Annotated in this window: 105 protein-coding genes; 56 read left to right on the top strand and 49 right to left on the bottom strand. The window is 69.2% G+C overall.

Features of this window, described 5'->3' with window-relative positions; genetic code table 11:
- Positions 1 to 48: 48 nt before the first annotated feature.
- From QNJ30_11970 to QNJ30_11960, 3 genes are all read left to right on the top strand, one after another.
- Positions 49 to 597 (top strand): PadR family transcriptional regulator, encoded by a 549-nt coding sequence (locus tag QNJ30_11970; GenBank protein MDJ0944179.1) that lies wholly within the window; start codon positions 49 to 51, stop codon positions 595 to 597.
- 72 nt (positions 598 to 669) lie between these two features.
- Positions 670 to 1,770, top strand: a complete 1,101-nt coding sequence (locus QNJ30_11965) for an efflux RND transporter periplasmic adaptor subunit (protein ID MDJ0944178.1) — start codon at positions 670 to 672, stop codon at positions 1,768 to 1,770.
- Positions 1,767 to 4,985, top strand: a complete 3,219-nt coding sequence (locus QNJ30_11960) for an efflux RND transporter permease subunit (protein MDJ0944177.1) — start codon at positions 1,767 to 1,769, stop codon at positions 4,983 to 4,985. Before QNJ30_11965 ends, QNJ30_11960 begins: the two co-directional genes overlap by 4 nt.
- A gap of 18 nt (positions 4,986 to 5,003) precedes the next feature.
- On the opposite strand, the gene pssA is transcribed toward QNJ30_11960, so the two are convergent.
- Positions 5,004 to 5,798 carry a CDP-diacylglycerol--serine O-phosphatidyltransferase gene (pssA, locus tag QNJ30_11955; GenBank protein ID MDJ0944176.1) on the bottom strand — a complete coding sequence of 265 codons (795 nt, stop codon included), beginning with the start codon at positions 5,796 to 5,798 and terminating at the stop codon, positions 5,004 to 5,006.
- A complete protein-coding gene (locus QNJ30_11950; GenBank protein ID MDJ0944175.1) occupies positions 5,799 to 6,485 on the bottom strand; it encodes a phosphatidylserine decarboxylase in 687 nt (228 codons plus the stop codon).
- 211 nt (positions 6,486 to 6,696) lie between these two features.
- Between QNJ30_11950 and QNJ30_11945 the strand changes: the two genes are divergently transcribed.
- Positions 6,697 to 7,206 (top strand): hypothetical protein, encoded by a 510-nt coding sequence (locus tag QNJ30_11945; GenBank protein ID MDJ0944174.1) that lies wholly within the window; start codon positions 6,697 to 6,699, stop codon positions 7,204 to 7,206.
- 35 nt (positions 7,207 to 7,241) lie between these two features.
- On the opposite strand, the gene QNJ30_11940 is transcribed toward QNJ30_11945, so the two are convergent.
- The 3 genes from QNJ30_11940 to QNJ30_11930 all read right to left on the bottom strand — a co-directional run bounded on the left by QNJ30_11940 (position 7,242) and on the right by QNJ30_11930 (position 9,840).
- A complete protein-coding gene (locus tag QNJ30_11940) occupies positions 7,242 to 8,354 on the bottom strand; it encodes a LysM peptidoglycan-binding domain-containing protein (GenBank protein ID MDJ0944173.1) in 1,113 nt (370 codons plus the stop codon).
- An 88-nt stretch (positions 8,355 to 8,442) separates the two neighbouring features.
- Complete coding sequence (locus QNJ30_11935; GenBank protein ID MDJ0944172.1) at positions 8,443 to 9,372, bottom strand: cytochrome c; 930 nt, start codon at positions 9,370 to 9,372, stop codon at positions 8,443 to 8,445.
- 12 nt (positions 9,373 to 9,384) lie between these two features.
- A complete protein-coding gene (locus QNJ30_11930; protein ID MDJ0944171.1) occupies positions 9,385 to 9,840 on the bottom strand; it encodes a cytochrome c in 456 nt (151 codons plus the stop codon).
- Positions 9,841 to 10,018: 178 nt separating this feature from the next.
- Here QNJ30_11930 and QNJ30_11925 point away from each other — a divergent pair, with 178 nt between their 5' ends.
- The 3 genes from QNJ30_11925 to QNJ30_11915 all read left to right on the top strand — a co-directional run bounded on the left by QNJ30_11925 (position 10,019) and on the right by QNJ30_11915 (position 12,509).
- Entirely contained in the window at positions 10,019 to 10,603 is a 585-nt protein-coding gene (locus tag QNJ30_11925; GenBank protein MDJ0944170.1) for a TIGR00730 family Rossman fold protein, read from the top strand.
- Between the two features lie 116 nt (positions 10,604 to 10,719).
- Positions 10,720 to 11,934 carry an NADP-dependent isocitrate dehydrogenase gene (locus QNJ30_11920; GenBank protein ID MDJ0944169.1) on the top strand — a complete coding sequence of 405 codons (1,215 nt, stop codon included), beginning with the start codon at positions 10,720 to 10,722 and terminating at the stop codon, positions 11,932 to 11,934.
- A gap of 59 nt (positions 11,935 to 11,993) precedes the next feature.
- Positions 11,994 to 12,509: a peptidylprolyl isomerase gene (locus QNJ30_11915; protein ID MDJ0944168.1), complete on the top strand. Its 516-nt coding sequence runs from the start codon at positions 11,994 to 11,996 to the stop codon at positions 12,507 to 12,509.
- 57 nt (positions 12,510 to 12,566) lie between these two features.
- On the opposite strand, the gene QNJ30_11910 is transcribed toward QNJ30_11915, so the two are convergent.
- The 15 genes from QNJ30_11910 to QNJ30_11840 all read right to left on the bottom strand — a co-directional run bounded on the left by QNJ30_11910 (position 12,567) and on the right by QNJ30_11840 (position 29,551).
- Positions 12,567 to 13,010, bottom strand: coding sequence for a hypothetical protein (locus QNJ30_11910; GenBank protein ID MDJ0944167.1), 444 nt, complete (start codon positions 13,008 to 13,010; stop codon positions 12,567 to 12,569).
- A 252-nt stretch (positions 13,011 to 13,262) separates the two neighbouring features.
- Positions 13,263 to 14,255, bottom strand: coding sequence for a dipeptide ABC transporter ATP-binding protein (locus QNJ30_11905; GenBank protein ID MDJ0944166.1), 993 nt, complete (start codon positions 14,253 to 14,255; stop codon positions 13,263 to 13,265).
- Entirely contained in the window at positions 14,252 to 15,247 is a 996-nt protein-coding gene (locus tag QNJ30_11900; GenBank protein ID MDJ0944165.1) for an ATP-binding cassette domain-containing protein, read from the bottom strand. Before QNJ30_11900 ends, QNJ30_11905 begins: the two co-directional genes overlap by 4 nt.
- Before the next feature lie 5 nt (positions 15,248 to 15,252).
- Positions 15,253 to 16,107: an ABC transporter permease subunit gene (locus QNJ30_11895; protein MDJ0944164.1), complete on the bottom strand. Its 855-nt coding sequence runs from the start codon at positions 16,105 to 16,107 to the stop codon at positions 15,253 to 15,255.
- Positions 16,108 to 16,177: 70 nt separating this feature from the next.
- Complete coding sequence (locus QNJ30_11890; GenBank protein MDJ0944163.1) at positions 16,178 to 17,188, bottom strand: ABC transporter permease subunit; 1,011 nt, start codon at positions 17,186 to 17,188, stop codon at positions 16,178 to 16,180.
- 80 nt (positions 17,189 to 17,268) lie between these two features.
- Complete coding sequence (locus QNJ30_11885) at positions 17,269 to 18,849, bottom strand: ABC transporter substrate-binding protein (protein MDJ0944162.1); 1,581 nt, start codon at positions 18,847 to 18,849, stop codon at positions 17,269 to 17,271.
- A gap of 394 nt (positions 18,850 to 19,243) precedes the next feature.
- The gene (alaS, locus tag QNJ30_11880) at positions 19,244 to 21,919 is read right to left on the bottom strand and encodes an alanine--tRNA ligase (GenBank protein ID MDJ0944161.1); all 2,676 of its coding nucleotides are present in this window, start codon (positions 21,917 to 21,919) and stop codon (positions 19,244 to 19,246) included.
- Positions 21,920 to 22,263: 344 nt separating this feature from the next.
- A complete protein-coding gene (recA, locus tag QNJ30_11875) occupies positions 22,264 to 23,346 on the bottom strand; it encodes a recombinase RecA (GenBank protein ID MDJ0944160.1) in 1,083 nt (360 codons plus the stop codon).
- 249 nt (positions 23,347 to 23,595) lie between these two features.
- Complete coding sequence (locus QNJ30_11870) at positions 23,596 to 26,070, bottom strand: PAS domain-containing protein (protein ID MDJ0944159.1); 2,475 nt, start codon at positions 26,068 to 26,070, stop codon at positions 23,596 to 23,598.
- A 64-nt stretch (positions 26,071 to 26,134) separates the two neighbouring features.
- Complete coding sequence (flhB, locus tag QNJ30_11865; protein ID MDJ0944158.1) at positions 26,135 to 27,247, bottom strand: flagellar biosynthesis protein FlhB; 1,113 nt, start codon at positions 27,245 to 27,247, stop codon at positions 26,135 to 26,137.
- Between the two features lie 12 nt (positions 27,248 to 27,259).
- Positions 27,260 to 28,024, bottom strand: coding sequence for a flagellar biosynthetic protein FliR (locus QNJ30_11860; protein ID MDJ0944157.1), 765 nt, complete (start codon positions 28,022 to 28,024; stop codon positions 27,260 to 27,262).
- Between the two features lie 30 nt (positions 28,025 to 28,054).
- Positions 28,055 to 28,321, bottom strand: coding sequence for a flagellar biosynthesis protein FliQ (fliQ, locus tag QNJ30_11855; GenBank protein MDJ0944156.1), 267 nt, complete (start codon positions 28,319 to 28,321; stop codon positions 28,055 to 28,057).
- Positions 28,322 to 28,353: 32 nt separating this feature from the next.
- Positions 28,354 to 28,662, bottom strand: a complete 309-nt coding sequence (fliE, locus tag QNJ30_11850; protein MDJ0944155.1) for a flagellar hook-basal body complex protein FliE — start codon at positions 28,660 to 28,662, stop codon at positions 28,354 to 28,356.
- A 36-nt stretch (positions 28,663 to 28,698) separates the two neighbouring features.
- Complete coding sequence (gene flgC, locus QNJ30_11845) at positions 28,699 to 29,106, bottom strand: flagellar basal body rod protein FlgC (protein ID MDJ0944154.1); 408 nt, start codon at positions 29,104 to 29,106, stop codon at positions 28,699 to 28,701.
- 28 nt (positions 29,107 to 29,134) lie between these two features.
- Positions 29,135 to 29,551: a flagellar basal body protein gene (locus QNJ30_11840; protein MDJ0944153.1), complete on the bottom strand. Its 417-nt coding sequence runs from the start codon at positions 29,549 to 29,551 to the stop codon at positions 29,135 to 29,137.
- Between the two features lie 160 nt (positions 29,552 to 29,711).
- Here QNJ30_11840 and csrA point away from each other — a divergent pair, with 160 nt between their 5' ends.
- The 5 genes from csrA (at position 29,712) to fliP (ending at position 31,870) form a co-directional block, all read left to right on the top strand.
- The gene (gene csrA / locus QNJ30_11835) at positions 29,712 to 29,939 is read left to right on the top strand and encodes a carbon storage regulator CsrA (protein MDJ0944152.1); all 228 of its coding nucleotides are present in this window, start codon (positions 29,712 to 29,714) and stop codon (positions 29,937 to 29,939) included.
- A 181-nt stretch (positions 29,940 to 30,120) separates the two neighbouring features.
- The gene (locus QNJ30_11830; protein MDJ0944151.1) at positions 30,121 to 30,435 is read left to right on the top strand and encodes an EscU/YscU/HrcU family type III secretion system export apparatus switch protein; all 315 of its coding nucleotides are present in this window, start codon (positions 30,121 to 30,123) and stop codon (positions 30,433 to 30,435) included.
- Positions 30,432 to 30,755 carry a hypothetical protein gene (locus QNJ30_11825; GenBank protein MDJ0944150.1) on the top strand — a complete coding sequence of 108 codons (324 nt, stop codon included), beginning with the start codon at positions 30,432 to 30,434 and terminating at the stop codon, positions 30,753 to 30,755. The genes QNJ30_11830 and QNJ30_11825 overlap by 4 nt, the downstream gene beginning before the upstream one ends.
- A gap of 24 nt (positions 30,756 to 30,779) precedes the next feature.
- Complete coding sequence (locus QNJ30_11820) at positions 30,780 to 31,127, top strand: flagellar biosynthetic protein FliO (GenBank protein ID MDJ0944149.1); 348 nt, start codon at positions 30,780 to 30,782, stop codon at positions 31,125 to 31,127.
- Positions 31,124 to 31,870, top strand: coding sequence for a flagellar type III secretion system pore protein FliP (gene fliP, locus QNJ30_11815; protein ID MDJ0944148.1), 747 nt, complete (start codon positions 31,124 to 31,126; stop codon positions 31,868 to 31,870). Before QNJ30_11820 ends, fliP begins: the two co-directional genes overlap by 4 nt.
- Before the next feature lie 264 nt (positions 31,871 to 32,134).
- Here the strand turns inward: fliP and QNJ30_11810 are convergent, their stop codons facing one another.
- From QNJ30_11810 to QNJ30_11770, 9 genes are all read right to left on the bottom strand, one after another.
- Positions 32,135 to 35,467, bottom strand: a complete 3,333-nt coding sequence (locus QNJ30_11810) for a hypothetical protein (protein MDJ0944147.1) — start codon at positions 35,465 to 35,467, stop codon at positions 32,135 to 32,137.
- The gene (locus tag QNJ30_11805) at positions 35,464 to 36,234 is read right to left on the bottom strand and encodes a flagellar motor protein MotB (GenBank protein MDJ0944146.1); all 771 of its coding nucleotides are present in this window, start codon (positions 36,232 to 36,234) and stop codon (positions 35,464 to 35,466) included. The genes QNJ30_11810 and QNJ30_11805 overlap by 4 nt, the downstream gene beginning before the upstream one ends.
- On the bottom strand, positions 36,231 to 36,920 hold the full coding sequence (locus QNJ30_11800; protein MDJ0944145.1) for a hypothetical protein: 690 nt from the start codon (positions 36,918 to 36,920) through the stop codon (positions 36,231 to 36,233). Before QNJ30_11800 ends, QNJ30_11805 begins: the two co-directional genes overlap by 4 nt.
- Before the next feature lie 7 nt (positions 36,921 to 36,927).
- Positions 36,928 to 37,581, bottom strand: coding sequence for a protein phosphatase CheZ (locus tag QNJ30_11795; GenBank protein ID MDJ0944144.1), 654 nt, complete (start codon positions 37,579 to 37,581; stop codon positions 36,928 to 36,930).
- Between the two features lie 13 nt (positions 37,582 to 37,594).
- Positions 37,595 to 37,984 carry a response regulator gene (locus QNJ30_11790; GenBank protein MDJ0944143.1) on the bottom strand — a complete coding sequence of 130 codons (390 nt, stop codon included), beginning with the start codon at positions 37,982 to 37,984 and terminating at the stop codon, positions 37,595 to 37,597.
- 134 nt (positions 37,985 to 38,118) lie between these two features.
- Positions 38,119 to 38,742, bottom strand: coding sequence for a hypothetical protein (locus QNJ30_11785; GenBank protein ID MDJ0944142.1), 624 nt, complete (start codon positions 38,740 to 38,742; stop codon positions 38,119 to 38,121).
- A 22-nt stretch (positions 38,743 to 38,764) separates the two neighbouring features.
- Positions 38,765 to 39,217, bottom strand: a complete 453-nt coding sequence (locus QNJ30_11780; protein MDJ0944141.1) for a DUF6468 domain-containing protein — start codon at positions 39,215 to 39,217, stop codon at positions 38,765 to 38,767.
- Positions 39,214 to 40,302 (bottom strand): flagellar motor switch protein FliM, encoded by a 1,089-nt coding sequence (gene fliM / locus QNJ30_11775; protein ID MDJ0944140.1) that lies wholly within the window; start codon positions 40,300 to 40,302, stop codon positions 39,214 to 39,216. Before fliM ends, QNJ30_11780 begins: the two co-directional genes overlap by 4 nt.
- Before the next feature lie 3 nt (positions 40,303 to 40,305).
- Complete coding sequence (locus QNJ30_11770; GenBank protein MDJ0944139.1) at positions 40,306 to 40,839, bottom strand: flagellar basal body-associated FliL family protein; 534 nt, start codon at positions 40,837 to 40,839, stop codon at positions 40,306 to 40,308.
- Positions 40,840 to 41,120: 281 nt separating this feature from the next.
- Here QNJ30_11770 and flgF point away from each other — a divergent pair, with 281 nt between their 5' ends.
- The 4 genes from flgF to flgH are packed head-to-tail and all read left to right on the top strand — an operon-like array spanning position 41,121 to position 44,436.
- Positions 41,121 to 41,843 (top strand): flagellar basal-body rod protein FlgF, encoded by a 723-nt coding sequence (gene flgF, locus QNJ30_11765; GenBank protein MDJ0944138.1) that lies wholly within the window; start codon positions 41,121 to 41,123, stop codon positions 41,841 to 41,843.
- Between the two features lie 51 nt (positions 41,844 to 41,894).
- On the top strand, positions 41,895 to 42,680 hold the full coding sequence (flgG, locus tag QNJ30_11760) for a flagellar basal-body rod protein FlgG (protein ID MDJ0944137.1): 786 nt from the start codon (positions 41,895 to 41,897) through the stop codon (positions 42,678 to 42,680).
- A 14-nt stretch (positions 42,681 to 42,694) separates the two neighbouring features.
- Complete coding sequence (flgA, locus tag QNJ30_11755; protein ID MDJ0944136.1) at positions 42,695 to 43,675, top strand: flagellar basal body P-ring formation chaperone FlgA; 981 nt, start codon at positions 42,695 to 42,697, stop codon at positions 43,673 to 43,675.
- Positions 43,672 to 44,436, top strand: a complete 765-nt coding sequence (gene flgH, locus QNJ30_11750) for a flagellar basal body L-ring protein FlgH (GenBank protein MDJ0944135.1) — start codon at positions 43,672 to 43,674, stop codon at positions 44,434 to 44,436. Before flgA ends, flgH begins: the two co-directional genes overlap by 4 nt.
- A 101-nt stretch (positions 44,437 to 44,537) precedes the next feature.
- Here the strand turns inward: flgH and dksA are convergent, their stop codons facing one another.
- Complete coding sequence (gene dksA, locus QNJ30_11745) at positions 44,538 to 44,954, bottom strand: RNA polymerase-binding protein DksA (protein ID MDJ0944134.1); 417 nt, start codon at positions 44,952 to 44,954, stop codon at positions 44,538 to 44,540.
- A gap of 144 nt (positions 44,955 to 45,098) precedes the next feature.
- Entirely contained in the window at positions 45,099 to 45,509 is a 411-nt protein-coding gene (locus QNJ30_11740; GenBank protein MDJ0944133.1) for a flagellar assembly protein FliX, read from the bottom strand.
- A gap of 284 nt (positions 45,510 to 45,793) precedes the next feature.
- Here QNJ30_11740 and QNJ30_11735 point away from each other — a divergent pair, with 284 nt between their 5' ends.
- The 7 genes from QNJ30_11735 (at position 45,794) to QNJ30_11705 (ending at position 53,097) form a co-directional block, all read left to right on the top strand.
- A complete protein-coding gene (locus QNJ30_11735; GenBank protein ID MDJ0944132.1) occupies positions 45,794 to 46,939 on the top strand; it encodes a flagellar basal body P-ring protein FlgI in 1,146 nt (381 codons plus the stop codon).
- On the top strand, positions 46,939 to 47,271 hold the full coding sequence (locus tag QNJ30_11730; GenBank protein MDJ0944131.1) for a rod-binding protein: 333 nt from the start codon (positions 46,939 to 46,941) through the stop codon (positions 47,269 to 47,271). The genes QNJ30_11735 and QNJ30_11730 overlap by 1 nt, the downstream gene beginning before the upstream one ends.
- The gene (locus tag QNJ30_11725; GenBank protein MDJ0944130.1) at positions 47,268 to 47,765 is read left to right on the top strand and encodes a hypothetical protein; all 498 of its coding nucleotides are present in this window, start codon (positions 47,268 to 47,270) and stop codon (positions 47,763 to 47,765) included. The genes QNJ30_11730 and QNJ30_11725 overlap by 4 nt, the downstream gene beginning before the upstream one ends.
- Positions 47,766 to 47,803: 38 nt before the next feature.
- On the top strand, positions 47,804 to 49,861 hold the full coding sequence (gene flgK, locus QNJ30_11720; GenBank protein ID MDJ0944129.1) for a flagellar hook-associated protein FlgK: 2,058 nt from the start codon (positions 47,804 to 47,806) through the stop codon (positions 49,859 to 49,861).
- An 11-nt stretch (positions 49,862 to 49,872) separates the two neighbouring features.
- Positions 49,873 to 51,063 (top strand): hypothetical protein, encoded by a 1,191-nt coding sequence (locus QNJ30_11715; protein MDJ0944128.1) that lies wholly within the window; start codon positions 49,873 to 49,875, stop codon positions 51,061 to 51,063.
- Between the two features lie 81 nt (positions 51,064 to 51,144).
- Positions 51,145 to 51,978, top strand: a complete 834-nt coding sequence (locus tag QNJ30_11710) for a hypothetical protein (protein ID MDJ0944127.1) — start codon at positions 51,145 to 51,147, stop codon at positions 51,976 to 51,978.
- 288 nt (positions 51,979 to 52,266) lie between these two features.
- Positions 52,267 to 53,097: a flagellin gene (locus QNJ30_11705; protein ID MDJ0944126.1), complete on the top strand. Its 831-nt coding sequence runs from the start codon at positions 52,267 to 52,269 to the stop codon at positions 53,095 to 53,097.
- A gap of 192 nt (positions 53,098 to 53,289) precedes the next feature.
- Here the strand turns inward: QNJ30_11705 and QNJ30_11700 are convergent, their stop codons facing one another.
- From QNJ30_11700 to QNJ30_11675, 6 genes are read right to left on the bottom strand one after another with little or no spacing between them, the layout of a single operon-like run.
- Positions 53,290 to 54,684, bottom strand: a complete 1,395-nt coding sequence (locus QNJ30_11700; GenBank protein ID MDJ0944125.1) for an FAD-dependent oxidoreductase — start codon at positions 54,682 to 54,684, stop codon at positions 53,290 to 53,292.
- A gap of 5 nt (positions 54,685 to 54,689) precedes the next feature.
- Positions 54,690 to 55,424, bottom strand: a complete 735-nt coding sequence (locus QNJ30_11695; protein ID MDJ0944124.1) for a class I SAM-dependent methyltransferase — start codon at positions 55,422 to 55,424, stop codon at positions 54,690 to 54,692.
- On the bottom strand, positions 55,421 to 55,657 hold the full coding sequence (locus QNJ30_11690; GenBank protein ID MDJ0944123.1) for an acyl carrier protein: 237 nt from the start codon (positions 55,655 to 55,657) through the stop codon (positions 55,421 to 55,423). Before QNJ30_11690 ends, QNJ30_11695 begins: the two co-directional genes overlap by 4 nt.
- Positions 55,644 to 57,179 (bottom strand): amino acid adenylation domain-containing protein, encoded by a 1,536-nt coding sequence (locus QNJ30_11685; GenBank protein MDJ0944122.1) that lies wholly within the window; start codon positions 57,177 to 57,179, stop codon positions 55,644 to 55,646. Before QNJ30_11685 ends, QNJ30_11690 begins: the two co-directional genes overlap by 14 nt.
- Positions 57,176 to 57,940, bottom strand: coding sequence for an AAC(3) family N-acetyltransferase (locus tag QNJ30_11680; protein MDJ0944121.1), 765 nt, complete (start codon positions 57,938 to 57,940; stop codon positions 57,176 to 57,178). Before QNJ30_11680 ends, QNJ30_11685 begins: the two co-directional genes overlap by 4 nt.
- Positions 57,927 to 59,285 carry a DUF4910 domain-containing protein gene (locus QNJ30_11675; protein MDJ0944120.1) on the bottom strand — a complete coding sequence of 453 codons (1,359 nt, stop codon included), beginning with the start codon at positions 59,283 to 59,285 and terminating at the stop codon, positions 57,927 to 57,929. Before QNJ30_11675 ends, QNJ30_11680 begins: the two co-directional genes overlap by 14 nt.
- Positions 59,286 to 59,635: 350 nt before the next feature.
- Between QNJ30_11675 and QNJ30_11670 the strand changes: the two genes are divergently transcribed.
- The 3 genes from QNJ30_11670 to QNJ30_11660 all read left to right on the top strand — a co-directional run bounded on the left by QNJ30_11670 (position 59,636) and on the right by QNJ30_11660 (position 63,259).
- A complete protein-coding gene (locus tag QNJ30_11670) occupies positions 59,636 to 60,451 on the top strand; it encodes a flagellin (GenBank protein ID MDJ0944119.1) in 816 nt (271 codons plus the stop codon).
- Between the two features lie 110 nt (positions 60,452 to 60,561).
- Positions 60,562 to 62,505, top strand: coding sequence for a CDC27 family protein (locus QNJ30_11665; GenBank protein MDJ0944118.1), 1,944 nt, complete (start codon positions 60,562 to 60,564; stop codon positions 62,503 to 62,505).
- 259 nt (positions 62,506 to 62,764) lie between these two features.
- Positions 62,765 to 63,259 (top strand): ATP-binding protein, encoded by a 495-nt coding sequence (locus tag QNJ30_11660; protein MDJ0944117.1) that lies wholly within the window; start codon positions 62,765 to 62,767, stop codon positions 63,257 to 63,259.
- 13 nt (positions 63,260 to 63,272) lie between these two features.
- Here the strand turns inward: QNJ30_11660 and QNJ30_11655 are convergent, their stop codons facing one another.
- The gene (locus QNJ30_11655; protein ID MDJ0944116.1) at positions 63,273 to 65,288 is read right to left on the bottom strand and encodes a DUF115 domain-containing protein; all 2,016 of its coding nucleotides are present in this window, start codon (positions 65,286 to 65,288) and stop codon (positions 63,273 to 63,275) included.
- Positions 65,289 to 65,428: 140 nt separating this feature from the next.
- Here QNJ30_11655 and QNJ30_11650 point away from each other — a divergent pair, with 140 nt between their 5' ends.
- From QNJ30_11650 to QNJ30_11550, 21 genes are all read left to right on the top strand, one after another.
- Positions 65,429 to 65,818, top strand: a complete 390-nt coding sequence (locus QNJ30_11650; GenBank protein ID MDJ0944115.1) for a flagellar biosynthesis repressor FlbT — start codon at positions 65,429 to 65,431, stop codon at positions 65,816 to 65,818.
- Positions 65,808 to 66,260, top strand: a complete 453-nt coding sequence (locus QNJ30_11645) for a flagellar biosynthesis regulator FlaF (protein ID MDJ0944114.1) — start codon at positions 65,808 to 65,810, stop codon at positions 66,258 to 66,260. Before QNJ30_11650 ends, QNJ30_11645 begins: the two co-directional genes overlap by 11 nt.
- 474 nt (positions 66,261 to 66,734) lie before the next feature.
- Positions 66,735 to 67,871: a hypothetical protein gene (locus QNJ30_11640; GenBank protein MDJ0944113.1), complete on the top strand. Its 1,137-nt coding sequence runs from the start codon at positions 66,735 to 66,737 to the stop codon at positions 67,869 to 67,871.
- On the top strand, positions 67,862 to 69,001 hold the full coding sequence (locus QNJ30_11635) for a hypothetical protein (protein MDJ0944112.1): 1,140 nt from the start codon (positions 67,862 to 67,864) through the stop codon (positions 68,999 to 69,001). Before QNJ30_11640 ends, QNJ30_11635 begins: the two co-directional genes overlap by 10 nt.
- A complete protein-coding gene (locus QNJ30_11630; protein ID MDJ0944111.1) occupies positions 68,946 to 69,692 on the top strand; it encodes an NTP transferase domain-containing protein in 747 nt (248 codons plus the stop codon). The genes QNJ30_11635 and QNJ30_11630 overlap by 56 nt, the downstream gene beginning before the upstream one ends.
- Positions 69,689 to 70,711: an N-acetylneuraminate synthase family protein gene (locus QNJ30_11625; GenBank protein ID MDJ0944110.1), complete on the top strand. Its 1,023-nt coding sequence runs from the start codon at positions 69,689 to 69,691 to the stop codon at positions 70,709 to 70,711. Before QNJ30_11630 ends, QNJ30_11625 begins: the two co-directional genes overlap by 4 nt.
- Positions 70,712 to 70,732: 21 nt before the next feature.
- A complete protein-coding gene (locus QNJ30_11620; GenBank protein MDJ0944109.1) occupies positions 70,733 to 71,803 on the top strand; it encodes a hypothetical protein in 1,071 nt (356 codons plus the stop codon).
- 201 nt (positions 71,804 to 72,004) lie between these two features.
- A complete protein-coding gene (locus QNJ30_11615) occupies positions 72,005 to 73,387 on the top strand; it encodes a flagellar hook-length control protein FliK (protein ID MDJ0944108.1) in 1,383 nt (460 codons plus the stop codon).
- 39 nt (positions 73,388 to 73,426) lie between these two features.
- Positions 73,427 to 74,107, top strand: a complete 681-nt coding sequence (locus QNJ30_11610; protein ID MDJ0944107.1) for a flagellar hook capping FlgD N-terminal domain-containing protein — start codon at positions 73,427 to 73,429, stop codon at positions 74,105 to 74,107.
- A gap of 85 nt (positions 74,108 to 74,192) precedes the next feature.
- Positions 74,193 to 75,461 (top strand): flagellar hook protein FlgE, encoded by a 1,269-nt coding sequence (flgE, locus tag QNJ30_11605; GenBank protein ID MDJ0944106.1) that lies wholly within the window; start codon positions 74,193 to 74,195, stop codon positions 75,459 to 75,461.
- A gap of 195 nt (positions 75,462 to 75,656) precedes the next feature.
- The gene (locus QNJ30_11600) at positions 75,657 to 75,989 is read left to right on the top strand and encodes a DUF1153 domain-containing protein (protein ID MDJ0944105.1); all 333 of its coding nucleotides are present in this window, start codon (positions 75,657 to 75,659) and stop codon (positions 75,987 to 75,989) included.
- Between the two features lie 322 nt (positions 75,990 to 76,311).
- A complete protein-coding gene (gene fliF / locus QNJ30_11595; GenBank protein MDJ0944104.1) occupies positions 76,312 to 78,000 on the top strand; it encodes a flagellar basal-body MS-ring/collar protein FliF in 1,689 nt (562 codons plus the stop codon).
- Positions 78,001 to 78,024: 24 nt separating this feature from the next.
- Positions 78,025 to 79,044, top strand: a complete 1,020-nt coding sequence (fliG, locus tag QNJ30_11590; protein MDJ0944103.1) for a flagellar motor switch protein FliG — start codon at positions 78,025 to 78,027, stop codon at positions 79,042 to 79,044.
- Positions 79,045 to 79,059: 15 nt separating this feature from the next.
- Complete coding sequence (locus tag QNJ30_11585) at positions 79,060 to 79,779, top strand: FliH/SctL family protein (GenBank protein MDJ0944102.1); 720 nt, start codon at positions 79,060 to 79,062, stop codon at positions 79,777 to 79,779.
- Positions 79,772 to 80,158: a flagellar motor switch protein FliN gene (gene fliN, locus QNJ30_11580; GenBank protein ID MDJ0944101.1), complete on the top strand. Its 387-nt coding sequence runs from the start codon at positions 79,772 to 79,774 to the stop codon at positions 80,156 to 80,158. Before QNJ30_11585 ends, fliN begins: the two co-directional genes overlap by 8 nt.
- A gap of 29 nt (positions 80,159 to 80,187) precedes the next feature.
- The gene (locus QNJ30_11575; protein ID MDJ0944100.1) at positions 80,188 to 81,030 is read left to right on the top strand and encodes a MotA/TolQ/ExbB proton channel family protein; all 843 of its coding nucleotides are present in this window, start codon (positions 80,188 to 80,190) and stop codon (positions 81,028 to 81,030) included.
- 26 nt (positions 81,031 to 81,056) lie between these two features.
- Positions 81,057 to 82,439: a sigma-54 dependent transcriptional regulator gene (locus tag QNJ30_11570; GenBank protein MDJ0944099.1), complete on the top strand. Its 1,383-nt coding sequence runs from the start codon at positions 81,057 to 81,059 to the stop codon at positions 82,437 to 82,439.
- Positions 82,440 to 82,634: 195 nt separating this feature from the next.
- Entirely contained in the window at positions 82,635 to 84,749 is a 2,115-nt protein-coding gene (gene flhA, locus QNJ30_11565; protein ID MDJ0944098.1) for a flagellar biosynthesis protein FlhA, read from the top strand.
- Between the two features lie 25 nt (positions 84,750 to 84,774).
- Complete coding sequence (locus tag QNJ30_11560) at positions 84,775 to 85,752, top strand: GTPase (GenBank protein MDJ0944097.1); 978 nt, start codon at positions 84,775 to 84,777, stop codon at positions 85,750 to 85,752.
- Positions 85,749 to 86,573, top strand: a complete 825-nt coding sequence (locus tag QNJ30_11555) for a MinD/ParA family protein (protein ID MDJ0944096.1) — start codon at positions 85,749 to 85,751, stop codon at positions 86,571 to 86,573. Before QNJ30_11560 ends, QNJ30_11555 begins: the two co-directional genes overlap by 4 nt.
- Complete coding sequence (locus QNJ30_11550; protein ID MDJ0944095.1) at positions 86,570 to 88,138, top strand: hypothetical protein; 1,569 nt, start codon at positions 86,570 to 86,572, stop codon at positions 88,136 to 88,138. Before QNJ30_11555 ends, QNJ30_11550 begins: the two co-directional genes overlap by 4 nt.
- Positions 88,139 to 88,262: 124 nt before the next feature.
- Here QNJ30_11550 and QNJ30_11545 read toward each other — a convergent pair whose 3' ends face one another.
- Together QNJ30_11545 and fliI are read right to left on the bottom strand one after the other, a co-directional pair.
- Positions 88,263 to 88,685, bottom strand: coding sequence for a flagellar FliJ family protein (locus QNJ30_11545; GenBank protein ID MDJ0944094.1), 423 nt, complete (start codon positions 88,683 to 88,685; stop codon positions 88,263 to 88,265).
- Between the two features lie 27 nt (positions 88,686 to 88,712).
- A complete protein-coding gene (gene fliI, locus QNJ30_11540) occupies positions 88,713 to 90,062 on the bottom strand; it encodes a flagellar protein export ATPase FliI (protein MDJ0944093.1) in 1,350 nt (449 codons plus the stop codon).
- 203 nt (positions 90,063 to 90,265) lie between these two features.
- Between fliI and QNJ30_11535 the strand changes: the two genes are divergently transcribed.
- Entirely contained in the window at positions 90,266 to 90,988 is a 723-nt protein-coding gene (locus tag QNJ30_11535; GenBank protein ID MDJ0944092.1) for a response regulator transcription factor, read from the top strand.
- Positions 90,989 to 91,158: 170 nt separating this feature from the next.
- Here QNJ30_11535 and QNJ30_11530 read toward each other — a convergent pair whose 3' ends face one another.
- The 5 genes from QNJ30_11530 to QNJ30_11510 all read right to left on the bottom strand — a co-directional run bounded on the left by QNJ30_11530 (position 91,159) and on the right by QNJ30_11510 (position 96,785).
- A complete protein-coding gene (locus tag QNJ30_11530; protein ID MDJ0944091.1) occupies positions 91,159 to 92,004 on the bottom strand; it encodes a protein-glutamate O-methyltransferase CheR in 846 nt (281 codons plus the stop codon).
- On the bottom strand, positions 92,001 to 93,113 hold the full coding sequence (locus QNJ30_11525) for a chemotaxis response regulator protein-glutamate methylesterase (protein ID MDJ0944090.1): 1,113 nt from the start codon (positions 93,111 to 93,113) through the stop codon (positions 92,001 to 92,003). Before QNJ30_11525 ends, QNJ30_11530 begins: the two co-directional genes overlap by 4 nt.
- Positions 93,113 to 93,478: a response regulator gene (locus QNJ30_11520; protein ID MDJ0944089.1), complete on the bottom strand. Its 366-nt coding sequence runs from the start codon at positions 93,476 to 93,478 to the stop codon at positions 93,113 to 93,115. Before QNJ30_11520 ends, QNJ30_11525 begins: the two co-directional genes overlap by 1 nt.
- Before the next feature lie 113 nt (positions 93,479 to 93,591).
- The gene (locus QNJ30_11515) at positions 93,592 to 94,086 is read right to left on the bottom strand and encodes a chemotaxis protein CheW (GenBank protein ID MDJ0944088.1); all 495 of its coding nucleotides are present in this window, start codon (positions 94,084 to 94,086) and stop codon (positions 93,592 to 93,594) included.
- Positions 94,083 to 96,785 (bottom strand): chemotaxis protein CheW, encoded by a 2,703-nt coding sequence (locus QNJ30_11510; GenBank protein MDJ0944087.1) that lies wholly within the window; start codon positions 96,783 to 96,785, stop codon positions 94,083 to 94,085. Before QNJ30_11510 ends, QNJ30_11515 begins: the two co-directional genes overlap by 4 nt.
- Before the next feature lie 277 nt (positions 96,786 to 97,062).
- Here QNJ30_11510 and QNJ30_11505 point away from each other — a divergent pair, with 277 nt between their 5' ends.
- Entirely contained in the window at positions 97,063 to 98,784 is a 1,722-nt protein-coding gene (locus tag QNJ30_11505; protein MDJ0944086.1) for an iron ABC transporter permease, read from the top strand.
- 83 nt (positions 98,785 to 98,867) lie between these two features.
- Here the strand turns inward: QNJ30_11505 and QNJ30_11500 are convergent, their stop codons facing one another.
- Positions 98,868 to 99,890 carry a Fe(3+) ABC transporter substrate-binding protein gene (locus QNJ30_11500; protein ID MDJ0944085.1) on the bottom strand — a complete coding sequence of 341 codons (1,023 nt, stop codon included), beginning with the start codon at positions 99,888 to 99,890 and terminating at the stop codon, positions 98,868 to 98,870.
- A 188-nt stretch (positions 99,891 to 100,078) separates the two neighbouring features.
- Between QNJ30_11500 and QNJ30_11495 the strand changes: the two genes are divergently transcribed.
- Together QNJ30_11495 and QNJ30_11490 are read left to right on the top strand one after the other, a co-directional pair.
- A complete protein-coding gene (locus QNJ30_11495) occupies positions 100,079 to 100,531 on the top strand; it encodes a DUF4399 domain-containing protein (GenBank protein ID MDJ0944084.1) in 453 nt (150 codons plus the stop codon).
- A gap of 142 nt (positions 100,532 to 100,673) precedes the next feature.
- Positions 100,674 to 101,096, top strand: coding sequence for a DUF4399 domain-containing protein (locus tag QNJ30_11490; protein ID MDJ0944083.1), 423 nt, complete (start codon positions 100,674 to 100,676; stop codon positions 101,094 to 101,096).
- A gap of 53 nt (positions 101,097 to 101,149) precedes the next feature.
- Here the strand turns inward: QNJ30_11490 and QNJ30_11485 are convergent, their stop codons facing one another.
- Positions 101,150 to 102,322 carry an SUMF1/EgtB/PvdO family nonheme iron enzyme gene (locus QNJ30_11485; GenBank protein ID MDJ0944082.1) on the bottom strand — a complete coding sequence of 391 codons (1,173 nt, stop codon included), beginning with the start codon at positions 102,320 to 102,322 and terminating at the stop codon, positions 101,150 to 101,152.
- 127 nt (positions 102,323 to 102,449) lie between these two features.
- The gene (locus QNJ30_11480; GenBank protein MDJ0944081.1) at positions 102,450 to 103,082 is read right to left on the bottom strand and encodes a histidine phosphotransferase family protein; all 633 of its coding nucleotides are present in this window, start codon (positions 103,080 to 103,082) and stop codon (positions 102,450 to 102,452) included.
- 146 nt (positions 103,083 to 103,228) lie between these two features.
- Between QNJ30_11480 and QNJ30_11475 the strand changes: the two genes are divergently transcribed.
- From QNJ30_11475 to QNJ30_11455, 5 genes are all read left to right on the top strand, one after another.
- Complete coding sequence (locus QNJ30_11475; protein ID MDJ0944080.1) at positions 103,229 to 103,408, top strand: DUF3553 domain-containing protein; 180 nt, start codon at positions 103,229 to 103,231, stop codon at positions 103,406 to 103,408.
- Between the two features lie 153 nt (positions 103,409 to 103,561).
- Positions 103,562 to 105,274: an NAD(P)H-dependent oxidoreductase subunit E gene (locus tag QNJ30_11470; protein ID MDJ0944079.1), complete on the top strand. Its 1,713-nt coding sequence runs from the start codon at positions 103,562 to 103,564 to the stop codon at positions 105,272 to 105,274.
- A complete protein-coding gene (gene fdhF / locus QNJ30_11465) occupies positions 105,271 to 108,039 on the top strand; it encodes a formate dehydrogenase subunit alpha (protein ID MDJ0944078.1) in 2,769 nt (922 codons plus the stop codon). The genes QNJ30_11470 and fdhF overlap by 4 nt, the downstream gene beginning before the upstream one ends.
- Positions 108,036 to 109,232, top strand: coding sequence for an ankyrin repeat domain-containing protein (locus tag QNJ30_11460; GenBank protein MDJ0944077.1), 1,197 nt, complete (start codon positions 108,036 to 108,038; stop codon positions 109,230 to 109,232). Before fdhF ends, QNJ30_11460 begins: the two co-directional genes overlap by 4 nt.
- Positions 109,233 to 109,337: 105 nt before the next feature.
- Positions 109,338 to 110,699 (top strand): MFS transporter, encoded by a 1,362-nt coding sequence (locus QNJ30_11455; protein ID MDJ0944076.1) that lies wholly within the window; start codon positions 109,338 to 109,340, stop codon positions 110,697 to 110,699.
- On the opposite strand, the gene QNJ30_11450 is transcribed toward QNJ30_11455, so the two are convergent.
- Positions 110,696 to 112,066: an ABC transporter substrate-binding protein gene (locus tag QNJ30_11450; protein ID MDJ0944075.1), complete on the bottom strand. Its 1,371-nt coding sequence runs from the start codon at positions 112,064 to 112,066 to the stop codon at positions 110,696 to 110,698. The genes QNJ30_11455 and QNJ30_11450 overlap by 4 nt on opposite strands.
- Positions 112,067 to 112,718: the final 652 nt, after the last annotated feature.

The raw sequence follows: 112,718 nt of genomic DNA, 5'->3' as shown, positions 1-112,718 counted from the left end.
TCACCTATTCTGGATCGATATATACTGGGGATCGACAATGGAGGTCCCATGGACGCCAAGACGCTCTGCCTTGCGGTCCTCAGCCACGGCGACGCCAGCGGCTACGAGATCAAGAAGGCGCTCGAGGACCCGCCCTTCAGCCACTTCCAGGACACCGGCTTCGGCTCGATCTACCCGGCGCTGAACAGCCTGGCTCAGGACGCCCTGGTCACTGGCCGCGCCATGCCTCAGGACAAGCGGCCGGACAAGAAGGTCTACTCCATCACCCCCTCAGGCCGGACCGCGCTGATCGAGGCGCTCGGCAAGCCGCCCGGGCCGGACCGCTTCAGATCGGACTTCCTCTTCGTGCTGTTTCTGGCCGATCAGATGCCGAGCGGGCACCTGCGCCGCCTGATCGACGACCGGATCGCCTTCTACGAGGAGCGGATCGCCGCCATGGAGAGCCGCGTCGCGGGCGCCTGCCAGATCGAGCCCGGCCCCGGTTTCGTCCATGGCTTCGGCCTCGCCCTCTACAAGAGCGCCCGCGATTACCTGCTGGCCAACCGCGACCGCTTCCTGGACGAGGCCGAAGGCGGTCAGCGCCTGGTGGCGGAATAGCCGGGCGGCAATGAACGGAAAGCCCCTCCGCAACGTAGCACCTGAGAGCAACAGCCGGAGCCCGATGCCTTCATGAAGCGGTCCTACGTCATCTCGCTTCTCCTTGCGATCGCGGCGATCGCCTGGGTCGCCTCGGGCCAGTTGAACGGCGGCGAGGAGCAGGTCGCAAAGAAGCCGCCGGCGGATCTCTCCCTCGCCAACGGCACGGCGAAGGTCCGCGTGCGCACCCAGGACGCCGTGGCCCGGCCTACCCGCACCTTGTTGCGCGGCGACACCCAGGCCGAGCGGGCGGTCGACATCAAATCCGAGGCTCGTGGGCGGGTGATCGAGGTGGCCGTCGATAAGGGCAGCCGGGTCAAGGCCGGCGACGTCATCGTCCGCTTGGCGCCGGAGTACCGCCCGGCCCGCCTGCAGAAGGCGAAAGCGCTTCTGACCCAGCGCCGGATCGAATTCGAGGCGGCCGAGAAGCTGGCGAAAAAGGGCTTCCGCGCCGAGACCAACCTAGCCGCCGCCAAGGCCGAGGTCGAGGCCGCCGAAGCCGAGGTCGAAGAAGCCGAGGTCGCCCTGGCCAACCTGGTCATCAAGGCGCCCTTCGACGGCGTCATCGACGACCGCCAGATGGAGGTCGGCGACTTTGCCGACGTCGGCGCGGTCGTGGCGCGGATCGTCGACCTCGATCCGATCCTGGCCGTCGGCTACGCCTCGCAGCGCGACATCGCCCGGCTTCAGCTCGGCAGCGCCGGCAGGATTCGTCTGGTCGGCGGGCCCGAGCTGGAGGGACGTGTCCGCTTCATCAGCGCAGTGGCCGATCCCGAGACCCGCACCTTCCGCATCGAGCTGGAAGCCGACAACCCCGGTTCCCTGATCCCGGACGGGCTGATCGCCGAGCTGATTCTGCCGACGGCGCTGACCTCGGCCCACCGGGTCTCGCCGGCGATCCTGAGCCTGACAGACAGCGGCACGGTCGGCGTCAAGGCCCTGGGCGATAACAGCCGGGTCGAGTTCCACCCAGTGAGGATCATCGGCGAGGACGCCGATGGTGTCTGGCTGGCCGGGCTGCCCGAGCGCGTCACCCTGATCACGGTTGGCCAGGACTACGTGACGCCCGGCCAGGTCGTCGAGGCCATCGACGAGGCGACCCTGGAACCCGTGCAGCAGGGCGCGCTCGAATGAAGGCGCTGATCGACGCGGCCCTCGGCCATTCGCGGACCGTCCTGGCAACCCTGGTCCTGGTGCTGATTGCCGGCACCTACGCCTATGTGACGGTGCCCAAGGAAGCCGACCCGGACATCAACATTCCGATCATCTACGTCTCGATGTCCCACGAGGGCATCTCGCCCGAGGATGCCGAGCGCCTGCTGATCAAGCCGATGGAGGAGCAGCTCGAGGGCATCGAAGGGGTCAAGGAACGCCGCGCCACCGCCTTCGAAGGTGGCGCAAGCGTGGTGCTCGAGTTCGAGGCCGGCTTCGACGCCGACAAGGCGCTGGACGACGTCCGCGAGAAGGTCGACCTGGGCAAGCCCGAGCTGCCGGACGAGACCGACGAGCCGACGGTCAACGAGGTCAACCTAAGCCTCTTCCCGGTCATGGTCGTCACCCTGTCGGGCGAGCTGCAGGAGCGGGTCCTGCTGCGCATCGCCCGCGACCTGAAGGACGAGTTGCAGCGCATCCCTAACGTGCTGGACGTCACCATCGGCGGCGACCGCGAGGAGCAGGTCGAGCTAATCGTCGATCCCCTGGTCCTGGAAAGCTACAACCTGGACGCCGAGGACATCATCAGCTCCGTCTCCCGCTCCAACCGGCTGGTCGCGGCCGGCGCCGTCGACACCGGCCAGGGCCGCTTCTCGATCAAGGTCCCCGGCCTCTTCGAGACCGTCGACGACATCCTGAACATGCCGATCAAGGTCGACGACGACGTCGCGGTGACCTTCGGCGACATCGGCGTCCTGAAGCCGACCTTCAAGGATCCCGAAGGCTTCGCCCGGATCAACGGCAAGCCGGCGCTGGCGCTCGAGGTCCGCAAGCGCACCGGCGCCAACATCATCGAGACCATCGAGAGCGTGCGCGCCGCGGTCGCGGAACAGCAGGCCGGCTGGCCGGAGAACCTGGTTGTCACCTACAGCCAGGACAAGTCGACCCACATCCGGACCATGCTGACCGACCTGCAGAACAACGTGGCCAGCGCGATCCTGCTGGTCATGATCGTGGTCGTCGCGGCGCTGGGCCTGCGCTCGGCCGGGCTGGTCGGCGTCGCCATCCCGGGGTCCTTCCTGACCGGAATCCTGGTGCTCGCGACCCTGGGCTTCACGATCAACATCGTGGTGCTGTTCAGCCTGATCCTGGCCGTCGGCATGCTGGTCGACGGCGCCATCGTGGTCACCGAGTACGCCGACCGCAAGATGTGCGAGGGCCTGGACAAGCGGAGCGCCTACGGCCTCGCGGCCAAGCGCATGGCCTGGCCGATCATCGCCGCCACCGCGACCACCCTCGCCGCCTTCCTGCCGCTGATCTTCTGGCCGGGCATCGTCGGCGAGTTCATGAAGTTCCTGCCGATCACCCTGGTCGCCACCCTGACCGCCTCGCTGCTGATGGCGCTGATCTTCGTGCCGACCCTGGGCGCGATCTTCGGCAAGTCCGGCGGCAGCGCCGATCCGGAGACCGCGAAGGCGATCTCTGCCGGGCAGGCGATCAACCTGGACCGAGTTCACGGCATGACCGGGACCTACCTGCGGGTCCTGAACGTCCTGCTCAAGCGGCCGGGAACGGTGCTCCTGGCCGCCGTGGTCCTGCTGATCGGCGCCCAGTTCGCCTACGTGAAGCTCGGCAAGGGCATCGAGTTCTTCCCTGACGTCGAGCCGGACAACGCGGCCTTGCAGGTCCACGCCCGCGGCAACCTGTCGGTCCAGGAGCGCGACGCCCTGCTGCGGCAGGTCGAGGAACGGGTCCTGGACCTGCAGCGCGAGCGCGGCGAGTTCCACGCCATCTACGCCCGCAGCGTCGCCTCCTCGGGCCGCGAGCGCGACGACCCGGAGGACATCATCGGCACGATTCGGGTCGAGTTCGTCGACTGGGACCTGCGGCGGCCGGCCGACATCATCATGGCCGACGTCAGGCAGCGCGCGTCGGATCTGGCCGGGATCTTCATCGAGACCCGGAAGCAGGAGGCCGGACCGCCGGTCGGCAAGCCGATCCAGATCGAGATCGCCTCCGACATTCCCGAGCTGATCGCGCCCGTGACGGTCAAGGTCTACGACAAGCTGCGCAGCATGGAGGGGCTGGTCGACCTGGAAGACGGCCTGCCGATGCCCGGCATCGAGTGGCAGATCGAGGTCGACCGCGCCGAGGCCGCCAAGTACGGCGCCGACGTCAGCCTGCTCGGCTCCTACGTGCGGATGGTCACCAACGGCATGAAGCTGGGCGAGTACCGGCCGGACGAGAGCGACGACGAGATCGACATCGTGGTCCGCCTGCCCGAGGTCTACCGCACGGTCGACTATCTGGACCAGATCCGGGTCCAGACCAAGACCGGGCTGGTCCCGATCTCAAACTTCGTGACCCGCAGCGCCAAGCCGCGGGTCGGATTGCTGCGCCGGGTCGACGGCAGCCGGTCCATGACCTTGCGCGCCGACACCGGCTTCGACGCGGCGACCGGCGACAAGATCCTGGCCGACGACAAGGTCAACGAGCTGAAGACCTGGCTCGCGACGACCGAGATCGACCCGCGGGTCAAGGTGCGCTTCAAGGGCGAAGACCAGGAACAGAAGGAAGCGCAGGCCTTCCTGATGAAGGCCTTCATCATCGCGCTGTTCCTGATGGCGATCATCCTGGTCACCCAGTTCAACAGCTTCTACAGCGCCTTCCTGATCCTCTCGGCGGTCGTGATGTCGACCATCGGAGTCATGCTCGGTCTGCTGGTGACCGGTCAGCCCTTCGGCATCGTCATGTCGGGCATCGGGGTGATCGCGCTCGCCGGCATCGTGGTCAACAACAACATCGTGCTGATCGATACCTTCGACCGTCTCAAGGAGAGCGCGCCCAGCGGGCCCGAGGCGATCCTGCAGACCGGCGCGCAGCGCCTGCGCCCCGTCCTGCTGACCACGGTGACGACGATCCTGGGCCTGATGCCCATGGTCCTGGGCATGAACATCGACTTCATCGACCGCGCCGTCCAGGTCGGCGCGCCCTCGACCCAGTGGTGGCGCCAGCTCTCGACCGCGATCGTCTTCGGCCTCGGCTTCGCCACCCTGCTCACCCTCTTCGTCACGCCCTCCGCGCTGATGCTGCGCGAGAACCTACGGGATTGGCGCGACAGGCGGCGCCGGCGCGCCGCGGCGAAGGCGGACGCGCCCGACACCGCGGTGCCGCAGCTGCCGAAAGCCGCCGAATAACTCGATACCAAAGAGTGCTCAGTCGTGGGCGTCTTCCGCAACCGCGGAGGAGTCCGCGCCGAGCGAGCGCGCCTGCACGCGGCGGAAGCTGTGGTAGGCGAAGAAGATCGAGCCGAGGTAGATCACCCCGGTGCAAAGCAGGGTCAGCCAGAGGTTGGACAGCAGGAAGGCGGCGAAGGCGCCGAAGCCCAGCAGGGTCAGCCAGGCGTGGCGCATCGGCACCTTGACGCCCTTGAGCGAGAAAGTCGGCAGACGGCTGACCATCAGGCCGCCGACCAGCATCGCCATCAGGGCGTTGACCCAGGCCGAGGCGAAGAAGGCGGACTCGAATTCAAAGGTCACCACCAGCGGCAGGAGCAGCAGCAGGCCGCCGGCCGGCGCTGGCACGCCGGTGAAATACTGGTGCGACCAGGGCGGCGGGTCTTCCTCGTCGAGCCCGGCGTTGAATCGGGCCAGGCGTAGGGCGCAGCAGATTGCGAAGACCAGGGCGACCGCCCAGCCGAAACCGCGCAGATCCTGCAGCGCCCAGAGGTAGACGATCATGGCCGGCGCCACCCCGAAGCTGACCACGTCCGACAGCGAGTCGAGCTCCGCGCCCATCTTGGTCGTGCTGCCGACCAAGCGGGCGATCCGGCCGTCGAGGCCGTCCAGCACGGCGGCGAGGATGATCGCCCCGACCGCCATCTGCCAACGCCCCTCGAGGGCGAAGCGCATGCCACTGATCCCGGAACAGAGGGCGAGCAACGTGATGGCGTTGGGGATCAGCCGATAGATCGGCAGGACCCGCAGGCGGCGCCGCCGCGCACCGCTCATCTAGCGGACCTCGCCCGGCCGCGGCCCTTCCTGGGTCGCCAGGTCGGCCAGGACGGTCTCGCCGCCGATCATGCGCTGGCCGACCGCGACCAGGGGCGCGGTACCGTCCGGCAGGTAGACGTCGGTCCGGCTGCCGAAGCGGATCAGGCCGAAGCGCTCGCCGGCGCGGACCTCCTGGCCCTCCTTCAGGTCGCAGATGATGCGCCGGGCGATCAGGCCGGCGATCTGCACGAAGGCGATGATCCGGCCGTCTGGGGTCTTCAGGCTGACCGACTGCCGCTCGTTCTGCTCAGAGGCCTTGTCCAGCGCGGCATTGAAGAAGCGGCCGGGGTGATAGGCCGAGGTCAGCACCGTACCGTCGGCTGGCACCCGGTTCACGTGGACGTCCAGCACGCTGAGAAAGACGCTGATCCGAGTCAGCGGATGGGCTTCCAGACCCAGCTCGGGCGGCGGCGGCGCACGCTCGATCGCCGTCACCACGCCGTCGGCGGGACTGACCACCAAGCCCTGGCGCTGCGGCGTGACCCTTGTCGGGTCGCGGAAGAAATAGAGGCAGAACAGGACCAGAGCGAGGCCGAGCCAGAACAGCAGCCCCGAGAACAGGCCCAGGACGACGGCGATCGCAAGGGCGATGCCGACAAAGGGCCAGCCCGCAGGGTGTATCGGAGAGATGACGTATTTCAGCAAGTTCGGTTCCGCGCTGTTCGAAGCGGCCGCCGTCCCGGCCAGGTTGCCGGGCAAGGCGCCCAAGGCAAGGCGCCGGGGCCCAGGCCTAGGACCACAAGGTTAAGCAATTCCAAACCTTGGGCGACGGCAGCGGTTTTACCGCTCCTTAAATCTGGACTGATAGTTAAAGGACAGACAAACAGATTTCCACCGATATCGAAAGCCCCTCGGCATGGAACAAGGTCGGAACGAAACGGCCAAGCGGCTCTTCGAGTCCGGCATCCCGACCATCGAAGCCCTGGCCAAGCGGAACCTGCCCTTGGAGTTCGGCGCCGTCGAGCTCGACGACGCCGGCCGGGTGACGCGGCGCGATCCGGGCAAGCCGCTGCATGTCCGGTTCCACTACCTCGGCGTTCCCTTCGACATCGAGATCTCCGGGGCCGGGAGCGATCGGATCAGCCTTGCCGCCGATCTCGGCGAACTGCCCTACACGGCGGAATCGCCCCTCGGCCGGCATTACGCCCAGCAGCTGGTCCGGGCCGCCGGCGTCCTGCCGCACGGCCGCATCCTCATCGACGATCGGCAGCACCTCCGGCTCGAGGCGGCCTGCCCGCGCCCGAGCCCCTCGACCATCAGCCAGGTGCTCGCGGCAATCGCGGCCATGCTGCTAGAGGCCCTGCCCTACTTGCGCTTCCTGACCGAGGTTCTGCCGCAGCGTTCCCTCCGCGACCGGATCCAGTAGGTCCCGAAGCCCGGCGGCGTCCCGGCCCGACGCGTCTACTCGCTCGAGGGCAGCACGAAGATCTGCCCTGGATAGATCAGGTCCGGATTGCGGATCTGGTCCTTGTTGGCCTCGAAGATCATGGTGTAGCGCTGGCCCGTTCCGTAGGCGCCGCGGGCGATCCGCCACAGGCTGTTGCCGGGCTGGACGATGAAGAACTGGTCGCCGGGCAGCTGGGTCAGCAGCTGGGAGCGCGACAGCGGGGTCTGAACCCGGGCAATCACCTTGCCGCCGGAATCGATCTGGTCGATGCGCAGCTCGTGCAGGCCCGGTGCCAGGGCCTCCGGGCTGGTGACGCTCCAGCGACCTTCCTCACTCACCACCGCGCCGCCCAGGGGCCGGTTGTCCAGGTAGGCGATGACCTGGCCGCCGGGAGTCGCCCGGCCGCTGACGATGAGCCGGCCGGCGACGTCGTAGTCGATCGCCTCCAGGACCAGGTCGTTGACCGCGATGCCCTCGCCGCGCGGCGCCTGCAGCACCGTGCTGGGACCCTCGCCGCTCTTGGGGATCAGGACGGTGACCGGGGTCTGGGCCGGGCCGCCAGCCTCTGCAATCTGCGGCTCGGGCACGGCGATGACGACGACCTCTTCCGACTCGATGCGGATGCCGTCGGGGGTCTCGGCCCAGAGGCTGATCTCGTGATTGCCCGGCGCCAGCGGGAACTCCGACACGAAGGTCCATTCGCCGCGGCGGTTGCTCTCCGCGCGGCCGTAGACCTCGCCGTTGTCGGTGATGGTGATCGCGCTGGCCGGCGGCGCCCGTCCGGCCATGACCGCGTCGCCGTTCGGCTCGACCCGCACCACGTCGAAGCTCGGCGGGACCAGGCCGGGGCCGGCGGCCGGTGGGTCGGAATCCGCGGGCGGAAGCGCCGCGGTCTGCGGCCCGACTCCGGTCGCCGGCTCGCCCTGCTCCGGCGCCGGGTCGCCGCCCGAGGTTCCCGCCTCGCCGCCGGCGCCCGGCGTGGGCGCGGTCGCGGTTTCCGCGCCGGAAGAAGAAGGCTGCGACGCGACAGGGGCGTCGCCGGCCTGCCGGTCGTGAATTTGCCAAAGGCCGAAGGCTAACAGGGCGAGAAAGGCAAAAACCGCAGCGATAACGAGACTTCGTTTCACCGGTCGCGGTTCTCCAAAGGCTTCCAGGCGTCGCCGCCAGATCCAGCAACCTAGTACGCCGGGGGGGCCGGCGCAATGCTCAGCCCCTTCAAGGCCCTGGCTGTTCCGGCAGCGATTTCAGGTAAGCTGCGATCGCCTTGCGGTCGTTTTCGGTCAGGTGCCCGGTGCCCTCGCGGATCACGTCCTCCATCGAACCGCCGGCGACGTCGCCGTCCGGCATGACGCCGAGCTGCAGGAAAAAGGTCAGATCCGACTCCGACCATTCGCCGATCCCGTCGCCGGGATGCGGCGTGATGTTCGGCACCTTCTTGCCGTCGGGTCCCTTGAGGGTGCCGGCGAGCTGGCGGTCGCCGTCGAGGGCGCCGAGGGCGTTGCGTGGGGTGTGGCATTCGCCGCAATGGCCGAGATGCCGGACCAGATAGGCGCCGCGGTTCCACTGGGCGTCCTTTTCGGGGACGGGCTGGAAGGCGCCGGGCTCGAAGAACAGCCATTTCCACACGCCGGCCAGGAAACGGAATCCAAAGGGGAAATCGAGCTCGTGTGCAATGTTGGGCTCGGGAGCGGGATCGACGCCCTGAAGATAGGCCCAGAGGTCCGCAAGGTCCTGGTTCTGCATCCCGGTGTAGGAGGGAAAAGGGAAAGCCGGGAAGTAGTGGCTGCCGTCCGGGGCCTCGCCGAGGCGCAGCGCCCGGGCGAAGTCGGTCAGCGCCCAGCGGCCGATCCCGTGCTCGGGGTCCGGAGTTATGTTGGGCGAATAGAAGGTGCCGTAGGGGGTCGTGAAGGCGCGGCCGCCAGCCAGCGGCCGCGCCCCCGACACCGGACGGGTGTGGCAGGCATAGCAGCCGGCCGCACGGAAGAGGTATTCGCCTCTTGCCGCATCGCCCGGCCCGGAATTGCCCTGGGCGGCTGCGCTCCTCGCAAGCGCCGCAAGGCCGAGAACGCCGAGAACCGCGAAGCAGGCGAGGCGGCCCCGCCCCCGCCGGACGCTGCGGCTCCTGCCCTTCCTGGGATCACGCAAGGCCGGTCCAATCTACTTCTTGACCCGATAGGGCTTGTGGCAGCCGCCGCAAGCCTTGCCCAGGTCGCCGAAGGCGGCGGCGAGCTTCTGCTTGTCGCCGCTTGCGGCGACGCTGGCCAGGTTGGCCGATGCGGCATCCAGCGCCTGCGCCGCCTTCTCGAAGCCGGCCCAGTCTTCCCAGATCTTGGGTAGCGCCGCGGTCTTGTGGCTGCCGTTGTCGGTCCCCTTGGGAAAGACCGCGGTCACGTTCTTCGACATGGCATTGATGCTGTTGGCATGACCCGCCACGTGATCCGTGTAGGAGACCTGGCCCTTGACCACACTCGCAATTGAAGCCATGTGGCCGCCGATCGCCTTCATCACGGCCTGGCGGTACTTGATGACGTTCTCGGGCTCGTCGACCGCCAGCGCCTGGGTGCTGAGCCCCAGGGCGGCCGCGATACACAGGACTGCTGCAAGCTTGTTCATTTTCTCTCCCCTGATTGGAAATCGCGCTACCCTGCGGGAGGGGTAACACCCGGATAAACCCGTGTCCCGGGCCGCTTATTCCCGGCCGTACCTCGGGGCAAGCAGCCGGCCCTTGTCGTGCCGGCTCGAATCAGGTTAACGCGATGCTCTTCCAAGTCCAATGAAAGGACACACTGTTGTGACCGGGATTTCCGCCCTCTGCGTCTACTGCGGTTCCTCGAACGGTGCCGACCCGGGCTACCTTGAGGCGGCGCGGCGGGTCGGCCGGGCGGCCGCCGAACGCGGCATCGGGATCGTCTTCGGCGGCGGCCGGGTCGGCATGATGGGCGCGGTCGCCGACGGCGCGCTGGAGGCCGGCGGCGAGGTGATCGGCATCATCCCCGGCCACCTGCAGGATCAGGAGGTCGGTCACGACGGCCTGACCCGGCTCGAGATCGTCGACTCCATGCACGTGCGCAAGATGCGGATGTTCGAGCTGTCCGACGCCTTCTGCGCCCTGCCGGGCGGCCTCGGGACATTGGACGAGACCTTCGAGATCGTCACCTGGAAGCAGCTCGGCCTGCACGACGCGCCGGTCCTGCTGGTCAACCTCGACGGCTACTGGGACCCGCTGCTGGAAATGGTCGCGCATCAGGCCGAGGCCGGCTTCGTGCGCCCGCAGCACCGGCATCTCTTCCAGGTCGTAGACAGCATCGACGCCCTTTTCCAGGCCCTGGCGGCGGCCGCACCGCCTCGCCTCAAAGTGGATTCGCGAAAGCTCTAACCTAACTGCAAGGCGGCAGGCGACACGGGCGGGAGCCCCGCTTGCCATGTCGATCCTGCCTGCTATCTTGCCGCGCCGGTCCGCGCGCGCGGGCCGGGGGCCGCTGGAGAGGGAAGATGGCGAAAATCGAAGTGAAGACCCCGCTCGTCGAACTCGACGGCGACGAGATGACGCGGATCATCTGGGCCAAGATCAAGGACAAGCTGATCCTGCCCTACCTCGATGTCGACCTGAAGTACTTCGACCTCTCGGTCCAGAGCCGGGACGCCACCGACGACCGGATCACCGTGGACTCGGCCAACGCCATCAAGCAGTACGGGGTCGGCGTCAAGTGCGCGACCATCACGCCCGACGAGGCCCGGGTCGAGGAGTTCGGACTGAAGAAGATGTGGCGCTCGCCCAACGGCACGATCCGCAACATCCTGGGCGGCACCGTCTTTCGCCAGCCGATCATCTGCGACAACGTGCCGCGCCTGGTGCCGGGCTGGACCCAGCCGATCGTGATCGGCCGCCACGCCTTCGGCGACCAGTACCGCGCGACCGACTTCCTGGTGCCCGGCCCCGGCAAGCTGACCCTGACCTTCACCCCGGCCGGCGGCGGCGAGGTGATCAGCCACGAGATCTTTGACTTCCCCGATTCCGGCATCGCCATGGGGATGTACAACCTCGACGAATCGATCCGCGGCTTCGCCCGGGCCTGCATGAACTACGGCTTGGCCTTGGGCTGGCCGGTCTACCTCTCGACCAAGAACACCATCCTCAAGGCCTACGACGGCCGCTTCATGGACCTCTTCCAGGAGGTCTTCGACGCCGAGTTCAAGGACAAGTTCGACGCCAAGGGCATCACCTACGAGCACCGCCTGATCGACGACATGGTGGCCTGCGCGCTGAAGTGGTCCGGCGGCTTCGTCTGGGCCTGCAAGAACTACGACGGCGACGTCCAGTCCGACACGGTGGCCCAGGGCTTCGGCTCGCTGGGCCTGATGACCTCGGTCCTGATGACGCCTGATGGCAACACCATCGAGGCCGAGGCGGCCCACGGCACCGTCACCCGCCACTACCGCCTGCACCAGCAGGGCAAGGAAACCTCGACGAACCCCATCGCCTCGATCTTCGCCTGGACCCGCGGGCTCGCCTATCGCGGACGCTTTGACGATACGCCCGACGTCGTGAACTTCGCGGAAGCCCTGGAAAAGGTCTGCATCGACACGGTGGAATCCGGTTTCATGACCAAGGACCTGGCCCTGCTGATCGGGCCGGACCAGACCTGGCTCAACACCGACCAGTTCATGGACAAGATCGACGAAAACCTCCAGGAGGCGATGAAATGACGGCAGGCCGCCGGCTGACCACCTTCGTCCTGACAGTGCTATTTGCGGGAGCTCTCACCATGACCCAAGGCAGCGAGGGGGCCGGCGCCGCCTCAGATCCGGAAAACACCCTGATCCTGGAGCTTAAGGACGGCAAGGTCGTGATCGAGCTCTACCCCGACGTCGCGCCCAAGCACGTCGCCCGGATCAAGGAGCTGGCGCGCGCGGGCTTCTACGACGGGATCGTCTTCCACCGCGTCATCGGCGGCTTCATGGCCCAGACCGGCGACCCGACCGGGACCGGACGCGGCGGCTCGGACAAGCCCGACCTGCCGGCGGAATTCTCCGACCGGCCTTTCGAGCGCGGCACCCTCGGCATGGCGCGGTCCCAGAACCCCAACAGCGCCAACAGCCAGTTCTTCATCTGCTTCGCGCCGGCCTCCTTCCTGAACGGCCAGTACACGGTCTTCGGCAAGGTCGTCGAGGGCATGCAGTTCGTCGACCTGATCAAGAAGGCGCCGGAGAGCGACCGCAGCGGCACGGTCCAGAACCCGGACAAGATGATCTCGCTGAAGGTCGCCGCCGACGTTCAGTAGTCGCAGCGGGCCGGCCGAACCTGGAGGGTCCGGCCGGCTTCGACAGCGTCGCAGGGGTCAGGCGCCGAGGTCCTGGTCGTGGCTGCCGCGCCAGGAGCGGACCCGGACCCGGTCGTAGGGCCGGCAGTCCGTGGGGGCCGCCGGAAGCAGGTCCGGCTGGCTCCAGGTCGCGCCGCGCAGGTTTGTGCCCGACCACCAGGAGACGATTACGATCTCCTCGGCCAGGAACCTCCGGAGCCAGGTCAGGCAGTCCGGATCCTCCTCGCTGCTGGTGAAGCGGCCGAAATGGCCGTTGTAGTGATCGACGCCGACGGTGATGACCTTCGCCTTGGTGATCACGTAGAGCGTGGGCTGGAGATCGGCGCCCTCCGGCGCGGGCACCTCGATGAAAAGATGGCCGGTCTCGCCCGAGTCGAGATGGACCCGGGCCGAAGCCTGCCAACCTGGAAAATGCTGGAAGACCTCGTCCGCCACCAGGCGCGAGAAATGATCCAACTGCACCGCGTCCCGCCTTCCTGTTGCACCGCTTCACCATCGCCCCGGATCTCCGGCGCCTAGGGCATTATCCGATCAGATAGAATCGCTTCGCGATCCATCTGGCCGGATGTAATGCCCTACCTTCAGAGTGATAGCGCACTATTCCCGGCCAGACGCGAACGCGTCTAATCGGGAAGTGCGCTAGGATCCCCGGGCGAGCGCACGACCAACAGGCTAGCCTCAGGAACTTTCTCGCAATAGCTGTAATGGCGCGGGTCAGGCCTGCGCGCTGACCGGCTCGGCGATCGTCTCCGCATGGTGGCAGGCGACCTGGCGGCCGTCGAAGGCGCGCAACTCGGGCAGCTCGCGGCTGCAGGCCTCGGTCGCGTGCGGACAGCGGCGGTGGAAGGCGCAGCCCGGCGGCGGGTCCAGGGGCGAGGGCAACTCGCCCTTGAGCGCGATCCGCTCGTGCCGTCGCTGCGGGTCCACCGCCGGCGTGCTGGCCAGGAGGGCGCGGGTATAGGGGTGCGCGGGCCGTTCGAAGATCGCATCGCGAGCGCCCTGCTCCACCGGCCGGCCCAGGTACATCACCATGACCTCGTCGCAGAGGTGGCGCACCACCGAGAGGTCGTGGGAGATGAAGAGATAGGCCAGGTTGAACTCCTCCTGAAGGTCCATCAGCAGGTTCAGGACCTGGGCCTGGATCGAGACGTCCAAGGCCGAGACCGGCTCGTCGGCGACCAGGATCCGGGGCTGCAGCATCAGCGCCCGGGCGATGGCGATGCGCTGTCGCTGGCCGCCGGAAAACATGTGCGGATAGCGGTTGTAGTGCTCCGGCCGCAGCCCGACCTTGGCCATCATCTCGCGCGCCCGCTCGGCCCGCTCGGCGGCGCTCATGGAGGTGTTGATGACCAGCGGCTCTTCCAGGATCGCGCCCACCTTCTTGCGCGGGTTGAGCGAGCCGAAGGGGTCTTGGAAGACGATCTGGACCACCTTGCGGATCTCATGAAGCTCGGCCGTACCCGCCTCGGTCACATCCCGGCCGTCGATGATCAGCCGGCCCGCGGTCGGCCGCTCGATCTGGGTGACCAGGCGGGCCAGAGTCGACTTGCCGCAGCCGGACTCGCCAACCACCGCCAGGGTCTTGCCCGGCGCCAGCCGGAAGGACGCGCCGGCCAGGGCCTTGACCGTCGCGCTGCCGGCGAGGAAGCCGCGCCGCACCTCGTAGTGGCGGGCCAGCTCGGCCGCCTCGAGGACCGGGGCGCTCATGCCGCGTCTCCCGTGGCGCCGCTGTCGGAGGGACGGTCCAGCGGACGGAAGCAGCGTACGCGGCCGCCGCCGTCGCCGTCGAGCGCCGGCCGCTCGCTGCGGCAGCGGTCCTCGGCGAAGCGGCAGCGCGGGTTGAAGAGGCAGCCTTCGGGCCGGTCGCCGGCGCCCGGCACCACTCCGGGGATCGTCGGCAGGCGCCGCTTGCCCTTCGCCCGCTCCGGCAGCGCGTCCAGCAGCGCCGCGGTATAGGGATGGCGGGGATGGGCGAAGAGCCGGTCGACGCCCCGCTCCTCGACCTGCTGGCCGGCGTACATCACGGTCACCCGCTGCGCCGTCTCGGCAACGACCGCCATGTCGTGGGTGATCAGCACCAGGGCCATGCGTCGCTCCCGCTGCAGGCGCAGCAGCAGGTCGAGGATCTGAGCCTGGATGGTCACGTCGAGCGCTGTGGTCGGCTCGTCGGCGATCAGGAGCCGCGGGTTGCAGGCGATCGCCATGGCGATCATGACCCGCTGGTTCATGCCGCCGGACAGCTGGTGCGGAAAGGCATCGAGGCGGGTCTCGGGATCCGGGATCCCGACCAGGTCGAGCAGCTCCACGGCGCGCCGGCGGCGGTCGTGGCGGGCCAGGCCCTCGTGGACCTTGAGCGACTCCATAATCTGAAAGCCGACGGTGAAGCAGGGGTTGAGGCTGGTCATGGGCTCCTGGAAGATCATCGCCATGTCCTTGCCGACGATCCGCCGCCGCGCCGCGGTCGGCAGGCCCAGCAGGTCCTGGCCGGCGAAGGCGAGCCGCTCGGCCTCGACCTTGGCGGTCCAGGGAAGCAGGCCCATCAAGGCGAGCATGGTGACGCTCTTGCCGGAGCCGGACTCCCCGACGACGCCCAGGATATCGCCCTCCTCCAAGGTCAGATCGATGCCGTCGACCGCACGGAAGGGTCCGAAGGCAGTCTGGAACTCGACCGAAAGGTTGCGGATCTCGAGCAGGGCCACGGCGCTCAGCTCCGCTTCAGCTTCGGATCCAGGGCGTCGCGCAGACCGTCGCCCATGAGGTTGAAGGACAGCACCGTGACCAGGATCGCCAGGCCGGGGAAGGTCACCACCCACCAGGCCCGGGTGATGAAGTCGCGGGCGTCGGCCAGCAGGGTGCCCCATTCGGGCGTCGGCGGCTGGGCACCCATGCCGAGGAAGCCCAGCGCCGCGGCGTCCAGGATCGCGGCCGAGAAGCTCAAGGTCGCCTGCACGATCAGCGGCGCCATGCAGTTGGGCAGCACCGTGGAGAACATCAGACGGAAGAGCCCGGCGCCGGAGACCCGGCTGGCCGTGACGTAGTCCTTGGACAGCTCGGCAATCGCGGAGGCACGGGTCAGGCGGACGAAGTGCGGCATGTAGACCACGGCGACGGCGATCATCGCATTCTCCAGGCCCGGCCCCAGAATCGCGACGATGACCAGTGCCAGGAGCAGGCTGGGCACGGCCAGGATGATGTCCATCAGGCGCATGATCCCGGTCTCGACGAAGCCCCTGAAGAACGAGGCGACCAGCCCCAGCAGGATGCCGGACGACAGCGAAAGCGTGACCACGATGCAGCCGATCAGCAACGAGTAGCGCGCGCCGTGCATGATCCGCGACAGCATGTCGCGGCCGGTCGCGTCGGTGCCCAAGGGAAAGGCCCAGCTGCCGCCCTCCTCCCAGGCCGGCGGCTGCAGCAGGTGATCGCGGTTCTGCTCGTTGGGCAGATGCGGCGCGAGGAGATCCGCGAAGATCGCCATCAGAACGACGGCGACGATGACGACCATGCCGATCACGGCGCCCCGGTTCTCGCTGAAGTAGAACCAGAACTCCTTCAGCATCAGGAGGGTCGCGTTCTCCTCCCGGGCCTGCGTCTCTGGCTTCGCCGCTCGGGCAATCTCGGTCATGGCGCTATCCCGTCCGCCGGATCCGCGGGTTGATCAGGCCGTAGAGCAGGTCGACCAGCATGTTCACGATCATCACGATCCCCGCGATCATCAGCAGTCCGCCCTGCACCGAGGGATAGTCGCGGCGGAAGATCGAGTCGACCATCCACTTGCCGATCCCCGGCCAGGAAAAGATGGTCTCGGTCAGGATCGCGCCCGCCAGCAGCACGCCGACCTGAAGGCCGATCACCGTGACCACCGGGATCAGGGCGTTGCGCAGGGCGTGCAGGCCGACCACCCGCAGCGGCGGCAGGCCCTTGGCCCGCGCGGTGCGGACGTAATCCTCGCTCAGCACCTCGAGCATGGCGGAGCGGGTCTGGCGCGCGATCACCGCCATGGGAACCGTTGCCAGGACCACGGTCGGCAGGATCAGGTGGCGGACCGCCGAGCGGAAGGCGCCCTCCTCGCCCGACAGCAGGCTATCGATCAGCATGAAGCCGGTCACCGGTTCGAAGAAGTAGAGCAGCGAGATCCGCCCAGACACAGGGGTCCAGCCGAGGGTGGCGGAGAAATAGATGATCAGCAGCAGGCCCCACCAGAAGATCGGCATGGAATAGCCGGTCAGGGAAACGGTCATGACCCCGTGGTCGAGGATCGAGCCCCGCTTGACCCCGGCCAGGATGCCGAAGGGCAGGCCGATCGCGATCGCCAGAACGATGGCGCAGAGCGAGAGCTCGATCGTGGCCGGAAATAGCGTCAGGAACTCCTCCACCACCGGCCGCCGGGTGACGATCGACTGCCCGAGGTCGCCTTGGAAAAGGTCGCCGACATAGTTCAGGTACTGCTGCCACAACGGCTTGTCGTAGCCGAACTGCCGCATCAGTTCGGCGTGGCGCTCGGGGCTGACGCTGCGCTCGCCGGCCAGGACCTCGATCGGATCGCCGGGTATTAACCGGATGAAGGCGAAGGCGACGATCGTGACTCCGACGAAGGTCGGGATCAGGTGCCCCAGTCGCGTCAGCACGAAGCGCAGCATGTCCTGCCAATCCAGCCGCCAAGAAAGTCGGGCGGGGAAGGATGGCCTTCCCCGCCCCGTTTCACACCGTTAGGCCGCTCCTACTCCTCGAGGTCGACGCCATAGAAGACGTGCGTCCCGAAAGGATTGATCCGGAAGTTCTTGACCTCCTTGCGCACCGGCTTGAAGACCACGGAATGCGCGATCGTGACCCAGGGCGCCTCTTCCTTGAAAACGACCTGGGCCTGCTCGTAGAGCTCGGTCCGGTCCTCCAGCTCGCTGGTGACCTTCGCCTTCTGGATCAGCTCCTCGAAAGGCTTGTGGCACCAGCGCGAGCGGTTCGAGCCGCCGACGCCGTCGCAGCCCAAGAGCACGGCGAGGAAGTTGTCCGGATCGCCGTTGTCGCCGGTCCAGCCGAGCAGGACCGAGTCGTGCTCGCCCTCCTTGGAGCGCTTGAGGTACTCGCCCCATTCGAAGGATACGATATCGGCCTTGACCCCGACCTTCTCCCAGTCGGCCTGAATCAGCTCGGCCATGCGCCGGGCGTTGGGGTTGTAGGGCCGCTGCACCGGCATGGCCCAGATGTTGGTCTTGAGGTCCTTGACGCCGGCCTCGTCCAGCAGCTTCTTGGCCTTCTCGGGATCATAGGGATAGTCCTGGACCTCGTCGTTGTAGGACCAGATGGTCGGCGGGATCGGGTTTTTCGCCGCCTTGCCGGCGCCCTGGAAGACCACGTCGATGATCGCCTGCTTGTTGATGGCCATGTTCAGGGCCTGGCGGACCTTCCTGTCGTCGAAGGGCTTCTTTTCGACGTTGAAGCCGAGATAGCCGACGTTCAGGCCCTCCTGCTGCAGCAGCTTGATCTCCGGGTCCGACTTCATCGCCTCCAGGTCGGCCGGGTTGGGATAGGGCATGACGTGGCATTCCCCGGCCCGCAGCTTCTGGTAGCGGACGTTGGCGTCCGGCGTGATCGCGAAGACCAGATTGTCGATCGCCGCCTTGCCGGCCCAGTAGTCCGGGTGAGCCTTGTAGCGGATCACCGCGTCCTTCTGGTAAGCGACCAGCTGGAAGGGACCGGTGCCGACCGGCTCCAGGTCGACCTTCTCCGGGGTCCCAGCCTTCATCATGGCGTCGGCGTACTCGGCCGAGAAGATCGAGGCGAAGTCCATGCCCAGGTTGGCGATCATCGGTGCCTCGGGCCGGTTCAGAATGAACTTCACCGTGTAGTCGTCGACCTTGACCACGTCCTTCAGCAGATCCGGCATGGACATGCCGTTGAAGTACTCGAAGGAACCGCCCGAGACCGCGTGGTAGGGATGGTCCTTCTTCAGCTGGCGCAGGAAACTGAAGAGGACGTCGTCGGCGTTGAAGTCGCGGCTCGGCGTGAAGCCCTTGGTGGTCTGGAACTTGACGCCCTTGCGCAGCTTGAACGTGTACTCCAGGCCGTCGCCGGAGATCGTCCAGTCCTCGGCCAGCGCCGGCTCGATGTTGGTCGTGCCGCGCTCGAACTCGACCAAGCGGTTGTAGATCGCCTGCGAGGAGGCATCAAAGGTGGTGCCGGCGGTGTAGAAGGCCGGGTTGAAGCCCTCGGGGCTGCCCTCGGAGCAGAAGACCAGGGTCTTCGCCTGCACCGGCAGGGTAACGCACAGGGACGCCGCCACCGCGAGGGTCGCGGACAGCATTGGGCGTTTCACGGGTGTCCTCCCAATTTTATCTTTCTGAGCTAGGTCTGCTAAGGACGTGGCCAGGGGGAATCCACCCCCGCATTGGGCGGTAGTGAGGCACGACGGCATGACCCTGTCAACCGAAGGGCTGATCACAAAATGAGCAGAGTTTTCGCTTCGCGGCCAAGGACATCCGGGCCGCTTGTTTGCCGGACGGAGCCGCGGGCCGGCCCCCCGGGATCCAGCCACAAGGGCTGCCGCGAGGCCGGGTCGTGATGTAACCGTTTCCGCGAACCCACACGGCGAGGTTGCTGACCTGGCCCCGGCACTGGGACCGGCATTGGGCCTGGAAAGAGCGGGCGGTCCCGCGCGCCGGGATCGACCCCTTCGGCCCGGCCCAGGGCCTATCCTGTCAGGCGGGCTGAAGCTCGGCCAGGGCGCCCTCGATGGCGGTCAGAGCCGCGGCGGCCCTGCTGCCGTCCGGGCCGCCGGCCTGGGCCATGTCCGGACGGCCGCCGCCGCCCTTGCCGCCCAGGGCCTCGGAACCGCGGCGCACAAGCTCGACCGCGTCGAGCCGGGAGGTGAGGTCTTCGGTCACCCCGACCACGATCGAGGCCTTGCCCTCGTTGACCGAGACCAGGGCCACCACGCCGCTGCCGACGTTGCGTTTCAGCTCGTCGGCCAGGGGCTTCAGGTCGCGCGGCGGGATGTCCTCCAGGACCCGGCCGGTGAAGGCGATGCCGCCGACCTCGCGAGCCTTGGGCGCCGCGGCGGCCTTGCCGCCGCCGCCGGTCGCGAGGCGCTTCTGCGCGTCCTTGAGCTCGCGCTGCAGGCGCTTGCGCTCCTCCAGCAGCCCGGCGATCCGCGCCGGCAGCTCAGCCGGCGCCGCCTTGAGGGCCGCCGCCGCCTCTTGCAGGAGGTGGTCCTGGGCCTCGACGTAGGCCAGGGCCGCTTCGCCGGCCAGGGCCTCGATGCGGCGCACGCCGGAGGCCAGGGCCTCCTCCCGGGTGATCTTGAGGAAGCCGATGTCGCCGGTCCGCCGGACGTGGGTGCCGCCGCAGAGCTCGGTCGAGTACTGCCGCTCGCCGCCCTTGAGGCTGTCGGCCCCGCCCATGGAGACGACCCGCACCTCCTCGCCGTACTTCTCGCCGAAAAGCGCGAGGGCGCCGGCTTCGATCGCCGCGTCCGGGGTCATGAAGCGGGTCTCGACCGGGGCGTTGGCCCGGATCCGTGCGTTGACGTCGGCTTCGATCGCCGCCAGGTCCTCAGGGCTCAGGGCCTTGGGATGGCTGAAGTCGAACCGCAGGCGGTCGGGCGCGACCAGCGAGCCCTTCTGGGTGACGTGGTCGCCCAGGCGCCGGCGTAAGGCCTCGTGCAGCAGGTGGGTCGCCGAGTGATGCACCCTCAGACCGCCACGCCGTCGGCCGTCGACCCGCAACTCGACTGCCTCGCCCAGCGCGATCTCGCCCTGGGTGACCTGGCCGCTGTGGACGTGCAGGTCGCCGAGCTTCTTCTGGGTGTCGGAGACCACGATCTCAGCCCCTTCGGCCGAGAAGATAATGCCCCAGTCGCCCTCCTGGCCGCCCGATTCGCCGTAGAAGGGCGTCTGGTTGACCACCACGACGACCTCCTGGCCAGCGGCGGCGCGCTCGACCTCCTCGCCGTCGACGACCAGGGCCTGGACCACACCTTCGGCAGCCTCGGTCCCGTAGCCGAGGAAGTCGGTGGCGCCAAGGCGCGCGCGCAGGTCGAACCAGAGGCTCTCGGTCGCCGCCTCGCCGGAGCCCTTCCAGGCCTCGCGGGCCTTGTCCTGCTGGACCTTCATCGCTGCGTCGAAGCCCGGGGTGTCGACGCCGCGGCCCTGGCCGCGCAGGATGTCCTGGGTCAGGTCGAGGGGAAAGCCGTAGGTGTCGTAGAGCTTGAAGGCGACCTCGCCGGGCAGGGCAGCGCCTTCGGACAGGCCGTCGATCTCGGCCTCCAGCAGCTTCAGGCCGCGGCCGAGGGTCTCCTTGAAGCGGCTCTCCTCCAGCCTCAAGGTCTCGGTGATCAGCGCCTCGGCACGCTCCAGCTCCGGGAAGGCCTGGGCCATCTGGACGCGCAGCGCCGGGACCAGGCGCCACATCAGCGGCTCCTTGCAGCCCAGCTTGTGGGCGTGGCGCATCGCGCGGCGCATGATCCGGCGCAGCACGTAGCCGCGGCCGTCGTTCGAGGGCAGCACGCCGTCGGCGATCAGGAAAGCCGAGGCCCGCAGGTGGTCGGCGATCACCCGGTGCGAGACCGCATGCGCCCCGTCGGCCGCCGTGGCCGAAGCCTCGGCCGAGGCCTCGATGATCGCGCGCATCAGGTCGATATCGTAGTTGTCGTGCTTGCCCTGGAGCACGGCGGCGATGCGCTCCAGCCCCATGCCGGTGTCGATCGAGGGTTTGGGCAGCTCGACCCGAGTCTCGGGATCGACCTGCTCGAACTGCATGAAGACCAGATTCCAGATCTCGATGAAGCGGTCGCCGTCCTCCTCCGGGCTGCCAGGCGGCCCGCCCGGGATCTCGGGCCCGTGGTCGAAGAAGATCTCCGAGCAGGGGCCGCAGGGCCCGGTGTCGCCCATGGCCCAGAAGTTGTCCGAGGTCGGAATGCGCAGGATCCGCGCCTCCGGCAGGCCGGCGATCTTGCGCCAGAGCTCGAAGGCCTGGTCGTCCTCGGCATAGACCGTGGCCAGCAGGCGCTCGCCCGGCAGGCCCAGTTCCTTGGTGACCAAGTTCCAGGCCAGCTCGATCGCCTGGTCCTTGAAGTAGTCGCCGAAGGAGAAGTTGCCCAGCATCTCGAAGAAGGTATGGTGGCGCGCGGTATAGCCGACGTTCTCCAGGTCGTTGTGCTTGCCGCCCGCCCGGACGCACTTCTGCGAGGTCACGGCGCGCCGATAGGGCCGCGACTCCTGGCCGGTGAAGACGTTCTTGAACTGGACCATGCCGGCGTTGGTGAACAGCAGGGTCGGATCGTTGCGCGGCACAAGGGGCGAGGAGGCCACGATCTCATGGCCGTGGCGTGCGAAGTAGTCCAGGAAAAGGCTGCGAATCTCACTCGTCGTCGGCATGGTCATTACCTGTGGCTTCGCGGCCTTGCGCGCAAGTTTGGAATGTCTCGAAAGTGGCCGGCCGCACCCCGGCCATGATTTAGCCCGCCGGGACCCGGCCTGTCCAGGACTCCCGGCGGATCGGACCGTCCCCCCGAGGCCCGGGGCGGGCCGGCCGCCCTCGCCCTGGACCAGGGCCGCCGCCGAACCCCACCGCGTCCGCCGGGGCTTACCCTAAGCCTCTGATTGAGCGAGAAAATTTGCTCAAAGAAAACCGGACGCCCTCGACCACGAAAGGTCGAGACGGCGCCCGGGACCAGAAGCAGGCCCCTGACGCGCGGCAGCGCGTCGGGGCTGCTCTCAAATCAGTCGGAGGCCTCGGCCGCGCCGGGCTCGGCGGCGCCGGCCTCCAGCATGGTCTCGTTGACCAGGCCGGCGTTCTCGCGGATCGCCCGCTCGATGGTCTGAGCCATCTCGGGATGCTCGCGCAGGAAGCCCTTGGCGTTCTCCCGGCCCTGGCCGATCCGCTGGCCGCCGTGGGAGAACCAGGCGCCGGACTTCTCGACCACCCCGGCCTGGACCCCCAGGTCCAGGAGCTCGCCGGTCTTGGAGATGCCCTCGCCGTACATGATGTCGAACTCGACCACCCGGAAGGGCGGCGCCAGCTTGTTCTTCACCACCTTGACCCGGGTCTGGTTGCCGACCACCGAATCCCGGTCCTTGATCGCGCCGATCCGGCGGATGTCCAGGCGGACCGAGGAGTAGAACTTCAGCGCGTTGCCGCCGGTCGTGGTCTCCGGGCTGCCGAACATCACCCCGATCTTCATGCGGATCTGGTTGATGAAGATGACCAGGGTTTGGGAGCGCGAGATCGAGCTGGTCAGCTTGCGCAGCGCCTGGCTCATCAGGCGGGCCTGCAGGCCGGGCAGCTGGTCGCCCATCTCGCCCTCGAGCTCGGCCCGCGGCACCAGGGCCGCCACCGAATCGACGACCAGGACGTCGAGGGCGCCGGAGCGCACCAGGGTGTCGGCGATCTCCAGCGCCTGCTCTCCGGCGTCCGGCTGCGAGATCAGCAGCTCGTCGACGTTGACGCCCAGCTTGTTGGCGTAGGTCGGATCGAGGGCGTGCTCGGCGTCGATGAAGGCGCAGGTGCCGCCCTGCTTCTGGGCCTCGGCGATGACGTGTAGGGCCAGGGTCGTCTTGCCCGAGGACTCCGGGCCGTAGATCTCGACCACCCGGCCACGCGGCAGGCCGCCGAGGCCGAGCGCGATGTCGAGGCTGATCGAGCCGGTCGAGACCACCTCGGTCTCCACCGCCTGCCCGCTCTGGCCCAGGCGCATGATCGAGCCCTTGCCGAAGGCGCGCTCGATCTGGCCGAGCGCCGCATCCAAAGCCTTGGTCTTGTCCTGGGAGTCCATATCGACGAGCCGCAACGCGTTCTGAGCCATTTCCGGGTTCCCTCTTATCACACAGCGACGGCGGCCGCTGCAATTCCAATTCTGTACCGCGTTTGTTCTCAAAAAACAAGTGCAAATGAGATCATAAAGTGAACATTGACCGAACCAATGCGGACCTTTGTCGGGTCGGTGGAACAGCGCAACGGGGTGGAAAATCGCGGAAACAAGCCAGGGTCCCGGCGTTGCCGGCCCCCTCCTTAGCCGTCCTCGACGGGCCCGGCGCCGGGCCCGCGCGGCGGTTCAGGCGGCGCCCTCGTGCAGCACTTCCTTCACCTTCTCGGCGAACTGCTTGAGGGTGAAGGGCTTGGCCAGGAAGTGGGTCGGCCCTTCGAGGTCCAGGCTCTGGCTCAGGTTGCGCTCGGTGTAGCCGGAGATGTAGATGACCTTGAGCTCCGGCCGCTCGGCGCGCACCTCCCGGACCAGGCCCGGTCCGTCGAGCTGGGGCATGACCACGTCGGTGATCAGCAGGTCGATCGGATCGCCGTGGTCGCGCATGACCTCCAGCGCGACCTCGCCGGAGCGCGCCTCGAGCACATTGTATCCCTTGTTGCGCAGAACCCGGGCGGAGAAGGCGCGCACCGCCTCCTCATCCTCGACCAGGAGCACGGTCCCCCGGCCGGTGGTATCCACCCGCCGGCGCGCCTCGGCCTCGTCGTCGGGCACCGCCTCGGTCTTTTCGAGCTCGTGGTGCGGCAGGTAGATCGCGAAGGTGGTCCCCTCGCCGATGACGCTCTCGACCGCCATGAAGCCGCCGGTCTGCATCACGATGCCGTAGACCGTCGACAGGCCCAGCCCGGTCCCGGCGCCGATTTCCTTGGTGGTGAAGAAGGGCTCGAAGATCCGGTCCATGTTCTCGCCGGGAATGCCGCAGCCGGTGTCCCGGACCTCGACCAGGGCGTAATGCCCGGGCGGGATGGTCTCCCGGCCGCGCTTGGCCGAGCGCTGCAGCTGGACGTCGCTGGTCTGGATGGTCAGCACGCCGCCCTCCGGCATGGCGTCGCGGGCGTTGACCGCAAGGTTGATGATCACCTGCTCGAGCTGCCCCTGGTCGACCTTGACCGGGCCGATGTCGCGGCCGTGGATCACCTTGAGGTCGATGTTCTCGCCGATCAGCCGGCGCAGCAGGTGGGTCAGCTCGGCCAGCACGTCGGTCAGGTTCAGCACCTTGGGCTGCAGGGTCTGCTGCCGCGAGAAGGCCAGCAGCTGGCGCACCAGGTTGGCGGCCCGATTGGCGTTCTGCTTGATCTGCATGATGTCGGCGAAGGACTGGTCGCCGGGCCGATGGCGCAACAGCAGCAGGTCCGAGAAGCCGATCATGGCGGTCAGCAGGTTGTTGAAGTCGTGGGCCATGCCGCCCGCGAGCTGACCGACCGCCTGCATCTTCTGGGACTGGGAGACCTGGTCCTCGAGCTTCTTCTGCTCGGTCATGTCGATAAAGTGTGTGATATAGCCGGCCGGCTTGCCGTCGGCGCCTTCGAGCCGGTTGACGTAAAGCGCGCAGACCACCTCGGGCCCGCCCTGGAAGCGGACCTCGATGGTCGGGTCGCCGGAGGGGTTGCCGCCGGCGGCAGCGATGGTCTTGGCCACCGAGTCGCGCTCGTCCTCGGCGACCAGGTCGACCAGGGGCTTGCCCTCGATGCCGTCCTGCGGCAGCTCAAGCAACCCGCGGAAGCTGGCGTTGGTCTCGGCGATCCTGCCGTCGGGCTCGAGCAGCGCGATCCCGATCGGCGCCTCCTCGAAGAAGCGCTTGAAGCGCTGCACCGAGTGCGCCAGGGCCTCCTCGACCGCCCGCTCGCGGGACAGGTTGCGGACCACCGAGCGGGTCCGCAGGACTTGGCCATCCTCGGCGCGGACGACGTCCTGGCTGATCAGGGCAGTGAAGGCCAGGCCGTCGGCCCCGCAGAGCGTCACCTCGCCGCGCAGCGGGTCTTCGCCGCCGGCGAAGGGATCGTAGGCGGCGGCCTCCGGCGCGGCGGCGGATCGGACCACGTCGTGCAGCCGGCGCTCGCCGCCCAGCAGCTCTTCCGGCGGCAGGCCGAGCCAGTCCGCCAGCGTCTGGTTCACGAAGAGGAACTGTCCCTCGGCGTCGACGGAATAGAAGCCGATCGGCGCGTGCTCCAGCAGGTCGACGAAGCGGGCCTGCTCTTCCTGGAGGATCGTCTCCATCTGACGCTCAGCGGTGATGTCGTCGACCAGCCAGAGCACGCAGCCCGGCCGCCCCTTCAGGGGATAGACGGTCACGCTGCGCCAGGCCTCCGGCGCCGCGCCGGCGCGGCGCCGGACCCGGATCTGGGCATGATCGGCGGCCCCGCCGCGGGCCTTGGCGGCGAGGCGCAGAACCGCTTCGTGGGACTCCGCGATGTCCTTGGTTTCCTCGCCGAGCAGCTCCGCCAGGCCGCGCTCCGCCGAGCCGAACTCAGTCTGACAGGCCGGGTTGGCGAGGATGACCCGGCCGTCGCGATCGACGATCTGGCGCGGCTGCGGGACCGCGTTCAGCGCGCCTTCCAGCATGGTGACGCGGCGCTGCGCCCTGACGCAGAGCCAGGCCGCGAGGGCCAGGGCGGCGCCGGCGAGGCAGAGCAAGGTCGCCCAGAGGTAGGCGCCCTCTGCACTGCCCGCCGGCGCGGCGGCGCCGGCGACCTGGGCGGCCGCCGGCAGGGCGCAGAGGGTTCCGGCGCCGGCGACGAGGCCGTACAGCGAGCTGATCTTGCGCATGAAACGGGTCACGGCGGAGCGAGACGTTTGATAACCCTGCATCACCACTAGCATTGTCATCCGATCAAGGCGAGTCCCCGGCCCCCGCCGGCCCTGCGGCACGCGGTATCCGGCCCTTGAGCCGCATCACGTAGCCGATGATCTCGGCCACCGCCTTGTAGTGCTCGGGCGGAACCTCGTCGTCCAGGTCCACGCTGTCGAAGAGCGCGCGGGCTAGCGGCGGGTCCTCCATCAAGGGCACCTCGTGCTCCTCGGCGGCGGCGCGGATCCGCTGGGCGACCTTGTCGACCCCCTTGGCGGTGACCTTGGGCGCGTTCATCGAGGCCGGATCGTAGCGCAGTGCGACGGCGTAATGGGTCGGGTTGGTGACCACGACGTCGGCCTCGGGCACCGCGGCCAGCATGCGCCGCCGGGCCCGCTCGGCGCGGATCTGGCGCAGCCGCGCCTTGATCATCGGGTCGCCTTCGGCCTGCTTGTGCTCGTCGCGGACCTCCTGCTTGGTCATCCGCAGCTGCTTGCTGTGCTGGAAGCGCTGGTAGGTCAGGTCGAGGATCGCCAGGACGGTCATCACCGCGAGCACGGCGAGGACGACCCGCAGCGCCAGGCCGCCGAGCAGGTCGAGGAAATCGAGCATCGGCAGGGTCGGCAGCAGCGGGATCATGTCGCGCTGCGGCCAGACCATCAGGAAGGCCAGGGCGCCGACGATGGCCAGCTTGCCGATGCCCTTGAGGAACTCGACGATCGCCCGGCTGGAGAAGAGCCGCTGGGCCCCCGCGACCAGCGAGATCTTGCTGAGCTTCGGCTTCAGCGGCTCCAGGGTGAAGATCAAGCCGACCTGGAGGAAGCCGGACAGGACCGCGGCGATCACGACCACACCCAAGGGCAGGGCCAGGACCAGGAAGACCTCCAGGATCAGCGCGCCCAGGAGCCCGCCGAGGCCGCCCCGGTCGACCGGGAAGGCATGGGCGCGCGCGATCAGGCCCTCCAGCGACTCGCTCAGCCCGGCGGCGACCTGCGGCGCCAGCAGCCCGATGATCACGGCGAAGGCCAGGATCATGAACCAGTGGCCGACCTCCTGGGACTTGGCGACCTGACCCTTCTCCCGCGCCTCCGCGAGGCGCTTTTGGGTCGGCTCCTCCGTCTTTAGCGAGTCGTCGTTGTTGGCGCTGTCGCTCACGTCGAATCGGCCTCAGCGCGGCGCCACGAAGGGCAGGAAGGTGTCCTCGAAGCTGGCGAGGAACCAGCCGAGGGCGGCGGGCACGGCCAGCGCCAGCATCGAGATGCCGACCATGACCTGCAGCGGCATCGCGATGAACAGGATCTGCGCCTGCGGCATCAGGCGCGACAGCAGGCCGAGCCCCAGGTAGAAGATCGCGCCGACCGCGATGAAGGGGGTGGCGATCTGGATCGCCAGCAGAAAGATCTTGGCCACGGTGCGCGCCATGACCTCGGAGAAGTCGCCCAGGGGCGGCGCGACGCCCGGGGCGAAGAGGCCGTAGCTGTCGATCACCGCGATCAGCAGCAGGTGGTGCAGGTCCAAGGTGACGATCAGCAGCAGGGCGGTGACCGAAAGGAAGGAGCCGGCGATCGAGCCCTGCTGCTCGGCGGTCGGGTCGTTGACCAGGGCGTTGGCCAGCGAGCTCATATAGGCGATGACCATGCCGGCGGTGGTCAGGGCCGACATGAACATCCGGGCCAGGGTGCCGAGGAAGATTCCGACCAGGGCCTCGCCCAGGATCAGCAGCAGCAGCGCTGCCGGCGCGGCCGGCATCGGCGGCAGGCGCCCGGCCAGCACCGGCGCCAGCAGCAGCGCGATCACCAGGGCCACCACCAGGCGCAGGCGCGGGGTGACGTAGGCTTCGCCGAAGGCCGGCAGCAGGGAGAGCGAGGCGCCGACCCGGACGAAGACCAGGAGCACCGCGAAAATCCCGGCCGGCAAGAGGTCCGCGAGCATTCCCCGGGCAGGCTCCTAATCCAAGGCCGGCTAACTGAGGCCGACGATCCGGTCCATCAGACCTTCGGTGAAGGTCACGAGGGTGCTGAGCATGAAGGGCAGGAGCACGAAGAGCGAGGCGAAGATGGTCACGATCTTGGGCACGAAGGAGAGGGTCATTTCCTGCATTTGGGTCAGGGCCTGGAACAGAGCGATCGTCAGGCCGACCAGGAGGGCCAGCAGCAGGACCGGCGATCCGACCTTGAGCGCGACGATGATCGCTTCGCGGGCGATTTCTATGACTTCGGTCGAGTCCATGGCTTGAGCGCGGCCGTCCCCCGGGAGACGCCCTAGATCGGCATCCGGAGGATTTCCTGATAGGCCTGAATGACCCGGTCGCGCAGGGCGACCACGGTCTGCAGGGTGAGCTCGGCCTCGCTGACCGCCGTGATCACCTCGTTGACGTCGGCCTTGCCGACGGCCGCGGCGCGCGAGACCTGCTCGGCCTGGTTCAGGCTCGCAACGCCGTCGTTGACCGCGCCGCGCAAGACGTCGGCGAAGCCGCCGCCGGCCGCGTCGCGCGGCGCCAGCCCCGGCTCTTGCTGCTGGCGGACCGCTTGGTTGTAGGCCGCGACCGCGTTGGAGATGTCGACTGCCAAGGCTCAGCTCCCTGTCTGGGTGTGCCGTCGTGGTTGCTAGCGAAGGATCGCGATCGCCCGCTGCACCATGCTGCGAGAGGCCTCGATGACCTTGAGGTTGGCCTCGTAGCTGCGCTGGGCCTCGCGCATGTCGGCCATCTCGATGATGGTCTCGACGTTCGGGGTGCGCACGTAGCCCTCGGCGTCGGCCCCGGGATGGCCCGGCTCGAAGCGACGGCCGAAGTCGCTGCGGTCCGCCTCGATGCCCTTGACCCTGACGGTCTCGAAGCCGAGGGCCCGATTCAGGCTGTTCGCGAAGCTGACCAGCTTGCGCCGGTAGGGCTGGTCCTCGGGCGCGCGCGGCAGGGAATCCGCGTTGGCGACGTTCTCGGCGATGACCCGCAGGCGGGTGCCCTGGGCCTTCAGCCCGTGGGCCGAGATGTGAAGAACCTTGCCGAGATCCATCCGTCGCCTCCCGCCGTGTCAGCCCGCGTCAGCCGCTGCCGCCGCTACGGCCCAGGGCCGTGCGGAACATGTCCAGGTGCTTCCGGTAGAGGCTGGTCATCATCTGGAAGTCCATCTGGGTCTCGGCAACCGAGACCAGCTGCTGCTCCAGCACCACCGCGTTGCCGGCGGGCGCCGTCTCGTAGCCCGGGACGCGGCCGTCCTTGAAGTCCCGTCCCGCGTCGGCCCGCGGCCCGGACAGATGGCCGGGATCGGACTGGGCGAGCCGGACCGGCCTGACCTGGCTCGCGAGGGCGCGTTCGAAGGGCGCCGCCTTGAGGTCCAGCGGGCGGTAGTCCGGGGTGTCGGCGTTGGCGATGTTCTGGGCCAGGACCTCCTGGCGCTGCCCCAACCATCCCATGCGGCGGGCCAGAACGTCGAAGATGGGGAGCTTGCCGAAATCCATGACCGGTCCCGAAGCCTAGGAAAACGCGCCGCTTTTCCGCGCGAGTGTCGCCACTATCACGCGTCCCTTGTTAATAATCGGTAAAACGGCTTAAATTTGAGTATAATTGTTCCAAATGGTATACCGGCCCGGCTGGCCGGGAACATGAGCCGAGAGCCTGATGCTTTATCTGACGCGAAAAATCGGCGAGTCCGTCATTATCAATGACGACATCGAGGTGACGGTGATCGACATCCGCGGAAAATCGATAAAGCTTGGGTTTACCTTCCCTGCCGAAGCTTCGGTCCTACGTCGCGAGATCTATGAGCGCATCCAGGCCGAGAACGAGGCGCGGGCCAACGGCGCCCCCCCGCCCGAGCGCAGGCCGGCCAAGGCCTCCGGCAGCTGAACCCGGACACGACATAACCCTTACAGGTTAAACCTTTCGTTAAGGCTAACGATTCATGATCGGGGCCGCGGCGGCGCGACGGCGCGGCCGGCTTGCCTGCGCCCCGAGGAGTCGGGGGCGCCGGCGACCTCCGGCGCGGGCGATCCGTCGGAGGATCCGCATCGGCGAAGGGAACCGCTTCTTGACGAGGAGTCCGGACGACGCGAAGACGCCGCCACGGCCGGCGAACCTGGCCGTCGCGCTGCGCGAAGAGGCCGGCGGCAACCCCAGGGTCACCGCCGCGGGACGCGGCGCCCTGGCGGAGCAGATCCTGGAGATCGCCTTCGCCCGCGGGGTCAAGGTCCGCGAGGACGCCGAGCTGGCCGAGATCCTCTCCGCGATCGAGGTCGACAGCGAGGTGCCGGTCGAGGCCCTAGCCGCCGTGGCCGAGATCCTGTCCTACGTCTACCGCGCCAATGCGGCGGCGGCGCCCGAGCCGGAGGAGGCGGCCCCGTGAGCCCGGAGAGCAGCGGCCTGGCGGCGGATCTGGCGAACCTGGACGGCGAGGTCCGGGCGGCCATCGCCGCGGTCGAGGCCGGCCGGGTGATCGACGTCACCGCCCTGGACGCCACGATCCGCACGCTTTGCGCCCAGGCCGCGCAGGCCGGACCGGGCGAGCGCGCCGCCGTGAAGTCCGGCCTCGCCGAGCTCGAGCAGACTCTCGGCCGGCTCGCCGCGGCGATCCGCGCGCGCACGCCGGCGCCGGAGGAAAGCCAGGGCGCCGCCCCGGCGGAGCGGGCGGCGGCGGCCTACGCCAAGCCCCAGCGCGAGCATTGAGCGAGGGGAGCGACGGGCCCGGCCATGGACATCGAGCTTTACTTCCGCTTCCTGCTGGCGCTGGCCGCGGTCATCGGGCTGATCCTCGCCCTCGCCTGGGCGGTCCGCCGCTTCGGACCGGGCGCCCGCCTGCTGCCCAACAGCGGCCAGCCGCGCCGCCTCTCGATCCAGGAGGTCGCCTCGGTCGATGCCCGGCGCCGGCTGATCCTGCTGCGCCGCGACGGGACCGAGTACCTGGTCCTGCTCGGCCCGACCCAGGACCTGCTGCTCGACAAGGGCTTCGGCCCGACACCCAAGGGCGGCATCAAGCCGGGCGTGCGCCGCGGCGAGACCGGCGAGCTCAGCGTCCTGACCGGCGGCCAGACGCCATGACCGCGCGCCTCCTGCTCGGCGCCGGCCTGGGCGCCCTCCTCGCCCTGGCCTGGGGCGAAGCCGCCCTGGCCCAGAGCGTGACCCTCGACCTGGGCACGGAGGAGCTGGGCCCGACCACCAGCCGCCTGGTCCAGCTCATCGCCCTGGTCACGATCCTCTCCCTGGCGCCCTCGATCCTGGTCATGGTGACCTCCTTCACCCGGATCGTCGTGGTTCTGTCCTTCCTGCGCAGCGCCCTGGGCATCCAGCAGACGCCGCCCAACTCGGTCCTGGTGTCGCTGGCCCTCTTCCTCACCCTCTTCATCATGATGCCGACCCTGCAGGCGGTCTACGACCAGGCGCTGCAGCCGCTCTTCGAGGAGGAGGTCGACGAGCTCCAGGCGGTCGAACTCGCCGCCGACCCGGTGCGCAGCTTCATGCTCGGCCATGTCAGGGCCCAGGACCTCGAGCTCTTCGTCGAGATCTCCGACACCGAGGACCTGGCGACGCCGGACGACACCCCGCTGCGCGCCCTGATCCCGGCCTTCATGATCTCCGAGCTGCGCCGCGCCTTCGAGATCGGCTTCCTGCTGTTCCTGCCCTTCCTGATCATCGACCTGGTGGTGGCCTCGATCCTGATGTCGATGGGCATGCTGATGCTGCCGCCGATCATGATCTCCCTGCCCTTCAAGCTGATCTTCTTCGTCCTGGTCGACGGTTGGTACCTGGTCGCCGGCAGCCTGGTGCAGAGCTACGGCTTGTGACGCCGGGGCTGCCTTCCTCCCAGATGCCCCCCTCACCCTCCCGTCGCTGACGCGCCGGGCCCCACCCTTGCATGTTGGTAGGGTGCTGAGATTACATCGTGAGAGCTGTGCCCGGCCCGGTGGCCACAGGGCCGGGCATGGATGGGTGAGGGGTCGGACCTGCGCCTAGAGCGGCCTGCGTTCATTCGAACGCAGGCTGCTCTATCTATATGAAGTAGATCAAATTATCCGCACTCAATCGATTCCAATCGAGCGCAATTTGATCTAGTTCAGCTCGCTGAGCTGGCCGTCGGCCAGGCGCTTCCGGTAGGAGGCAAGGAAGGCCTCGGCGTGGCCGGCGCGGCTCAGGACCTCGGCGATCGGCGCGCCGCCGCCGGCCTCGGCGTCGACCAGCAGGGCGAAGGTCTCGCGCTCGGCGGTCCGCGCCATGCTCGCGCCGAAACGCTGCTTCAAGGCCTGCAGGCCGGCCCGGTCCTTGGCCAGGGTGAGCGCGACCGCCACGCTGAGGATGGTCTTGCGGCCCGGCTCCGGAGGGAGCTCGCCCTCGGCCGGCGTCTCGGGCAGCAGGCGCGACAGGGTCTTCGCGACCGCCGCCCAGCGGCCCAGCTTGGTCTCGATCTCGGCCCGCAGCTCCAGCGCCGCCCGCGAGGTCTCGGCCTCGATGATCTTCAGGGCTTCGGCGCCGCGGTTGACCCCGGCCAGGGCCTTGGCGCGGAGGTAGCGCCGCTCCCGGTCCAGATCCGCCGGCAGGCCGCGCGCAGCGCTGGCGTCCAGGGCCTTCAGGGCCTCGGCGGGCGCCGTGTCGAGCAGGCGGATCAGCGCCAGCCGGGCGCCGACCCGGGCCTTCTCGCGCCCCGAGAGGCGATCCTTCACCTGCGCCTGCAGCAGGTCGCCGGCCTCGTCGAGCAGATCGACCTCGACCAGACGGTCGGCCAGCGCGGCGATCATGCGGTCGCCCTCCGCGCCGACCGGGGTCAGCTCGCGGAAATCCTCGTAGAGACCGAGCGCGGTCAGGGGCGGCAGCTTGTCGCCGCCGCCGCCCAGGTAGACCTGCGCGAAGATCGCCCGCATCTTCTGCCCGACCGCCTCCGAGCGCCGGAAATCCTTCAGGTAGGACGCGGTCTGGCGAAGCATGTTCAGGGCCTTGCGGTAATCGAGCTGGCCAAGGTAGAGGTCGGCCAGCCGCTCCAGCAGGGCGAACTCGAAGTAGTCGCCGCGCCACGCGAAGCGCAAGCGCTCCAACTCCGCGATCGCCTCTTCCGGGCTGATCTTCTTCTGCGCCAGATCGAGGTCGACCAGCGCCAGCCGGGCCCGGGCCCGGGCCGGCCGGTCCTGGCCCTGGGCGACCTGCTTCCAGATCCGGCGCGCGCTCGCCGCGTCGCCGTCGATCTCGGCCCTGAGGCCCTGGAGGAAGCGGAGCCGGTCCTGCTGGCCCTGCGGCGGACGGTCGGCCGCCAGCTCCGCAAGGCGCTCGCTGGCGACCGCCGTGTTGCCGTTCTGCAGGGCGGCTTCCGCGGCCAGCAGCCACAGGCGGGCGCGAACGAGCGGGGGATAGTCGGCGATCAGACCGGCGGTCCGGGCGAAGCCGGAGGCGGCGGCTTCCCAGTCCTGCGCCCGCGCCGCCACGGCGGCGCGCCAGAGCTCGGCCTCCCACTCGCCGGCGAGGCCGGGGTCGTCGAGGATCTTGGCCGCGGCCTCGAAGTCGTCGCGCAGGAAACGGGCGGCCGCCCGCATCAGCACGACCTGGGGCGAGCGGGCCAGGTCCGGCCGCTCGCGCAGGACGCCCTCGAGATGCCCCAGGGCCTCGCTGGCGAAGCCGTGGGCGAAGAGAAAGCGGGCCAGCTCCAGGCGCGCACTCGGCTTGGCCCGCGGCCGTGCGGCGACCACGGCGCTCTGGCGCTTCTGGCGCAAGCTGGTGAAGGCCTCGCCCTTCGGCCCGCGCCAGGCCACGAGGTCGAGGAGCCGCGGCCGCTGGGGCTGCGCCGCCTCCTCGGTGGCGAGGTCGATCGTGCCGCCGGCCAAAGTGAGGGGACCGCGGCCGGTCAGCATCACCTCGTCCCGGTTGCGCGCGACCCGGATGGCATCCGACAGGGTCTGGATCACCAGGCCCTGGAAAGCCGGCAGGATGTGGAACTCAGGCAGCGCCCGTTCGACCCCGGCGCCCAGCCCCTGTCCGGCGACGGGCACGACGAAGAGCCGGTCGCCGAAGCTGGGATCGGTGACCTGGAAGACCGGCCCGGCGCCGCCGAGCGGCACCAGCATGGCGCGGAGGTCGTCGCTGAACTTCGCCTTCAGCCCCCGCAGGGGCGCGACCGGCCGGCGGTGCAGCTTGACCGTCCAGAGGCCGTCGACCCGGCGCAGCGCCGGCTCGAACCCGGCCGGCGCCTCGAAGTGGAGCAGCGTGCCGCCCGCCTGGTCGATCCGCTTCAGGGGCCCGAACTCGGGCGCGAAGCCTTCGCGCAGGCCCTCGGGCGCCTTGCGGTCGAAGGCCAGCCAGACGTTCTTGCCCCGCCGGAAGGCGGCCGCCTTGGCGCCGCGGGTCCAGGGCAGCTGGATCGAGATCTCTGGCGCCGGCGGGGCCTGCGGTCCGGGCAGCGGCCGGGCCTGGTCCTCGGGCGGCAGGCGCCGGGTCACCGTCGCTGCCGCGGCGCGCAGCGCTTCGCCGCGCGTGGCCGGGGGCCGGCCCGAGGCGGCCTTGCGCCCGGGCCGCGGCTTGGTGAGGGGCGTCGGGGCTTTCGCGGCCCGCTTCGGCGCCGCCGTCGCCGAGGCCTTGCCGTCGTGCAGGATGTCCAGCGCTACCTTGGGGCCCGAGGTGAAGTGCCGGACCTTGGCCGCAGGCGGGACGGTCAGGGTCACCGTCATGCCGTCGGGCGCAAAGGCCACCTCCAGGTCCCGGACCTGGGGCGGCAGCCGGCGCCTGAGCCCACCCAGGTCGAAGCTCGCCGCCCGGCCAAAGCTGAGCCGGACCTGGCCGGCCTCGGCGCTGACCCGGTAGGGCACGGCCTCCGGCCAGTCGAAGACCAGGCGGCCGTAGCCGGGATGCCGGCCAACCCGCACGGTGATCGCGGGCCGCGCAGCGGCCGGCTCGGCGGCCTTCCCTGCCGCCATGTCCCTGGCCGCCGGGGCCTCGCTCGGCTTCGGGGCGGCCTCGGCGGGCCTGGCTTCGGCGGGCTTGGCTTCGGCAGGCTTGGGTTCGGCAGGCTTGGGTTCGGCAGGCTTGGGGTCCGCCTTGGGCCGGCGCAGCAGGTCGACGACCACCCGCGGCCCGCTCGTGAAGTGGCGCAGCTCGAAGTCGCCCAGCAGCGGGAAGGCCAGACGGCGGCCACCCACCGCACCGTCCGGCAGAATCAGGTACTTGCGGAGGATCCTGCGGGCCGGGGCGAAGTCGAAGCTGTGCCCCTTCGGAAAGAGCAGGACCAGGCGTCCGACCTCAATCCGCGCCGTATAGCTCACCGGCGCCGGCCAGTCGAAGACCATTCGGACGTAGTCGGCATGGACGCCGCCGCGCACCCGGATCGGGTCCTGCGCAGCGGCCGGCGGCGGCGGTAGCAAGCCGAGCAGCAGGACCAGGAGCAGGACGGCCGGTCGCTGCATCATTTCCGCGCCGCGGTCTCGTGGATGACGATGTCGACCCGGCGCGCGAGGGCGCGGCGCTGGGCGCTGGGCAGGCCGGCCGGCAGGTCGGCAAACCTGGCGTCGCCGAAGCCGAGGGCGACCACGTCCTTGCGGTAGCAGTTGCCCTGCAGGCGCGCGGCGACCGAGAGCGCGCGGCCGAGCGAAAGGTTCCAGTTCGAGGGCCAGCGGGCGCCCGGGGGCGTCGGATCGGCGTGCCCGGCGATCTCGATCCGGTTCTCCAGGTTTCGCAGGACCCCGCAGATCGCGAAGAGCGCATCGTCGGCCCGGGCCGCGGGCTCGACTGAGCCCGGCGCGAACAGCAGGTCGGCCGGCAGGGAGATGATCAGCAGCTCGTCCTGGCGCCGAAGCACGGCGCGGGACAGGACCGTGTGGCCCGCCATCTGGTCGCGCAGCACCGTGCTGAGGTAGTCGAGGTTGGCGCCCGGCACCGGCTGAACCCTCTTCAGGTCGAGGTCGACGTCGGGGACCGCGATCCGGCTCTCGCTGATCCGGTTCAGGCTCTGGGACAGGGCGTCGACCAGGTTCTGCCAGTCGCGGGTTTCTACCCGCGACATGGCGAAGAGCAGGACGAAGAAGGTGAGCAGCAGGGCCACCAGATCGGCGAAGGTGACCATCCAGGCCTGGCTGTTGTCCGGCTGGGCGGCGGCGGCCCCGCCGAAAAGCGGCGCCGAGGCCAGGACGACCGGCTCCTCGACGGGCTCGTCGTCTTCCCGGTGGTCGTCGCTCATCGCCTCTGCTCCCCGGTCTCCCCGGCGGTCCCGGGGCCTTCGGGCAGGCGGATCTCGAGCACCATGCGGCCCTCGCCGATCGGCTCGACACCGATCGCCAGGCGGTCCGCCGCGACCCCGCGCGCCAGGAGCTCGTCGATTACCTGGCCGAGCCGGCGGATCTCGAGCAGGCTCGGCGCCGGCGCCGCGAGGCGCCGCTCGCGGGTCGAGGCGACCCCGTGCAGCCAGCGCAGGCGGAAGCCCTGGCCCCGAGCCTGGCGCCGCTTGAGCGCATCGCTGATCCGCTCGAGCAGACCCAGCCGGCCGCTGCGCAGCTCGACGCTGCCGGCCTCGAAGAGCTTCGTCGCGGGCAGCTCGAGACGGAAGACGTTGGCCCGGGAGGTCTGCTCGACGCGGGTCGCCGGCAGCGCCGAGGTAAAGAGCCGCTTCAGCTCGGCCACCAGGCTGCGGCCGTCGTCCAGGCTGCCGATCGCGCCGCTGTAACTGGCGGCGTTGCGCACCGCTTGCACCTGGCCGTTGAAGGTGTCGTTCACGCTCTCCAGGACCCGGCGCGTCTTCTCATCCTCGAACTTGGACAGGGCGTTCAAAAGAATGAAGAAGGCCAGGAGCAGCAGCTGCAGGCTGAGCAGGGCGACGATGTTCGGGTCCTTCTGCACACCCTGGTGCGGCGTTGCAGCCCGGCTCATGACGACCTCAATCGAGGCTGGCCAGAAGCGCGTCGATGTCGTCCTGACTCTTGGCGTCCTCGGGCAGCTGCGGACCGTTCATCAGCGCCCCGTCGGGCCGCCGATCGACCGGCCCGACAGCCGGCGCCGCGGCCCGCCCGTCGCGCTTCAGCTCACTGCCGAAGGCCTCCAGGAGCGCCTCCACCTTGGCCTCGATGTGCTTCAGGGCCTTGACCACCTTGGTGATGCGCTGCCCGGTGATGTCCTGGAAGCTGCAGGCCTCGTAGACCATGGTCACGGCCTCGACGACCTTGGCCGAGACCTCTTGGTCCATGCCGGCGGTCAACTCCTCGATCTTCTCGACTGCCTCGAAGATCGCCTCGGTCGCCGTCTCGGTGGCGCCGACCACCGCTTCGAGTTCGTCGGTCGCGGTCGGCAGATGGGTATCGGTGATCTCGTCCGGGCGCAGGGAGGCGATCTCGGCCTTGGTCTCGTGGATGTAGCGGGCCAGCGCCTCGATCTCGGCGTAGAAGCGCACGTTCACCGAGGTGACGTCGCCCTCCATCGTGGTCATGATCGACTCGACCACCTCGACCAGGTCCTTCGGATCGAGCTTGACTTGGGACCGGGACAGGGCGGCCAGGCGCGCGTCCAGGTCCGCCCTCTGCGACGCGGCGGTCATCGCGGAACGCGCCTCAGAATTCGCCGATGGCTGTGGTCAGCTTGGTCTTCAGGGTCGCGGCGTTGAACGGCTTGACGATGTAGTTGGTCACGCCGGCCTGCTTGGCCGCGACGACGTTCTCGCTCTTGCTCTCGGCGGTCACCATGATGAAGGGCACGGTCTGCAGCTGGGCGTCGGCGCGCACCTCCTGCAGGAGCTGCAGACCGCTCATCGGCTCCATGTTCCAGTCGGAGATGACCAGGCCATAGGAGCGGTCGCGCATCTTCTGGAGCGCCGCGCTGCCGTCGGTCGCCTCGTCGACGTTGTTGAAGCCGAGCTGCTTCAGCAGGTTCCGGATGATCCTCAGCATGGTCTTGTAGTCATCCACGATCAGGATGGGCATGTTCTTGTCGACGGTCGACATTCGGCTTCCCCGCGTCGCAGTGTGATCTGATCCTTTGGGGTAAGACCAAAGGCGCGATCCCAAACTAGCGGGATGCGGTTAATTCCGCGTGAATCCTGGGAAAACCGAGGTTCGCCCGGGCCCTGCCGGCCGCCTCAGTTGCGGCGCAGGGGCAGCTTGTGCTTGTCCGCGAGCTCGACCGTGACCTCCTTGGCCTTGTCGGGGTTCATCTTGGCCAGGATCGGCGCCGACTTGCGCTCTTTCATCCGGTCGATGACTTCGAGCAGGACGGTCATGTCGAGCTCCTCGAAGATCCGCGCCGCCTCCTTGGGCTTCATGCTCTCGTAGATCTTGACCAGGCTGCGCAGCTGGGCCTCCTGCTTCTCGTCGCGCTGCTCGATCATGCCTTCGATGTTGGCCTGCAGCGCCTTGAGTTCCTGGATGCGTTCCTCGATCCGGGCCTCGGCCGCGCTCAGCAGGACCGCGCGCTGCTCCAGCTCCAGGCTGCGCTGCTCCAGCGCTTCCCGGCGTGCCGAGAGCTTCTGCAGGAGCTCGATCTCGCTGTCGGTCAGCGAGAAGGGGTCGACCGGCCGGACCTCCGCGGGAGCCGGCTCGGCGCCGGCGGCCGCAGGCTGGGTGTCGGGCGGCGGCGGCGCGACCTGAGTTTCGGCGGTCTCGGCGGTTGCGGCCTGGGCGAGGCCTTGCCAGAGATCGCCGGCACGCACACCCAGCATCACCATCGCGGCGACGATGAGCAGGGGTAAGAGCCTGAGATTCATGCTGCCGTCCTCCCCGGGGGTTCTAACGCATGCCCTGCAGGGACTTGAAGAGCGCCGCCGCGGACCCGCCGGCCTTGTCGTCGCGCGCCGGCTCGGTTCCGGCAACGACCACCGGCGCCGGCCGGGTCGGCCGCTTCGCCGCCGGCTTGCGGCCCGCGGTGCCGGCCTCGGAGGCCGCCAGGGAATCCGCCAGTCGGTCGCCGCGGTCGATCAGGAACACCAGGTCGTCGCTCAGAGACCTGGCCCGCTCGAGCAGGCCGTCCAGCTTCTCGGCCGTGGCCTGGCCCTCGCCATGCAGGGCGGCCAGCGCCTGCTGCGCCTTCGCGCCCGCTTCGCCGAACTCCTTGAGCAGCGCCGCCATATCGTCCTTGGCGCTGCGCAGGCGGATCAGCCGGCGGTTCAACACCGCGGCGTAGCCGATGGTCGCCAGCAGCAGCAGGATGACGACGGCGTCGATGATAAGGGACAGGCTCATGCGATGTCGCCCTCCCGCACCAGCTTGTCGGTGATCTGGACCGCGATGTGGCCGCCTTTGCGGCCCATGTTGCCCAGCGCCATCGTGACCTCGCCGCTGCGCAGCCCGACCTTCGAGCTGGGCGCGCAGTTGAGCTCGAGCTGGCTGCCGACCTGCCAGTTCATCACGTCGCCCAGCTTGAGCTCGAACTCGTCCAGCACCGCCTCGATCTCCACTTCGGTCTGCCAGAGCTCGGAGGTGAGATGGCCTTCCCAGATCGAGTCCCGGCCGAACTTCTCGCCCATGAACATCTGCAGCAGCAGCTCGCGCACCGGCTCCAGGGTGGCATAGGGCAGCAGCAACTCGATGCGGCCGCCGCGGTCCTCCATGTCGACCCGCAGCTTGGCGACGATGGCGGCGTTGGCCGGCCGGGCAATGGCGGCAAAGCGCGGATTGATCTCCAGGCGCTCGAAGCGGAAGGTCACCGGCGACAGCGGGTCGAAGGCGGCCGAGAGGTCGTTGAGCACCACCGTCACCATGCGCTCGACCAGGTTGCGCTCGATCGTGGTGTAGGGCCGGCCCTCGATGCGCATCGCAGCGGTGCCGCGGCGGCCGCCGAGCAGGACGTCGACGATGGAGTAGATCAGGGCGCTGTCCACGGTCAGCAGGCCGTAGTTGTCCCATTCCTCGGCCTTGAAAAGGGTCAGCATGGCCGGCAAAGGGATCGAATTCAGATAGTCGCCGAAGCGGATCGAGGTGATGGTGTCCAGGCTGACCTCGACATTGTCGGAGGTGAAGTTGCGCAGCGAGGTCGACATCATCCGGACCAGGCGGTCGAAGACCACCTCGAGCATCGGCAGGCGCTCGTAAGACACCAGGGCCGAGTTGATGATGGCGAAGACGCCCGAGCGGTCGCCGGCCCCAGCCGCGTCGTCTTCGAGGCCCAGCAGGCTGTCGATCTCGCTCTGGTCCAGGACCCGCGCGGAGCCGTCCTCGCCCGCCCCCTCGCCCTCGGCCATGGCTTCCCATTCGGCCATCAGGGCGTCCTGGTCACCGGCGCCCTCCCCCGCGGCGGCCTCGGTCTGGATCTCTTCGTCGTCAGCCATCGCCTATTGCACCAGCATTTCCCGGAACAGCACGTCGCGGACCACGGTCGGCTGGGCCGCCGAGTTGACCCGCAGCAGCAGCTCCTCGCGCAGGCGCTGCAGGCCCGCCGAGCCGTGCAGGTCCTCGATGCGCAGCTCGCGCAGGTAGACCTGGAAGCTGTCGACGATGCGCGGCATGACCCGCTGCAGTTGGAGGACGTCCTCCTCCGAGCCGACCTCGAGGCTGACCGAGATCTTCAGGTAGTGGGTCTTGCGCCCGCCGGTGTTGAGGTTGACCAGCATCTCCTGCAGGTCGAAGAAGACCCCCTCACCGGCCGCCGGAGCCGCCGCGGGGTCGACGGCGGCGACCTCGGGCGGCGGCGCGCCCTTGCCGAGCAGCCCGTCCAGGGCGCCGAGGAAGAAGGCGGCGGCCCCGCCGCCGGAGACGAGGAGCAGAGGCAGGACGATGAAGAGCACGAGCTTCTTGCCCGACATCCCGCCCTTCTTCTCCTCCATCGCGATTTCGGCTTCGCCCGCCGTCGCCGCGTCTTCGGCCATATGTCCTAACCCCGCATGCTGCAATTATGACTAATTCTTTTGGAAGAATAGGTTGGGCACCTTAACAAGAGGTTGAGTCCGAGCCTCGGCAATAAGTGCTAGGCAAGGCCTGCCTCCAGACCGGCCCTGCGCCGCGCCGGCAGCGGGCGCTTTCTTCTAACCACCTGAAATTGCGCGAGTCTCCGACCTGGCACGGCGGATGCACGGGGCTGCACCCGAAGACCGGCGTCGGCAGGCGAAGCCGCGCTCCGAGAACGGACCACTGCAGAAGGTGATCAGAGATGGACAATCCCGGCTATGTCGCCCTCTCGCGCCAGGTGACGCTGCGCCGCCAGATGGAGATGATCGCCAACAACCTGGCGAACATGAACACCACCGCCTACCGCGGCGAGCAACTGCTGTTCCGGGAGTTCCTGGCCGGCCGCGGCGATGGGCGCGAGGCCGTCAGCTTCGTCCGCGACCCGGCGCAGCTGCGCGACCTTTCGATCGGCCCGATGGCGAGCACCGGCGCGGCCCTCGACGTCGCGATCGACGGCCCCGGCTACTTCGTCATCGATACCCCTCAGGGGCCGCGCTACACCCGGGACGGCCACTTCAAGCTCGACCCCCAGGGCCAGGTGACCACGGCGGCCGGCGACCCGGTGCTGGCCGGCGGCGGTCCCGTCGTCGTGCCGATCGACGCCACCGACATCCAGATCGCCGCCGACGGCACGGTCTCGACCGAACAGGGCGAGCTCGGCCGGCTCGACGTCGTGACCTTCGACGACGAGCAGCTGCTGCAGCGGGTCAAGGGCAACGCCTACGACGCCGGCGAGGCGACGGCGGTCGCCGCGGTCGGCGCCGAGGTGGTCCAGGGCATGCTGGAGGCCTCGAACGTCCAAGGCGTCGGCGAGATGACCCGGATGATCGACACCCTGCGAAGCTATCAGGCCGCACAGCGCCTCTCCGAGCAGGAGCACGAGCGCCAGCGCCGCGCGATCCAGTCATTGATTAAGAACAACTAGCCGCAAGGCCGCAGACGCCACCAGGCAGACGCCACCAGGAGGACATGAGCCATGAAATCCCTCGATATCGCCGCGACCGGCATGCTGGCCCAGCAACTGAACGTGGAGGTCATCTCCAACAACATCGCCAACATGACGACCACCGGCTACAAGCGGCAAAGGGCGGAGTTCCAGGACCTGCTCTACCAGGACCTGCGCCGGGTCGGCTCCGAATCCTCGGACGCCGGGACCGTGGTGCCCTCGGGCATCCAGCTCGGCCTCGGGGTCCAGCCGGCGGCGGTCTACCGCATCGTCGAGCAGGGCAACCTGACGATCACGGAGAACCCCTTCGACCTGGCGATCAACGGCCGCGGCTACTTCACGGTCGAGCTGCCCTCCGGGGACACCGGCTACACCCGCGCCGGCTCCTTCCAGATCAGCCCCGACGGCGAGCTGGTGACCGCCGACGGCTACATCATCCAGCCCGGGGCGACGATCCCCTCGGACGCGGTCTCGGTGACTATCAATGCCAACGGCCTGGTCTCGGCCCGCCTCGGCGGCAGCACCACGGAGCAGCAGGTCGGCCAGATCGAGCTGGCGACCTTCCCCAACGATGCCGGTCTCGAGGCCCTGGGCGACAACCTTTTCCTCGAGACCGCCGCGTCGGGCAGCGCCACGATCGGCAACCCGGGGGCGACCGGCTTCGGCACCTTGAAGCAGGGCGCGCTGGAGACCTCCAACGTCAACGTGGTCAACGAGATCACCAACCTGATCGCGGCCCAGCGGGCCTACGAGATGAACTCCAAGGTGATCCAGGCCAGCGACGAGATGATGGCCAACACGACGCAGCTTCGCTGAGCGGGAGAGCCGCGGTGACTAGAATCCTTACGAGCCTTCTGATGCTGGCGGCGCTTGCCGGCACCGCCCCGGCCGCCGCGGAGACCCGCGGGCCGGCCCAGCCGGTCAACCTGCGCCCCGAGATCACCGTCGAGGCCGCGGTGCTGCGGCTGGGCGACCTCTTCGACGGCCTGGACGCCCGGGCCGAGATCGCCGTCGCCCGGGCCCCCTCCCCCGGCCGCCAGCTTCGCCTGAGCGGCCAGTGGCTGCGGCGCCTCGCCCGGGCCCACAACCTGGCCTGGCGGCCCGCCGCCGGCGGTGTCTCGGCCCTGGTCCGCCGGGCCAGCCAGGTCGTCGGGCAGCGCGAGATCGCCGACGCCATCCGCGGTGCCCTGGAGCGGGAGGGGATCGGCGGCGACCTCGACGTGGTCCTCGACAACCCCGGCCTCGCTCTACATCTACCGGTCGACGGCCCGCGGGAGATCGCGGTCGCGTCGCTGTCCTACGACCCGCGCAGCGAGCGCCTGGCCGCCAAGGTCGTCGCCGGCGCCGGAACCGAGGCCGCCCAGGCGGTGGTGCGCGGCCGGGCGCTGCGGATGACCGAGGTTCCGGTCCTCCGCCATCGCCTGGCGCGGGACCAGGTCATCGCGCCGGAGGACCTGGACTGGTTACGGATCCCCCTCGCCCGGCTCGGCCGCGGCACGGTCACCGACCCGGCCGAGATCGTCGGCAAGAGCCTGCGCCGCACGCGGCGCCCCGGGAGACAGCTCCGCGAGACCGACCTGCAGGCGCCCGTGGTCGTGGCAAAGAACAGCCTGGTCACCCTACGCCTCGAGACGGCCAACCTGCGCCTCACCCTGCAGGGCCGCGCGCTCGACAGCGGCGGCCTGGGCGAGGTCGTCCGGGTCGTCAACACCAAGTCCAACACCCTCATCTACGCCCGGATCTCCGGGCCCAACAGCGTCGTGGTCGCCGACCGCCAGGCCGGCGGCCCGCAGCGGGAGGCTTTGCGATGAAACTGCGACTCTTCGGCCCCGGAACCCGTCGAGCTCTGGCCGCGCTGGCGATGGTCAGCGCCCTGTCGGGCTGCAACCTCTTCACCCGCCTGTCGGAGGTCGGGTCCGAGCCGGCCCTGACCTCGATCCGCAGCCCGTCGTCGCTGCACGGCGACCAGCCGGTGCGGATGCCCATGCCGGCGCCGGTCGAGGCGGTCCATCATCCGAACTCGCTGTGGCGGCCGGGCTCGCGCGCCTTCTTCAAGGACCAGCGCGCCAACCAGGTCGGCGACATCCTGACCGTCAACATCGAGATCGACGACAGCGCCTCGCTCAACAACTCGACCACCCGCTCGCGGGAGGCGGGGGAAGGCGCGGCGCTCTCGGCCTTCCTCGGCTACGAGACCCTGCTGTCCGACATCTTCCCGGACGCGGTGGATCCGGACAACCTGGTCAACCTGGACAGCGATTCCAACTCGTCCGGCAGCGGCGCGGTCCAGCGCCAGGAGGACATCGAGTTCGATCTCGCCGCCATCGTGACCCAGGTCCTGCCGAACGGGAACCTGGTCATCGGCGGGCGCCAGGAGGTGCGGGTCAACTACGAGGTCCGTCAGATCCAGATGGCCGGAATCGTCCGTCCCGAGGACATCCGCTCCGACAACACCATCCCCTTCGACAAGATCGCCGAGGCGCGCATCGCCTATGGCGGCCGGGGGCAGCTTTCGGACCTGCAGCAACCGCGCTACGGCCAGCAGATCTTCGACATACTCTGGCCCTTCTGATCGTTTGACGAGGGAGAAGAAAGGGGCCCTGGCGTCCTGCGCCGGGGCCCCTTTTTGACGTCTGCGACCCGGGGTCTCCGCCGGGACGGACAGCTCCACGCTCAGTCGTCGCGGTGGGTCCGCTCCATGCGTTCGTGCCGTTCCTGCGCTTCCAGCGACAGGGTCGCGATCGGCCTGGCCTCCAGCCGCTTCAGGCTGATCGGCTCGGCGGTTTCTTCGCAGTAGCCGTAGGTTCCTTCCTCGAGGCGCTCCAGCGCGGCGTCGATCTTGGCGATCAGCTTGCGCTGCCGGTCCCGGGTCCGCAGCTCCAGGGAGCGGTCGGTCTCGAGCGAGGCCCGGTCGGCCAGATCCGGCTCGTGCGTGCTGGTTTCCTGCAGATGATGGATCGTCTCGTTGGACTCCCGGAGGATCTCGGAACGCCAGGTCAGCAGCTTTTGGCGGAAGTACGCCTGCATCGAGTTGTTCATAAAGGGCTCGTCTTCTGACGGACGATAGCCTTCAAGCAGCAATTCCTTCATATTCCTTCCCACCTGTGAAGCACCCGTCTCCTGTCGGTTGACCTACCTTTGATTAAGGAGTTCGCAGGTCTCTGGTGGCAGGTGGCTACCGCCCTCGGCTTTGAGATTCAACCGAAATCTTCTCGGCCTTGCCGGCCAGGCCCGTCAGCGGCCCAATTTGGCCAGTTCCACGGCCGCCCGGAGCTCGATTTCGTCCAGGATTTCGGCCAGCCTGGGATCGCTCACCTGCTCCCGCTGGGCTGCCGTGGCGCGGGCCAGGGCCTCGATGCGCTCGGGCGACAGGCGCCCGAGGAGCAGGCTCAGGCGCAGCTCGTCGAGGCGATCCAGCAGGTCCTCGCCATGGCGGCGGGCCCGAGCGTGGCGGGCGACGGCGTCGGGGACCTCCTGCAGGGACAGCAGCGCATCGCTCGGCGGCACCGCCGGCGCGGCGCCGGGCGCGCCGGCCTCGCCCGCGCCCGCCAGAACCGCGGCGAAGTCGCCGGCCGGCGAGTCCGCCTTGCGGGCCTGCCGCTTGGGGGCCGTGGCCCGGAGCGAGGAGAGCTTGTCGACCTTCATTTTGCCTGCCTCAAATGACCTACGCCTAAAGTCGTTGCTTCCGCTTAATAAGGCGTAAACCCAAGGCCAGGGCCGCCACCGGCCCGGCAGCATCTGCCGCCGCGCCCCGGCAGTTCTTGCCCGCGCCCCGGAGCTGTCTCGCCGGACGCCGCCCAAGCATCTGAATCTCGGTCAACTTTTCCTACCGTACGGGTGGCATGCCGCTCGCATTGAGGTCCCCGGATCCAGTCGAAGCCGGCCGTGCGCCGGCCCCGAACCAGAAAGGAGACCTCGGCTTGGCCAGGATGGAGAACATCAGGGGGAACGCCCTCATGGCGACGGCGCTGCTGCTCGGCCTGCTGGTCGGCGCGGGTCCGCTGGCGGCGCAGTCGCGGATCAAGGACATCGTCGACATCGAGGGCGTGCGCGACAACCAGCTCGTCGGCTACGGACTGGTGGTCGGCCTGAACGGCACCGGCGACGATCTCGACAAGGCGGTCTTCACCCGCGAGAGCCTGATCGGCATGCTGCAGCGCCTCGGCGTCAACGCCCGCGATGACGACCTGGAGACCGACAACGTCGCCGCGGTCATGGTGACCGCCAACTTCCCCGCCTTCGGCCGCCACGGTACCCGCATCGACGTGACCATCTCGGCGCTCGGCGATTCCGAGAGCCTGCTCGGCGGCAACCTCCTGGTCACCCCGCTGCTGGGCGCCGACGGCGAGGTCTACGCCGTCGCCCAGGGCCCGGTTGCGGTCGGCGGCTTCGCGGCCGGGGGCGAGGCCGAGACCGTCACCCGCGGCGTGCCGACCACCGGGCGGATCCCCAACGGCGCGATCATCGAGCGCGAGGTGCCCTTCGCGCTCAACGAACTCCAGCAGGTCAAGCTGTCGCTGCGCAACCCGGACCTCTCGACCGCCGGCCGGATCGCCGGGGCGATCAACGGCTTCCTGCGCGAGCAGCGCAAGGTCGAGGACGCCAGCGCCGAGGTCGCCGATCCGGGCACCGTGACCCTGTCGATCCCCGAGGCCTACCGTGGCCGCGCCGTCGCCCTCTTGAGCGACATCGAGCAACTGCCGGTCAAGGCCGACCAGATCGCCAAGGTGGTCATCGACGAGCGCTCCGGGGTCATCGTCATGGGCCAGAACGTGCGGATCTCCACCGTTGCGATCGCCCAGGGCAATCTGACCATCCGCATCACCGAGACCCCGCAGGTCAGCCAGCCCGGTCCTTTCGCCGAAGCCGGCGAGACCGAGGTCGTGCCGCGCACCCAGGTCCAGGTCGACGACCAGAGCGGCAACCGTCTGGCGGTGGTCGAGGGCAACGGGGTCAGCCTGCAGCAGCTCGTCGACGGCCTGAACGCCCTCGGCATCGGCCCGCGCGACATGATCAGCATCCTGCAGACCATCAAGGCGGCCGGCGCCCTGCAGGCCGAGATCGAGGTGATGTGATGGCGCCGGACTTGACCCTGCCCGGCCTGGAGGCGATCCGCCATCGCGGCACCGCCGGCCTGGATACCGAGGCTCTGGCCCGCAGCCGCGATCCCGAAGCGCTGCGCCGCGCCGCCGAGGACTTCGAGTCCGTCTTCCTATCCCAGATGCTGGCGCCGATCTTCGCCACCCTCAAGACCGACGCCCTCTTCGGCGGCGGCCCCAGCGAGGACATCTACCGCTCGCTCCTCGTCGAGGAGTACGGCAAGTCGATCGCCGCCTCCGGCGGGATCGGCATCGCCGACCAGGTGCAACGCGAAATTCTAGCTCTTCAGGAGGCTCTGTCGCCATGACCCAAGGCGCCCCCCAGACCCGGAACGCCGCCGCCGAGACCGGCGGCCGTCCTGAGCTCACGCCCGCGGAGCTCGCCGAGCGGATGACCGACGCGGCCGGACGCCTCTCCGAGGTGATCGAGGCCGAGGTCGGCCTGCTCCAGGCCTTCGAGATCGCCCAGGTCGAGCGCCTGCAGGCGGACAAGAAAGCCCTGGCGGCCGACTACGAGACCCTGCTCCGGGGCCTCGGCGAGCGCCCCGAGGCGGTGGCCGAGATGGGCGAAGCCCGGCGGGCCGCCCTGCGCGCCGCCGCCGAGCGCCTGGCCCGCGCCACCGAGGCCAACGCCGTCGCCCTGCGCGCCGGGATCGAAGCCCACACCCGGCTGATGTCCGGCATCGCCCGCGCCGTGCAGGAGCAGCGCCCGCGTTCGGCCTGCTATCACGCCGACGGCCGGGCGGTCGAGGCCGAGGCCGACAAGGCCCCGGTCGCGGTCTCCCTGGACCAGGTCCTCTAGGGCCGCGCGGCTGAGCCCCTCGGGCCGGGAGAACCGCCATGTCCCTGACCGCCAGCCTGCTCTCCGCCGTCTCCTCCCTCAACGCGGTGCAGGCGCAGTTCCAGATCACCTCGGGCAACATCGCCAACGTCAACACGCCGGGCTACAGCCGCAAGACGGTGGCCCTGAACAACCAGGTCCTCGACGGCCGTTCCTCGGGGGTCCGGCTGGGCGACGTCTCGCGGACGGTGAACGACGCCCTGGTCCGCGAGCTGCGCGAGCACATCTCCCAGCTCGGCGGCCACCGGGTCAAGGAGGACTACATGACCCGGACCCAGGGCCTCTTCGGCACCCTGGACAGCAACTCCTCGATCAGCCACCGACTATCCGAGCTGGGCTCCGCCTTCGACGCCCTGGCGGTGACTCCGGACAGCCCGGCGACCCGCAGCGCCGCCGTGCTGGAGGCGCAGCGGACCGCCGGACAGCTCAACCTGCTGACCGACAATCTGCAGCAGATGCGCAGCGAGGCCGACCGGGAGATCGGCCGCACCGTCGACCGGATCAACCAGCGCCTGGGCGACATCTCCGAGCTCAACCAGAAGATCGAGCGCGCCACGGCCGGCGGCGACACCGCCCCAGACCTGCAGGACCAGCGCGACCAGCTGATAAAGGAGCTGGCCGAGGACATCGACATCCAGTACTTCGAGCGCACAACGGGCGAAGTCGTAATCATGACCCGGGGCGGGCGGACCCTGCTCGACAACCAGCCGGTGCCGCTCAGCCACACCCCGGCCGCCCAGGTCTCGGCCGCGACCACACACCAGAGCGGCCTGACCGGCGTGCTCTACGGCGCCACCAGCCTGGACATCACCGACGAGCTGCGCGAGGGCCGCCTGGCCGCCCTGCTCGAGGTCCGCGACGACTCCCTGGTCGACCTCCAGGCCCAGATCGACCGCCTGGCCGAGGTCCTGCGCGACCAGGTCAGCGCCCTGCACAACGACGGCACCGCCTACCCGCCGCCGGCCAGCCTGACCGGCCTGCGCAGCCTGGCCGCGACCGACGCCCCGGCGATGAGCGGCAACTTCCGGGTCAGCGTCCTGGACGGCGCCGGGGTCGTGGTCGAGACCCTGGACATCGATCTCGCCGCCCTGGCGCCGCCCAACATCGGTCAGCTGGTGACCCAGATCGACGCCATGGCCAACGCCACGGCGAGCCTCAACGCCAGCGGCCAGGTCGTGATCGCCGGCACCGGCGCCAACCGGATCGCGACCAACGAGCTCGACAGCTTGGTCACCACCGGCAGCAGCGGCACCGGCCTGGGCCACTTCCTCGGCCTCAACAACCTGCTGGACGACGGACTCGACTACGACCTCTACGCCAGCGACCGCCTGGCCAGCGACACTGCGGCCCTGGGTCTGGCCGGCACCCTGTCCTTCGACATCGCCGGCGCGACCACCAACGTCGCCTACGCCGCCGGCGACAGCCTGACCGACATCGCGACCGCGATCACCGGCGCCCTGGGCGGCGCCAACGTCACCGCCAGCGTGGTCCGCGAGGCCGAGGGCTTCCGCCTGCAGATCATCGACAACGACGGCGACAACTTCTTCCTGTCGGATTCCGGCCCCCTGACCCTGCAGTCGAACCTCCGGCCCGGCCTGCCCGGCACCGCCGGCCGGCTGGCGCTGCGCCAGGACATCCAGGCCAACCCGGACCTGCTCGCCCGGGGCGAGCTGAGCGACGCCGCCGGCCTGGCGGTGGGCGACATCGGGATCAGCGCCGGTACCGGCGACATCGCCGCCGCCCTGGGCAGCCTCTTCACCAGCGACGTGGCCTTCGCCGCCGCCGGCGGGCTTTCGGCCGTGCAGCTCACCCTGGAGGGCTACGGCGCCGGCATCGTCGCCGGCAGCGCCGCCCTGACCAACGCCGCCAAGTCCGACCTCGACCTCGGCGAGGGCTTCCAGCTGGCGCTGGAGAACCAGGCCGCCTCGCTCAGCCAAGTCAACCTGGACGAGGAGCTCGCCAACATCGTGGTCCTGCAGAACACCTACGCCGCCTCGGCGCGGATCACCACGGTGGTGTCGGAACTGCTCGACACCCTGCTCGACGCCGTCCGTTAGGAGTCCTTGAGATGACCCGCATCGCGCCCTTCGCCCAGCAGCAGCTGATCCTGCAGCAGGTGCTCAACGTCCAGGCCCGGACCTACGACGCCCAGGTCCAGATCGCGACCGACAAGAAATCGCAGGACTACGCCGGAATCGCCAAGGACAGCGCGCGGCTGATCTCGCTGGAGTCCGCCCGGACCCGCACCGAGCAGTTCCTCGCCAACATCCAGATCCAGGACCAGCGCATCCAGCTGGTCGACCTGGGCCTGGAGACCCTGGACAGCGCGGCCAGGGACATGCGCGACATTCTGGATTCGGCCCTGACCAGCCCGGCCGCCTTCGAGGGCGACCTGGCGACCCTGGCCGCCAACACCCGGCAGCTGGTGCTCGACGTCCTCAACAGCCGCGACGGCAACCGCTACCTCTTCGGCGGCACCCGCAGCGACACCCGGCCGGTCTCCCTGGACCCGCCGGCCTACCGGCCGGTCGGCCTGATCGAGAGCGACGCCGTCACCGTCGACAGCACCTTCTACGAGGCCTACTACGAGGACGTCCAGGGCAACACCCTGCCCTTCGCCGCCGGCTCCTTCTACGAGCAGATCTACTTCGACAAGAACGGCGTCGCGCCGGCCGGCCCGCTGCCCGCCGACCTCGACAACCCGACTCTGAGCGAGTTCGTCGCCGAGGACCCGGCGCTCTGGGACTACTACGTCGACCGCCTGAACTCGGCGCAGATGCTGGCCAATCCTAAGCTCGACTACTACCAGGGCGACTTCGCGCTGCAGGCCGCTCGGGTCGACGATTCGACCACGGTCGAGATCGAGGCCCGCGCCGACGCCATCGAGATCCAGCAGCTGATCACCGCCCTGGACGCGGTCGCCAATCTGCCTAACGCCGATTCCCGGGACCCCTTCGCCCGCGAGGTCATCGTCCAGGCCCGCAACATGCTGAACAGCATTCTGGGAACCGATTCCTCGGACGGCATCGATGGCCTCGACGGTCTGCGGGTCCGAGTCAACGCCGCGCGGGTCACCCTGGACCAGACCCGCGAGCGCCTGACCAGCTTCGACGCCTTCGTCGAGGGCACGATCACCGACATCGAGAACATCGACAGGAACGAAGTCCTGCTGAAGCTCCAGAACGACCAATTCGTTCTGGAGGCCTCCTTCACCACCCTGGCCCGGCTGCAGTCGCTCTCCCTGCTCGAGTACATCTAGGCCGAGGCGCCGCTTATGCCATTAGGCCAATCTTAAGCCGAATGTTCGATAAAGCTTCAGGCGAGAAGGTCAGGTAGACCCATGATTCCGATCACCTCGGCAGGCGTCCAGAGCTTCAACTTCGCCCGGTCCTTCGCCGGACTGGCGCAGGCGGCCGCCCGCCCGGCCTTCGAGCTGAGCTTCAACGCCGCCCAGAACGCGGTCCTGGACCGCCTGGACAGCCAGATTGCCGAGCTGCAGAGCGAAGACCTCTTCCTCGGCAAGACCGCGACCCTGCGGGTCAAGCTCAGCCAGCTGGAGAACCGGCTGCCCGAGATCGAGACCTACCGCGACACGGTCACCAACAACCGCACCACCACCCTCGACATCCTCGACGCCCTGGCCGAGGCCCGCGACCTGACCGACCCCGGCACGCTCGCCGAGTTCGACGCCAAGCTGGCCGAGGCCGTGGCCCTGGTCGAGAAGCTCCAGACCCAGCCCTTCGCCCTGATCGGCGTCGACGACGGGCTGCTGCAGACCAAGCCGCAGGTCCAGGCGGACCTGGCGGCGATCGCCACCAACGGCTTCGCCACCGCCGGCGACATCCAGGCCGTTCAGGACGCCATCGACGGCGTCTCGACCACCCTGAACGGGACCCTCGCGGTCCTGGAGATCAACGACGACGACGCCTTCAATACCCTGACCGCGATCCAGCGCCAGCAGGCCGAGGTGCAGCGGCAGATCGACTCCATCGAGACCGAAGAGCGCCAGAAGCGCCTGGACGAGATCAACGAGCTGCGCGAGCAGGCGAGCCGGACGCTCAGCATCATCTCGCTGGGCTTCGAGGGCTCGCAGAACGTCACCCAGTTCCTGACCGACAACCTGAGCCTGGACCAGCAGCCGGCGCCGGGCTCGGTCCTGAACCTCTTCGTCTGAGCCGCCACCCTCCTATAACCTTCGCGATAGCCCCGAGTCCGTGAAGTAATATCTTTACGGATATATGGGCAATATTTGCCCCATGCCGGAAGATTATTCCCTATGGCTAGGCATATTCTTCCTATTTCATGATAAATAATTGGATAATTTAGGAAAAACTTGCATCGAATTTTACGCAAATCGCTGGGATTTCCGAACTTGGCACGCCGGTTGCCAGAGAGCGGGTGGGGCAAGAAGCCCCGGGGCTAGAACGGCCTCGACAGACACGCTTCAGAATGGAGACGAAACATGGCAGAAGTCACCCTTTCGGCAGCGATTCGTACGAACCTGCTGTCTCTCAACGAAACCAGCGGCCTGATCGACCGGACCCAGAGCCGTTTGTCCACGGGTCTGAAGGTTGCCAGCCCGATCGACGATGCGACGGCGTTCTTCGAGTCGAAGTCGCTGAGCGATCGCGCGGTCGACCTTGAAGGCCGGAAGAGCGAGATCGATCAGGCGATCAGCTCGGTCTCGACGGCCCTCGAGGCCATCGAGGCGGTCGACTCGGTCCTGCGCCAGCTGAAAGGTCTGGCGATCCAGGCCAAGTCGGCGACCGGCTCGCAGCTGAGCTCGATCGTGACCCAGTTCAACGAACTGCGGACTCAGATCACGAACCTGGCAAACGACGCCGAGTTCCAGGGCCTGAACCTGGTCAACAGCACGGCAAACTCGCTCACCGTCGAGTTCAGCACCAGTACTAGCTCGAGCCTGAGCATCAGCGGCGTCGATATCCGCATCGACCAGGGTACGGCGGTGACGGGGCTGACCGTGGCGTCGGCGGCAAACTTCTCGGTCTCGACAAACATCGACAATGCCCTGAACGAGATCGACGCCGACATCACGACCCTTCGAGGCAACGCCTCGACCCTGGGTTCGAACGTCGCCCTGCTCCAGACCCGTCTGGACTTCACGGAGCGTTACGTCAACGTTCTGGAAGAGGGCGCCGGCAAGCTGACCCTGGCGGATCTCAACGAGGAAGGCGCCAACCTGGTGGCCCTCCAGACCCGTCAGCAGCTCGGCATCCAGGCCTTGGCCTTCGCCGGCCAGTCCGAGCAGGGCGTGCTGGCCCTGTTCCGGTAAACCGGCAAGCCAGTCTGAGAGAGACCTCTCATGGGGGCGCTTCGGCGCCCCCATTTTTCTTGTTTGATACAGCACATTATCCGATCAGATGGGATCGCTCTGCGATCCATCTGGCCGGATGTCATGCCCTAACCTCAAGGTATCAGCGCACGACTCCCGGCCAGACGCGAACGCGTCTGATCGGGACGTGCGCTAGCCGGCCAAGCGCCGTGGAGATGAACCGCCGCCGATCAAAGCAGCGACTTCGCGGAGGATGTCGTTCTTTTTCATCAAGCCGGGATCCGACCAGGAGATCCGCTCCTGGCCGGCCGCTACAAGGTGCTCCAGCGTTTTCTGCAACGCGGCGCCATAGCCCAACCTGGGGTTCTTGAAGGATACCGGGGTCTTGGTGATCTTGACCGCCAAGGGTGCTGGAACGTCGGTGAAGCCCGAGGCACAAAGCTCGCTCCAAACCCGGGGCGCGGCGCTTTCCGGATCTCGCCAGACCGCATGGTCCTGCGGCACCACGACTTCGACAGCGAGGTAGCTCTGCCCCTGCGCGTTGCTTTGCCGGCCATAGAAGCCTGGCGCCGATGCCCGGTAGACCAGGCTGTCCGGATCGAAATCATAGTAGTAGGTGAAGGCCGGCGGCGCCGCGGCCGGCAGGAGAAAGTGGAAGAGCACCATCGGCGTCCGGTGAATCAATGCCGACAGGGGGTCCTCGCCAAGAACCAGCCCCGCGAGCGGACCGAGGTCCAGCGTCCAAAGCAGGCGATCGGCCGGGAGCGTCTCGCCGTCCTGAAGCTCGAGGCGGACGCCGTGGGCATCGGCATCTAGTCCGGCCAGGCCGCGCCCCAGGACGAGATCGACCCCGAGCCCTTCGAGGTGCGCCGCGGCAGCATCGCAGAAGCTGCGCAGGCCGCATCCGGCGGGATAGAAGAATCGATGCCGATAGCCCGTGACTCCGGGAGCGAAACGGAAGTGGTCGTCGAGCGAGCTTACCGCCAGGCGTCCATCCAGCCCCGCTATCTCCTTGAGGCTTCGAGACGCTTTGTCGACGTCCGGCCTGATCCGGACAAAGGGCGAAGTCCACAGCGCCGAAGCGTCCAGGGCCTCCGGCGCGATGGCGAAGGCCTTCCGGGCCGCCGCCGAGGCCACGGCACCGGCCGTGGCGCCAAAGCGCCGCATCAAGGCCGCCGCCAAGGTGCCGGCTCCGTGGTCGGGCTCCCCGGCCACCTGCTTCAACTCCTCGGCGATGCGCCGCCGCAAGTCGGCCTCCTGCCGGGAGAAATCAACCAGGGCGACCCCCTGACTGATCCGGCCGTTCAGGCGGGTCGCCAGTCGCGGGGTGACGGGCACGACCCTGTCTTCCAGGATCTCCAGCAGCGCCCGCGTCACCCTATCGTCGGCGTTGTCGAAGTAGTGGCAGCCCTTGTCCAGGTAGAGCCCTTGCCATTCCTCCGCGTGGAGGATCCCACCGAGGCTCCCCATGCGCTCGATCAGCGTCACCTCGCAGCCCGCCTCACGCAGGAGCTTGGCCGCAACGATGCCACGGAAGCCGCCGCCAACGACGGCCCAGCGCTCGCCGGCGCCGGCCGGCCTCGTCACCGCGCTCATCCGGCGAGCGGCTTGCGGCAGCCGAGATGCCACATCGCCTTGACGCAACCGCCGCCATGCTGATGGTCCTCGATCACCTCCAGCTCCTTGCTTTGGATCGAGAAGCGGCTCCTGTAGAGCTCGTCGATGTCGGCGTCGCGGGCAAAGAAGGTCAGAGCGATGTCGGCGAAGTAGCCGTCGGAGAAGTCGCTGAACGCGCCGTCGCCGAGCGGCCTGCCGAAATGGCGCGCCGGATGCCCGGTGCCGTAGATCATCGAGAGAAAGCCCCCGCCGGGCTTCAGGACACGGGATACCTCGTCCAGGGTCCGCGCGATGACGGCCCGGCGGTTGTGGGTGATCGAGCCGCGATCGATGACGCAATCGAAGCTCTCGTCACCCCAGGGCAGGCTCTGAAAGTCGCCGGTCACCAGCTCGGCCGTCAAGCCGTCCCGCGCGAAGCGCTCGCGGGCGAAGTCGATGGCGGTGTGCGACCCGTCGATCCCGGCGGCAGTGAAGCCTTCGCGAGCGAGGAACCAGACGTTGTTGCCGGCGCCGCAGCCGACCTCGAGAATCCGAACCTCCGCCCGTTGCAGCACCGCGGCGTATTGGCGCAGGACGAAAGAGACGACGGCCGAATGGGGATAGAGGTTGAGGTGCCGCCCGGCGCCATAGACCGCCGACTCCCAGCGGCTGTCAAATCCCTCCCCTGCGTCCCCAGCGGGCGGCGATATCCTGGCCTGTTCTGCCGTCATGTCTGGCTCCTCAGTTCGTTGAAACGTGCGGTGACGGCGCCCAGCGTGGCGTAGCGCTCGACCGTTTCGTCCGTGATCGCGACGCCGTAGTGCTGTTCCAGCGCAATCATGAGGTTGAGATGGCCGAAGCTGTCCCAATTCGGGTGCCGGCCCAGCGCCGCCTCGGCTTCCAGGCTATCCGGCGTGCAGTCCAGCGCCTCGGCGACCAGACTGCGAGGTTCAATCAGATCCATGAACAGGTATCTCCTCGGGTCGGCCCTCGGGCCGGCCCCGCCGGCGGTAGGCGGCGATCAGGGCGCCGCTGTCGATCTTGTCGTTGGCGCTCAGCGGCAAGGCATCAACGAGATGAATGGCCTTGGGAACTTCGTAGGCCGCAAGGCGCTCGGCCAAGGCCCGGCGCAGGGCTTCCGGCTCGACCCGGTCCTCCGGATCGACCACGAACGCATGCAGTTCTCCGTCGATCTGCACCGTGCAGGCGGCCAGCACGCCGGAGTCCCTGAGCGCCGCATCGACCGCGCCCAGCTCGACCCGGTGACCGGCCACCTTTACCTGCTGGTCCAGGCGGCGCTGGAAGTAGAGCTGTCCGTCGCAGCGGCGGCCGAGATCGCCGGTCCGATAGAGCCGCTCGACCCGCCCCTGCCGCCGGACCTCGCCGAAGGCGGCCGCGGTCGCCCTAGGGTCCCGCCAGTAGCCCAGCGCCACCTGCGGTCCGGACAGCCAGATCTCCCCTTCGTCGGACCCCGCGCTGCCGGCCGGACTTGGGGCCAGGGTCAGGGTCATTCCATCTATGGCTTCGCCCAGGGCGACGTTCTGCACCACCGCTTGCCGGTAGCTCGACGAGGTGAGACGCAGCAGCGTGCAGGAGACCGTGGCCTCGGTCGGTCCATAGGTGTTGTGAACGACCATGTCGGGACGTGCCGCGAAGATCGCCTCCAGCTGGTCTTGGGTCAGGGGCTCGCCGCAGAAGGTCATCAGACGCAGGGACGCAAGGTTATCCGTGGTCAGTTGGCCGCCTCGACGCATGAGATCGACGACGCTTGGCACCGAGTTCCACAGCGTCAGGCCCAAGCGCCGGACGGCATCGCCCGGCATCAAACGGTCCCGCGCGCCGCTCAAGGGGCAAAGCGTCGCGCCCGCGCCCAGGGCGCCGTAGACGTCGAGCACGCTCAGGTCGAAGGCGATGTTGGGATGCTGGGACCAACGATCCTCGGGCGTCACCGCCATCGCCCGCCAAGCCCAGGCCGCGTAGTTCGCCAGCGCTTCACGCGGGATCATCACCCCCTTGGGCCGGCCGGTGGACCCCGAGGTGAACATCACGTAGGCAAGCTCCCCAGCCTCCAGGGGCGCGTCCAGCGCCGGTGCCGTCAAGGTATCGACGTCGACGATCGGGCAGGCCGGCGAGCCGCCGGGAAAACCGGTCCAGGCGGAAGCTTCGGTGACCACGAGATCGGGCTCGAAGAGATTCACGGTCATGGCCTGCCGTGCCGGCGGGGCGGAAAGATTGTTGGGCGCGTAGCAGCCCCCGGCCATGAGCGCGCCCAGCATCGCGGCGTAGGCCCGATGAGCTTGGGGAAGATGGATCAGAACCCGGGGCTGTGGCTTCACGGCGGCGAAGCTCCGAGCCAGGCGGCGGACCAAGATCGCCAGTTCGCCGTAGTGGACCCTCCGGCCCTCCGCCTCGACCGCGGGATGCCGAGGGTGACTCTCGGCGAAGTCCAGGAACCGGTTGAGCGGAAGGTCGGGTGACGGGCTCATCGTGTCGACGTCACCACGGCATAGGGATCGGCGCGCAACAGCTTCAGCGTGGTTTCATGTACCGCTGTCAGGTCGCAGAGGGTCGAGCCGCCGAGCGGACAGCACGCGCGGCGAAGCTGGCCCGCAGCTTCCAGGGCGGCGCCGACCACGGTGAAGTTCTCGACGACGCCGCGGTCCTTGCGCAGGTAGTATCGGCAAACTCCCTCGGCCAGGCGGCCGTCCTCGAGCACGATGCGCCGTGGCAGCTCGCGCCATTCGCGATACGGCACCTTCGCAACCGCCTCGACATGGTGGACGTAGCTCGCCCCCTTGAGAAAGGCACAGCCCAGGGTCAGCAGGCGAAAGCCTGCCTCGTAGAAGACCTCGAAGTCCGAGCCCGGACCAAAGGACGCGGTGAACAGGCCTTCGCGCAGCAAGGACGCCTTCGGCCCCTTGGCCGCGTGGCTGTGCAAAGGACACCAGCTCCGCCGGACCTGAGGCTGCTTGCGCAGGTGCTCGGAGAACACGCCCATGCCCTGTGATGGGGTGGCCTGGGGATCGAAGGGGGCTTCGGGGTCGCAGCGAAAGGTATAGGTCGGGACCGCGATGGTGGCCCCTTCCCCGATCACCGCCCGCAGAGCCCGGTCGAGCGTCGCGGCACCGCCCTCGATGCGGCCGAAGCCGACGAGGTGGCCGTGCACCACGATGTCGTCTCCCTTCCTGAGGCCGAGCGTCCGGAGATGGGCGACAAGATCTTCAAAACCGGTCTCAGGCAGCGGCATCGCGGCGGCCTTCCAACGTGGCTGGCGGCTCCGGCAGGCGAGCACTCTCGCCGTTTGCCAGCGACCGCAGGAGCCCGGCATCCACCAAGCGCTCCGCCGCGGAGATCAGCAGCTCGGGACCGAGGCCGCTGCGTGCCGCGATGTCGAGCAGGTCGTGGTTACCGTCGCCGTCGCTGAGGAGCCACATCAGGGCGCTGCGCTCCACCGGCCGCCGGCGGTCCCCCAGCGTGCCGTAGAGCCCGCGCCGCCCCAGTTGTGGCTCGCCAAAGGGGGCCAGGTTGAGGTAGCGCCGGTTGCCATCGAGCGCGCGGCAGATGGCCTCATAGACGTCGAGTGTCTCCTCCATCGCCTCGAAGGAGATCAGATCCTTGTTGTCCAGGGAGGTGTGATACTCCGGGTAGCTGCTGGACGGGCTGCGCATCAGACTGCCGACCGGGAGGCCAAAGCCGGGCGCGTTGTACTGTCGCTCGTCGCCCCCGCGGTCGGGGCGAAAGTTGGCGATCCGATGCCGCTCGCCGGTGCGTTCGGCCAGCACCGCCGCCGCGGCCCGGTCCGCCAGGCTGCCGCCCTGCCGGCTTCGCTTGTAGACGAAGGGCTCCGCCGTGCCGACGCAGGTCACGACGTATCCGGCGACCAGGTTTTGGACCAGGTGCCCTCCGTGCAGTGCCAGATAGGCGATGCTGCCGATGGTCTCGGGCAAGAGCAGAAAGCGATAGGTCAGCCGCCGCTTGGGCCAGGCGGCCAGGCGCCGATACAGAAAGCTCAGAACCAGCGGTCCACAGAGCTCGTTGTTGGCCAAGGAGGGGTGGCAGGTATAGCTCGACAGCAGCACCTCGTCCGTATCCTCCCCGGGCAGAACGGCCTCGGCGATGCTGAGCGCGCCGTCCACGAGATCGGTGTCGACCACGATCTCGTAGTCGCCATCCGGCAGGGCCTCGCGCTCCGCATGCGACAGGCAGAAGCCCCAGCGCGGCGCGTAATAGCTGGTGACGTAGGGAACCGCCTCGGGCAGCTCGGGAAGGCTGTGCAGATGCGCCTGCAGCTCGTCGAGCCGCAGCCGTCCGCGGAAGGGTATCGAATAGTTGACCAGATGAAGATTGTTGTCCCCGATATCGCAGATGCGTCGGCCGTCCGGGCGGATCAGATAGGCCTGCCGTGCGACCCATTCCTTGGGCACGGTCCAGTCCAGCACCTCCGTGCCGCTCGGCACCTCGAGGCGGGCGTGGGGCATGATCTCGGCCAGGATGTCCAGGGTGGCACGAACACCGGCGCCCGTGATGCTGCGGTGAAGCGGCCAGAGGCGGTCAAAACAGGCCTCGAGGGCAAAGGCTTCGCGTTGCGGCAAGATCTTTTCCACTGTGCTCGAGCTTTACATCTCATGGGCTATTTATTGAGAGAACACATCTTCGGTCTTATGGTTAAATGGTTAAGAAGGAACTAAGCCTGCCGAGCAGACGGAGGGGCGGGCGTCTTGGCCCTCAGACCCGAGTCCAGGTCGGTGCCGGCCCTCTGGGTAAATTTTTCCCGAAGGTGGCAAAGCCTTCCGCTGTGGGCCGGCAGACTTCGTCCCGGGACCGGGCATCGCACATGTAACAATCTGATAAAATTGAGATAAATTTTGGCACAGCCATTGCTCCTGCTCCGTCAGAAGCCGCTCCAGTAGGGGGCGGGCGCAGTAGAAACGGAGACAAGAAGATGGCCAACGATATCACCCTGTCGTCAGCGGTGCGGACCAACCTGCTGGCCCTCAACCGAACCCAGGACCTCATCAACCGGACCCAGGAGCGCCTGGCGACCGGCCTCGCCGTGGCCTCGCCGATCGACGACGCCACGGCCTTCTTCGAGGCCAAGGCGCTCAACGACCGCGCGCTCGACCTTGGGGAAAGGAAGAGCGGGATCGACCAGGGGATATCCTCGATCACCACGGCCCTCAACGCGATCGAGTCCATCGACACCCTGGTCCGGCAGATGAAGGGCCTGGCGATCAGCGCCAAAACCGCCTCGGGCAACCAGCTCTCGGCCATCAAGACCCAGTTCGACGAGCTGCTCGGCCAGATCACCAACCTGGCCAACGACGCGAGCTACCAGGGCACGAACCTGGTCAACAGCACGGCGTCCCAGCTCGAGATCGCCTTTTCGACCGACACCGTCAGCAAGCTGGTGGTCCAGGGCTTCGACCTGACCACCGCCGGCCTCAACGTGACCACCGCGGGCAGCTTCTCGCTGAGCACGGTGATCGACGCCCGCCTGACCGAGATCGACGCCGCGCTCTCGACCCTCCGGGGCCGCGCCCAGTCGATCGGCTCCAACGTCGCCCTGCTCCAGGCCCGGCTCGACTTCACCGAGCGCTACGTCAACGATCACGAGGAAGGGGCCGGCAAGCTGACCCTCGCGGACATCAACGAGGAAGGCGCCAACCTGGTGGCCCTGCAGACCCGCCAGCAGCTCGGCATCGGCGCCCTGTCCTTCGCCGGCCAGGCCGAGCAGTCGATACTGCGGCTCTTCCAGTAGGCGGCGAGCTCGACGGCGCGGCGGCTGGGCCCGTCTCCGGTCCGGCCCGCCACGCCGCCACCTTCCGGGTAACACAGCGTTAACCACGCTGCCGCAGGATGCCGGCCAGCATGACGACAGCAGAGACCAGCAGCAGCCTCGCCGCAGTCCGAGAGGCGATCGAGCGCCTCGACTGGGGCCGCCACGACGAAGCCATCGTGATCTGCGAGGGGCTGCTGCGCGAGACCCCCGACTGCGCCGAGGCGCTCTACCTCCTGGGCCTCGTCAGCTTCGACCTGGACGAGCCGGTCCAAGCCATCAAGCTGATGGAGCGAGCCCACGAGGCGAACCCGGAGCTCCAGGAGGCGGCCGAGGCCCTGGCCGCGATCAACGCCAAGCTGGGCCGGGTCCAGGAGAGCCTCTACTACGCCAAGCTCGGCACTATCCTCGAGCCGCACGGTGAGATCGAAGGCCTGCTGCCGCCGCGGCTCGGCTCCTTCTTCGGCAATCTCCGGCAGGGCCGGCCCGACCTCTATCTCAAGCGCGCCCGGCGCCAACAGCGCCTGGGCGAGACCGAGGCGGCGATCGCCGACTGCGAGACCCAGCTCGAGCTGACCCCCGGCGATCCCGAGAGCCTGCGCCTCCTGAGGGACCTCTGCCGGGAGAGCGGCCGCGCCGAGCGCGCCATCGCCGCCGCCCACGCCCTGCTGCACCTCGATGTTCCGGCGGCCGCCGATCTCAGCCAACTCGCCCTGGCCCTGGACCTGGCCGGCCGCCACGAGGAGGCCGAGGCCTGCCATGGCAGCGCCTGCGCCGGCGCGCCCGACGACGCCCGTCTGCACGCCCGGCTGCTCGACCACCTGGCCCGGCGGCCGGCGGCGGCCGCGACCCTGGCCGAGGCCCAGCGCGACTGGTACCGGCGTCACGCCCAGCTGGAGCCGCGCCCAGCGCCGCGGCGGGCGCCCTGGCGCGACGAGCGTCCGTTGCGGGTCGGCTACCTCTGTGGCAGCTTCCGCGACTGCGACCTGATGCGCTTCTTCGAGCCGGTCCTGCGCAGCCACGACACGGCGAAGGTCGAGGCCCACTGCTATGCCGACGGCGGCCGCGCGGACGCCGTGACCGAGCGGCTGATGCGGGCCGCCCACCGCTGGACCGATCTCGACCGCATCGACGACGAGACCGCCTGGCAGATCCTCCAGGGCGACGAGATCGACATCGCTGTCGACCTCTCCGGCCAGGCACCGGGCGGCCGGCCGTTGCTCTTGGCCCGGCGGCCGGCGCCCGTGGCCCTCGCCTGGCTCGTCAATCTTGTCCCACCGGACGCCGGTGGCTTCGACCGCGTCCTGACCGACGGCGTCGCCTGGCCGGAGGACGACGCTTGCGCGCCCGACGACGCGCCGCCCCTGCGCCTCGCGCCGGGCCAGCTCGCCTACCGGCCGCTCGCCCTCCTGCCCGAGCCGGGGCAGCTGCCGGCGGCGCAGAGCGGCCAGGTCACCTTCGGGGTGCAAGGCGACCTGCGCCATATCGACACGGCGACGGTCGGCGCCTGGGCCGCGGCCCTGGCCCGGGTGCCCGGCGCGCGCCTGCTGATCTGCAACCGGCATAACCAGGACCAGAGCTGCATCGCCCGGGTCTTGGACTGCGTCTCGCACCTCGGCCTGCGGCAGCGCTGCGACATCGTGAACCACGCCGACAACTTCCGCACCGAGTTCGACTTCTACGCCCACGTCGACCTCGCCCTCGACTGGGGCGCAGCGGAGAGCGCGGTCGAGGTCTGCCGGGCGCTCTGGATGGGCGTGCCGGTCCTGGCCCTGGCCGGGACCACACCGGTGGCGCGGCGCGCGGCCAGCGTGCTGACCCTGGCCGGCCGGGCGGAGTGGATCGCGACGGACCCGGCGGCACTCGGTGAGATCGCCTTCCGCCTGACCCGCGACCGCGCCGCCCTGGCGGCGTTGCGCCAGGCCCTGCGCGCCGAGTCCGAGGCCTCGCCCCTGGCCGACGTCCAGGGTTTCACGCGTTCCCTGGAAGCTGCCTATGCGGCGCTCTTCAAGGCCTGGGAAGAACGCGGCGGCTGAACCCGCCTCGGCAAGCGCAGATCTCTCCTTCTGACGCCCTCGGCGTCGCACCACGACCGCTTACTTTGTCTTCCGGCGCGAGAGGCTCTATTTCATGGGACATTGACGCGCATCCGACAGCAGCCCTTCGCCTCCGCGAGGGCGGGATCCGAATTACGCGCCCGGGCTAGGCCGGGACCCTTGCTGCTCGTTCGGATCGGGCGCCGCGCCGGCGCCCATCCACGGAAGACCCTCCCACGGAAGACGAGGTGGAGCGCCGATGCCCCGTCGCGACCCAACCCTGCATCTCCTCTGCGGCAAGATCGCCGCCGGCAAATCGACCCTGGCCCGTCGGCTGGCCTCGGAAGCGGACACACTTCTGATCAGCGAAGATGCCTGGCTTTCGCGGCTCTACCCCGGCGAGATCCTCTCACTCGATGACTATGTCCGATGCTCCGGGCGCCTGCAGCAAGTGATGGGCGACCACGTGGTCTCGCTGCTGGGCGCCGGGCTGTCCGTGGTCCTGGACTTCCAGGCCAACACGGTCGCGCGCCGGACCTGGATGCGCGGCCTCTTCGAGGCCGCTGGCGCGGCGAATCGGCTGCACTACCTCGACCTCCCGGACAGCCTCTGCAAGGCCCGGCTGCAGCGACGGAACGCCGCGGGCGCCCACGACTTCGCCCCGAGCGCGGCCGATTACGATCTGATCACCGGCTACTTCCAGCCGCCGACGCTGGACGAGGGCTTCGAACTCACCGTGTATCGTGAGCCCTGAAGCCGTCTCGGTCTCACGCTTCGGAAGCCGTCAGCACCCGTTCGGCGTCCGCGAAGATCCGGTCGAGCCGGCTGCGGAAGTCCTCCAGGGCGGCGATGGCCTCCTGCAGGGCGATGCGGCGGAAGGCGCCGAGCTGCGAGCGGTCGCGCAACCGCTTGTCGTACCAGAGGGCGCAGCCGAGGATCATGGTCACCGAGCCCTTGACGAAGGATCCGGTCAGGCTGCGCGCCGCGGTCTCGGCGCGCAGCAGGCGGAAGACCTCGTAGACCCATTCGCCGTCCTCGAGGTCGCCGGCCTCGGCCGCGCGCAGGCAGGCGATCAGACGTTCGACGACCGAGTCCTCCCGGGCCCTGGCAAGGCCGGCGCCGCAGATCGACGCCAGCCCGGCCTTGTCGAAGCCGGCCAGCCCGGTCTCGACGCCTCGAAGCAGGGCGGCCCGGTCGAGGGGCCGTCCGGGCAGCTCGATCGCCCGGGAGACCTTGGGGATCGCGCCCTCGATCCGGACGCCGTCGCTGCAGTTGTAGACCGTGATCCCGGCGTACATACGCAGCACGGCCTCCAGGTAGAGGCGCGACCAGTTGAGCACCGCCTCGCCCCAGGCCTCGCCGCCGAAGTTGCCGGCGAAGCGCTGGTGCGCCCGGCGGTTCTCGGGCAGCAGACCGGTCGAGAAGACCGAGCCCTCGGCGTGGTAGCGGCCGTGCTCGCGGGAGCCCATGTCGACCCCGAAGAGGTAGATCTCCCGGAAACCGAGGCGGATCGCGGCGCTGAGGCCGGCGTTGGCGACCGTCGGCCCGGAGGGCGACAGGGGCATGACCGGCTGACCCAGAAGCACGGTGCCGGTGTTCTCCTCGCGCAGGAAGAAGACCGGCGCTTCGAAGCAGTCGGACGTGCGGCGGTCGACCGAGAGCGCGGCGATCAGGGTGATGCCGGCGGTGCCGAACTCGGCCGCGGTGGCCTCGACCGAGCGCGCGCAGTTCTCCGAGTTCTCCAGCTCGATGTGGAAGTCGGGGCGGATGCCGCGCTCCAGCAGGATTCTGAGCGTGGTGCCGATCGACATGACCGCGACCCGCCCGGCGGCGCCCTCGAGGAAATCGAGCTCCTGCTCCAGCGAAGGTCCGGAACCGACGATGAACAGCGGCGTGTCGAGCGAGGGCTGCGGCTGGTCGATCAGGCGCAGCCTGGGCCGGTCGAGGTTGGCGACCGCGTTGCGGGCCATGACCTCCTCGTCCTCGAAGAAGCCGAGGCCGCGGATTGCCGAGTAGAGCTCGCGCTTCAGCTGCGCAGCGGCCTGCTGAAGGATCGCCGAGGGATAGTGTTCGAAGAGGTAGAGGCCGTCGATCAGCACCGGATTGTTGCCGCGGATCGCCGCAAGCGCCTTCTGGGCGATGTCGGTGGGATCGCGCTCGGTGATGAAGACGACCTCCACCTCGCGTTCGGCGGCCGCGGCGAGCAGGCCCGCCCAGTCGAGGACCCGGAGCGAGTGCGCGAGGTTTTCCAGCGTCGGCTCGATCAGCACCAGGCAGCGGCACTGGCTGCGCGCCAGAAGCTCCGGAAGATGCAGGCCGAGCCCGACGCCCAGGACCAGCAGGAAATGGGTTTCCTCGCGGCGCAGCACCTTGTCGTAGGCGATCCCGGCCTCGGCCAGGCGGGACGTGACCCGCCGGCAGAAGTCGCCGATCCCGCCCTTGAGGCTTTCGGGATCCGGCTCGTTCAGCAGGTTGCGGGTCGGCGACCGGAAGAAGCGCGCGACCTGCGCCTCGGCATGGGCCCGGGCATCGGTCTGGTAGAAGCGCTGGCCCAGGAAGGCGATGTCGAGGCCGCCGTCGGGGTCGGTCAGGAGCTCGGAGTGGATCTCGGACAGGCCGGATAACTGGGCCCGAAGGTTCGGCGCCCAGTCCTGCAAGGCGGCCAGGTTTGCGGCGAGGCGGGCCTCAGAAGCCTCCCCCTCCGCGTCCTGCACCGGCCCCGAAGGCAGGCCGGGCTGGGGTTTCCGGGGCCCGGTCCGTGCGGGCTGCGCCTCGGCGCCCATATCGCCTCTCAAACGCTAACTAGTTAGAAAGAGTTACTCTATGAAGCTGGAAAGGCCTATCCAACTTGGTGTGGGTTAATTTTATTTTAATCAAAAAGTCTGATTTATCAGATTTATACCAAACCTTTAGGGTAATCCTCATGCCCCTGAAGCTGACCCTCGGCAAGGGCGAGAAGCTGATCGTGAACGGCGCGGTCGTCAAGAACGACGGCGACGTCGCCAGCCTCGTCTTCGAGAATCAGGCGCACATCCTCCGCCAGAAGGACATCCTCACCGCGGAGGACGCCGGGACCCCGGCCTCCCGGGTCTATCTGGCCCTGCAGTGCGCCTATCTCTTCCCCGACCGCCGCGCGGCCTTCGTCGAGGAGTTCGACCGGCTGCTGGGCGACTACTTGCAGGCGGCGCCCAGCGCCGAGGCGCTGGCCGCGGAGATCCGCCGCCGGCTGGACGCTGACCAGCTCTACGCCGGGCTAAAGGCCTGCCAGAAGCTGATCGAGCACGAAGCCGGGATCCTGCAGCATGCCGAATGACTCGGCGGCGAAGTCCTACGGCGGGACCCTGGGCCAGGGCGGCTCGCCCCGGGAGACCGAGGGCCGGGCCCTGCTGGAGTCCGCCCGCCGCATGGCCGAGGTCCAGAAGACCCCGGAGGACGTCACGGCGATGAAGGAGACGGCGCGCCTGAACTGGCGGCTCTGGACCATCTTCCAGGCCGAGGTCACCCAGGCCGACTGCCCGCTGCCGCCGGAGGTCCGCAAGAACATGCTGGATCTCTGCAACTTCGTCGACAAGCACACTGTGCGGCTGCTGGCCAACCCGGAGCCCAAGGGCTTCGACGTCCTGATCAACATCAACCGCCAGATCGCCGCTGGGCTCCTGGCCGAGGTGACCGCCCAGGGCGGCCCGGCCGCGCAGGAGCCCGGCCCGGCCGGCTCCCAGGGCACACCGCCGCCGGGCGGCGGAATTTCCGTCTAGCGCAGATCCAGAGCCCCGAAACCGAAACCTGCCTTGCCAGCCTCTACGCAGAAGGGCCGACGCGCCGAGCCGGGCGCCGACCCGGCCGCGCTTCAGGCTGTGCTCCGATGAAACCGCCAGGAGAGGGGTGCGGCTACCTGCCGCGTGACGACGGCGTCCTGCCGTCCAATGGGGCGGGCCTGCCTGGCCTCCCCGTATCAGGAATGCAGCTTCCGTGCCACCGGCGCGAGGCGGCCAAGACTGCGGAATCCCTGGCCTCCCCTGCGACCTCGGTGGCCCTGCCCGGCAATTCTTGCCGCTTTGCGGGCGGCAGTTTTCGCCCAGCGGAAAATCTTTCCTAGGACGGAAGGTCTAAGAATCAGCGGCTTAGCCCAAAACTCATCCGCTTTTAGTCATAGCGCCGACCTTCGGCATGGCACGGCCTTTGCGTCGGATTTAGGTCAAATTAAATCTTTTGGCAGCAGCCTTACCCAAATGTCTGATACCGCTCTGCGATTCGACCTAGATTCCGCCCCCCGGCCGGCCGGGCCGGGCGCCGGAGTCAGACCCGCGGAGGCCCTGCGCGGCCCCGGGGCCGGCGAGTCGCGGCTCGATGCCTGCTGCCACGGCGTCACCCTGCGGCTCGACAGCGAGGATCCGGATTTCGCGGCCTTCGCGGCCCGGAACTACCGGGCCTTCCTCGGCGCCCCCGCGGCCCGGCCGGACGTCGCGGTCCGCTTCGGCCCCGAGGCCGGGGCGGTGGCCCGGGCCCGCAAGCCAGCGATGAGCCGGCTCGGCATGGGCCTCCATATCGATTCCGAGAGCCTTTACTGGGAGAACGCCTTCGGCTTCTCGGCCCTGGTCACGCCCCGGCGCGACGGCGGCTTCGAGGTCCTGGCCTACCACTTCGACCTGGAGCGGGAGCGCGACCCCGACCTGCGCGCCCGCAACCACCAGCGCAGCCTGCGCTGGGCCCTGCACTTCCCGCTGTTCCATTGCCTGGCCGCGCGCCAGGGACTGGGCCTGCTCCACGCCAGCGCCCTCGCCGTCCGCGACCGCGCCGGGGCCGACCGGGCCCTGGTCTTCTGCGGCCTCAACGGCGTCGGCAAGTCGAGCCTGGCGGCCTTCCTGGCGCGGCAGGCCGGCTACCGCTTCATGACCGACAACTTCCTGCTCGCCGACCCGAAGGCGGTCTACGGCTTCCCCGAGGTGCTGCGCCTCGACCCGGCTGCGCTCGCCCGGCTCGGGCTGACGCCGCCGGACGGGACCACGGTCTACGGCAAGCACCACCTGAGCCTCGCGCCCGAGGACATTTGCCTGCACGCCGCACCCGCCGCCTGCTTCCTGGTCGTCAACGGCGCGGCCCTGTCCTGCGAGCCCCTGGACTCCGAAGTCGCCCTGCGGGCCCTCGCCGGCCTGCACGCCTATCTGGGCGAGTTCCCGGAGCAGTCCTTCCTCGCGGCCCTGCCGCTGCTGCCCGCCGCCGGCTCCTGTCCCGGCGGTCCCCGCCGCCCCGGCGGGGCTCCTGGCGAAGGGGCGCCGCTTCTCTCCGACAGGCCTTGGTACCGGCTTTCGCTGCCCCTGGACTGGCGGCTGGCCGACGTGAAGGAGCTAGTCGAAACATGTATCTGAACATCCTCGGCGAGATCGGGGTCGCGCTCGGCGGCAAGGCCAGCACGATCGTCGACTACGTGAAATCGGAGTACGGCGCCTTCGAGATCCCGGAGCTGCCGGACAGGGCCGTCGACATCGAGATCGAGTTCGTTGACGACCGCTCCAGCCCCGACGACTCCGTGCACATCCGGGCGCCGGTCTCCTACGACGATCACGGCGTCTTCCTGCACGACCCCCAGTACCACGTCTTCCGGGTCGATTTCGCGGCGGCGCGCGACGGCAAGTGGCGGGCGACCTGCGACGTCGATTTCAACCCGCATTTCTTCGCCATCATCATGGAGTACATGACCCACTTCCAGCTGCTGCGCCGGAGTGCCGTGTTCTGCCATTCCTCGGCCTTCCGCATCAACGGCGAGGGCGTGCTCTGCCCGGCCTGGCGCAACGTCGGCAAGACCAACCTGCTGCTGCAGTTCCTGCAGAACGGCGCGGAGTACATCGCCGACGACTGGAGCGTGGTCCAGCGCGACGGCCGCTTCCGCTGCCTGCCCAAGCGCCTCAACCTGCTGTACTACAACTTCGACCAGTTCCCGGAGATGCTCGACGAGGTGCCGCCCGACTTCGCCGCCCTGGTCCGCTTCGTCAGCCGGGCCAAGCGGGGCGAGTTCGACCTTAATCAGGAGACCCTCCAGGTCATGGAGGGCCAGGCCCGGATGCGGATCTCGCCCTACGAGCTCTACGACCAGGTCATGGACACCACGCCCAAGCCGATCGACCACGTCCTGTTGCTGCAACGGGCCTCGGACTGCGATCAGCCGGTGCGGGCCGAGCCGATCGACCACGACATGCTGGTCACCAGCCTGGCCTCGATCCTGGAATTCGAGCAGAGCCACTTCCACCTGGCCTATTCGGTCTTCCGGGCCCGGACCGGGATCCGGGTCGAGTTGCTCGAGGATGCCCGCCAGGCCTGCGAGGCGGTCATGGCCGAGGCCTTCGCCGGCATCGCCACGCCCTACCGGGTGACCATTCCCTCGCAGCGCGGCGCGCGCGAGGCCTATGCGACCATCAGGGAACTTCTGACAGGAGAGAGGGAAGATGACGCGCGTGATCGCGATCGTGCCGCTGCGAACGGACTCTCGACGGCTGCCTAACAAGCATCTGAGGCCCCTGGCGGGCCGGCCGCTGATCGAGATCCTGGCCGCCCGCCTCGGCCAGGCCCGGCGCCTCGACCGGATCGTCCTGGCGACGACCGAGCGCGCCTGCGACGACGGCCTGGCGGAGGCCGCGGCCGGGCTCGGCCTGCCCTGCCACCGCGGCGCCGTCGACGACGTGCTGGGCCGCTGCGCCGCCGCCGCCCGCGCGGAGGGCGCCGGCCTGGTGGTCAAGGCCAACGGCGACAGCCCCCTGCTCTCGGCCGAGGTCATCGACAGCGCGCTCGATCAGATCGTCCTGCAGGACGCCGACTGCGTGACCGGCAAGAACGGCTACACCGGCCTGCCGGTCGGGCTGGGCGCCGAGGTCCTGACCGCCGCGGCGCTGGACCGGCTCGACCGCGAGGTCACGGCCGCCGCGCAGCGGGAATCCATCACCGGCGCCGTCTTCCAGGAAGGCTCGGGCTTCGCCTGGGCACCGGCGATCACGCCGCTGGAATGGCGGGCCCCGGAGCTCGACCTCTGCGTCGACACGCCCGAGGACCTGGCCCGCCTGGACGCGATGCTCGCCCTGCTGCCGGCGCGTCCCGCCGCCGACTGGGCGGTGCCAGAGATCCTGGCGGCGGCCAGGCGCGCCGCCGTCCCGGGCGCGACGGCAACCGAAGGCGGAAGCAGGGAAGCCTACGCATGACGCCTAAAGGTCTCACGATCGGCAGCCGCCGGGTCGGTTCCGGCGAACCGGTCTTCGTCATCGCCGAGATCGGCATGAACCACAACGGCGAGCTCGACCTCGCCCTGGCCATGATCGAGGCCGCGGCCGCCTGCGGCGTCGACGCGGTGAAGTTCCAGTCCTTCCGGACCGAGGCCTTCCTCTCCGACCGGGTTCCAGGGCTGGACGAGCGCCGCCGTTATGAAGTTCCGGATCACTGGTATCCGGAGCTGAGCGCTGCGGCAGGGAGCGCCGGCGTCGAGTTCTTTTCAACCCCGCTCGACGCCGGCAGCGCCGAGACCCTGGCCGCCGTCGGCGTGCCCTGCTTCAAGATCGCCTCCTGCGACCTGACCAACCTGCCCCTGATCGCCCAGGTCGCCGGCTACGGCAGGCCGGTGATCATCTCGACCGGCTTCGGCCGCCTGGGCGAGGTCGAGCGTGCGGTCGAGGCCGCGCGCGCGGCCGGCAACGACCAGATCGTCCTGATGCACTGCGTCGCGCTCTACCCGACGCCGCCCGAGGCCGCCAACCTGCGTGCCATCGAGACTCTGCGCCAGGCCTTCGGCCTGCCGGTCGGGCTCTCCGACCATTCCCGCGAGTCGCCGGCCATCGCCCTTCTGGCGGCCGGCCTGGGCGCGGTCGCGCTGGAGAAGCACTTCACCACCGACCGGGCCCTGCCCGGCTACGACCACGCCATGTCCGAGACCCCGGAGAGCCTGACCCGGATCGTCGGCGCCCTGCGCCAGGTCCCGGCCATCCTCGGCGACGGCCGCCTGGAGCGCAGCGAGGCCGAGCTGGCGCGCCGCGAGACCGCCCGCCGCGGCCTCTACTGGACCGGCGACCTGGCGGCCGGGACCCGGATCGAGGCCGCGCACCTCATCCCCTTGCGGCCGAGCCACGCGGTCGCGCCCTGCGCCCTGCCGGAGCTGCTCGGCCGGACCCTGCAGCGGCCGGTCACGGGCGGCAGCCCCGTGGCCTTGACCGACCTCCAGGCGGGCTAGGGCGGCAGGGGCCGAGGCGCCATGCGGCTGCTGTTCCGGCTCAACCTCGGCGGCGAGCTCGACGGCGGCCACCGCGGCCCGGCCGAGGGGCTGGGCCATGCCACCCGCTGCCTCGCCCTGGCCGAAGCCCTGCGCGAGGACGCGCCGGCGGCCGAGATCCGCTTCGCGCTGCGCGGGCCCGAGGCGACCTTCGACATCGTCCGCGACCTCGGCTTCGCCTGCCATCGCGTCGAGCGCGAGGCCGACGGCCTGGAGGCCTTCCCGCCCGACGCCACCATCCTCGACCTCAACGGCGCCGACCGCGACCTGATCGCCCTCTATCGACGGCGCGGCCCGGTCATCAACCTGGCGGCCCGCGGGGTCGCCAAGCACTACGCCGACCTGACCTTCAACAACACCGCGGCCGACCCCGAACCGGCCCCGGCCGACGCCCGGCCCGGGCCCTGGCACCGCGGTCCCCGCTACGCCCTCATCGCCCGCCGCTTCACCGACCTGCGGCCGACCGCCGAGGCGCCGCCGCCGGATCGCTTCTCCTGCCTGGTCTGCCTGGGCGGCATCGACCGGGACGGCATGACCGTTCCGGTCCTGGAGGCTCTGGTTGCCGACCCGAGGGTCGACTTTCCGGTCACCGCGGTCGCCGGAGCGCTGAATCCCCACTTGGCGCGCCTGCGCGCCCTGGTCGCCCGGCGGCCGCGGCACTTCACCCTGGCGGTCGATCCGGCCGACTTCCCCCGGCGCCTGGCCGCCGCTTCCCTCGGCATCTTCGGCCTGGGCGGGCTCACCGACGAGGCCCTGACCCTGGGGGTGCCGAGCCTGAACCTCGGCCTGACCCGCTTCCACGAGCTGCGCGGGCAGGCCCTGGAGGCCGAGGGCGTGATCGCCTACCTCGGCCGCTTCGGCAGGGTCCCGACCGCGGCCATCCTTTCCGGACTGCTCGGGCTGCGCAACGACCCCGGGCGTCTGGGCAAGATGCGCCGCCGCGCCCTCGCCCTCTACGACGGCCGCGGCTGCCAGAGGGTCGCGCGGGCGATCCTGACGTTCCTGGAGCGCCCCCACGCCGACGCCGCGGCGCGCCTGCCGGCCCCGGCCTGAGCTCCCGGCAGACTTTGCCGCCGCGGGCAGCTCTTGCCGCGGCGCCCCGGCAGAAAGCCGCGGCCGGCCCGGTTCGAGGGCCTCTCGTCGCGAGACAATTCCATTGGAATCAGCCAGTTACGGCGCGAGATCCGGATGGCCCACCGCTTGCAGATCCAGGGACGGTTCCAAGTAGGAAAGACCAGGATCCGGTAGCCCAAGATGGAAGCACTCCCCGTCGATCATTCTCCCCGGCAGGACGGCCGCGCCGCGCAGGACGCGACCGGCGGTCCCCTCGGGCTCTTCGACCTGATCCTCAGCGAGGGGCCGGAGGCGCCGCTCGCAGGGGCCGAGACCGGCGGCCGGCACGACCCGGCCGAGCGCCGAGACCCGGCCGAAGCGCCCGGCAAGGGCCGTCCGCTGCCGTCCGCCGAGCGCGCGCCCGGCGACGACCCGGTACCCCCGCCGCCCGATCCTGCCGGGCAGACGGCGCGCCAGCCCGCTCCGGCGCCCGCCGCGGAGGCCGGCACGGCGCCGGCGCTCGGTCGCGCCGGAGGCCCGGAGGCGCAACGGCCTCTCGCCGCAGCGCCGCTGGCGCCCGCGACCACCGCCGGGCCCGGGACAGAGCAAAGCGGGCCGCCGGGCGGTCCGGCCGCCTCGCAAGCGACCGGACGGCCTGAGGCGGCGCGCGGCGGCGATCTCCGCCCGGCGATCGCGGCCGCGGCAAGCCAAGCCGAAGCCAAGGCCCCGGCCGGCGCCGCGAACGATCCCTCCAGGCTTGCCGAAGCTGATCGGAGGGCCGGGCCCGATCTCCCGGGCCAGGCGGCGCTCGCCGTGAAGGTCGCCCAGGCCTCAGCGGCCTCCGCCGCCGGCGGTGCCGGGTCCAAGGCGGCGTCGAGCGGCCTCAAGGGGGCAAGCGGCACCGCTGCGACGGGCGGACAGGCCCGCACAGCGGCCGCGACGGCCGAGGCCACCGGCGCCGCCCTCACGGCGCCGGCCGCGGCGGCGCTTTCGAAGGACACCCTGCTGAGCCTCGCCGTCGACCCCGTGGCCGCCGCGCCGGGCGATCCCCTTGGCGTCGACCCGGGCGGCGCCGGCGGCCTGCGTCCGAGCCTGGCGGCCACGCCTGCGGCGGCCGCCCCCGGCGACTTCGCCGGCCTGCTGCGCGGGGCGGCGGCCGAGGCCCGCGGCGGCGCCAACGAGCAGGTCGCGGTCCAGATCCGCCGCGCCGTGGCCGCCGGCAACGACCGCATCTCGATCCGCCTGCACCCGGCCGAGCTGGGCCGGGTCCAGGTCCGCCTCGAGATCGCCGAGGACGGCCATGTGCGCGCCCTGATCACCGCGGAGCGCGCCGAGACCCTGGACCTGATGCAGCGCGACCTGCGCGGCCTGGAACGGGCCCTGCAGGACGCCGGGCTGAAGACCGAGTCGGGCAGCCTCAGCTTTTCGCTGCAGGACCAGCAGGGCGAGCCCTTCCAGGCCGCCGAGGAGCAAAGCCGGGAGCGGCCGGGAGCGGCCGGACGACAGGCCGACGCCGATGAGCTCGAGCAGAGCCTGACCCTCACCTGGTCGGCCGGCGACGGTCGGCTCGACATCCGGATCTGACGGCGCGGCCCCTGACGGACGAGAGAGGAGCGAGGACCCATGGAGATCAACGGCGCCACCGGCGCGGCGAGCCAGACCGGCCAGCAGGCGGCAGCGGATTCCGCGAGCCTGGCCGAGACCTTCGACAACTTCCTGCTGCTGCTGACCACCCAGCTGCAGAACCAGGATCCCCTGTCGCCGATGGACACCAACGAGTTCACCCAGCAGCTGGTCGCCTTCACCGAGGTCGAGCAGTCGATCAAGACCAACGACCGGCTGGAGCAGATGATCGACCTGCAGCTGGGCAACCAGCTGACCAGCGCCGCCAGCTACATCGGGCGCAGCGTCGAGGCCGAGAGCGAGTTCCTTTCGCTCGACGGCGGCCAGGCGACCCTGACCTACGCCCTGAGCGCCACGGCCGCGCGCACCACGATCCAGATCCAGGACGAAAGCGGCCTGGTCGTCCGGACTCTTGGCGGCGAGACCGAGCCGGGCCTGCACCGCCTGGACTGGGACGGCACCGACGACGGCGGCAGCCCGCTGCCCGACGGCGTCTACCGGGCCATGGTCACCGCCGTGGACGGCGACGACGCGCCGCTTTCCGTGGCGCAGGGCACGCTCGGCCGCGTGACCGGGGTCGAGATCCTCGACGGCCAGGTCGTGCTCTCGCTGAACGGCCTCAAGATACCCATCGACAAGGTGGTCTCCGTCACCGAGAGCGCGGCGGGCAACCAGAGCTGAATTCACCAGGCAGAAGCCGATCTGAGCCAAGACAGCGCGGCGGAGACGCAGGGACGTCCCGCCGGCGGAACGAGGGAGCAATGACATGAGCATCTTCGGCGCCATGTTCGCCGGCGTCTCCGGGCTGACCGCCCAGAGCCAGGCGATCGGCATGATCTCGGACAACATCGCCAACGTGAACACCGTCGGCTACAAGGGCCTGCGGACCAGCTTCTCGACCCTGGTCACCCAGTCGGGGTCCCAGACCCTGCACTCGCCAGGCGGCGTGCAGTCCCGTCCGGTGCAGTCCGCCGACGCCCAGGGCCTGCTGCAGTCGACCACCTCGGTGACCGACGTCGCGATCGTTGGCAACGGCTTCTACGTGGTCAACGAGGCGGCGGCGCCGGGGCCCGGCAACGACTACCTCTATACCCGGGCCGGCCAGTTCACCACCGACGAGAACGGCGACCTGATCAACTCCGGCGGCTACTACCTGCAGGGCTGGCCGCTGGATCCGACCACCGGCGCCCTGCCCGCGACCCCCAGCGTCCTGTCCAGCACCCAGACGGTGAACGTCTCCTCGCTCTCGGGCAACGCGGTGCCGACGACCGCAATGTCCCTGGGCGCCAACCTGCCCTCGACGGCGGCCAACGGCGAGACCCACTCCATCACCGCCCAGATCTTCGATGCACTGGGCAACGCCCACAACCTGCAGGTCGACTTTGTCTACGACTCGGCCACGCCGGAATGGGACATCACGGTCAACGACCCGACCCTGGCCTCGACTGGCGCGGTCAGCGGCACCGTGGCCGGTCCGGTCGCCCGCTCCATCGCCTTCGACGGTTTCGGCACCCCCAGCGCTATCACCTTCCCGGACATCGACATCACCTGGACCGCCACCACCTCGGCGCCCAGCACGATCTCGACCAACCTCGGCACCCTGGGCCAGACCGACGGCATCACCCAGTTCGCCGGCAACTTCGCGATCTCCTTCATCAACCAGGACGGAGTCCGCTTCGGCAACTTCACCGGGGTCAACATCGACAACGACGGCATCGTCACCGCGCTCTTCGACAACGGCCAGCAGCAGGCCATCTACAAGCTGCCGCTGGCGGTCTTCCCGGCCCCCAACAGCCTGGAGTTGCGCGACGGCAACGCCTACATCGAGACCGACGGCTCGGGCAACGTGATCCTGCTGGAGGCCAACACCGGCGCCGCCGGCTCGGTCTCCTCCTCTTCCCTCGAGGCCTCGACGGTCGATCTGGCCGACGAGTTCACGAACATGATCGTCACCCAAAGGGCATATTCGGCGAACGCCAAGATCATCACCACGGCCGATGAGATGCTGGAGGAGCTGATTCGGATCCGCCGATAAAATAGATCATCGGTAAATACTTGCGCCGTCGGCTTATTATTTGAAATTTTCGCCGACGGCGCAAATAGTTTAACCCTTATTTACATTAGGTAAAGATTTGTCAGCCAGCTTAGTCACTGAGTTTAGGGATTTTTTAAAGCCGCAGTCGTAGCTTCCGGGATCAGGATTTGGCGGCTTTTTGATTTTGGAGCCAAAATGGAGATGACTCGTCCAGGTAGGTCGAACACGGCGATGGGACCGGCCGGCAAGCCGATGACCATCGACGACCTCCCGCCCCCCAACACCAAGCGTTGGGTGGTGCGGCGCAAGGCCGAGGTTGTGGCGGGCGTAAGGACTGGCTTGATCAGCCTCGAGGACGCCTGCAAGCGCTACAAGCTCTCGGTCGAGGAGTTCCTCTCGTGGCAGCGTCTGATCGACGCCCACGGCATGCGCGGCCTGCGCACGACCCGGCTGCAGCAGTACCGCCGCCCGCACGAGGAAGAAGAGGCCCTGGCCCTCGCCGGCGCCGGTCAAGGCGACTCCGACTGAGAACAGCCGGGCGAAACGACTTCACCTACAGCAGTAAATCGCGGACTTCTACTTCGAACTGGCGCCAAGCTCCAAATTCCGCGGTACACCACCCCCATCGCATTAAGTAAAAATTCATACAAATTGAGAATTTTGCCCCGTCTCGAACCGGCAATTTTTTCCGGCCGGATAGGCAATTCTTGCCCATGTTAACCGAGATTTTACCGTCAGCGCAGTAAGTTAGGCCTACTCCGCCTGTCGGCTTATGTCGAAGGGTTGAGTTACGGAAGAGCCAAGATCTTCCCGAAGGACCTAGCTCTATCAGCGTAAGAGATCGCAGCGCGTGACGGCACTGTTCGACACCCTCCGCAGTTTGGGCCCCGCCCGCCTGGCGATCCTCGGGCTGGTCGGCGCCGCCACCCTGGCCTTCTTCGTCTTCCTCACCGGACGGGTCGCGAGCCCGAACTTGGCCCTGCTCTACGGCGGGCTTCCGGCCCAGGACAGCGGCGAGATCGTGACCCGGCTGGAGCAGCTCAAGGTCCCCTACGACGTCTCGCCCGACGGCAGCCGTATCCTGGTGCCCGGCGACCAGGTCGCGCGCCTGCGCCTGGCCATGGCCGAGCAGGGCCTGCCCAGCGGCGGCTCGGTGGGCTACGAGATCTTCGACCGCTCCGAAGGCTTCGGCACCACGCGCTTTGTGCAGGACATCAACCACCTGCGCGCGCTCGAGGGCGAGCTGGCGCGCAGCATCGCCTCCCTCGGGCTGGTCGACAAGGCCCGGGTCCACCTGGTGCTGCCGCGCCGCCAGCTCTTCTCCCGCGAGCGCGAGCAGCCCAGCGCCTCGATCGTCCTTTCCCTGCGCGGCGGCGAGCTGGACCGGCGCCAGACCCTGGCGATCCAGCACATGGTCGCCGCCGGGGTCCCCGGGCTTGCCCCCGGCATGGTCTCCATCGTCGACGACCGCGGCGCGCTCCTGGCCGCCGGCAACGACGCGACCGGCGAGGCCGGCGCCAGCTCCAACGCCGAGGACCTGCGCCTGGCCTACGAGCGCCGCCTGGCGCGGACCGCGGAATCCCTGCTCGAGCGCTCGCTCGGCCCGGGCAACGTCCGGGTCCAGGTCTCGGCCGACATGGACTTCGACCGGATCACCGAGAACTCGGAGACCTACGACCCCGACGGCCAGGTCGTACGCTCGACCCAGACCGTCGAGGAGTCGAGCAGCAACCAGGACAGCGAGGGGCCGGAGCCGGTGACCGTCGGCACCAACCTGCCGGACACCGACCTTGGCGCCGAGGGCCAGACCAACAGCCAGAGCCAATCCCAGCGGGTCGAGGAAACGGTCAACTTCGAGATCTCCAAGGTGGTCAAGACCCACGTCCGGGAGAGTGGCGTGGTCCGCCGGCTCTCGGTCGCGATCCTGGTCAACGGCGCGACCGCGACCAACGAGGCCGGCGAGGCGGTCTACACGCCGCGGCCCCAGCAGGAGCTGGACCAGCTGGCCGCCCTGGCCCGCTCGGCGATCGGTTTCGACCAGGAGCGCGGCGACGTGATCGAGATCGTCACCATGCCCTTCGCCGACCTCGAGGCCGGCGAGGCGGGCTCGCCGATCTGGGACTTCTTCGGACTGAGCCAAGGCGCCCTGCTGCGGATCGTCGAGCTCGGCGTCCTCGGCCTGATCGCCATCCTCGCTCTGCTCTTCGTGATCCGCCCGCTGATGGGGCGCCTCCTGGAATCGCAGGCCGAGGAGCCGGTCGCGGCCCTGCCGGGCGGTGTCAACCCCGCCCTGGCCCAGGGCGAGGCCGGCGCCGTTCAGGCCCTCGCCGCCGCCGGCACGCCGGCTCTCGAGGGGCCGGGCGGCAGCCCGCCGTCGCCGGCGCAGGAAAGCCACGCCGAGCTCGAGCGGATGATCGACCTCAACATGGTCGAGGGCCGGGTGCGCGAGTCCTCGATGAAGAAGATCGGCGAGATCGTCGACAAGCACCCGGAAGAGGCGGTGTCGATCATCCGCTCCTGGCTCTTCGAGCAGGCCTGAGCGGGACCGGAGGAGCAGAGAGACATGCGCGGCGCCAGGGAAGACTACCGCTCGCTCAGCGGTCCCGAGAAGGCCGGGATCCTGCTGATGGCCCTCGGCGAAGAGGGCGCCAGCAACCTCTTCTCCCTGATGGACGACGAGGAGATCAAGGAGCTGTCCCAGGTCATGGCGACCCTGGGCATGGTCAGCTCCGACGTCGTCGAGCGCCTCTTCGTCGACTTCGCCGACCAGATCTCCAGCACCGGCTCCTTGGTCGGCAACATGGAGACCACCGAGCGCCTGCTGAGCCGGGTCCTGGACCGCGAGAAGGTCGACTCGATCATGGAGGAGATCCGCGGTCCCGCCGGCCGGACCATGTGGGACAAGCTGGGCAACGTCAACGAGACGGTCCTGGCCAACTACCTCAAGAACGAGTACCCGCAGACCGTCGCCGTCGTCCTGTCGCGGATCCGCGCCGACCACGCCGCCGCGGTCCTGGCCCAGCTGCCCGAGCCGTTCGCCATGGAAGTGGTGATGCGGATGCTGCGCATGGAGGCGGTCCAGAAGGACGTGCTGGACAACGTCGAGCGCACCCTGCGCACCGAGTTCATGTCCAACCTGGCGCGGACCAGCCGACGCGACGCCCACGAGCAGATGGCCGAGATCTTCAACTTCCTGGACCGCAGCGTCGAGGGCCGCTTCTTCTCGGCCTTGGAGGAGCGCAGCCCGGAGTCCTCGGAGAAGATCCGGGCCCTGATGTTCACCTTCGAGGACCTCGGCAAGCTGGACCCCAGCGGCGTCCAGACCCTGCTGCGCAACATCGAGAACGACAAGCTCGGGATCGCCCTCAAGGGCGCCTCCGAGACCCTGCGCGAGCTGTTCTTCTCCAACATGTCGGAACGCGCGGCCAAGATCCTGCGCGAGGACATGGAGGCCATGGGGCCGGTCCGGCTGCGCGACGTCGACGAGGCCCAGATGTACCTGGTCCAGACCGCGAAGGACCTCGCCGACAAGGAGGAGATCATCATCGCCGACAACAAGGGCGAGGACGACCTTGTCTACTGATCGGGAGCAGCGAGCGTGAGCGCCGGATTAAGCCAGAAGCCCTTTCTCTTCGACACCTCCTTCGACGCTGCCGGCGGGAAGCTGGTCATGGAGCCGCCGGGCGGCGAGCCGCCGGCGCCCCAGTTCGGCGAGGAGGACCTGGAGCGGGCCCGGGACGAGGGCGTCGCCGCCGGACGCGAGGCCGCGCTCCGGGACGCCCGCCTGCAGGCCGAGGAAGCCCTGGTCCGCAGCGAGCAAAGGGTCGGCGACTCCCTGGAGGCGCTGCTCCGGGAGTGGACCGCGACCGAGCGGCGGCTCGCCGAGGAGGCGACCGAGGCCACCGGCCTGATGCTGCGGAAGCTCTTCCCGGTGCTCGCCGAGAGCGCGGGCCTGGGCGAGGTCGAGGCCCTGATCGGCGACTGCCTGACCCGGGTCAGGGACGAGCCGCGCATCGTGGTCCGCGTCGCGCCCGCGCAGATCGAGGCGATCACCGCCCGGATCGATGCGGTCACGGCGCAGCGGGCCTACGAGGGCAAGGTGGTGGTCATCGCCGACGACAAGCTGGCCGCCAGCGACGCGCTGGTCGAATGGGCCGACGGCGGCGCCCAGCGCGACAGCGAACGCCTGCTGACCGAGATGGACGCGGCGATCGCCCGTTCGAAGGTCCTGCTCGGCCGGGCCGGGCCCACGGCCCCGCAGGAGGCCGACAGCGTGAACCCGACAACCCCCGTGACGGAGGGCAGCTCCCATGGCTGACGACGACACACAGCAAGACGCGAACGGCGCCGACGGCAGCCTCGACTTGGCCGAGCTCGACGGCAGCCCACCCGCCGAGGGCGCGGAGTCAAGGGAAGTTGACTTGTCTGACGGAAGCAAGATTCCCGCCAACGCCAAAGACTTGGAAGCCGTCTACGACATACCGGTTCAAGTCTCTGCCGTGCTCGGCAAGGCCAACATGCAGGTCGCGCAGCTGCTGAAGCTGGGCCGCGGCGCGGTGGTCGAGCTGGACCGCAAGGTCGGCGAGGCGGTCGACATCTACGTCAACAACCGCCTGGTCGCGCGCGGCGAGGTGGTCGTGGTCGAAGACCGGCTCGGCGTGACCATGACCGAGATCATCAAGATGGACCGCTCCTAGCGGCGTAGGGCACGGGGCGCGCAGCGGTCATGGCCAATCTCAGCAGCACCGGCGGCAAGGCACCGCCCATGGTCAGGCTCGACGACCTGCCGAGCGGCACCAGCGTCGACTTCGCGACCCTGGGCGGCGTGCTTGGCGCCTTCGCCATGATCGTGACCGCTATGACCCTCGGCGGCTCTCCGGGCGCCTTCGTGGACGCGCCGGCGCTGCTGATCGTGCTCGGCGGCAGCTTCCTGGTGACCACGATCTCCTTCTCGCTCGGCGAGGTGGTCCGGGCCCAGGGCGTGATGCTCAAAGCGGTGCTCTACAACGCCCAGGATCCGAGCGCCGCCGCCGATCAGGTGCTGCTTCTGGCCAAGCAGGCCCGGCGCCACGGCGTGCTGTCGCTGCAACGGGTCCTGCGCAACCTGGAGGACCACCCCTTCCTGTTCCGCTCCCTGCGCCTGGCGGTCGACGGCACCCCGGCCGACCAGATCGAGCAGGTCCTGAACGCCGAGGTCCAGGCCATGGCCGCCCGCCACAGCAAAGCGGCCGGCGTCCTGCGGCGCGCCGGCGAGGTCTGCCCGGCGATGGGCCTGATCGGCACCCTGATCGGCCTGGTGCAGATGCTGGGCAACCTGGAGGACCCGGAGTCGATCGGGCCGGCCATGGCGGTGGCGCTGCTGACCACCTTCTACGGCGCGATCCTGGCCAACATGGTCTTCCTGCCCCTGGCCGGGAAGCTGGAGCGCAACTCCGGGGTCGAGTCCCTGGTCCACCAGCTCTACGCCCTGGGCGCCGTCTCGATCGCGCGGCAGGAGAACCCGCGGCGGCTCGAGATCCTGATGAACACCCTGCTGCCGCCCGACCAGCGGATCGGCGACTTCGACTGAGCCTTTGATATCTGGAGACTGAGAAGATGCGGCTTCTAATCGTCGGCACACTCGAGGGCCACATCACCACAGCGGGCAAGATCGCGCTCGATCGCGGCGCCAAGGTGGCGCACGCTGACGACATCGCGACGGCCCTGTCGCTGCTGCGCGCCGGGCAGGGCGCCGACCTGCTGATGATCGACATCCGCCTGGACGTCGGCAGCATGATCGACAGCCTCAAGGCCGAGCGGATCTCGATCCCGGTGGTCGCCTGCGGCATCGGCACCGATTCCGGCGCTGCAGTCAAGGCGATCCGGGCCGGCGCCCAGGAATACGTGCCGCTGCCGCCCGATCCCGAGCTGATCGCTGCGGTGCTGGCCGCGGTTGCGGAGGAATCGACCGCCTTCCTGACCCGCGACCGGAGGATGAAAGAGCTGCTGCGCCTGGCCGAGCAGGTCGCCGGCGCCGATGCCAGCGTCCTGATCACCGGTGAATCCGGGACCGGCAAGGAGGTCATGGCGCGCTACATCCACGAGAAGTCCAAGCGCGCCAAGCAGACCTTCGTCTCGGTCAACTGCGCCGCGATCCCCGAGAACCTGCTGGAGTCCGAGCTCTTCGGGCACGAGAAGGGCGCCTTCACCGGCGCCATCGCCCGGCGGGTCGGCAAGTTCGAGGAGGCCAACGGCGGCACCCTGCTGCTCGACGAGATCTCGGAGATGCACCCCCGCCTGCAGGCCAAGCTGCTGCGCGCGATCCAGGAGCGCGAGATCGACCGGGTCGGCGGCACCCAGCCGATCCGGGTCGACATCCGGCTGCTGGCGACCTCGAACCGCGACCTCGAGGAGGAAGTCCGCGAGGGCCGCTTCCGGGAGGACCTCTTCTTCCGCCTCAACGTCGTCACCATCGAGCTGCCGCCCCTGCGCGAACGCGGCCAGGACGTCGCCCTGCTGGCCGAGCACTTCCTCGCCAAGTACGCCGAGGCCAACGGCGTGCCGCTGCCGGTCCTGACCGAGGAGGCGCTGCGCTGCCTGGAGAAGCACCACTGGCGCGGCAACGTGCGCGAGCTGGAGAACACCATGCATCGCGCCGTGCTGATGGCCCGGGACCAGAAGGTCACGGCCGAGGCCATCATCCTGACCGGCGACCGCCTGGCGCCCAAGCCGGCGGAAACCCCCGAGGCGCCCGCCCGCGAGGGCGAGACCCAGAACGGCGGCGGCGAGCAGGATACCAGCGCCCTGGTCGGCCGCACCGTGGCCGAGGTCGAGCGCGACCTGATCCTGGACACCCTGTCCCACTGCCTGGGCAACCGGACCCACGCCGCCAACATCCTGGGAATCTCGATCCGCACCCTGCGAAACAAGCTGAAGCAGTACAGCCAGGAGGGCGCCGCCGTCCCCCTGCCCGGCGAAGCCGAACGGGTGCGGGTCTAGCGGCGCTGCCTGGTTGTAAGGACTGGTCAATGGCCGCCATCCCCCCCACCCCGACCCTCCCCCACCAGGGGGGAGGGAGACTGGATCCCGCCGCTGCAATACCCCCTCCCCCCTGGTGGGGGAGGGTCGGGGTGGGGGGGACTCACCGGCGTCTGAAGGTTCAGGCGCCAATGGCCGCGGCTTGGCGGTGACGGCATGACGGACGCCAGCCAGCAGCAGGGCGGGGGCCCGGCCCCGGGAGACATCCTGGGCCAGCTCAATAGCGCGCTGCGGCGCGGCGAGATCGCGCTCGCCCTCGGCATCGTCTGCATCCTGGTGGTGCTGATCCTGCCCATGCCCGGCTGGCTGCTGGACATCAGCCTGGCGATCTCGATGACCTTCTCGGTCCTGATCCTGATGACCGTGCTGTTCATCAACCGGCCGCTGGACTTCAGCTCCTTCCCAACGGTCCTGCTGATTGCGACCATGCTGCGCCTGGCGCTCAACCTCGCCTCGACCCGGCTGATCCTGGCCAACGGCCACAGCGGACCCGACGCCGCCGGCAAGGTGATCGAGGCCTTCGGCAGCTTCGTGATGAGCGGCAACTTCGTCATCGGGATCATCGTCTTCGGCATCCTGGTGATCGTGAACTTCGTCGTCATCACCAAAGGTTCCGGCCGCATCGCCGAGGTCTCGGCGCGCTTCAGCCTGGACGCCATGCCGGGCAAGCAGATGGCGATCGACGCCGACCTCTCCTCGGGCCTGATCGACGAGGACGAGGCCCGCACCCGGCGCAAGACCCTGGAGGACGAGAGCAACTTCTACGGCTCGATGGACGGCGCCGCCAAGTTCGTCCGCGGCGACGCCATCGCCGGCCTGCTGATCACCCTGATCAACATCGTCGGCGGCATCATCATCGGCGTCGGCCAGCAGGACCTGGGCTTCCTGGAAGCCGGGCACAGCTACACCGTGCTGACCGTCGGCGACGGGCTGGTCACCCAGATCCCGGCCCTGATCGTCTCGACCGCCGCCGGCCTGCTGGTCTCCAAGTCGGCGATGAGCGGCCCGGCCAACAAGGTGCTCTTCGGCCAGCTCGGCGGCTATCCCCAGGCGCTCGGCCTGTCGTCCTTCCTGATGCTGGCCCTGGCCCTGCTGCCGGGCATCCCCTTCCTGCCCTTCCTCGCCCTGGCCCTGGTCGCGGGCGGCCTGGCCTGGGGTGTGACCCGGCGCAAGGCGGCGGCCGAGGCGGCCGAGGCCGAGCAGGAGCGCCTGGCCGCGGAGGCGGTCCCGGTCGCCGAGGAGCCGATCTCCAGCGCCCTGCAGATCGACCACATCCGCCTGGAGCTGGGCTACGGTCTGCTGCAGCTGATCAACGGCGAGTCGAACAAGCGCCTGACCGAGCAGATCAAGGCCCTGCGCCGCCAGCTGGCCAACGAAATGGGCTTCGTCCTGCCATCGGTGCGGATCCAGGACAACCTGCAGCTCGCGGCCAATGCCTACGTCCTGCGGATCAAGGAGATCGAGGCCGGGCGCGGCGACCTCAGGCCCAACATGCTGCTGGTCATGGACCCGCGCGGCGGCGAGATCACCCTCCCGGGCGAGAACACCCGCGAGCCGACCTTCGGCCTGCCGGCCAAGTGGATCGACGGCGGCGCCCGCGAGGAGGCCCTGTTCCGCGGCTACACCGTGGTCGATCCGGCGACCGTGATCACCACCCACCTGACCGAGCTGGTCAAGGAGAACATGTCGGAGCTGCTGTCCTACACCGAGACCCAGAAGCTGCTCGACGAGCAGGGCGCCGCGCACCAGAAGCTGATCGCCGACCTGATCCCGGCCCAGATCTCGGTCGGCGGCGTGCAGCGAGTGCTGCAGAGCCTGCTGAACGAGCGGGTCTCGATCCGCGACCTGCCGACCATCCTGGAGGGCATCTCCGAGGCCTGCGGCTTCACCCGCTCGATCACCCAGATCACCGAGCACGTGCGCGGCCGCCTGGCCCGCCAGCTCTGCAACGACAACGTCAACGAGAACGGCTTCATTCCCCTGGTCACGCTGTCGCCGGACTGGGAGCAGGCCTTCGCGGACTCCCTGGTCGGCGAGGGCGAGGACCGGCAGCTGGCGATGGCGCCGTCGCGCCTGCAGGGCTTCATCGCCAAGGTGCGCGACAGCTTCGAGGACTACGCCAAGCAGGGCGAGACCCCGGTGCTGCTGACCGGGCCGGCGATCCGGCCCTTCGTGCGCTCCATCGTCGAGCGCTTCCGGCCCAGCACCGTGGTCATGTCGCAGAACGAGATCCATCCCCGGATGAAGATCAAGACCCTGGGGCAGATTTGACCGGCGGGAACGAAGTGTCCGAGCGATGCGGCTGAAGAGCTTCACAGGGGCCAGTCTTTCGGCGGCCATGCAAGCGGTCCGGGACCACTTTGGGCCCGACGCCGTGATCCTCTCGACCGTCGAGGACGAGCCCGACGGCCGGGTCCGGGTCACCGCCGCCCTGGACGACGCCCCGGAGGCCGGCCCCGAACCCGCGGCCCTTGCGACCGTCGACACCCTGGCCGCGGCCCTGTCCTTCCACCGCGTGCCCCAGGGCCTGGCCGACCGGATCCTGGCCGCTGCGGCGACCATCGCCGCCGAGGACGCCGTCCTCGGCCTGGCCGGCGCCCTGGACGCCGAGTTCGGCTTCAAGCCCTTCGCCGCCGAGACCGAGGCCCGGCCGCTGTTGCTGCTCGGGCCGCCGGGCGGCGGCAAGACCTCCAGCGCCGCCAAGCTCTGCGCCCTGGCCAAGCTGGCCGGCCGGGAGACGACCTTCATCACCATGGACGTCGCCAAGGCCGGCGGCCGGGACCAGATCTCGATCTACGCCGGCGCGCTGAAGGCCCGCCTTCTGGAGGCCGCCGACCCGGAAGCCCTGGCGCGCTGCGTGGCGGCGGTGGACAAGGACCGGCTGATGATCATCGACACCGCGGGCGCCAACGCCTTCGTACCGCTGGACCTGGAGGGCCTGAGGGCCGCCCTTGAGGCCTCCGGCGCCCAGCCTGTCCTGGTCCTGCCGGCCGGCGGCGACGCCCTGGAGTCGGCCGAGGCGGCTCAGGCCTTCGCCGAGCTCGGCCAGCTCCGGATCATCGCCACCAAGCTCGACGCGGCGCGCCGCCTGGGCGGCGTGCTGGCCGGCGCCTTCCTCGGCGGCTGCCTGTTCTCGGCGGCCGGGATCGCGCCCCAGATCGCCGGCGGCCTGGTGCCGATCAACCCGGTCTGGCTGGCCCGCCTGCTGCTGCCCGAGGGCGTCGTGCCCATCGACAATCCCAAGATCACCGAACCGCTCAGAGCCGCCCGATGACCCCTGCCTCCACACCCGCCCCCAGTTCTGCCAAGGTGCTCCCCCTGCAGGCCCCGGTCGGCCGCAACCTGATCGCCGTCGCCTCGGGCAAGGGCGGGGTCGGCAAGACCTGGCTGTCGATCACCCTGGCCCACGCCCTGGCGAAGGCCGGACAGCGGGCTCTGCTGTTCGACGGCGACCTGGGCCTGGCCAACGTCGACATCCAGCTCGGCCTGCAGCCCGAGCAGGACCTGGGTGCCGCGCTGGGCGGCGGCTTGGCGCTGCGCGACACCGCCCAGCGGGTCGCCGCGACCGGCTTCGAGGTCATCGCCGGGCGCTCCGGCTCGGGCAGCCTGGCAGCCCTCTCCGCCCCCGGGCTGACCGCCCTGGCCCAGCAGCTGCTGAGCCTGGCGCCGGACTACGACCGGGTGGTCCTGGACCTCGGCGCCGGCGTCGACGCCACGGTGCGCTATCTCGCGGCGCGCTGCGCCACGTGCCTGGTGGTGACCAGCGACGAGCCGACCGCGCTGACCGACGCCTACGCCTTCATCAAGCTGGCGCTCAAGCAGGATCCGAAGGCCGACCTGCGGGTCGTGGTCAACATGGCCGCCTCCCAGGCCGAGGGCGAGCGGACCTACGCCACCCTGCGCAAGGCCTGCGGCTCCTTCCTAAAGGCGGAGCCGCCCCTGGCCGGCGTCGTCCGCCGCGATCCCAAGGTCAAGGACGCGATCCGCAGCCAGGAGCCGTTCCTGACCCGCCATCCCAACTGCGAGGCCGCGGCCGACGTCGAGGCCCTGGCCCGCAATCTGGTTCCGGTGCCCGGCCAGGATGGCAGCGGATGAGCGACGTCTTCTTCCCACCGCCGCGCTTCACCACCAGCGCCGCCCCCAAGGCGAGCAGCGGGGTCCACGCGACCATCACCCACCCGCCCCCGGCGACCGCGGCGCTGGCGACCGGCAGCATCGTCCGGGGCACGGTGATCGGGACCGACGCCAAGGGCCAGATCCTGGTCAAGACCGAGTCCGGCGTCCTGCCGCTCCAGACCAAGGCCCAGCTCGCCCAGGGCAGCCAGGTGACCCTCCAGGTCCGGATCGCCGGGACCGAGCTCCATGTGGTGATCCTGAATGTCGAGGCGGGCAAGAACGCGCCGCGCCACCAGGGCGGCCAGGGCGGCCCCCAGGAGGCGCCCCAGGGGCGCGTGCCGGCCACCACCGCCGCTCCGGCGGCGCCCGCGACCCTGAGCGACGAGGACGTCGCCAGCGGCCGTCTGATCCGGGCGGTCCTGGAGCCTGCGGCGGCGCAGGGTCGGACTCCGGCGAACAGCGCCGGCAGCGGGCCGGCCGCGGCCCTGCCAGCCGGCGGCGAGGTCCTGGTCAGGCTGATCTCGGTGACCGCCCCTTCGGCCGGGCCGGGCGCCACCACCGCGGGCCCTGCCGCCCCCTCAGGCGCCGCGGCGGCCCTCATCGCGCAGGAGACGTCCCAGTCCTCGACGGGGGGCCCTGGGGCGCCGGCCGTCGCCATGGGAGCCCAGGGCCAGCCGCTGCGCCTGGAGGGCCTGGTCGCCGCGGCGCCCGGCAGCCAGGGCGCGACCATCGAGACCGCCCAGGGGAACCTGCGTCTGGCGGTGCAGACCGCCCTGCCGCCGGGCACCCGCCTGGTCCTGGAGCTGACGCCGGCGGCCGGGCCCCAGACCGCCGCGGAGGCCCCGGAAGCCTCCGTGCGGGACAGCGGCCTGGCCCGCGGCTGGCCGGCCCTGGAGGAGGCCCTGCGCATCCTCCAGCCCGGCGACCTGCAGCCGGCGGGCATGACCCTCGGGTCCCACGCCCTGCCCCGACCCGGGCCGCGCTTCGCCTCGACCCTGCTGTTCTTCCTGGCGGCCCTGCGCGGCGGCGACCTCGGCGCCTGGCTCTCCGGCGCCACCGCCCAGGCCCTGGAGCGGGCCGGCCGCGGCGACCTGGTCGCCCGCCTGAAGCAGGATTTCGCCCGGATGAGCCGCCTGGCCGCCGAGCCGGCGCCGGGCGAGTGGCGCGGCTACCTGGTTCCGGTCTTCGACGGCGGCGCGCTGAGCCAGGTGCGCCTCTTCGTCCGCGGCCCCGAGACCGACGAGCGGGAGGAGGACGGCCCGGCCGCCCCCGGGCGGGCGACCCGCTTCGTCGTCGAGGTCGCCTTCAGCCGGCTCGGCGAGCTCCAGCTCGACGGCCTGATCCAGGGCCGGCGCTTCGACCTGATCCTGCGCAGCCGCGCGCCCCTGCCGGAGCCCTTGCGCCGCGACATCGCCGAGATCTACGAGGCGGCCGGCGCCGCCACCGGCTACAGCGGCCAGCTGGTCTTCCAGGCCTCTGCGGACTGGGCGCCCCTGCCCCTGGACGCCATGACGGCCGGCGCCGAGGCCGGCGTCGTTGTCTAACCCGCAGCCGCAGCTCAAGGCGCGAACCGCAGGCCCGGCAACTTAGAGTCAAGAAGTAAGAATAGCCGTTAGTCTGTTGTTTTAATTAACTAACTTGACTTAGTATATTGGATGAACTGCCCCGTCAGCGGGCCTGGCGGCGGCGGACGGCGGCGGTGAGGCCGACCTCGTCCAGGGTCGCCTGCTCGCGCCGCGCGCGCTTCTTGGCCTCGCGCTCCTGCTGGCTGCGCAGGCCCTGCTCGTAGCGCTTCAGCTCCTGGAAGACCTCTTCGATCTCGGCGCGGGCGGCCTCGATCTCGGCCTGGACGCCGGCGATCGATTGCAGGCAGGTCCGGCGCCGCTCGGCCACGGCGGCCGCGTAGTTGGTCATCGCCCGAGTCTCCTCCAGGCCCTCGCCGGCGACGGGCTTCTCGGTCTCCAGGGAGTCCTCAAGGGTTTCCAGCTCCTGGTTCAGGCGCGTCGCCAGGCGTTCGAGCTCGGCCAGCTTCTGGCGCTTCTCGTCCAGAGTCCAGCGCTGCAGGCGGACCAGTTGCGTGAGTGCCGTCATGACGAAATGCCCCCTTGGGTCATGTCCTTAACCGCCTGTCCCGGGATCCGGCGACGGGTCGCCCAGGGCCTCGGCCAACTGCCGGTAGCCCTCGGCCAGGCTGCTGGCCTCGGCCTTGTCCTGCGCCAGGAAGGCCTCCAGGGCTGCGTTGTAGCGGATCGCCTCGTCGATCCCGGGATCGCTGCCGCGCTTGTAGGCGCCGATCCGGATCAGCTCGGCCATGTTCTCGTAGGTTGCCAGGAGCGCCCGGGCGCGCCCGATCAGGGCGTTCTCCGCGTCGCTGTTGCAGGCCGGCAGGGTCCGCGAGACGCTGCGCAGCACGTTGATCGGCGGGTAGCGGCCGCGTTCGGCGATGCCGCGCTCCAGAACGATGTGGCCGTCCAGGATGCCGCGGACCGCATCGGAGATCGGCTCGTTGTGATCGTCGCCCTCGACCAGGACCGTGAACAGCCCGGTGATCGAGCCGGCGCCGAGCCCCGGCCCGGCGCGCTCCAGCAACTTGGGCAGCTCGGCGAAGACCGAGGGGGTGTAACCTTTGGTTGCCGGCGGCTCGCCCGCCGAGAGGCCGATTTCGCGCAGGGCCATGGCGAAGCGGGTTACGGAATCGACCAGGCAGAGCACGTCGTGGCCCTGGTCGCGGAAGTACTCGGCTAGGGCCAGGGTGGTGTAGGCGGCCTGGCGGCGCTGCAGCGGCGGCTCGTCCGAGGTCGCGACCACCACGACCGAACGCTTAAGGCCCTCGGGCCCCAGGTCCTCGGCCAGCCACTCCTGGACCTCGCGTCCGCGCTCACCGATCAGGCCGATGACGTTGACGTCCGATGCGGTATATCGCGCCAGCATGGACAACAGGACCGATTTCCCAACGCCGGAGCCGGAGAAGATCCCCATCCGCTGGCCGCGGCAACAGGTCAGGAAGGTGTTGATGGCGCGCAGGCCGAGGTCGAGCTTGCCCTCGACCCGGGCCCGGTCGTGGGCCGGCGGCGGCGCGGCCCGCAGCGGCCAGGCCCGCGGTCCTGTCGGCAGCGGCCCCTTGCCGTCGATGGGTTCCCCCAGGCCGTTGACGACCCGGCCCAGCCAGGCTTCGGTCGGCCTCAGCGCCGCCGTCTCGGCGACCAGCTCGGCCTTGCAGCCCAGCCCGACCCCCTCCAGGGCGCCGAAGGGCAAGGCCAGCGCGCGGTCGCCGCGCAGCCCGACGATCTCGCAGTCCAGCGGCCGGCCGTCGCGCAGCTCGATCCGGCAGCGGTTGCCGACGGCGGCGAGCTGGCCCAGCCCGGCGACCTCGACCAGCATGCCGACCACCCCGGCCACGCGGCCGTGGTAGCGGACCTCGGGAAGCTGCCCGAGGTCGTCGATCAGGTTGCGCAGCGCCAGCCCCAAACCCCTGCTCCGGACTTGTGTCTTATGGTTAAAACTGTGATAGCATCCCGCCGAATCGGGCCGCCTCGGCCCGATCCAGTCTTGCCTGGCCCACTTTAAGGTTCGGTAAAAGATACGCCGCGTAAGGGTTTGTTAAGAAACCTGGAGCAAAATGGTTAACGAGACATGGGGTGTCTCGGGGTTGACGCAATCGGATAGGGAACATGCGAATTCTGCTTGTTGAAGACGATAGCGCGACCGCGCAGGGGATCCAGCTGATGCTGCAGTCGGAGGGCTACATCTGCGACTGCACAGATCTGGGAGAAGACGGGTTAGAGATCGGCAAGCTGTATGACTACGACATCATCATACTCGATCTCATGCTTCCGGATATCGACGGTTACGAGGTCCTGCGCCGGTTGCGCGCCGCACGAGTCAAGACGCCGATCCTGATCCTGTCGGGTCTCAGCGACCTGGACGACAAGATCAAGGGTCTCGGCGTCGGCGCCGACGACTACCTGACCAAGCCCTTCGACAAGCGCGAGCTGATCGCCCGCATCCAGGCGATCGTTCGGCGCTCCAAGGGCCATTCGGACTCGATCATCAAGACCGGCAAATTGACGGTCAATCTGGACACGCGCACGGTCGAGGTGGAGGGCCAGCCCCTGCACCTGACCGGCAAGGAGTACGGCATCCTCGAGCTCCTGTCCCTGCGCAAGGGGACGACGCTGACCAAGGAGATGTTCCTCAATCATCTCTACGGCGGGCTCGACGAGCCGGAGCTCAAGATCATCGACGTCTTCGTCTGCAAGCTGCGCAAGAAGCTGGCGGCGGCGACCGGCGGCGACAACTACATCGAGACCGTCTGGGGCCGCGGCTACGTGCTGCGGGATCCCGTCGACGACGGGGGCAAGTCCGAGGAGCCGCGCAAGGCGGCCAGCGGCTGAGCCCGCGGGCGGGCCCGCCCGGGCCCCTGCCCGAGACCCTCGACCAGGGCACAAAGACGACGGCCGGCACCTTCGGGCGCCGGCCGTCTTCCTTCCTCCGTCTTCAAAGCTTGCTGCCGGACGTTGCAACCATGGCTGGCGCAGCGATCGACCCGGGGTGGCGCCGTGACTCAGGCGGCGGTCCCGGTCGCCAGGCTGCCGGTGCCGGCGGTCAGGCCGTAGACGCCGCGCTGGCCGGGAATCAGCTGGAAGCGCTCCGACACACCCAATACGGTCTCCGCGCCGCCGAGGAACAGGAAGCCGTCCTCGGACATGGCCCCGGCGATCAGGTCCAGGACCCTTGTCTTGGTGTCGGCGTCGAAGTAGATCAGCACGTTGCGGCAGAACACCACGTCGACCTGGTGCAGGCCCTGCGGGGCCTCGAGCAGGTTGTGCGGCTTGAATCTGACCATGTTGCGGATCTCGTCGCTGATCTGCCAGCGCTCGCCGTCCTGCTTGAAGTGCTTCATCAGGAACTGCACCGGCAGGCCGCGCTGGACCTCGAACTGCGAATAGACCCCTTCCTTGGCCTTGGCCAGGATCTCCAGCGAGAGGTCCGTGGCCAGGATCTCGATAGACCAGCCCGCCAGTTGGGCCGCCTGCTCGTCAAGCAGCATGGCGAGGCTGTAGGGCTCCTGGCCGCTCGAGCAGGCCGCGCACCAGATGCTCAGCTTCTTGGCCTGGCTGCGGTGGTCCAGCATGTAGGGCAGCACCAGGTCGCGGAACTGGTCGAAGGGCTTCTGATCGCGGAAGAAGAAGGATTCGTTGGTCGTCATCGCCTCGGTGATATCGACCAGAAGCTTCTCGTCGCCGCCCTTGCGGATCAGCGCCACGAGGTCGTCGACCCCGGCAAGATCGTACTTGCGGGCAACCGGGTTCAGACGGCTCTCGAGCAGGTATGCCTTGTCGGAGCCGAGTACGAGGCCAGATCGATCCTTGAGGATCTTTGCGACCAGGTTGAAGTCGTCGATGTTCATGCCGCAGACCTCATGGCGACCTTGCAGATGTAGGGGGCGATCTCGGCCAGCGGCAGGACGGCGCTGCACAGACCGGCCGTCGCGACGGCGCCCGGCATGCCCCAGACCACGGAGCTTTCTTCGTCCTGGGCGATGACCGCGCCGCCGGCCTCGACCACGCTGCGCCCGCCCTCGCGGCCGTCCGTGCCCATGCCGGTCAGGATCGCGACCAGAAGGCGGGAGCCGTAGACCTCGGCCAGGCTGCGCAGCATCGGGTCGACGGCCGGCCGGCAGAAGTTCTCCTGCGGGCCGTCGGAAAGCCGAATCACGGCGCTTCCGGTGCCGGACTCGACCAGCATGTGGCGATCGCCGGGCGCCAGGTAGACCCGCCCCCCGACCACGGCCTCGCCGTCGTCCGGCTCGTGGCAGGCCAGCCCGGTCTGCCGGCCGATATGCTCGGCCAGCAGGGTGGTGAAGGTCGGCGGCATGTGCTGGGTGATGAAGATCGGCTGCGGCGGCGGCGGCGCGAAGCCGCCGAGGACCTTGAAAAGCGCCTGGGGCCCGCCCGTCGAGCTGCCGATGGCGAGGGCCGAGGGCTGCTGCGCCGGCCCGCCGCGCAGGCTGATGGCCGCCGCCGGCCTGGCGGTGCTCGTACTCGGCCCGGTGACCGGCGCCGGGGCCTGGCCGCGGGCGGCGGCGCCCAGGGCCTTGACCTTCTCGGTCAGCTCCCGGGAGAAGGCCTCGGCCGAGCGCAGCTCCTGGCTGGAGCTCGGCTTGGTGAGGTAGTCGGCGGCCCCCATGGCCAGGGCCCGCAGGCTGATGTCGGCGTTGGCCCGGGTCAGGGTGGAGTTCATGATCACCTTGGCCTCGGGCTTGACCGCCAGGAGCTTGGGCAGGGCGGTCAGGCCGTCCATCACCGGCATGTCGATGTCCAGCAGGATGACGTCGATCTCCGGATCGCGCTGCAGCGCCGAGACCGCCATCTCGCCGTTGATCACCGAGGTGACGACCTCGATCTGCGGGTCCTGCTCCAGGGTGCGGTTGAGCATGGCCCGGATGACGGTGGCGTCTTCGACGACCATCACCCGGTACGGCCCGCTCGCGCCCGCTGCCCCTGTGGTCGCTGTCATCAAATGAGCCCCACCTGGACGAACTTCGATTCGATGATCTCGGTGTCGAAGGGTTTCATGATGTATTCGTTGGCACCGGCGGTCATGGCCTGCTGGATGTGGCTCATGTCGTTCTCGGTGGTGCAGAACACGACGATCGGTTGCTTGTCGCCGCCCATCGCGCGCAGCTCCTTGAGGAAATCCAGCCCGTTCATCACCGGCATGTTCCAGTCCAGCAGCACCGCGTCGGGCATGCAGCGGCGGCAGGCCTCCATCGCCTTCTGCCCGTCCTCGGCCTCGTAGATCTCGAAGTTCAGGCCCTCGAGGATCTTTCGCGCCACCATGCGGACGACCTTCGAATCGTCGACGATCAGACAGGATCTCATTGCCTCTCTCCGCGACTGCTTCCTTCAGGCTTCACTCGCTTCATCTCGCTTTCCACTGTGTCGTGCGATCCCGGTTCCGCTGCCAAGTTACGATGTCCGCCCGGCACCCCGTCCTAGGCGGCGGCCACAGCGATGCCGCCGAAGCTGAGCAGGCTGGCGACGTCCAGGACGACCAGCAGGCCGTGATCGAGGCGGTACACGCCGGTGGCGTAGGTGCGAAAGCTCGGGTCCAGCGTCGGCGGACTGGGCTCGAAGGCGTTCGAGCTCAAGCTCAGCACCTCGCCGACGCTGTCGACCACCAGGCTGTAGAGCTCGTTGTCGTTCTCGACCACGATGCTCATGCCCTTGTCGTCGCTGTCGCGCGGCGGCAGGCCGATGCGCCGGCGGATGTCGATCGCGGTCACCACCCGTCCGCGCAGGTTGAGCTGCCCCATGATCTCGGCGGGCGCCAGGGGAATGCGGGTGATCTTGTAGCTCGCCAGCACGTCCTGGACCTTCAGGACCGGGATCCCGAAGAGCTGGCCGGCGATGGTGAAGGACACGAAGTCCTCGCTGTGGCCGAAGCCGGCGGTCTCCGTCGCGGCGGGCTTTGCGTCGCTGTGGCTCATGCGGCACCTCGCGTCTCGGCCAGGGTGTCCTGCAGCGCGGCCAGCAAGGCATCCCGGTCGAACTTCGCCACGTAGTCGCGGAACCCGACCTGACGGCCGCGCGCCAGGTCCGCCGGCGTCGCGTGGGACGACAGGGCGACCAGCGGGATGCCGCAGAAGCGCTGGTCCTGGCGCAGGCTCTGGGCGAACTGGAAGCCGTCCATCCCCGGCATCTCGATGTCCGAGATGATCGCGTCGAAGCCGTCCCCGGCGTCGAGCAGGGCGAGCGCCGCATCGGCGCTTTCGACCGCGGTCACCTGGTAGCCGGCCACCGAGAGCAGCGGCGAGAGCAGGTTGCGGAAGAAGGGGCTGTCGTCGACCAGCAGGATCTGCCGGCCCTGGCCCTCGCTGCCGAAGGCCTCCGTCGCCTCGGAGCCGAACCAGTCGTCGAAGGCCTGGGTCAGGTAGTGGCTGGTGTCGATCACGTCGGTCGCCGCCCCGGCGATCAGCGCGCTGCCGATGAAACCAGCGCGTTCCGAGGAGAGCTCGACCTCCATGCGGTCCTCGACGATGTCGACGATCTCGTCCACGACCAGGCCCATGGTCCGGTCCCGGTCGGTGAAGACCAGCACCGGCTTGCGGCCGGAGTCCGGCAGCGGCTCGGCCCCGCGCATCTGCACCAGGGGCATGAGGTGACCCCGGTACTGGACCAGCGTGCGCCCGCCGGAGCGCTCGACCGTGCCCAGGTCGACCTCCTCGAGCCTGGCGATCAGCGCCAGGGGCACCGCCTTGGGCGAGGCGTCGACGGCCCGGAACACCAGCATGGCGACCTTCTCGTGGGCCAGCTCGGTGAGGCGCTCGGTCTCGGCGGCGAGGTCCTCGCCGACCGACATCTCGCCGGTCGCGGTCGCGATGCCGTTGGGATCCAGGATCATGACGACGCTGCCGTCGCCGAGGATGGTGTTGCCGGAATAGAGCGGGATGTCCCGCAGGATCGGGGCCACCGGCTTGACCACGATCTCCTCGGTGTCGAAGACCCGGTCGACGATGATGCCGAAGGCGTAGGCCCCGACCTGGGAGACGATGATGAAGGCATCGTCCTGGTTCCGGCGCTCCTCGATCGAGACGACGTTGGAGGCGTCCTCTCCCGGCGCCGGCCCGTCGCCCTTCGGCTCCAGCCCGAGCAGCTGGCGCAGGTTGACCAGCGGCAGCAGCCGGTTGCGCAGCCGCAGCACCGGCGTCTCGTTGATCTGCTCGATGATGTGGTCGCTCTTGTTGGAGGCGCGGACCAGCTCGATCACCGAAAGCTGCGGCACCGCGAAGCGCTCCCCGCCACACTCGACGATCAACGCCGAGACGATGGCCAGGGTCAGCGGGATCTTGATGGTGAACTTCGTTCCCTGGCCTTCGGTCGAGGTCAGCTCGATCGTGCCGCCGATGCGCTCGATGTTGGTCCGCACCACGTCCATGCCGACGCCGCGGCCCGAGACCGCGGTCACCTGCTCGGCGGTCGAGAAGCCGGGCTTGAAGATCTGCTGCTGGACCTGCTGGTCCGACATCGCGGCCAGCTGGGCCTCGGGCACTAGGCCCTTCTCCAGCACCTTCTTCTTGATCTTATCGGTCGAAAGGCCACGGCCGTCGTCGGCGATCTCGATGATGATGTGGCCGCCTTCGTGGTAGGCGTTGAGCAGGATGGTGCCGGTTTCCGGCTTGCCGGCCCTCTTCCGGGCCCTGGTCTCTTCCAGGCCGTGATCGGCCGAGTTGCGGACCATGTGGGTCAGCGGGTCCTTGATCAGCTCGAGCACCTGGCGGTCCAGCTCGGTCTCGGCGCCTTTCATCACCAGCTCGATCTTCTTGTCCAGCTCGTGCGCCAGGTCGCGGACGATACGGGGCAGCTTGGCCCAGGCGTTGCCGATCGGCTGCATGCGGGTCTTCATCACGCTTTCCTGAAGCTCGGAGACGACGTGATTGAGCCGCTGCAAGGGCGCGGTGAACTCGCTCTCGCGCTGCGCGCGCAGGATCTGGAGCAGCTGATTGCGGGTCAGGACCAGCTCGGAGACCAGGGTCATGAGGTCTTCCAGCAGCTCGACGTTGACCCGGATCGACTGGTTGGCGACCGCCGACTCCTTGGGCGCCTCCTGTGCCTCGGCCGCGCCCGGTGGCGGCGCCACGGCCACGGGCGCCTCCGCCAGGGATGGCGCCATCTCGGCCGGAGCCTCCGGAGTCTCATCCTGGGGCGATTCCGGCGCCGGACCGGCTTCGGCCGCGGGCTCCGGTTCCTCGGCCTCGACCGCCGGCGCTTCAGCGGGCGCAGCGGCCCCAGCGTCCCCGCTCGGTGACGCGGTGCCGTTGAAGACCGCGTCCAGGCGAGCGATCAGCGCGGCATCGTCGCCCGCCGGCTCGGCCTCGGTCTCCTCTAGAGCGCCCAGGATGCCCCGGATCCGGTCCAGGCATTCGAGGATCAGGGTGACGATCTCCGCCGACACCGTGAGCTCCCCGTCGCGCACCTTGCCGAGCACGTTCTCGCCGGCATGGGCGACCGCCTCCAGCCTGGGCAGGCCGAGGAAGCCGCAGGTGCCCTTGATCGTGTGCATCAGGCGGAAGATGTTGCTGAGCAGCTCCGGATCGTTGGGGGTCTGCTCCAGCTTGATGAGCTCGACGTCGAGAACGGCAAGGCTTTCGTTCGTCTCGGTCAGAAACTCGCTGAGTAGATCGTCCATGCCGCTCTAGCCAAGGTCGGGAAGGCCGCAGGGGGCGCGATCGCCGCCGCTGCCCGGTATTAACCAACGCCCCTATGGGGTATGAAACTTTGGCAAAGACAGATTAAGAACGGGTTACATCATTAGATGTAGCTACCGCCCAAGCCTGACCGGGTCCCAAAAGGGGGCCGCGCCGGAGGCAGGGGCGCAGGTCAGGACGCGCTTCTAAGCGCCGGCCGGGTCCGCTACTCTGCGCCCCGCCTTCTCGCCGACATCACCGGGACCAACCGGGACCGCCATGACCGAAGCCATCGAGACCCCGCCACCCCGCCTGCCCGGCAGCGATCCGGGCGTGGGCAAGCACCGGCACCGGGGCGGCGGCCTGGGGCGCGGCGGGCCGCTGCTCGGGCTCTCGCTTCTCATCGCCGCGCTTTTCGCGGTCCCGATCGCCAGCGTGGTCGCCAGCGTCTTCGCCGAGGGCCAGGGCACCTGGGCGCATCTGGCCGAGACCGTGCTGCCCCGCTACCTCTGGAACACCGTCTGGCTGGTCCTCGGCGTCGGGCTGGGCGTCTCCACGATCGGGGTGACCAGCGCCTGGCTGATCACCATGTGCCGCTTCCCCGGGCGGCGGGTCTTCGAATGGGCCATGATCCTGCCGCTGGCCGTGCCGGCCTACGTCATGGCCTATGCCTACACCGACTTCCTGCAGTTCAGCGGCCCGCTGCAGTCCCTTCTCCGGGAGCTGACCGGCTGGTCGCGCCAGGACTACTGGTTCCCCTCGGTCCGCTCGCTGGGCGGGGCCGTCGCCATGCTCTCGCTGGTGCTCTACCCCTACGTCTACCTGCTGGCCCGCACCGCCTTCCTGGAGCAGTCGGTTTGCGCCCTGGAGGTGAGCCGGACCCTGGGCTGCTCGGCCTGGGGCAGCTTCCACCGGGTCGCCTTGCCGCTGGCCCGGCCGGCGATCGCGGCCGGCACCGCGCTGGCCCTGATGGAGACCCTGGCCGACTACGGCACGGTGTCCTTCTTCGGCGTCCAGACCTTCACCACCGGCATCGTGCGGGCCTGGATCTCCTTCGGCGACCGCATCGCCGCCGGTCAGCTGGCGACCAGCCTGCTCGGCTTCGTGCTCCTGGTCCTGCTGCTGGAGCGCTGGTCGCGCGGCCGGGCCCGCTACCACCACACATCGAACCGCTACCAGAACCTGCCGGGCTACAAGCTCAAGGGCCTGCGCGCCGGGCTCGCCACCCTGGCCTGCGCGCTGCCGCTGCTGCTCGGGTTCCTGCTGCCGGCGGCGATCCTGCTCGGCCTGCTGTCCGAGCTGGACGGGCAGATCTTCAGCCCGCGCTTCTTCGACCTCGCCCTGAACAGCTTCACCCTGGCCGCCCTGACCGCGATTCTGGCGGTGGCCCTCGCCGTGGTCATGACCTATGCGGTCCGACTCAGCCCCGGGGCTCTGGGCACCTTCGCCATCCGCTTCGCCTCGCTCGGCTACGCCGTTCCCGGAATCGTCATCGCGGTCGGCGTGCTGATCCCCTTCGCCATGCTGGACAACGCGTTCGACGCCTGGATGCGCCGCAGCTTCGGGATCTCGACCGGGCTGCTCCTCACCGGCAGCATCGCCGCCCTGGTCTTCGCCTACCTTGTGCGCTTCCTGGCGGTCTCCCTGAACACCGTGGACGCCAGCCTGGGCAAGATCCGGCCCTCGATGGAGGATGCCGCGCGCAGCCTGGGCGAGGGCCTGATCGGCACCATGCTGCGGGTTCATGCGCCGCTGATGTTCGGCGGCCTGCTGTCGGCCGGCCTTCTGGTCTTCGTCGACGTGATGAAGGAGCTGCCGGCGACCCTGGTGATGCGGCCCTTCAACTTCGACACCCTGGCGGTCCAGGCCTACAACTACGCCTCGGACGAGCGCCTGGCCGAGTCCGCCCTGCCGGCCCTGACCATCGTGGTCGTCGGCATCCTGCCGGTCATCCTGCTGTCCCGGGCGATCTCGCGGGCCCGGCCGGGCAGCCGCCGGTAAAGCGCCGCCGTCGAAGCGGCCGGCGGCCCGCGGGGGAGACCCCCGGGCCGCCGTATGGCGCCGAAAACCGGGCGGGCTGCCGGCTACTTCCAGCCGGCGCGGTCGAAGATCTTCTGCGCTTCGGGCTGGTTCTCGCCGTAGACGGCGACGTTGATCTGATCGACCTTGAACTTGCCGAGCGACTCGACCGCGGAGTTGCCCTCGACCCTGGCCGCCACCGGGTATTCGTTGTTGCCGTCGGCGAAGTAGCGCTGGGCTCTGTCGCTCGCCAGATACTCCAGGAATTTGACCGCTGCCGCCTTGTTCGGCGCGTTCTTCAGCACCCCGGCGCCGGAGACGTTGACGTGGGTGCCGCGGTCGCCCTGGTTCGGAAAGATCCAGCCGACCTTGCCGGCGACGTCCTTGTCCGCGTCCTTCGGCTTGGTCATCAGGCGGACGTAGTAGTAGGAGTTGCCGACCGCGATGTCGCACTCCCCGGCCGCGACGGCGCGGATCTGGTCGGTGTCGCCGCCCTGCGGGCCCCGGGCGAAGTTGGCGACCACGCCATTGGCCCAGTCCTCGGCCGCCTTCTCTCCGTGGGCGGCAATGATCGAACCCATCAGCGACTGGTTGTAGATGTTGGAGCTGGAACGGATGCAGATCTTGCCCTTCCACTTCGGGTCGGCGAGCTCCTCGTAGCGCGAGATCGCGTCCGGCTGGACCCTGTCCTTGGCGTAGTAGATCAGCCGCGCCCGGGTCGAGAAGCCGTACCAAAGCCCCTCCGGGTGCCGCAGGTTGGCCGGCACGACCTCGTCGAGAAGCTTGCTTTCCACCGGCTGGAAGAGGCCCGCCTGCTCGGCTCGCCAGAGCCGCCCGGCATCGACCGTCAGCAGGATGTCGGCCGGGCTGTTGGCGCCCTCGCTCTTGATCCGCTCGATCAGGGCGTCGCCCTTGCCCTCGATCCGGTTGATCTTGATCCCGGTCGCCTTGGTGAAATCCTCGTAGAGCGCCTCGTCGGTCTGGTAGTGCCGCGAGGAATAGAGGTTCAGGACCTCTTCGGCCACCGCCCCGGTCGCGGGCAGAACGGTGGATACGAGGACCGCGAGCCCTCGAAGCAAAGCCTTCATCGGATCGTCTCCACAGATGGCAAGTTGCAATTGAAAGTCATTATCACTTGCAGTGATACGGAGCGGGCGGCGGCCTGTCAAGCGATGGGATCGCCGCCGAGGCGGGAGGCGAGACCCGGAAACGGTCTTTTAACCAAGAAAAGGGCTTACTCGTCAGGAACTCCGAATTTCCGTGCAAGGAAGAACTCATGAAATTCATTCCGATTTGCCTGATTGCGGCAACCCTCGGTCTCGCCGTCTGGCCTGCAACCCTGCAGGCCGGCGAGACACCGCGACCCGAGAACGCCAAGGTCTACGTCATCTGGCCGAAGAGCGGCCGGACCGTGCCGGGCGGGAAGTTCTGGCTGCGCATGGGGCTGAAGAACTTCGGCGTCGCGCCGGCCGGCGTCAAGAAGCCGAACACGGGGCACCACCACGTGATCATCAACGCCCCGCTGCCGCCCTTCGACGAAGAGATCCCCAACGACAAGAACCATCTCCACTTCGGGGGCGGACAGACCGAGGCGCGCATCGAGCTCCCGCCGGGCCGTCACACGATCCAGCTGCTGATGGGCGACCACAACCACGTCCCCCACGACCCGCCGCTCTATTCGGAGCGCATCACGATCGTGGTCCCGCCCCTGGTCTCGCAGTCGCGCTAGAGCAGCCTGCGTTCCTTCGAACGCAGATAAGCTGCTCTATCTATATGAAATAGATCAAATTATCCGCACTCAATCGATTCCAATTGAGCGCAGTTTGATCTAGCGCCGCCATCGATCGAACGAACACCAAGGAGACGACGAGATGTACAAGATTCTGATCAGCGCCGGCGCCGCGCTCTGCCTTCTGGCGCAGTCGTCGCTGGCCGGCGAGACGCCGCGGCCGGGCAACGCCTTCCTCTACATCGGCTGGCCGCGCGACGGCGAGGTGATCACCCAGCAGCCCTTCCGGGTCTGGTTCGGCCTGCGCAACTTCGGCGTCGCGCCGGCCGGGATCAAGAAGGCCAACACCGGCCACCACCACCTGATCATCGACTCGCCGCTGCCGGATCCCAACGAAGAGATCGCCAACGACAAGAACCACCTGCACTTCGGAGCCGGCCAGAGCGAGGTCATGCTGGAGCTGCCGCCGGGCCGCCACACCCTGCAGCTGGTGATGGGCGACCACGACCACGTCCCCCACAACCCGCCGCTGGTGTCGCGGAAGGTGACGATCTACGTGAAGTAGCCGGGTCTTGGCTTGGGGCGCTGCGCCGGCCGTTGCGGCCGGCGCCCCGGCCGCTACTCTTCCAGGGTCAGCGCGACCCTCAGTCCGTTGGAGCTGTAGGGTACCTGCGCGTCGTAGAAATGCCGCGCGTGGGAGGCCAGGTAGCTCGCCTCCTGCTTCCAGGAGCCGCCGCGCAGGACCCTCTGCAGGCAATCCTGCTTATCGCGCGGCTTGCTGTCGGCCGCAGCGCCCTGATAGCTGTCGAACCAGCAGTCCGCCGTCCACTCCGCGACCCCGCCGTTCATGTCGTGCAGGCCGAAGGGGTTGGGCTGGAAGCGCCCGACCGGGCTCGGCTGCTTGCGATTCCAGTCGCCGCCGCAGGACTTGCAGTCGGCCTCGCCGGCGCCGGCGGTCTCGCCCCACCAGAAGGTGCTCGCCGTCCCGGCCCGCGCGGCGTATTCCCACTCGGCCTCGCTCGGGAGGCGGTAGGGCCGCCGGGTGACCTGGCGCAGCCAGGCGACGAACTCCTGCGCTTCGTTCCAGGTCACGTTGCGGACCGGAGTCTCCTCCGGCCGATCGACCGGCTCCAGCGCGTTGCTGCAGGCGCCGTCGGCAACACAGGCGGCCCACTCCGCCATGGTCACCTCGAAGCGGCCAATCGCGAAGCCGTAGCCGATCTCGACCCGGCGCGCCGGCCGGGCCGTGGGATCGCCCTGGTCGCTGCCCATGGTGAAGCCGCCCGGCGGCAAGGGCACCATCTGGGGACAGGCCGGGCAGTCCCGAAAGGCCCCGTCGCCCGGCCCGGTGACCAGGGCCGCCGTCTGGCGGCCTGGCAGGTCGCGCGGCTCCTTGGGCGGCGGCGTGTCGTCGGCGATCGTACCGGGGATGCCGCTGGAGGGGCGCAGGCGGTTGGCGCTGACGTAGCCGACCACGCGGTTGTTGCTCCAGATCCGCAGCCATTCGGTCCCGGTCACACGGCCGGTGACCCGCACCGCGCTGTCGCCGGGCAGCTGATCGATGGTGTCGGAGGCATAGTCCGGGCGCTGGTAGACGGGGGTCGGCTCCAGGACCTGGTAGAGCCCGTCAAGTTGCTCGATCGCGAGCAGCGCCTGCGCCAGCTGGATCTCGCCTGGAGCCGTCGCCGGACCCGCGTTCTCCTCGGCCGCCGTTGCCGAAGCCGTCCAGGCCAGGGTCGCGATGGCGAAGGCCGAAACTCCGGCAGCAGCGGAAAGCGATGGTCTGTTCATTGGATTCCTCGGGCAGGCTTGAGGTTTTCCCCGCTCGGGGAACTTCGCAATTTGCCAAAAAAGTCAGAATCCGGTCTAAAGCCTCGGCCTTAAGATTCCCTTAGATCCGCCAGGCGCGGGGCCGCGGTCAGTTGGGGATTTGGGCCGAGAGCCGCAGCTTCTCGCCGTCCTGAGGGGAGATCTCGATCCGGCGCCCGATCCGCTGGCTCAAGAGCATGGTGAAGAAGCCGTGAACGTTGCGCGGCGTCAGCTGCTGCACGGACGCGCCCTCGGCCAGGGCCTCCAGGGTCGCATCGGCGAAGCCGACGCCCTTGCCCTCCGCGGTGACGGAGATCTCGGCGCCGCTGCCGTTCTCCGTGATCGCGACCCGGATCGTACCCCCGGTCGGCAGCGCTTCCTGGGCCAGGGAGATCATGTTGAGGATCAGCTTGCCGCTGCCCTCGGGCCAGACCGAGGCCTTGGCCTCGGCCGGCCAGTCCAGCGAGACCCGGCCGCCTTCGAGCATGCCCTCGGCCAGCTCGGAGAGAAAGTTGGGGTCCTGGCGGCGCTCGGTCTGCCCCAGCCCGTAGGCGATCCGATAGAACTGCAGGATCGCCGAGGCCCGGCGGGTGGAGAGCGCGGTCAGCTGAAGGGCTTCGTCGGCCATCCCCAGCTCTTCCTCGGCGAGCAGCTCCATGCCGTTGCCGATCGCCCCGATCGGGCCGACCAGGTCGTGGCACAGCTTGGAGCACAGCAGTTCAGTCAGTCGGATCTCGTTCATCTCTAAGCCTTTGCTGGAGGATGCGGCCGGGGACCCTGCACCGGGACAGCGCTGAGCGGCAAAAACAGGGCGCTTTCGAGACCTTCACGCTGGGACGCCTTGCCTATATACTGGTATACCACGAGCGCAGGGCTGAAAGGCGGGACATGGGACAGGAGCTTGAACCCGGGATGCTGGTGCGCCATCCGGCGAGGCCGGACTGGGGGATTGGCCAGATTCAATCGGTCGTCGGAAACCGAATCACCGTGAATTTCGAGCACGCTGGCAAGCTCTTGATCAATGGGGAGAGAGTGACCCTGGATGTGGTCGGCGACGATGCCGCCTGAGGAGTCCGGGCGATTCGCCGCCATAATGTCATCACTGCCGACCCAGGGGCAATACGGGCAAGACCCTAAGGCGAGGCGGCGGCGGAGGGCGCGACGGCGCTGCGCCGCAGCCTGAAGCCGGCGAAGCGAGGGGCGAAGGGAAAAAGGGCTTTTATGGCCAGAGACAACGGAAGCGACGCGAGCGCAGAGCGCAAGATCCATCCGGGCGCCGGCCGCCGCCAGGCCCTGGCCTTCCCCAAGGGGCGGCAGGTCGAGGCCGGATCCCTGGAGGAGGTTCGCGCCCTGCTCGGCCAAGGGCCTTATGAGCGCGATCTGCTGATCGAGTACCTGCACCGGATCCAGGATTCCCGGGGCCATCTATCGGCCGGCCATCTCCAGGCCCTGGCCGAGGTGATGAAGCTGCCCATGGCCGAGGTCTTCGAGGTCGCCTCTTTCTACGCCCACTTCGACATCGTGCTCGACGGCGAGACCCCGCCGGCCCCGCTGACGATCCGGGTCTGCGACAGCCTGACCTGCGAGATGATGGGCGCCCAGGCGCTCCTGGCCGGGCTGCCGGCCCGGCTCGGCCCCGGCGTCCGGGTGGTCCGGGCGCCCTGCATGGGCCGCTGCGACTGCGCCCCGGTGGCCGAGGTCGGCCACCGCCACGTCGACCACGCGACCCTGGACAGCCTGGCGCAGGCCGCCGAGGGCGGCGACCACCACCCGGTGATCCCCGACTACATCGACTATGAGGCCTACGTTGCGGGCGGCGGCTACCAGACCCTCAAGGCCTGCTACGACGGCAGGCACAGGGCCGAGGCCCTGATCGCCAAGCTCGAGGACTCCCAGCTCAAGGGCAAGGGCGGCGCCGGCTTCCCCAGCGGGGTGAAGTGGAAGATCCTGCGCCAGCAGGCCAAGCCCCGGCTCTTCGCGATCAACGCCGACGAGGGCGAGCCCGGCACCTTCAAGGACCGCTTCTACCTGGAGACCGATCCGCACCGCTTCCTCGAAGGCATGCTGATCGCCGCCTGGGCCGCCGAGGTCGAGACCTGCTACGTCTACCTGCGGGACGAGTACCCGGCGGTGCGCGAGATCCTCCTGACGGAGATCGCCCGGATCGAGGCCGAAGGCCTGAACGGCGGCTGCCGGATCGATCTGCGCCGCGGCGCCGGCGCTTACATCTGCGGCGAAGAGTCGGCCATGATCGAATCGATCGAGGGCAAGCGCGGCCTGCCCCGGCACAAGCCGCCCTATCCCTCCGAGGCCGGCCTCTTCGGCCTGCCGACCCTGACCCACAACGTCGAGACCGTGTTCTGGCTCCGCGACATCTTCGAGAAGGGACCGGCCTGGTACGCCGAGCAGGGCCGCCGTGGCTGCAAGGGCTTCCATTCCTTCTCGGTTTCCGGCCGGGTCAAGGAGCCGGGGGTCAAGGTCGCCCCGGCCGGAATCACGATCCGCGAGCTGATCGAGGAGTACTGCGGCGGCATGGCCGAGGGCCACCGCTTCGCCGGCTACCTGCCCGGCGGCGCCTCGGGCGGCATCCTGCCGGCGCATTTGGACGACCTGCCGATCGACTTCGGCACGCTTCAGGACTACGGCTGCTTCATCGGCTCCGCCGCCGTGGTCGTGCTCTCGGACCAGGACGACGTCAAGGCGGTGGCGCTGAACCTGATGCGCTTCTTCGAGGACGAGTCCTGCGGCCAGTGCACGCCCTGCCGCAACGGCACGGAAAAGGCGGTCCGGATGATGTCGAACGGGTCTTGGGACGCGCCGCTGCTCGAGGAGCTGTCCCAGGCCATGATGGACGCCTCGATCTGCGGCCTCGGCCAGGCGGCGCCCAATCCCCTGCTCAGCGTGATCAAGCACTTCCCGGAGGCGCTCAAATGAGCGATGCGATCACCTTCTCCCTCAACGGCAAGGACGTCACCGCGGCGCCCGGCGAGACCATCTGGCAGGTCGCCGAGCGCGAGGGCGTCGAGATCCCGCACCTCTGCTACCTGCCCGAGCCCGGCTACCGCGCCGACGGCAACTGCCGGGCCTGCATGGTCGAGATCGAAGGCGAGCGGGTCCTGGCCGCCTCCTGCATCCGCAAGCCGAGCGAGGGCATGGTGGTCAAGACCGCCTCGGAGCGCGCCAGGAAGTCCCGCGAGATGGTCTTCGAGCTGCTGATGGCGGACCAGCCGGAGCGCGCCGCGGCCCACGATCCGCAGTCGCGCTTCTGGGACTGGGCCGATCGCATGAAGGTCACCGGCAGCCGCTTCCCCGGACGCGCCCAGGTCGAGGCCGACTCCAGCCACAGCGCCATCGCGGTCAACCTGGACGCCTGCATCCACTGCAACCTCTGCGTCCGCGCCTGCCGCGAGGTCCAGGTCAACGACGTCATCGGCATGGCCTTCCGGGGCCATGGCGCCAAGGTGGTCTTCGACTTCGACCAGCCCATGGGCGACAGCACCTGCGTCGCCTGCGGCGAGTGCGTCCAGGCCTGCCCGACCGGCGCCCTGATGGAGGCCAACCTGCTGGACGAGGACGGCGTGCGCAGCGAGTTCGAGGACCGCGACGTCGGCACCCTCTGCCCTTACTGCGGCGTCGGCTGCCAGACCACGGTGCACGTCAAGGACGACAAGGTGCTCTACGTCGACGGCCGCGAGGGCCCGGCCAACGAGAACCGGCTCTGCGTCAAGGGCCGCTTCGGCTTCGACTACATCCAGCACCCGCACCGCCTGACCAAACCCCTGATCCGCCGCGAAGACGCGCCCAAGGCGGCCATGATCCAGATCGATCCGGCCAATCCCTGGACTCACTTCCGCGAGGCGACCTGGGAGGAAGCCCTGGACGCCGCGGCGGCCGGCCTGAAGAAGATCCGCGACCGCGACGGGCCCTCGGGCCTGGCCGGCTTCGGCTCGGCCAAGGGCTCCAACGAGGAGGCCTACATCTTCCAGAAGCTGGTCCGCACCGGCTTCGGCACCAACAACGTCGACCACTGCACCCGGCTCTGCCACGCCTCCTCGGTCGCCGCGCTGATGGAGGGCATCGGCTCGGGCGCCGTAACCTGCGCCTTCACCGACGCCGCCGACGCCGAGGTGATCATCGTCATCGGCGCCCGGCCGACGCAGAACCATCCGGTCGCCGCGACCTACCTCAAGCAGGCCGCCAAGGCCGGCGCCAAGCTGATCGTCATGGACCCCCAGGGCCACGGCCTGGCCCGCTACGCCACCCACATGCTGCAGTTCAAGCCGGGCAGCGACGTCGCCCTGCTCAACGCCATGCTCCACACCATCGTCGAGGAGGAGCTCTACGACCTGCAGTACGTCCAGGCCCACACCGAGGGCTTCGAGGCGCTGAAAGAGCGCATCAAGGCCTTCCCGCCCGAGGAGATGGAAGAGATCTGCGGCATCCCGGCGGCAACCATCCGCGAGGTCGCCCGCACCTACGCCACGGCGCGCGCGGCGATCATCTTCTGGGGCATGGGCATCTCGCAGCACGTCCACGGCACCGACAACGCCCGCTGCCTGATCAGCCTGGCCCTGACCACCGGTCAGGTCGGCCGGCCCGGCACCGGCCTGCACCCCCTGCGCGGCCAGAACAACGTCCAGGGCGCCTCGGATGCCGGGCTGATCCCCATGGTCTTTCCCGACTACCGCTCGGTCGAGGACGACAGGATCCGCGTCTCGATGGAGGACTTCTGGGGCCAGGAGCTGGATCCCAAGCGCGGCCTGACCGTGGTCGAGATCGTCAACGCGATCCACGCCGACGAGATCAAGGGCATGTACATCCTGGGCGAGAACCCGGCCATGTCGGACCCGGACCAGGCCCACGCCCGCGGCGCGCTCGCCAAGCTCGAGCACCTGGTGGTGCAGGAGCTCTTCCTGACGGAGACCGCCTGGCACGCCGACGTCGTCCTGCCGGCCAGCGCCCACGCCGAGAAGGACGGCACCTTCACCAACACCAACCGCCAGGTCCAGATGGCCCGCCAGGTGGTGCCGCCGCCGGGCGAGGCCAGGCAGGACTGGTGGATCGTCCAGGAGATCGCCCGCCGCATCGGCCTGGACTGGTCCTACCAGGGCCCCGCCGACGTCTTCGCCGAGATGGCCCAGGTCATGCCCTCGCTGGACAACATCACCTGGGAGCGGCTGCAGCGCGAGGACTGCGTGACCTATCCCTGCGACGCGCCCGACGAGCCGGGCAAGAACATCATCTTCGGCGAGGGCTTCCCGACCGCCAGCGGCCGCGGCAGGATCGTGCCGGCCGAGGTGGTGCCGCCGGACGAGCTGCCGGACGAGACCTATCCCATGGTGCTGACCACAGGGCGCATGCTGGAGCACTGGCACACCGGCGCCATGACCCGCCGCGCCACCGTGCTGGACGACCTGGAGCCCGAGGCCGTGGCGGTCCTCAACCCCAAGGAGATCCGGCGCCTGGGCAGTGCGCCGGGCGGCTGGGTCCGGGTCGAGACCCGGCGCGGCAGCATCGAGCTCAAGGTCCGCCAGGACCGCAACGTGCCGGCCGGCATGGTCTTCATCCCCTTCTGCTTCGCCGAGGCCGCGGCCAACCTGCTGACCAACCCGCAGCTCGACCCGATCGGCAAGATCCCCGAGTTCAAGTTCTGCGCCGCCAAGGTCGAAGTGCTGTCCTCGGCGGCCGCCGCGGAGTGACCTCGGCCGGCAGCGACGGACCTGGCCCGGGCCGGCGCCTGGCCTGCCTCCTCGTCCTGCTCCTCTGCGCCGCCGCGCCGGGCCTCCGGGCTCAGGAGCTCCCCGTCCCCGACCGGGCCCTGCTGCAGGCCGCGGCCGAGGACGACGTGGAGCTCGCCGGCTTCGCCCTGGAGCGCGGCGCCGACCTCCAGGCCCGCGGGCCCGAGGGCAACAGCCCGCTCCACGTCGCGGCCTGGAACGACAGCCGGGCGGTCCTGGCCCTGCTGCTGGACAGGTCGGCCGACCCGGACGCCACGACCGAGAGCGGCCTGACCCCGCTGCACCACGCCGCAAGCCAGGGCCACGTCGAAGTCGTCGAAGCCCTGGTCGCCGCCGGGGCTGCGCTCGAGGCCCGCGAGGACCGCTACGGCAACACCCCGCTGCTGATGGCGGCGCGCGGCGCTAAGCGCGGCGCCGTCGCCGCCCTGCTGGACGCCGGCGCCGAGATCGAGGCCCGCGACGCGCGGAACGGCAACACGGCGCTGATCACCGCCGCCTTCGACCCCCTCAGGCTCTCGGTCCTGGCCGAGCTCCTCGGCCGGGGCGCGGCGGTCGACGGCCGGGCCGCGGACGGCCTGACCGCGTTGCTGGCCGCCGCCGGCCGCGGCAACGCGGCGGCGCTGCAGCTCCTGCTCGCGGCCGGCGCAAAGGTGGAGGCGTCTCAGGCCGAGGGCTACACCGCTCTGATCCTCGCCGCCCAGGCCGGCCACACGGAGATGGTGGTGGACCTGATCGAGGCCGGCGCCGACCTGGAAGCCCGGGCCGCGCGCGGCGACACGGCCCTCGGCGAGGCCGCGGCCGGGCGCCAAGTCGACACCGTGATCGCCCTGCTGGAGGCCGGCGCGGATCCCGACCGGCCGTCGCGCGACGGCCTTCCGCCGCTGCAGCGCGCGGTCCGGGGCGGCGCCGGCGGCGCGGTCGCCGCCCTGCTGGCCAGGGGCGCCGACCCCGACGCCATCGACGCGGCCAAGGGCAACACGGCCCTGATGCTGGCCGCCAACCAGGGGCAGCTCGACCTGGTCCGGCTGCTGCTCGCCGGCGGCGCCCGGGTCGACATCGTCGCGGTGGACGGCTGGACCGCCCTGGAGGCCGCACGGATGATCGGCGACGAGGAGACCATGGCCCTGCTCCGCGCCGCCGGCGCGAGGGAGTAGAGCGCCCCGCCGGCCGGGGGCACGTCTGGGTGTTGAACGATCTTCAAGCAACGGGCTGAGCGATTGTCGCTTGTCCGGCCGCCCCGGCCGGGCGATAGGGAAAGGATGCCTGCGCCCGATCCCGCACCGCCCGCCGCGCCCAGCCCTGCCGGGTCTTTCGCGACCCGCCTGCCCTTCTTTTACGGCTGGATCGTGGTCGCCGTCGCCTTCGTCACCCTGGGCGTCAGCGTCTCCGTGCGCACCTCCTTCTCCCTGCTGTTCCCGCCGATCCTGGACGAGTTCGGCTGGACCCGGGGGACCACGGCGGCCGCCTTCTCGGTCGGCTTCTTCTCCTCGGCCTTCCTCGCGCCCTTCATCGGGACCGCGATGGACCGCCTGGGGCCGCGGGTGGTCATGCCGCTGGGCGCGCTGATCGTCGCCGCCGGCCTGGTCCTCGCCACCCTGGCCACGGCGCCCTGGCAGTTCTACCTGACCTTGGGCCTGCTGGTGGTCGGCTTCGGCATCGCGATCAGCTTCATCGGCCACGGCGCCTTCCTGCCCGGCTGGTTCGCCCGCCGCCGCGGCCTGGCGGTCGGGATCGCCTTCTCCGGCGTCGGGATCGGGGCGCTGCTGCTCTTCCCCTGGCTGCAGGCGATCATCGACGATGAGGGCTGGCGCCGGGCCTGCTGGGCCCTGGCGCTGCTGCTGCTGGTCCTAGTCGTGCCCCTGAACCTCACTCTGCAGCGCCGGCGCCCGGCCGACCTGGGCCTGCGTCCGGACGGCGACGTTGCGGCAGACGGCGACGGAGAGGCCGGCGGCGCGGCCGCGGACGTCGTCGTCGACGCCGCCTGGGCCGGCACCGACTGGACCCTGGCCCGGGCTCTCGCCCAGCCACGCTTCTGGTGGCTGCTCATCGGCCTGGGCAGCGGGCTCTGGGCCTGGTACGCGGTCCAGGTCCACCAGACCCGCTACCTGCTGGACGTCGGCTTTCCGGCGGAGCAGGCCGCCCTCGCCCTGGGACTGGTGGGCCTGATGGGGATCGGCGGCCAGATCGGCCTCGGCCACCTCTCCGACCGGATCGGCCGGGAGTGGGCCTGGACCCTGGCCTGCCTGGGTTTCGGGCTCTGCTACCTGCTGCTGCTGGTCCTGCGGGCCTATCCCCAGGACGCCCTGCTCTACCTCATGGTCGCTTGCCAGGGCCTGCTCGGCTACGGCATGGCGCCGCTTTACGCGACCATCTCGGCGGAGCTCTTCCAGGGCCGCAGCTTCGGCGCGATCATCGGGGTCCTCAGCACCGGCGGCACCCTGGGCGCCGCGGCCGGCCCCTGGGTGAGCGGCCTGCTCTTCGACGCCCGGGGCGATTACACCCTGGCCTTCTGGCTGGCCGCCGGACTCTGCGCGATCTCCAGCCTCGCCGTCTGGCTGGCGGCGCCGCGCAAGGTCCGCCTGGTCTCTGGCCAGGCCGCGCGGCGCCGCAAGCGCCTTTAGGCGCAGATCCGCGGCGCGATCCCCTTCTCCAGGGCGTAGGCCGCGGCCGAGCGCTCGATCATCGGGCGCACCACGTCGCGCATCGGCTCGATCCAGTTCGAGACGAAGCTCCAGTTCTTGCCGTCCCACTGTTGGATCCGCACCGGGTGCTGGCCCTCGTGGTCGGCGCAGGACACCTTGATCGGCGGGATCAGCCCGGTCAGTCCGATCTCGCGCAGGCGCGCCGTCGTGATGTCCAGGTTCTCCAGCCCCCAGCGGACCTCCTCGCCGGTCAGGGGCCGCTGGCCGAACTCGGCCTGCGCCGTGTGCATCGCCTCGACGATCAGCGCGGCGTTGATCAGGCCGCGGTTGTAGAGCACCTCGCCGAGGCGGTGGCGCTCGCCGGCGCCGAGGCCGCGGTCGTAGACGAAGCTGTTGAGGTCGCGATAGACCGGGAACCAGTCGCCGGCGGCGTGGAAGGCCCCGCCCTTGTAGCCGATCGCGTCGGTGCCGACCGGCTGGACGTCGCCTTCCGAGCTCGACCACCAGACGCCGATGAAGCGGTCCATCGGGAAGTTGATGTTGGCCGCCTCCTGGATGGCGGTCGGGTTCATCACCCCCCAGCCCCACATCAGGATCCAGTCGGGCTTGACCTCCTGGCTGATCTGGGTCCAGGTCTGCGCCTGTTCGCGGCCGGGATGCTCGACCGGGAACTTGTAGAACGCGTAGCCGTAGGCCTCCGACAGCTTCTCCAGGATCGGGATCGGCTCCTTGCCGTAGGCGCTGTCGTGGTAGACCAGGGCGATCTTCTTGCCGCGCAGCCGCTCGAAGCCACCCTCGCGCTCCGAGATGTAGGAGACCAGGGCGCTGGCCTGGCTCCAGTAGGTGTTGGGCAGGGTGAAGACGTAGGGAAAGACCCGGCCGTCGCTGGCGTCGGTCCGCCCGTAGCCCATGGACAGGATCGGGATCTTGTCTGCGGTGGCGCGCTCGATCAGCGCATAGGTGATGCCGGTGCTGTAGGGGCTGACCACGCTGGCCCCGGTCGGGCCCTTGTCCTTGAGCTGCTCGTAGCATTCGACGCCGCGGTCGGTGTTGTATCCGGTCTCGCATTCCTCCCAGGTCAGGGTGACGCCGCCGATGCCGCCGTCGCGCTCGTTGATCATCGTGAAGTAGTCGATGAAGGCGTTGAAGATCGGGATCCCGCTCTGGGCGTAGGGCCCGGTTCGGTAGACCAGCAGGGGCACGAACTGCTCGTTCGCCGCTTCCTCGGCCTTCTTGGCCTCGGTCGCCTCGGCCATCAGGCCGGTCAGCCCGACACCCCCCGCCGCCAAAAGGTAAAGAAAATGCCGCCCAATGGCCTGCCATCGCTCGTTCTTGTTAATCAACACCGCCACCATCCCTTCTTGTTTTCCAGAGCGGCCCACCGCCACGGCGAAGCCGAAAACGTCCCAGTCGCCTCAGGCGATCCCTCGTAAGCCCTTTACCTGAAGAACAAAAAAGGCGAGCGGGATCCTGGGCGAGACACCGATATTAGGGTTTTTACTGACAGCGCCAACTTGGTTCGAATTTATTGATAAATCGTAAAAGGGAAGTAATTATAACCAATCATCAAATAATTGGGCACCATTTACCAGCGAATTAAATACCATTTAACATGTGTCCAACGCGGGATCGCAGACTCCGCGCGCCGACGCGGCCCCCGGGGCCGGCGGCGCGGCAGCGGCCCGGCTTCGGGCGCGCTGCGGCCGGCGCACTTCGCGATCAGACGCGTTCGCGCTTGGCCTGGAGTCCTGCGCCAATTGGTTGGAACGAGGGCAATACACCCAGCCAGATGGATCGCGAAACGAGTCCATCTCATCGGATAGTGCCCAGAGCACCTTATCTGCGCTCGATTGAGTCCGATTGAGCGCAGTTTGATCTAGTGTGGTGGTTCCTAAGTTCGTCATATCTAGGACGGCCTTGCGGGGTTCTCGGCGAGGCGCGCGGGTCGCGGTGATGCTGGCGCATCACAAGAGCCGCGCAACGACGTCCGAGGGGCCT

The organism is Kiloniellales bacterium (assembly GCA_030066685.1).
In the GTDB taxonomy this organism is placed as follows: domain Bacteria; phylum Pseudomonadota; class Alphaproteobacteria; order Kiloniellales; family JAKSBE01; genus JAKSBE01.
This window is presented reverse-complemented; position numbering and strand designations above follow the sequence as displayed.

Coding starts and splice junctions, on each gene's coding strand:
- QNJ30_11970 (MDJ0944179.1), top strand. CDS start 49: ATGGACGCCAAGACGCTCTGCCTTGCGGTCCTCAGCCACGGCGACGCC.
- QNJ30_11965 (MDJ0944178.1), top strand. CDS start 670: ATGAAGCGGTCCTACGTCATCTCGCTTCTCCTTGCGATCGCGGCGATC.
- QNJ30_11960 (MDJ0944177.1), top strand. CDS start 1,767: ATGAAGGCGCTGATCGACGCGGCCCTCGGCCATTCGCGGACCGTCCTG.
- pssA (MDJ0944176.1), bottom strand. CDS start 5,798: ATGAGCGGTGCGCGGCGGCGCCGCCTGCGGGTCCTGCCGATCTATCGG.
- QNJ30_11945 (MDJ0944174.1), top strand. CDS start 6,697: ATGGAACAAGGTCGGAACGAAACGGCCAAGCGGCTCTTCGAGTCCGGC.
- QNJ30_11930 (MDJ0944171.1), bottom strand. CDS start 9,840: ATGAACAAGCTTGCAGCAGTCCTGTGTATCGCGGCCGCCCTGGGGCTC.
- QNJ30_11920 (MDJ0944169.1), top strand. CDS start 10,720: ATGGCGAAAATCGAAGTGAAGACCCCGCTCGTCGAACTCGACGGCGAC.
- QNJ30_11915 (MDJ0944168.1), top strand. CDS start 11,994: ATGACCCAAGGCAGCGAGGGGGCCGGCGCCGCCTCAGATCCGGAAAAC.
- QNJ30_11905 (MDJ0944166.1), bottom strand. CDS start 14,255: ATGAGCGCCCCGGTCCTCGAGGCGGCCGAGCTGGCCCGCCACTACGAG.
- QNJ30_11895 (MDJ0944164.1), bottom strand. CDS start 16,107: ATGCTGAAGGAGTTCTGGTTCTACTTCAGCGAGAACCGGGGCGCCGTG.
- QNJ30_11890 (MDJ0944163.1), bottom strand. CDS start 17,188: ATGCTGCGCTTCGTGCTGACGCGACTGGGGCACCTGATCCCGACCTTC.
- QNJ30_11885 (MDJ0944162.1), bottom strand. CDS start 18,849: ATGCTGTCCGCGACCCTCGCGGTGGCGGCGTCCCTGTGCGTTACCCTG.
- alaS (MDJ0944161.1), bottom strand. CDS start 21,919: ATGCCGACGACGAGTGAGATTCGCAGCCTTTTCCTGGACTACTTCGCA.
- recA (MDJ0944160.1), bottom strand. CDS start 23,346: ATGGCTCAGAACGCGTTGCGGCTCGTCGATATGGACTCCCAGGACAAG.
- QNJ30_11870 (MDJ0944159.1), bottom strand. CDS start 26,070: ATGCGCAAGATCAGCTCGCTGTACGGCCTCGTCGCCGGCGCCGGAACC.
- QNJ30_11860 (MDJ0944157.1), bottom strand. CDS start 28,024: ATGCTCGCGGACCTCTTGCCGGCCGGGATTTTCGCGGTGCTCCTGGTC.
- fliQ (MDJ0944156.1), bottom strand. CDS start 28,321: ATGGACTCGACCGAAGTCATAGAAATCGCCCGCGAAGCGATCATCGTC.
- flgC (MDJ0944154.1), bottom strand. CDS start 29,106: ATGGATCTCGGCAAGGTTCTTCACATCTCGGCCCACGGGCTGAAGGCC.
- QNJ30_11840 (MDJ0944153.1), bottom strand. CDS start 29,551: ATGGATTTCGGCAAGCTCCCCATCTTCGACGTTCTGGCCCGCCGCATG.
- csrA (MDJ0944152.1), top strand. CDS start 29,712: ATGCTTTATCTGACGCGAAAAATCGGCGAGTCCGTCATTATCAATGAC.
- QNJ30_11820 (MDJ0944149.1), top strand. CDS start 30,780: ATGGACATCGAGCTTTACTTCCGCTTCCTGCTGGCGCTGGCCGCGGTC.
- fliP (MDJ0944148.1), top strand. CDS start 31,124: ATGACCGCGCGCCTCCTGCTCGGCGCCGGCCTGGGCGCCCTCCTCGCC.
- QNJ30_11810 (MDJ0944147.1), bottom strand. CDS start 35,467: ATGATGCAGCGACCGGCCGTCCTGCTCCTGGTCCTGCTGCTCGGCTTG.
- QNJ30_11805 (MDJ0944146.1), bottom strand. CDS start 36,234: ATGAGCGACGACCACCGGGAAGACGACGAGCCCGTCGAGGAGCCGGTC.
- QNJ30_11800 (MDJ0944145.1), bottom strand. CDS start 36,920: ATGAGCCGGGCTGCAACGCCGCACCAGGGTGTGCAGAAGGACCCGAAC.
- QNJ30_11795 (MDJ0944144.1), bottom strand. CDS start 37,581: ATGACCGCCGCGTCGCAGAGGGCGGACCTGGACGCGCGCCTGGCCGCC.
- QNJ30_11790 (MDJ0944143.1), bottom strand. CDS start 37,984: ATGTCGACCGTCGACAAGAACATGCCCATCCTGATCGTGGATGACTAC.
- QNJ30_11785 (MDJ0944142.1), bottom strand. CDS start 38,742: ATGAATCTCAGGCTCTTACCCCTGCTCATCGTCGCCGCGATGGTGATG.
- QNJ30_11780 (MDJ0944141.1), bottom strand. CDS start 39,217: ATGAGCCTGTCCCTTATCATCGACGCCGTCGTCATCCTGCTGCTGCTG.
- fliM (MDJ0944140.1), bottom strand. CDS start 40,302: ATGGCTGACGACGAAGAGATCCAGACCGAGGCCGCCGCGGGGGAGGGC.
- QNJ30_11770 (MDJ0944139.1), bottom strand. CDS start 40,839: ATGGCCGAAGACGCGGCGACGGCGGGCGAAGCCGAAATCGCGATGGAG.
- flgF (MDJ0944138.1), top strand. CDS start 41,121: ATGGACAATCCCGGCTATGTCGCCCTCTCGCGCCAGGTGACGCTGCGC.
- flgG (MDJ0944137.1), top strand. CDS start 41,895: ATGAAATCCCTCGATATCGCCGCGACCGGCATGCTGGCCCAGCAACTG.
- flgH (MDJ0944135.1), top strand. CDS start 43,672: ATGAAACTGCGACTCTTCGGCCCCGGAACCCGTCGAGCTCTGGCCGCG.
- dksA (MDJ0944134.1), bottom strand. CDS start 44,954: ATGAAGGAATTGCTGCTTGAAGGCTATCGTCCGTCAGAAGACGAGCCC.
- QNJ30_11740 (MDJ0944133.1), bottom strand. CDS start 45,509: ATGAAGGTCGACAAGCTCTCCTCGCTCCGGGCCACGGCCCCCAAGCGG.
- QNJ30_11735 (MDJ0944132.1), top strand. CDS start 45,794: ATGGAGAACATCAGGGGGAACGCCCTCATGGCGACGGCGCTGCTGCTC.
- QNJ30_11730 (MDJ0944131.1), top strand. CDS start 46,939: ATGGCGCCGGACTTGACCCTGCCCGGCCTGGAGGCGATCCGCCATCGC.
- QNJ30_11725 (MDJ0944130.1), top strand. CDS start 47,268: ATGACCCAAGGCGCCCCCCAGACCCGGAACGCCGCCGCCGAGACCGGC.
- flgK (MDJ0944129.1), top strand. CDS start 47,804: ATGTCCCTGACCGCCAGCCTGCTCTCCGCCGTCTCCTCCCTCAACGCG.
- QNJ30_11715 (MDJ0944128.1), top strand. CDS start 49,873: ATGACCCGCATCGCGCCCTTCGCCCAGCAGCAGCTGATCCTGCAGCAG.
- QNJ30_11710 (MDJ0944127.1), top strand. CDS start 51,145: ATGATTCCGATCACCTCGGCAGGCGTCCAGAGCTTCAACTTCGCCCGG.
- QNJ30_11705 (MDJ0944126.1), top strand. CDS start 52,267: ATGGCAGAAGTCACCCTTTCGGCAGCGATTCGTACGAACCTGCTGTCT.
- QNJ30_11695 (MDJ0944124.1), bottom strand. CDS start 55,424: ATGACGGCAGAACAGGCCAGGATATCGCCGCCCGCTGGGGACGCAGGG.
- QNJ30_11690 (MDJ0944123.1), bottom strand. CDS start 55,657: ATGGATCTGATTGAACCTCGCAGTCTGGTCGCCGAGGCGCTGGACTGC.
- QNJ30_11685 (MDJ0944122.1), bottom strand. CDS start 57,179: ATGAGCCCGTCACCCGACCTTCCGCTCAACCGGTTCCTGGACTTCGCC.
- QNJ30_11680 (MDJ0944121.1), bottom strand. CDS start 57,940: ATGCCGCTGCCTGAGACCGGTTTTGAAGATCTTGTCGCCCATCTCCGG.
- QNJ30_11670 (MDJ0944119.1), top strand. CDS start 59,636: ATGGCCAACGATATCACCCTGTCGTCAGCGGTGCGGACCAACCTGCTG.
- QNJ30_11665 (MDJ0944118.1), top strand. CDS start 60,562: ATGACGACAGCAGAGACCAGCAGCAGCCTCGCCGCAGTCCGAGAGGCG.
- QNJ30_11660 (MDJ0944117.1), top strand. CDS start 62,765: ATGCCCCGTCGCGACCCAACCCTGCATCTCCTCTGCGGCAAGATCGCC.
- QNJ30_11655 (MDJ0944116.1), bottom strand. CDS start 65,288: ATGGGCGCCGAGGCGCAGCCCGCACGGACCGGGCCCCGGAAACCCCAG.
- QNJ30_11650 (MDJ0944115.1), top strand. CDS start 65,429: ATGCCCCTGAAGCTGACCCTCGGCAAGGGCGAGAAGCTGATCGTGAAC.
- QNJ30_11645 (MDJ0944114.1), top strand. CDS start 65,808: ATGCCGAATGACTCGGCGGCGAAGTCCTACGGCGGGACCCTGGGCCAG.
- QNJ30_11640 (MDJ0944113.1), top strand. CDS start 66,735: ATGTCTGATACCGCTCTGCGATTCGACCTAGATTCCGCCCCCCGGCCG.
- QNJ30_11635 (MDJ0944112.1), top strand. CDS start 67,862: ATGTATCTGAACATCCTCGGCGAGATCGGGGTCGCGCTCGGCGGCAAG.
- QNJ30_11630 (MDJ0944111.1), top strand. CDS start 68,946: ATGACGCGCGTGATCGCGATCGTGCCGCTGCGAACGGACTCTCGACGG.
- QNJ30_11625 (MDJ0944110.1), top strand. CDS start 69,689: ATGACGCCTAAAGGTCTCACGATCGGCAGCCGCCGGGTCGGTTCCGGC.
- QNJ30_11620 (MDJ0944109.1), top strand. CDS start 70,733: ATGCGGCTGCTGTTCCGGCTCAACCTCGGCGGCGAGCTCGACGGCGGC.
- QNJ30_11615 (MDJ0944108.1), top strand. CDS start 72,005: ATGGAAGCACTCCCCGTCGATCATTCTCCCCGGCAGGACGGCCGCGCC.
- QNJ30_11610 (MDJ0944107.1), top strand. CDS start 73,427: ATGGAGATCAACGGCGCCACCGGCGCGGCGAGCCAGACCGGCCAGCAG.
- flgE (MDJ0944106.1), top strand. CDS start 74,193: ATGAGCATCTTCGGCGCCATGTTCGCCGGCGTCTCCGGGCTGACCGCC.
- QNJ30_11600 (MDJ0944105.1), top strand. CDS start 75,657: ATGGAGATGACTCGTCCAGGTAGGTCGAACACGGCGATGGGACCGGCC.
- fliG (MDJ0944103.1), top strand. CDS start 78,025: ATGCGCGGCGCCAGGGAAGACTACCGCTCGCTCAGCGGTCCCGAGAAG.
- fliN (MDJ0944101.1), top strand. CDS start 79,772: ATGGCTGACGACGACACACAGCAAGACGCGAACGGCGCCGACGGCAGC.
- QNJ30_11575 (MDJ0944100.1), top strand. CDS start 80,188: ATGGCCAATCTCAGCAGCACCGGCGGCAAGGCACCGCCCATGGTCAGG.
- QNJ30_11570 (MDJ0944099.1), top strand. CDS start 81,057: ATGCGGCTTCTAATCGTCGGCACACTCGAGGGCCACATCACCACAGCG.
- flhA (MDJ0944098.1), top strand. CDS start 82,635: ATGACGGACGCCAGCCAGCAGCAGGGCGGGGGCCCGGCCCCGGGAGAC.
- QNJ30_11560 (MDJ0944097.1), top strand. CDS start 84,775: ATGCGGCTGAAGAGCTTCACAGGGGCCAGTCTTTCGGCGGCCATGCAA.
- QNJ30_11555 (MDJ0944096.1), top strand. CDS start 85,749: ATGACCCCTGCCTCCACACCCGCCCCCAGTTCTGCCAAGGTGCTCCCC.
- QNJ30_11550 (MDJ0944095.1), top strand. CDS start 86,570: ATGAGCGACGTCTTCTTCCCACCGCCGCGCTTCACCACCAGCGCCGCC.
- QNJ30_11545 (MDJ0944094.1), bottom strand. CDS start 88,685: ATGACGGCACTCACGCAACTGGTCCGCCTGCAGCGCTGGACTCTGGAC.
- QNJ30_11535 (MDJ0944092.1), top strand. CDS start 90,266: ATGCGAATTCTGCTTGTTGAAGACGATAGCGCGACCGCGCAGGGGATC.
- QNJ30_11530 (MDJ0944091.1), bottom strand. CDS start 92,004: ATGAACATCGACGACTTCAACCTGGTCGCAAAGATCCTCAAGGATCGA.
- QNJ30_11525 (MDJ0944090.1), bottom strand. CDS start 93,113: ATGACAGCGACCACAGGGGCAGCGGGCGCGAGCGGGCCGTACCGGGTG.
- QNJ30_11520 (MDJ0944089.1), bottom strand. CDS start 93,478: ATGAGATCCTGTCTGATCGTCGACGATTCGAAGGTCGTCCGCATGGTG.
- QNJ30_11515 (MDJ0944088.1), bottom strand. CDS start 94,086: ATGAGCCACAGCGACGCAAAGCCCGCCGCGACGGAGACCGCCGGCTTC.
- QNJ30_11510 (MDJ0944087.1), bottom strand. CDS start 96,785: ATGGACGATCTACTCAGCGAGTTTCTGACCGAGACGAACGAAAGCCTT.
- QNJ30_11505 (MDJ0944086.1), top strand. CDS start 97,063: ATGACCGAAGCCATCGAGACCCCGCCACCCCGCCTGCCCGGCAGCGAT.
- QNJ30_11500 (MDJ0944085.1), bottom strand. CDS start 99,890: ATGAAGGCTTTGCTTCGAGGGCTCGCGGTCCTCGTATCCACCGTTCTG.
- QNJ30_11495 (MDJ0944084.1), top strand. CDS start 100,079: ATGAAATTCATTCCGATTTGCCTGATTGCGGCAACCCTCGGTCTCGCC.
- QNJ30_11490 (MDJ0944083.1), top strand. CDS start 100,674: ATGTACAAGATTCTGATCAGCGCCGGCGCCGCGCTCTGCCTTCTGGCG.
- QNJ30_11485 (MDJ0944082.1), bottom strand. CDS start 102,322: ATGAACAGACCATCGCTTTCCGCTGCTGCCGGAGTTTCGGCCTTCGCC.
- QNJ30_11480 (MDJ0944081.1), bottom strand. CDS start 103,082: ATGAACGAGATCCGACTGACTGAACTGCTGTGCTCCAAGCTGTGCCAC.
- QNJ30_11475 (MDJ0944080.1), top strand. CDS start 103,229: ATGGGACAGGAGCTTGAACCCGGGATGCTGGTGCGCCATCCGGCGAGG.
- QNJ30_11470 (MDJ0944079.1), top strand. CDS start 103,562: ATGGCCAGAGACAACGGAAGCGACGCGAGCGCAGAGCGCAAGATCCAT.
- fdhF (MDJ0944078.1), top strand. CDS start 105,271: ATGAGCGATGCGATCACCTTCTCCCTCAACGGCAAGGACGTCACCGCG.
- QNJ30_11455 (MDJ0944076.1), top strand. CDS start 109,338: ATGCCTGCGCCCGATCCCGCACCGCCCGCCGCGCCCAGCCCTGCCGGG.